Source organism: Micrococcus sp. NPDC078436 (assembly GCF_040702705.1).
GTDB lineage: Bacteria > Actinomycetota > Actinomycetes > Actinomycetales > Micrococcaceae > Micrococcus.
In genome coordinates, this window is the sequence record NZ_JBFBLX010000003.1 from 1 (window position 1) to 112,841 (window position 112,841).

The 112,841-nt window shown below is 73.7% G+C and carries 98 protein-coding genes, 1 tRNA gene, 1 pseudogene and 2 riboswitches (1 of these 102 running past the window's edge); of the genes and pseudogenes, 58 read left to right on the forward strand and 42 right to left on the reverse strand.

Annotation, left to right across the window (positions count from 1 at the left end; all coding sequences use genetic code 11):
• Window positions 1-924: 924 nt before the first annotated feature.
• The 5 genes and pseudogenes from AB0302_RS02610 to AB0302_RS02630 all read left to right on the forward strand — a co-directional run.
• Window positions 925-1,155: pseudogene (locus AB0302_RS02610) on the forward strand (AAA domain-containing protein); the annotation flags it as partial.
• Between the two features lie 1,220 nt (window positions 1,156-2,375).
• Window positions 2,376-3,521: a C-terminal helicase domain-containing protein gene (locus AB0302_RS02615; protein WP_366370444.1), complete on the forward strand. Its 1,146-nt coding sequence runs from the start codon at window positions 2,376-2,378 to the stop codon at window positions 3,519-3,521.
• 34 nt (window positions 3,522-3,555) lie between these two features.
• Window positions 3,556-4,494 carry a restriction endonuclease gene (locus AB0302_RS02620; RefSeq protein ID WP_366370445.1) on the forward strand — a complete coding sequence of 313 codons (939 nt, stop codon included), beginning with the start codon at window positions 3,556-3,558 and terminating at the stop codon, window positions 4,492-4,494.
• A 189-nt stretch (window positions 4,495-4,683) separates the two neighbouring features.
• Window positions 4,684-7,224, forward strand: coding sequence for a DUF262 domain-containing protein (locus AB0302_RS02625; RefSeq protein ID WP_366370446.1), 2,541 nt, complete (start codon window positions 4,684-4,686; stop codon window positions 7,222-7,224).
• A gap of 75 nt (window positions 7,225-7,299) precedes the next feature.
• Complete coding sequence (locus AB0302_RS02630; RefSeq protein WP_366370447.1) at window positions 7,300-7,509, forward strand: hypothetical protein; 210 nt, start codon at window positions 7,300-7,302, stop codon at window positions 7,507-7,509.
• On the opposite strand, the gene AB0302_RS02635 is transcribed toward AB0302_RS02630, so the two are convergent.
• Window positions 7,502-7,795: an enoyl-CoA hydratase-related protein gene (locus AB0302_RS02635; protein ID WP_366370448.1), complete on the reverse strand. Its 294-nt coding sequence runs from the start codon at window positions 7,793-7,795 to the stop codon at window positions 7,502-7,504. The two genes, AB0302_RS02630 and AB0302_RS02635, sit on opposite strands and share 8 nt — an antisense overlap.
• A gap of 163 nt (window positions 7,796-7,958) precedes the next feature.
• Between AB0302_RS02635 and AB0302_RS02640 the strand changes: the two genes are divergently transcribed.
• Entirely contained in the window at window positions 7,959-9,425 is a 1,467-nt protein-coding gene (locus tag AB0302_RS02640) for an FAD-linked oxidase C-terminal domain-containing protein (protein ID WP_366370449.1), read from the forward strand.
• A gap of 66 nt (window positions 9,426-9,491) precedes the next feature.
• Here the strand turns inward: AB0302_RS02640 and AB0302_RS02645 are convergent, their stop codons facing one another.
• From AB0302_RS02645 to AB0302_RS02665, 5 genes are all read right to left on the reverse strand, one after another.
• Entirely contained in the window at window positions 9,492-10,508 is a 1,017-nt protein-coding gene (locus tag AB0302_RS02645; protein WP_366370450.1) for a bile acid:sodium symporter family protein, read from the reverse strand.
• Between the two features lie 107 nt (window positions 10,509-10,615).
• Window positions 10,616-11,419 (reverse strand): enoyl-CoA hydratase/isomerase family protein, encoded by an 804-nt coding sequence (locus tag AB0302_RS02650; RefSeq protein WP_366370451.1) that lies wholly within the window; start codon window positions 11,417-11,419, stop codon window positions 10,616-10,618.
• Window positions 11,420-11,439: 20 nt separating this feature from the next.
• On the reverse strand, window positions 11,440-12,630 hold the full coding sequence (locus AB0302_RS02655) for an acyl-CoA dehydrogenase family protein (protein ID WP_366370452.1): 1,191 nt from the start codon (window positions 12,628-12,630) through the stop codon (window positions 11,440-11,442).
• A complete protein-coding gene (locus tag AB0302_RS02660) occupies window positions 12,630-14,222 on the reverse strand; it encodes a fatty acyl-CoA synthetase (RefSeq protein WP_366370453.1) in 1,593 nt (530 codons plus the stop codon). The genes AB0302_RS02655 and AB0302_RS02660 overlap by 1 nt, the downstream gene beginning before the upstream one ends.
• 42 nt (window positions 14,223-14,264) lie before the next feature.
• On the reverse strand, window positions 14,265-14,459 hold the full coding sequence (locus AB0302_RS02665; protein ID WP_366370454.1) for a hypothetical protein: 195 nt from the start codon (window positions 14,457-14,459) through the stop codon (window positions 14,265-14,267).
• A 227-nt stretch (window positions 14,460-14,686) separates the two neighbouring features.
• On the opposite strand from AB0302_RS02665, the gene AB0302_RS02670 reads away from it, so the two are divergent.
• Window positions 14,687-15,979: an APC family permease gene (locus tag AB0302_RS02670; protein ID WP_366370526.1), complete on the forward strand. Its 1,293-nt coding sequence runs from the start codon at window positions 14,687-14,689 to the stop codon at window positions 15,977-15,979.
• A 129-nt stretch (window positions 15,980-16,108) separates the two neighbouring features.
• Here the strand turns inward: AB0302_RS02670 and AB0302_RS02675 are convergent, their stop codons facing one another.
• From AB0302_RS02675 to AB0302_RS02705, 7 genes are all read right to left on the reverse strand, one after another.
• Window positions 16,109-16,474 carry a hypothetical protein gene (locus tag AB0302_RS02675; RefSeq protein WP_366370455.1) on the reverse strand — a complete coding sequence of 122 codons (366 nt, stop codon included), beginning with the start codon at window positions 16,472-16,474 and terminating at the stop codon, window positions 16,109-16,111.
• Window positions 16,475-16,551: 77 nt separating this feature from the next.
• On the reverse strand, window positions 16,552-18,048 hold the full coding sequence (locus tag AB0302_RS02680; protein ID WP_366370456.1) for an alanine/glycine:cation symporter family protein: 1,497 nt from the start codon (window positions 18,046-18,048) through the stop codon (window positions 16,552-16,554).
• A 45-nt stretch (window positions 18,049-18,093) separates the two neighbouring features.
• Window positions 18,094-19,548: a ribonuclease H family protein gene (locus AB0302_RS02685; protein ID WP_366370457.1), complete on the reverse strand. Its 1,455-nt coding sequence runs from the start codon at window positions 19,546-19,548 to the stop codon at window positions 18,094-18,096.
• Window positions 19,549-19,829: 281 nt separating this feature from the next.
• On the reverse strand, window positions 19,830-20,348 hold the full coding sequence (locus tag AB0302_RS02690; RefSeq protein WP_319074488.1) for a TetR family transcriptional regulator: 519 nt from the start codon (window positions 20,346-20,348) through the stop codon (window positions 19,830-19,832).
• A gap of 10 nt (window positions 20,349-20,358) precedes the next feature.
• Window positions 20,359-21,018, reverse strand: a complete 660-nt coding sequence (locus AB0302_RS02695; RefSeq protein WP_248116213.1) for an ABC transporter ATP-binding protein — start codon at window positions 21,016-21,018, stop codon at window positions 20,359-20,361.
• 104 nt (window positions 21,019-21,122) lie between these two features.
• Complete coding sequence (locus tag AB0302_RS02700) at window positions 21,123-22,766, reverse strand: iron ABC transporter permease (protein WP_298985362.1); 1,644 nt, start codon at window positions 22,764-22,766, stop codon at window positions 21,123-21,125.
• A gap of 107 nt (window positions 22,767-22,873) precedes the next feature.
• Window positions 22,874-24,016 (reverse strand): thiamine ABC transporter substrate-binding protein, encoded by a 1,143-nt coding sequence (locus AB0302_RS02705; RefSeq protein WP_366370458.1) that lies wholly within the window; start codon window positions 24,014-24,016, stop codon window positions 22,874-22,876.
• A 60-nt stretch (window positions 24,017-24,076) separates the two neighbouring features.
• Window positions 24,077-24,182, reverse strand: a riboswitch (TPP riboswitch).
• Between the two features lie 45 nt (window positions 24,183-24,227).
• Here AB0302_RS02705 and AB0302_RS02710 point away from each other — a divergent pair.
• On the forward strand, window positions 24,228-25,625 hold the full coding sequence (locus AB0302_RS02710) for an AI-2E family transporter (RefSeq protein ID WP_366370459.1): 1,398 nt from the start codon (window positions 24,228-24,230) through the stop codon (window positions 25,623-25,625).
• Here the strand turns inward: AB0302_RS02710 and AB0302_RS02715 are convergent.
• The gene (locus AB0302_RS02715) at window positions 25,519-26,592 is read right to left on the reverse strand and encodes an agmatine deiminase family protein (protein WP_366370460.1); all 1,074 of its coding nucleotides are present in this window, start codon (window positions 26,590-26,592) and stop codon (window positions 25,519-25,521) included. The two genes, AB0302_RS02710 and AB0302_RS02715, sit on opposite strands and share 107 nt — an antisense overlap.
• A 55-nt stretch (window positions 26,593-26,647) precedes the next feature.
• Between AB0302_RS02715 and AB0302_RS02720 the strand changes: the two genes are divergently transcribed.
• From AB0302_RS02720 to AB0302_RS02735, 4 genes are all read left to right on the forward strand, one after another.
• Window positions 26,648-27,226: an acyl-CoA thioesterase gene (locus AB0302_RS02720; protein ID WP_248116221.1), complete on the forward strand. Its 579-nt coding sequence runs from the start codon at window positions 26,648-26,650 to the stop codon at window positions 27,224-27,226.
• Window positions 27,227-27,327: 101 nt separating this feature from the next.
• The gene (locus tag AB0302_RS02725; RefSeq protein ID WP_366370461.1) at window positions 27,328-30,987 is read left to right on the forward strand and encodes a bifunctional proline dehydrogenase/L-glutamate gamma-semialdehyde dehydrogenase; all 3,660 of its coding nucleotides are present in this window, start codon (window positions 27,328-27,330) and stop codon (window positions 30,985-30,987) included.
• Between the two features lie 103 nt (window positions 30,988-31,090).
• Entirely contained in the window at window positions 31,091-33,208 is a 2,118-nt protein-coding gene (locus tag AB0302_RS02730; RefSeq protein WP_366370462.1) for an FMN-binding glutamate synthase family protein, read from the forward strand.
• A gap of 106 nt (window positions 33,209-33,314) precedes the next feature.
• Window positions 33,315-34,607, forward strand: a complete 1,293-nt coding sequence (locus AB0302_RS02735; RefSeq protein ID WP_366370463.1) for an MFS transporter — start codon at window positions 33,315-33,317, stop codon at window positions 34,605-34,607.
• A gap of 103 nt (window positions 34,608-34,710) precedes the next feature.
• Here AB0302_RS02735 and AB0302_RS02740 read toward each other — a convergent pair whose 3' ends face one another.
• On the reverse strand, window positions 34,711-34,914 hold the full coding sequence (locus tag AB0302_RS02740) for a cold-shock protein (RefSeq protein ID WP_248116229.1): 204 nt from the start codon (window positions 34,912-34,914) through the stop codon (window positions 34,711-34,713).
• A 290-nt stretch (window positions 34,915-35,204) separates the two neighbouring features.
• A complete protein-coding gene (locus tag AB0302_RS02745) occupies window positions 35,205-35,756 on the reverse strand; it encodes a flavin reductase family protein (protein WP_319074500.1) in 552 nt (183 codons plus the stop codon).
• A gap of 77 nt (window positions 35,757-35,833) precedes the next feature.
• A riboswitch (SAM riboswitch) is annotated at window positions 35,834-35,953 on the reverse strand.
• 276 nt (window positions 35,954-36,229) lie between these two features.
• Here AB0302_RS02745 and AB0302_RS02750 point away from each other — a divergent pair.
• The 4 genes from AB0302_RS02750 (at window position 36,230) to AB0302_RS02765 (ending at window position 41,079) form a co-directional block, all read left to right on the forward strand.
• Window positions 36,230-36,790: a hypothetical protein gene (locus AB0302_RS02750; protein WP_366370464.1), complete on the forward strand. Its 561-nt coding sequence runs from the start codon at window positions 36,230-36,232 to the stop codon at window positions 36,788-36,790.
• A gap of 319 nt (window positions 36,791-37,109) precedes the next feature.
• Window positions 37,110-37,466: a hypothetical protein gene (locus AB0302_RS02755; RefSeq protein WP_229667278.1), complete on the forward strand. Its 357-nt coding sequence runs from the start codon at window positions 37,110-37,112 to the stop codon at window positions 37,464-37,466.
• A 125-nt stretch (window positions 37,467-37,591) separates the two neighbouring features.
• Window positions 37,592-40,387, forward strand: coding sequence for a hypothetical protein (locus tag AB0302_RS02760; RefSeq protein ID WP_366370465.1), 2,796 nt, complete (start codon window positions 37,592-37,594; stop codon window positions 40,385-40,387).
• Complete coding sequence (locus AB0302_RS02765; RefSeq protein WP_366370466.1) at window positions 40,384-41,079, forward strand: ATP-binding cassette domain-containing protein; 696 nt, start codon at window positions 40,384-40,386, stop codon at window positions 41,077-41,079. The genes AB0302_RS02760 and AB0302_RS02765 overlap by 4 nt, the downstream gene beginning before the upstream one ends.
• 222 nt (window positions 41,080-41,301) lie before the next feature.
• Here the strand turns inward: AB0302_RS02765 and AB0302_RS02770 are convergent, their stop codons facing one another.
• Together AB0302_RS02770 and hisD are read right to left on the reverse strand one after the other, a co-directional pair.
• A complete protein-coding gene (locus AB0302_RS02770) occupies window positions 41,302-41,697 on the reverse strand; it encodes an RNA-binding S4 domain-containing protein (protein WP_319074504.1) in 396 nt (131 codons plus the stop codon).
• Between the two features lie 13 nt (window positions 41,698-41,710).
• Complete coding sequence (gene hisD / locus AB0302_RS02775; protein WP_366370467.1) at window positions 41,711-43,030, reverse strand: histidinol dehydrogenase; 1,320 nt, start codon at window positions 43,028-43,030, stop codon at window positions 41,711-41,713.
• Between the two features lie 133 nt (window positions 43,031-43,163).
• Between hisD and AB0302_RS02780 the strand changes: the two genes are divergently transcribed.
• Window positions 43,164-44,690: a mechanosensitive ion channel domain-containing protein gene (locus AB0302_RS02780; RefSeq protein WP_366370468.1), complete on the forward strand. Its 1,527-nt coding sequence runs from the start codon at window positions 43,164-43,166 to the stop codon at window positions 44,688-44,690.
• Here AB0302_RS02780 and AB0302_RS02785 read toward each other — a convergent pair.
• Window positions 44,639-45,211 carry a universal stress protein gene (locus AB0302_RS02785; RefSeq protein ID WP_366370469.1) on the reverse strand — a complete coding sequence of 191 codons (573 nt, stop codon included), beginning with the start codon at window positions 45,209-45,211 and terminating at the stop codon, window positions 44,639-44,641. The genes AB0302_RS02780 and AB0302_RS02785 overlap by 52 nt on opposite strands.
• Window positions 45,212-45,250: 39 nt before the next feature.
• The gene (locus AB0302_RS02790) at window positions 45,251-46,093 is read right to left on the reverse strand and encodes an MBL fold metallo-hydrolase (protein ID WP_366370470.1); all 843 of its coding nucleotides are present in this window, start codon (window positions 46,091-46,093) and stop codon (window positions 45,251-45,253) included.
• 12 nt (window positions 46,094-46,105) lie between these two features.
• Between AB0302_RS02790 and AB0302_RS02795 the strand changes: the two genes are divergently transcribed.
• The 8 genes from AB0302_RS02795 (at window position 46,106) to AB0302_RS02830 (ending at window position 53,527) form a co-directional block, all read left to right on the forward strand.
• Complete coding sequence (locus AB0302_RS02795; protein WP_366370471.1) at window positions 46,106-47,236, forward strand: glutathione S-transferase C-terminal domain-containing protein; 1,131 nt, start codon at window positions 46,106-46,108, stop codon at window positions 47,234-47,236.
• Between the two features lie 64 nt (window positions 47,237-47,300).
• Window positions 47,301-48,038 carry a VIT family protein gene (locus AB0302_RS02800; RefSeq protein ID WP_366370472.1) on the forward strand — a complete coding sequence of 246 codons (738 nt, stop codon included), beginning with the start codon at window positions 47,301-47,303 and terminating at the stop codon, window positions 48,036-48,038.
• 108 nt (window positions 48,039-48,146) lie between these two features.
• Complete coding sequence (locus tag AB0302_RS02805) at window positions 48,147-48,377, forward strand: DUF3253 domain-containing protein (RefSeq protein ID WP_366370527.1); 231 nt, start codon at window positions 48,147-48,149, stop codon at window positions 48,375-48,377.
• Between the two features lie 66 nt (window positions 48,378-48,443).
• Window positions 48,444-48,608 (forward strand): hypothetical protein, encoded by a 165-nt coding sequence (locus AB0302_RS02810; protein ID WP_298985093.1) that lies wholly within the window; start codon window positions 48,444-48,446, stop codon window positions 48,606-48,608.
• A 31-nt stretch (window positions 48,609-48,639) separates the two neighbouring features.
• Window positions 48,640-49,395 carry a 5-oxoprolinase subunit PxpA gene (locus AB0302_RS02815; RefSeq protein ID WP_366370473.1) on the forward strand — a complete coding sequence of 252 codons (756 nt, stop codon included), beginning with the start codon at window positions 48,640-48,642 and terminating at the stop codon, window positions 49,393-49,395.
• Entirely contained in the window at window positions 49,392-51,056 is a 1,665-nt protein-coding gene (locus AB0302_RS02820; RefSeq protein ID WP_366370474.1) for a 5-oxoprolinase/urea amidolyase family protein, read from the forward strand. Before AB0302_RS02815 ends, AB0302_RS02820 begins: the two co-directional genes overlap by 4 nt.
• A gap of 3 nt (window positions 51,057-51,059) precedes the next feature.
• The gene (locus AB0302_RS02825) at window positions 51,060-52,811 is read left to right on the forward strand and encodes a biotin carboxylase N-terminal domain-containing protein (RefSeq protein ID WP_319074518.1); all 1,752 of its coding nucleotides are present in this window, start codon (window positions 51,060-51,062) and stop codon (window positions 52,809-52,811) included.
• An 86-nt stretch (window positions 52,812-52,897) separates the two neighbouring features.
• Window positions 52,898-53,527, forward strand: coding sequence for a GntR family transcriptional regulator (locus AB0302_RS02830; RefSeq protein ID WP_366370475.1), 630 nt, complete (start codon window positions 52,898-52,900; stop codon window positions 53,525-53,527).
• 80 nt (window positions 53,528-53,607) lie between these two features.
• On the opposite strand, the gene AB0302_RS02835 is transcribed toward AB0302_RS02830, so the two are convergent.
• Window positions 53,608-54,876 (reverse strand): NRAMP family divalent metal transporter, encoded by a 1,269-nt coding sequence (locus tag AB0302_RS02835; protein WP_366370476.1) that lies wholly within the window; start codon window positions 54,874-54,876, stop codon window positions 53,608-53,610.
• Window positions 54,877-55,080: 204 nt separating this feature from the next.
• Here AB0302_RS02835 and AB0302_RS02840 point away from each other — a divergent pair, with 204 nt between their 5' ends.
• The 13 genes from AB0302_RS02840 (at window position 55,081) to AB0302_RS02900 (ending at window position 67,114) form a co-directional block, all read left to right on the forward strand.
• Window positions 55,081-55,710: a MarR family winged helix-turn-helix transcriptional regulator gene (locus tag AB0302_RS02840; protein ID WP_298985083.1), complete on the forward strand. Its 630-nt coding sequence runs from the start codon at window positions 55,081-55,083 to the stop codon at window positions 55,708-55,710.
• Between the two features lie 397 nt (window positions 55,711-56,107).
• Complete coding sequence (gene rpmB / locus AB0302_RS02845) at window positions 56,108-56,344, forward strand: 50S ribosomal protein L28 (protein WP_248116269.1); 237 nt, start codon at window positions 56,108-56,110, stop codon at window positions 56,342-56,344.
• A gap of 1 nt (window position 56,345) precedes the next feature.
• Window positions 56,346-56,513 carry a 50S ribosomal protein L33 gene (gene rpmG / locus AB0302_RS02850; RefSeq protein WP_017488899.1) on the forward strand — a complete coding sequence of 56 codons (168 nt, stop codon included), beginning with the start codon at window positions 56,346-56,348 and terminating at the stop codon, window positions 56,511-56,513.
• 1 nt (window position 56,514) lies between these two features.
• Window positions 56,515-56,820 carry a 30S ribosomal protein S14 gene (gene rpsN, locus AB0302_RS02855; RefSeq protein WP_248116271.1) on the forward strand — a complete coding sequence of 102 codons (306 nt, stop codon included), beginning with the start codon at window positions 56,515-56,517 and terminating at the stop codon, window positions 56,818-56,820.
• 262 nt (window positions 56,821-57,082) lie between these two features.
• On the forward strand, window positions 57,083-57,364 hold the full coding sequence (locus AB0302_RS02860) for an HU family DNA-binding protein (protein WP_248116273.1): 282 nt from the start codon (window positions 57,083-57,085) through the stop codon (window positions 57,362-57,364).
• A 178-nt stretch (window positions 57,365-57,542) separates the two neighbouring features.
• Complete coding sequence (locus tag AB0302_RS02865) at window positions 57,543-58,196, forward strand: hypothetical protein (RefSeq protein ID WP_366370477.1); 654 nt, start codon at window positions 57,543-57,545, stop codon at window positions 58,194-58,196.
• A gap of 98 nt (window positions 58,197-58,294) precedes the next feature.
• Window positions 58,295-59,047 (forward strand): copper resistance CopC family protein, encoded by a 753-nt coding sequence (locus AB0302_RS02870; RefSeq protein WP_298712442.1) that lies wholly within the window; start codon window positions 58,295-58,297, stop codon window positions 59,045-59,047.
• Between the two features lie 118 nt (window positions 59,048-59,165).
• The gene (locus AB0302_RS02875) at window positions 59,166-59,885 is read left to right on the forward strand and encodes a copper chaperone PCu(A)C (RefSeq protein WP_366370478.1); all 720 of its coding nucleotides are present in this window, start codon (window positions 59,166-59,168) and stop codon (window positions 59,883-59,885) included.
• Window positions 59,872-61,203, forward strand: a complete 1,332-nt coding sequence (locus tag AB0302_RS02880; protein ID WP_366370479.1) for a Dyp-type peroxidase — start codon at window positions 59,872-59,874, stop codon at window positions 61,201-61,203. The genes AB0302_RS02875 and AB0302_RS02880 overlap by 14 nt, the downstream gene beginning before the upstream one ends.
• A 30-nt stretch (window positions 61,204-61,233) precedes the next feature.
• The gene (locus AB0302_RS02885) at window positions 61,234-63,543 is read left to right on the forward strand and encodes a cytochrome c oxidase assembly protein (RefSeq protein ID WP_366370480.1); all 2,310 of its coding nucleotides are present in this window, start codon (window positions 61,234-61,236) and stop codon (window positions 63,541-63,543) included.
• On the forward strand, window positions 63,533-64,375 hold the full coding sequence (locus tag AB0302_RS02890) for a hypothetical protein (RefSeq protein ID WP_366370481.1): 843 nt from the start codon (window positions 63,533-63,535) through the stop codon (window positions 64,373-64,375). The genes AB0302_RS02885 and AB0302_RS02890 overlap by 11 nt, the downstream gene beginning before the upstream one ends.
• A 131-nt stretch (window positions 64,376-64,506) precedes the next feature.
• Entirely contained in the window at window positions 64,507-66,594 is a 2,088-nt protein-coding gene (locus AB0302_RS02895) for an NHL domain-containing thioredoxin family protein (protein ID WP_319074536.1), read from the forward strand.
• Window positions 66,595-66,634: 40 nt separating this feature from the next.
• The gene (locus tag AB0302_RS02900; protein WP_298712460.1) at window positions 66,635-67,114 is read left to right on the forward strand and encodes a flavodoxin domain-containing protein; all 480 of its coding nucleotides are present in this window, start codon (window positions 66,635-66,637) and stop codon (window positions 67,112-67,114) included.
• A 79-nt stretch (window positions 67,115-67,193) separates the two neighbouring features.
• Here AB0302_RS02900 and AB0302_RS02905 read toward each other — a convergent pair whose 3' ends face one another.
• From AB0302_RS02905 to AB0302_RS02925, 5 genes are all read right to left on the reverse strand, one after another.
• A complete protein-coding gene (locus tag AB0302_RS02905; protein WP_298712465.1) occupies window positions 67,194-68,855 on the reverse strand; it encodes a helicase HerA-like domain-containing protein in 1,662 nt (553 codons plus the stop codon).
• Between the two features lie 65 nt (window positions 68,856-68,920).
• On the reverse strand, window positions 68,921-69,895 hold the full coding sequence (locus tag AB0302_RS02910; protein WP_366370482.1) for an AEC family transporter: 975 nt from the start codon (window positions 69,893-69,895) through the stop codon (window positions 68,921-68,923).
• 202 nt (window positions 69,896-70,097) lie between these two features.
• Window positions 70,098-70,171: transfer RNA gene (locus AB0302_RS02915), tRNA-Gly, on the reverse strand.
• A gap of 56 nt (window positions 70,172-70,227) precedes the next feature.
• Window positions 70,228-71,469 carry a cation:proton antiporter gene (locus tag AB0302_RS02920; RefSeq protein ID WP_366370483.1) on the reverse strand — a complete coding sequence of 414 codons (1,242 nt, stop codon included), beginning with the start codon at window positions 71,467-71,469 and terminating at the stop codon, window positions 70,228-70,230.
• 68 nt (window positions 71,470-71,537) lie between these two features.
• Window positions 71,538-72,017 (reverse strand): TrkA C-terminal domain-containing protein, encoded by a 480-nt coding sequence (locus AB0302_RS02925; RefSeq protein ID WP_248116295.1) that lies wholly within the window; start codon window positions 72,015-72,017, stop codon window positions 71,538-71,540.
• A gap of 33 nt (window positions 72,018-72,050) precedes the next feature.
• Here AB0302_RS02925 and dcd point away from each other — a divergent pair, with 33 nt between their 5' ends.
• The 8 genes from dcd to mnhG all read left to right on the forward strand — a co-directional run bounded on the left by dcd (window position 72,051) and on the right by mnhG (window position 80,886).
• On the forward strand, window positions 72,051-72,632 hold the full coding sequence (dcd, locus tag AB0302_RS02930; protein ID WP_248116297.1) for a dCTP deaminase: 582 nt from the start codon (window positions 72,051-72,053) through the stop codon (window positions 72,630-72,632).
• A 1-nt stretch (window position 72,633) separates the two neighbouring features.
• On the forward strand, window positions 72,634-73,962 hold the full coding sequence (locus AB0302_RS02935; RefSeq protein WP_366370484.1) for an MFS transporter: 1,329 nt from the start codon (window positions 72,634-72,636) through the stop codon (window positions 73,960-73,962).
• A 75-nt stretch (window positions 73,963-74,037) separates the two neighbouring features.
• Window positions 74,038-77,154, forward strand: coding sequence for a Na+/H+ antiporter subunit A (locus AB0302_RS02940; protein ID WP_366370485.1), 3,117 nt, complete (start codon window positions 74,038-74,040; stop codon window positions 77,152-77,154).
• The gene (locus AB0302_RS02945; protein WP_248116302.1) at window positions 77,151-77,726 is read left to right on the forward strand and encodes an NADH-quinone oxidoreductase subunit K; all 576 of its coding nucleotides are present in this window, start codon (window positions 77,151-77,153) and stop codon (window positions 77,724-77,726) included. The genes AB0302_RS02940 and AB0302_RS02945 overlap by 4 nt, the downstream gene beginning before the upstream one ends.
• On the forward strand, window positions 77,723-79,354 hold the full coding sequence (locus tag AB0302_RS02950; RefSeq protein WP_298712481.1) for a Na+/H+ antiporter subunit D: 1,632 nt from the start codon (window positions 77,723-77,725) through the stop codon (window positions 79,352-79,354). Before AB0302_RS02945 ends, AB0302_RS02950 begins: the two co-directional genes overlap by 4 nt.
• Entirely contained in the window at window positions 79,341-80,075 is a 735-nt protein-coding gene (locus AB0302_RS02955) for a Na+/H+ antiporter subunit E (protein WP_366370486.1), read from the forward strand. Before AB0302_RS02950 ends, AB0302_RS02955 begins: the two co-directional genes overlap by 14 nt.
• Window positions 80,072-80,431 carry a monovalent cation/H+ antiporter complex subunit F gene (locus AB0302_RS02960; protein ID WP_298712486.1) on the forward strand — a complete coding sequence of 120 codons (360 nt, stop codon included), beginning with the start codon at window positions 80,072-80,074 and terminating at the stop codon, window positions 80,429-80,431. The genes AB0302_RS02955 and AB0302_RS02960 overlap by 4 nt, the downstream gene beginning before the upstream one ends.
• Complete coding sequence (gene mnhG / locus AB0302_RS02965) at window positions 80,428-80,886, forward strand: monovalent cation/H(+) antiporter subunit G (protein ID WP_319074549.1); 459 nt, start codon at window positions 80,428-80,430, stop codon at window positions 80,884-80,886. The genes AB0302_RS02960 and mnhG overlap by 4 nt, the downstream gene beginning before the upstream one ends.
• A gap of 17 nt (window positions 80,887-80,903) precedes the next feature.
• Here the strand turns inward: mnhG and AB0302_RS02970 are convergent, their stop codons facing one another.
• Genes AB0302_RS02970 through AB0302_RS02980 form a run of 3 tightly spaced genes read right to left on the reverse strand, consistent with a single transcriptional unit; the run spans window position 80,904 to window position 85,622 of the window.
• On the reverse strand, window positions 80,904-81,182 hold the full coding sequence (locus tag AB0302_RS02970; protein WP_248116311.1) for a DUF4235 domain-containing protein: 279 nt from the start codon (window positions 81,180-81,182) through the stop codon (window positions 80,904-80,906).
• A 55-nt stretch (window positions 81,183-81,237) separates the two neighbouring features.
• Window positions 81,238-82,242: an aminotransferase class IV gene (locus AB0302_RS02975; protein WP_319074551.1), complete on the reverse strand. Its 1,005-nt coding sequence runs from the start codon at window positions 82,240-82,242 to the stop codon at window positions 81,238-81,240.
• Window positions 82,243-82,271: 29 nt separating this feature from the next.
• The gene (locus AB0302_RS02980; protein WP_319074553.1) at window positions 82,272-85,622 is read right to left on the reverse strand and encodes an MMPL family transporter; all 3,351 of its coding nucleotides are present in this window, start codon (window positions 85,620-85,622) and stop codon (window positions 82,272-82,274) included.
• Between the two features lie 207 nt (window positions 85,623-85,829).
• On the opposite strand from AB0302_RS02980, the gene AB0302_RS02985 reads away from it, so the two are divergent.
• Window positions 85,830-86,474, forward strand: a complete 645-nt coding sequence (locus AB0302_RS02985) for a TetR/AcrR family transcriptional regulator (protein ID WP_248116318.1) — start codon at window positions 85,830-85,832, stop codon at window positions 86,472-86,474.
• 36 nt (window positions 86,475-86,510) lie between these two features.
• On the opposite strand, the gene AB0302_RS02990 is transcribed toward AB0302_RS02985, so the two are convergent.
• The gene (locus AB0302_RS02990) at window positions 86,511-87,038 is read right to left on the reverse strand and encodes a hypothetical protein (protein ID WP_248116320.1); all 528 of its coding nucleotides are present in this window, start codon (window positions 87,036-87,038) and stop codon (window positions 86,511-86,513) included.
• Window positions 87,035-87,511 carry a MarR family transcriptional regulator gene (locus AB0302_RS02995; RefSeq protein WP_248116322.1) on the reverse strand — a complete coding sequence of 159 codons (477 nt, stop codon included), beginning with the start codon at window positions 87,509-87,511 and terminating at the stop codon, window positions 87,035-87,037. The genes AB0302_RS02990 and AB0302_RS02995 overlap by 4 nt, the downstream gene beginning before the upstream one ends.
• A gap of 64 nt (window positions 87,512-87,575) precedes the next feature.
• Between AB0302_RS02995 and AB0302_RS03000 the strand changes: the two genes are divergently transcribed.
• On the forward strand, window positions 87,576-89,933 hold the full coding sequence (locus tag AB0302_RS03000) for an MMPL family transporter (RefSeq protein WP_319074554.1): 2,358 nt from the start codon (window positions 87,576-87,578) through the stop codon (window positions 89,931-89,933).
• An 87-nt stretch (window positions 89,934-90,020) separates the two neighbouring features.
• On the opposite strand, the gene AB0302_RS03005 is transcribed toward AB0302_RS03000, so the two are convergent.
• Complete coding sequence (locus AB0302_RS03005) at window positions 90,021-90,683, reverse strand: DNA starvation/stationary phase protection protein (RefSeq protein ID WP_319074555.1); 663 nt, start codon at window positions 90,681-90,683, stop codon at window positions 90,021-90,023.
• A 326-nt stretch (window positions 90,684-91,009) separates the two neighbouring features.
• Between AB0302_RS03005 and dnaK the strand changes: the two genes are divergently transcribed.
• The 5 genes from dnaK to AB0302_RS03030 all read left to right on the forward strand — a co-directional run bounded on the left by dnaK (window position 91,010) and on the right by AB0302_RS03030 (window position 96,335).
• Window positions 91,010-92,866: a molecular chaperone DnaK gene (gene dnaK / locus AB0302_RS03010; protein WP_366370487.1), complete on the forward strand. Its 1,857-nt coding sequence runs from the start codon at window positions 91,010-91,012 to the stop codon at window positions 92,864-92,866.
• A gap of 172 nt (window positions 92,867-93,038) precedes the next feature.
• Complete coding sequence (locus AB0302_RS03015) at window positions 93,039-93,713, forward strand: nucleotide exchange factor GrpE (protein ID WP_366370488.1); 675 nt, start codon at window positions 93,039-93,041, stop codon at window positions 93,711-93,713.
• A 53-nt stretch (window positions 93,714-93,766) separates the two neighbouring features.
• The gene (locus AB0302_RS03020; protein ID WP_366370489.1) at window positions 93,767-94,747 is read left to right on the forward strand and encodes a J domain-containing protein; all 981 of its coding nucleotides are present in this window, start codon (window positions 93,767-93,769) and stop codon (window positions 94,745-94,747) included.
• Window positions 94,744-95,334, forward strand: a complete 591-nt coding sequence (locus tag AB0302_RS03025) for a MerR family transcriptional regulator (protein WP_366370490.1) — start codon at window positions 94,744-94,746, stop codon at window positions 95,332-95,334. The genes AB0302_RS03020 and AB0302_RS03025 overlap by 4 nt, the downstream gene beginning before the upstream one ends.
• Window positions 95,313-96,335, forward strand: coding sequence for an alpha/beta hydrolase (locus tag AB0302_RS03030; RefSeq protein WP_366370491.1), 1,023 nt, complete (start codon window positions 95,313-95,315; stop codon window positions 96,333-96,335). The genes AB0302_RS03025 and AB0302_RS03030 overlap by 22 nt, the downstream gene beginning before the upstream one ends.
• On the opposite strand, the gene trmB is transcribed toward AB0302_RS03030, so the two are convergent.
• From trmB to AB0302_RS03050, 4 genes are all read right to left on the reverse strand, one after another.
• Window positions 96,320-97,294 carry a tRNA (guanosine(46)-N7)-methyltransferase TrmB gene (gene trmB, locus AB0302_RS03035; protein WP_248116338.1) on the reverse strand — a complete coding sequence of 325 codons (975 nt, stop codon included), beginning with the start codon at window positions 97,292-97,294 and terminating at the stop codon, window positions 96,320-96,322. The genes AB0302_RS03030 and trmB overlap by 16 nt on opposite strands.
• A 25-nt stretch (window positions 97,295-97,319) precedes the next feature.
• Window positions 97,320-98,735, reverse strand: coding sequence for a polysaccharide deacetylase family protein (locus AB0302_RS03040; RefSeq protein ID WP_248116340.1), 1,416 nt, complete (start codon window positions 98,733-98,735; stop codon window positions 97,320-97,322).
• Between the two features lie 124 nt (window positions 98,736-98,859).
• Window positions 98,860-100,293, reverse strand: a complete 1,434-nt coding sequence (locus AB0302_RS03045; protein WP_366370492.1) for a hypothetical protein — start codon at window positions 100,291-100,293, stop codon at window positions 98,860-98,862.
• Window positions 100,294-100,298: 5 nt separating this feature from the next.
• The gene (locus tag AB0302_RS03050; protein WP_248116344.1) at window positions 100,299-101,063 is read right to left on the reverse strand and encodes a DedA family protein; all 765 of its coding nucleotides are present in this window, start codon (window positions 101,061-101,063) and stop codon (window positions 100,299-100,301) included.
• Between the two features lie 137 nt (window positions 101,064-101,200).
• On the opposite strand from AB0302_RS03050, the gene AB0302_RS03055 reads away from it, so the two are divergent.
• On the forward strand, window positions 101,201-101,794 hold the full coding sequence (locus AB0302_RS03055) for a hypothetical protein (RefSeq protein WP_298712536.1): 594 nt from the start codon (window positions 101,201-101,203) through the stop codon (window positions 101,792-101,794).
• Window positions 101,795-101,894: 100 nt separating this feature from the next.
• Here AB0302_RS03055 and AB0302_RS03060 read toward each other — a convergent pair whose 3' ends face one another.
• From AB0302_RS03060 to AB0302_RS03075, 4 genes are all read right to left on the reverse strand, one after another.
• The gene (locus tag AB0302_RS03060; protein WP_319074568.1) at window positions 101,895-102,761 is read right to left on the reverse strand and encodes an amino acid ABC transporter ATP-binding protein; all 867 of its coding nucleotides are present in this window, start codon (window positions 102,759-102,761) and stop codon (window positions 101,895-101,897) included.
• A 1-nt stretch (window position 102,762) separates the two neighbouring features.
• On the reverse strand, window positions 102,763-103,605 hold the full coding sequence (locus tag AB0302_RS03065; protein WP_366370493.1) for an amino acid ABC transporter permease: 843 nt from the start codon (window positions 103,603-103,605) through the stop codon (window positions 102,763-102,765).
• Window positions 103,602-104,423 carry an ABC transporter substrate-binding protein gene (locus AB0302_RS03070; protein ID WP_366370494.1) on the reverse strand — a complete coding sequence of 274 codons (822 nt, stop codon included), beginning with the start codon at window positions 104,421-104,423 and terminating at the stop codon, window positions 103,602-103,604. The genes AB0302_RS03065 and AB0302_RS03070 overlap by 4 nt, the downstream gene beginning before the upstream one ends.
• Window positions 104,424-104,520: 97 nt before the next feature.
• On the reverse strand, window positions 104,521-105,720 hold the full coding sequence (locus tag AB0302_RS03075; protein ID WP_366370495.1) for a YihY/virulence factor BrkB family protein: 1,200 nt from the start codon (window positions 105,718-105,720) through the stop codon (window positions 104,521-104,523).
• A 150-nt stretch (window positions 105,721-105,870) separates the two neighbouring features.
• On the opposite strand from AB0302_RS03075, the gene clpB reads away from it, so the two are divergent.
• The 4 genes from clpB to AB0302_RS03095 all read left to right on the forward strand — a co-directional run bounded on the left by clpB (window position 105,871) and on the right by AB0302_RS03095 (window position 110,412).
• Complete coding sequence (clpB, locus tag AB0302_RS03080) at window positions 105,871-108,474, forward strand: ATP-dependent chaperone ClpB (protein WP_366370496.1); 2,604 nt, start codon at window positions 105,871-105,873, stop codon at window positions 108,472-108,474.
• A 172-nt stretch (window positions 108,475-108,646) separates the two neighbouring features.
• Window positions 108,647-108,877, forward strand: a complete 231-nt coding sequence (locus tag AB0302_RS03085) for a DUF3073 domain-containing protein (protein WP_248116357.1) — start codon at window positions 108,647-108,649, stop codon at window positions 108,875-108,877.
• Window positions 108,878-108,884: 7 nt separating this feature from the next.
• Entirely contained in the window at window positions 108,885-109,829 is a 945-nt protein-coding gene (locus AB0302_RS03090) for a Sir2 family NAD-dependent protein deacetylase (RefSeq protein ID WP_366370497.1), read from the forward strand.
• 55 nt (window positions 109,830-109,884) lie between these two features.
• A complete protein-coding gene (locus tag AB0302_RS03095) occupies window positions 109,885-110,412 on the forward strand; it encodes a hypothetical protein (RefSeq protein WP_319073798.1) in 528 nt (175 codons plus the stop codon).
• Between the two features lie 90 nt (window positions 110,413-110,502).
• Here AB0302_RS03095 and purM read toward each other — a convergent pair whose 3' ends face one another.
• Together purM and purF are read right to left on the reverse strand one after the other, a co-directional pair.
• Window positions 110,503-111,672 (reverse strand): phosphoribosylformylglycinamidine cyclo-ligase, encoded by a 1,170-nt coding sequence (gene purM / locus AB0302_RS03100; RefSeq protein ID WP_298712564.1) that lies wholly within the window; start codon window positions 111,670-111,672, stop codon window positions 110,503-110,505.
• Window positions 111,669-112,841, reverse strand: the 3' portion of a protein-coding gene (gene purF / locus AB0302_RS03105; protein ID WP_366370528.1) for an amidophosphoribosyltransferase. 429 nt of this gene lie beyond the right edge of the window; only the last 1,173 of its 1,602 coding nucleotides appear in the window; its start codon lies beyond the right edge, outside the window — the gene reads right to left on this strand; the stop codon is at window positions 111,669-111,671. The genes purM and purF overlap by 4 nt, the downstream gene beginning before the upstream one ends.

Below are 112,841 nucleotides of genomic sequence, written 5' to 3' on the forward strand. Positions count from 1 at the left end.
CAGGTGGGTTGTTGAGGAACTTCCATCCTGCGGCAGGGACCCGCTCGTCTCATCTCAGCCCGTACCCCGTGGCAAGAACCTCATGACCCACAACAGCTAGGGTGGTGACAGCAGTCACATAGCACCGTGCTGTGCCCGGTCACCAAGGAAGCGGGAGCCATGGACGCCACCTTGCAGCAGCTCACCAGTTACTATCGCGCCATCCAGACGCAGGCGAACCTGCAGGACTGCCGGTTCACCTCACGCACGCCGTTCGCCACGGTCTCATCTGCGGACATCGCCGCGGGGCGGCTGGACGAGGCGGTCACGAACGAGCTGTTCACGCTGGCCAAGGCCCGCCGGGACAGGCCGCTGGACGTGATCATCTCTCTTGCCACCCTCCAGAACGGCGGCCAGGCCGAGGGCCTCGCCCTCATCGTCGCGCAGCTGGACGCCGACGGTCGGCTTACCGCGGACCTCGGCTCGCAGGCCCCCTGGATCCCGGCGAGCCGCCTGCGCAGCTCCGGCGTCACGGACCGCCAGCTCATGGTGGGAACGCTCGCCGGCTTCTGGCGCTGGCGCCTCACGGCCGGCGAGGAGCGTGTCTCCCAGGCGGAGGACTTCGCGGACGTCATCGCCTACACCGAGGCCATGGTGGACGCCGTCTTCGACGCCGATCTGATCGCCGACGGCCTCGAGGGGGAACTGCAGGCCGAACTCCACCGACCCGGTGCGGTGCCGCACACCTGCTGGCTCACCCCGGGGACCGTGATCGAGGCGAACGGCGCGATCCTGGACCTGTACCGCCACCTCGTCGAGGACGACCCGTCCCCGGCTCTCTACGAGCAGTTCGTCGCCCTCGACGGCCAGGACCGCGGCTCCGAGGACGGCATCGACGAGGACTGTGACCTCCTCCTGGAGACCGCCAGCCGCGCCACCGGCAGCATGTCCGACGGCTTCCCGCTCACCGCCTCCCAGCGCCGCGCCGTGCACGCCTTCCTCCTGGACGGTCACGGGGACGTCACCGCCGTCTCCGGCCCGCCCGGCACCGGCAAGACCACCATGCTCCAGTCCGTGGTGGCCTCGTTGATCGTCACCCACTGCCTCCAAGACCGCCCGGCGCCCCTGATCATGGGCACCTCCACGAACAACCAGGCCGTCACGAACATCATCGACTCCTTCAGCTCCGTGGCGAAGGACGACGCCGGCCCCCTCGCCCGCCGCTGGCTGCCCGCCGCCACCGAGGATGGCGCAGCGGACACGCCCCTGCGCGGACTTGCCGCCTACGTCCCGTCCGGTGCCAAGGCGAAGGAGGCCCAGGCCAAGGGCTACCTGCTGGAGAACAACCGCAAGGCGGGCGTGTATACGCAGTACTCCGCCCCCGAGTACGTGAAGGCGGCCACCGCCCGCTTCCTCGCGGACCTCGGCGGCTACACGACGGCCGCGCGCTTCGGGGCGCCCACCGACCTGGCCAAGGCCGAGGCGTTCCTTGCCAAGGCGCTCAAGCGCGTGGACCAGCGCCGCCGCGAGCTGCTCACCGCCCGCCACGCCGCGGACGCTGCCGTCCCCGCCCCGGCCGGCCCCGGCGCGGACGTGGCCGCCCTGCGCGCCGAGATGGCCGTCCACGAGGACCGCCTGCGGTTCTGGACGTCCGTGGCCGCCGCCGGCCCCACGGACGCCATGGATGCCGAGTTCAACTATGACGACTCGGAACCCGCCCCGGCCTTCGACTCCGTCGACGAGTTCCGTGCCTTCTACCAGAACCGCCTGGTGGAGCTGGCGGGCACGCTGGAACGGGCTGAGCGGGACCAAGCCGCGCGGGCCGGCGTCGCGCACCAGGCCACCCTCACCTACGGTCAGGCGGTCACCGAGCCGCTCACGGACCTCACGCGCCTGTGCCTGCTCACTGAGGAGCAGGTGGATCGGCTGCGCACCGCCGAGGACCTCCTCGCCTTGGACCAGGCCCTCGACGTCACCGTCCGCCACGCCGCGTTCTGGCTCGCCGTGCACCGGTACGAGGCGCAGTGGCTGACGGTGTGCGCGGGGGAGGACCTGATCCCGCAGCCCGAACGCAACCGCACCACTCTGCGCTACATGGACCGGTACTGGCCGCAGGCCGCCGCCCTCACCCCGTGCTTCGTGATGACCGCCTACCAGCTGCCCAAGTACTTCAAACTGTGGGCCAAGGCCGGCGAGAAGTCCGCCTACGACCTCGAACGGGCCGATCTGCTGATCGTGGACGAGGCCGGGCAGGTGGACGCCTCCCTCGGTGCCGCAGCGTTCGCCCTCGCCAAGCGCGCGCTCGTGGTCGGCGACGTGCAGCAGCTCGCCCCCGTGTGGGGCATCGACCCGGAGAGCGACCGCGTGATGGGTGAGTCCTTCGGCTTCGGGCCGGAATGGGACACTCTGGAGCGCCGCGGCCTGACGGCCTCGGACCACTCGTCCGTGATGATGGCCGCCGGGGCGCCTCTCGCTGGTCCTACGGCAAGGACGACGACGAGGGGCTCTTCCTCGCCGAGCACTTCCGCTGCCGCTCCGAGATCATCGAGTACTGCAACGAGCTGCTCTACAAGGGCCAGCTCGTGCCGTCGCGGCCGTCCGCCGGGTACCGGCTCGAGGGACTCGTGGAGCACCCGTTCCTCTTCCGCGAGGTGCCCGGCTCCGAGGACCGTCGGCAGGGCTCCAGTCGCGTCAACCCGACCGAGGCCGAGGCGATCGCCGCGTGGCTCGACGAGCATTGGGACCGCTTCTGCGAGGCCTACGGAGCGGCCGGTGACCCCGAGAAGCAGAAGGGCGTGTTCGGCGTGGTCACGCCGTTCGCCGCGCAGGCCCGCGTGATCCAGCAGACGCTCAAACGGGTACTCGGCGCTCAGCGGGAGAAGCTCGTGACGGTCGGCACCGCGCACACCCTCCAGGGCGCCGAGCGCAGCATCGTGCTGTTCTCCTCCGTGTACGGGGACAACTCCGGGCAGGCGAGCTTCATCGACAACACCCTCGAGCTGATGAACGTGGCCGTCTCCCGTGCAAAGGACCTGTTCATCGTGTTCGGCGCGAAAACCCGCTGGAACGACGGCGGCCCCGTGTTCCGCCTGGTCCGCCGGATGGCCGTGAAGGACGCCCCGGCAGGGCAGCCCGCGGTGACCCACGACGACGGGCAGGTCGCAGCCCCGGTGGAGGTCGCGGCGGCCGAGCCGATCTCCGCGCCGGAACCGGCGGCGGAGCCGAGTGTCCCGGAGGTCTCTGCCCCGAAGTCGGGAGACGCCGTCGTGGCTTGGGCCATGATCGCGGCCTGGGACGAGAGTGGTGGGCTGCCGGACGGCCTGAAGCTGTCCGCGGTCAAGCTCAACAAGGCGCTCGCCGCAGCTGGGCTGATCCGCAAGGGTGATCGGGGCTGGGAGCCAACGGACGAGGGAGCTGCGGTCGGGATCGTCGGGTACGGGGGCGAGCGCGACGGGGAGACCTTCGTGAACGTGAAGTACACGCCCGCTGCGCAGGTGGCGCTGCTGGACCGCATCCGGTCCGGGGCGCTGTCGCTGGGGTGAGCAGCGGGGAGCGGCTCATGACAGGATCACCGGCATGAACACCGTCCCCATCTGGCCGCGCTTCGTTCGCCCTGCCCTTGAGGTACTCGCAGACCACGAGAGCATGAAGCGCCGCGACGTGATCGAGGCGGCAGCCGACCGACTTGAGCTCAGCGAAGAGGCCAGGGCAGAGACGGTCGAGTCCGGAGAAGTGCGGTACCGCGGGCGCGGCGGCTGGGCACTGACGCACTCCTCCAAGGCCGGACTGATCGAGCGGCCCGCGCGGGGCATCTACGTGCTGACAGAGGCTGGGCGGACCTGGCTGAAGGACTATCCGGAAGGCTTCAACGACTTCGCCGGCGCCAGCGCATTCTTCGATCCGTTCTGGTCCAAAGACACCGCCAAGAAGCCTGTCCAGGCCCATGCCCATGCTGAAGCGCGGCCCGCTGTTGAATCCGCTGTTGCGTCCGACCCGATCGTGGACCCTGAAGAACAGGCTCAGGACGCCGTCACCAGCCTCAACGAGGCCGTCCGTGTCGAACTGCTCGAGCGGTTGCAGAACTCCACGCCGACCTTCTTCGAGGAAGCCGTGGTCCAGTTGCTCATGGCCATGGGCTACGGCGGGACCCAGGGTAAGGCGGCCGTGACCGGCAATTCTCACGACGGCGGCATCGACGGGGTCATCGACGGCGATGCCCTCGGCCTCGACCGTGTCTACGTCCAGGCGAAGCGGTATGCCGATGCGAACACGGTCGGCCGGGAGCCGATCCAGGCATTCGTCGGGGCGCTTCACCTGCATGGTGCGACGAAGGGCGTCTTCATCACCACGAGTTCCTTCAGCAGGCACGCCCAGTCATACGCGGACGCCGTGCCCAACCGGATCGTGCTGATCGACGGCGTGAAGCTCACGCAACTCATGCTCAAGTACCGGGTTGGCGCTCAGGTGAAGAAGACCCTTCACGTACTGCAGATCGACGAGGACTTCTTCGAGTGACTTGCGTTCAACGGTGTCGTTGGTAGAGCCAGAGACCGTGGTCGAACTGCGTCAGATCGGGGGCTCCGCGCAGGTCGAACGCAATTTTTCCGTGGGCCGCGACCACAAGGTCATGTGCTTTCCCAGCAGGGCAAGCGGCCCTGACACCTCGGGACGATCTGGCCTCAGAGCCCCCGTTAAGCTCGTCACATGGTCGCCGCGCGTGAAGTCACCCTTCAGGAACTCCTCGGGGGCTCCTACCAGTACACGGTCCCGCTCTATCAGCGGACGTACTCCTGGGGACGCCCGCAGTGGCAGCGACTGTGGGAGGACGTCGTGGACGTCGCCGACCACCGGCGGCACAACCTTTCAGCGACTCACTTCATCGGCTCCCTCGTTCTCGCCGGCTTCCGGGACAACGGGCCCGGCGGCGTCCAGCGGTGGCTGGTGGTGGACGGGCAGCAGCGGCTGACGACTCTGACGCTCCTCCTTGCCGCTGTCCGCGACCACAGGGCTGAGCACGAAGGCCCCATGCACACCGATCGGGTCAACGAGAAGTACTTGGTCAACAAGTGGGAGGACGGCGATCTCCGGTACAAGGTCCTGCCCACCCAGGCCGACCGTGGCGCCTACCGCGGACGGATCGAGCACGCCCCGGACGCTGCCGAAGGCTCCAGGATCAGCGAAGCCCACCAGTTCTTCCTGACGAGGCTGCTCGGGTTGAGTCAACCGTCTGCTGACGGTGAAGAGGAGCCGCTGACCTTGGCGGAGGTCGAGTCCGCCGTCGTCGCCGGCCTGTCGATCGTGTCCGTGACCACCGGGGAGAACGACAACGCCCACCGCATCTTCGAGTCGCTGAACAACACCGGTCTCAAGCTCACCCAGGGCGACCTGCTCAGGAACTACCTGTTCATGCAGCTGCCCACACGGGCGGATGAGGTCTACACCACCCTGTGGCTCCCGTTGCAGAACCTGCTCTCCAATGAGGAACTGGAGACCCTGTTCTGGCTTGACCTGGTGCAACAGGATCCCAAGGTCCGCCAGACGGAGATCTACGCGGGGCAGCAGCGTCGCATGCGTGACCTGCAGGACGAGGCGCAGGTCAGGGCGGAAGTCGAGCGGTTCCTGGCGTTGGGGCGTCTCTACGATGTGATGCTCCGCCCGGAGAAGGAGAAGGACGACGCAGTGCGCTTCCGCTTGGCACGCCTGCGCGCCTGGCGCACGACGACGACGTTCCCGATCACACTGCACCTGATGGAGCGCCGGTCATTGGGGGACATCGACTCGGACGAACTGGCCCGTGCGCTCCTCTACCTCGAGTCGTACCTGGTCCGACGCCTCGTCTTCGGCCGCTATTCCGACGGTCTCAACAGCACTCTGCTCGCGGCGACGGCGGACATCCAGGGTCAGGACGACCCGGCGGACGCCCTGCAGCGCTTCCTCTCCAGCGGACGGAAGCACTTCGCCTCCGACGACCAGGTCCGCCAGGCCGTGATGACGGCACCCTTCTACACGACGGGCCGGGCGGCCCACCGGAAGCTGATCCTGCGGTGGATCGAGGAGTCCTACGGCAGCAAGGAGCCGGTGGACCTCGACAGTGCGACCATCGAGCACGTCATGCCGCAGACCCTCACGGAAGAGTGGGAGCGCGCTCTGGCCGACCAGCTCGAGGCGCACCAGGACCTTCGAGAGGTGCACACCGAACTCCTCCACACCTTGGGCAACCTCACCCTCACCGGGTACAACAGCGAGCTGAGCAACGGGCCCTTCGAGGTCAAGCGTGCGGAGCTGGCCAAGAGCGGCATCCGCATGAACCAGGAGATCTCCGCTGAGCCGGTGTGGGGTCCCGCGCAGATCCGTGCTCGCGCCGAGCGGCTGGCGGACCGGATCGTCGGTATCTGGCCGGGGCCCTCAGCCGAGGCCGCCTCCGGAGTCGCCCACACGGCCTGGCAGACGCTGACGGATGCCGTCGAGGCCATTCCCGCCGGGTTCTGGACCTCCTACGGCGAACTCGCACGGCTGATCGGCAGTCACCCGGTCCCCGTGGGGACCTACCTCGCACGGACGGCCCTGCCGCACGCTCATCGTGTGCTCCAGGCGGGAGGCACCGTCTCTCCGTCCTTCCGGTGGGCTGACGTCCACCGCACGGATGATCCGCACGACGTCCTCGCAGCCGAAGGCGTGCGCTTCTCCGAGGACGGACGTGCCGACGGCGGCCAGCGGCTGCTGGCGGAGCAGCTCGCCGAACTCATCGACGTCGACGTCGACCTGACCGATCCCCGGTCGCTCGCCGCCCCGGGCAACGACCCTGCGCTGCGGGACCGCTGGGTCGACCGACTTCACGACCACAACGATCCCGAATCGGCCCGCGCACTGATCGAGGTCCAACGAGGCTGGGTTGAGCACAGTGGCCGGGCGGAATTCGCGGACAATGCCGCCGGCGGTTGTTTCCTGGTCGTCCCACGCACGTCAGCACGCGCCATCTGGCCGGTGATCCTGTACCCGACGTACGGTGTCGAGGTCGTCTTCTATCATCTGGCGAAGTGGCCTCCCTTCACGGACGAGGCGCTTCTCGACGAATTCCGGGGACGTCTGAATCTCATCCCCGGGGTGGAACTCGGCCCTGAATCTCTCCGCCGGCGCCCGAGCATCAAGCCGCAGACCCTTCGGCCGGCCGCGGCGCAGGAGGCGTTCCTCGACGCGCTGGAGTGGTTCCTGCGCACCGTCCAGGAGGACGACAGAAGTGCCTGACAACCCTGCCAGGGGCAGGTCCTGGCGAGGCGCTGACCCCCTCACCCCGTCCACCCCACCCAGTACGCTCGCCCCATGAAGATCGGTCTCCGCAAGCCCAGCCTGAAGAAGTCCATTAAGGCCCGCACCACGGGCCGCGCCAAGCGTGCGATTAAGCGCCAGGTCATCCCCGGCTACGGCCGCAAGGGGATGGGCTGGCTGCGCGATCCGAAGCGCGCCGCCTACAACGCCGTCTACCGGCGCACCACGGTCGGCCTGGGCGACGTCCTGAAGATGTTCAAGTGACCTCCACGCCCTCGCGCACCTGACCGGGGTCGGCCCGGGGGAGGCCCGCCACCGGCCCGAGCACCCGCGGCAGCCAGGAGGACACGCCCGTGTCCGGTGTCATCCCGAGCGCCGAGAACGCCGTCACCAGCTGCGCGTCCTCGCGCACCAGCACGACGTCGCCGCCCAGCATGAGCCCGAGCCCCGCCCCGGCGGCCGTCCCGTTGACGCCGGCCAGCACCAGCAGGCGAGAGCCCGTCAGCGCCACCGCGACCTCGCCCGCCGCCTCGCCGAGTGCCTGGATCATCGCGCGCCGCTCCGGCCCGGCGGGGGAGTCCGCTGTTGTTCATCAAGAATCCCTCGTGTGTCGCCGGCACGGGGCGGCTGACGTCCTCGCCGTGCCGGCCCTCGCTGAGCCACACCCCTTCACACCCGCGCCGCGGGCGCCGCGGCGTCCTACGCTGGCCGCTATGACCCAGGCCACATCGTCCGCTGACCATCCCGCCCCCGCCACGCCTGCCTCCGCCTTACCGCAGGACGTCCTCGCCCGCCTCGAGGCTGCCCTGCCCGGCCGTGTGGACGCCTCCGAGGCCGCGATCGCCGTCGCGAGGAGGGACCGCTCGGGCTTCTCCGCGGAGGTCGCCCCGCTGTGCGTGGTCCGCGCGCAGTCGGTCGAGGACGTCCAGGAGGTGTGCCGGATCGCCACCGCCACCCGCACGCCGCTCGTGGCCCGCGGGGCCGGCACCGGCATCTCGGGCGGCGCCGTCGCGGGGGACGGGGCCATCAGCCTGGACCTCATGGCGATGGACCGCATCCTCGAGGTCTCGCCGGCGGACCGTGTGGCCGTGGTCGAGCCCGGGATCCTCAACGGGGACCTGAACCGGGCCCTGGCGGAGCACGGCCTGTGGTGGGCGCCGGACCCGGCGTCGAAGGAGATCTCCAGCGTGGGCGGCAACATCGCCCTCAACGCGGGCGGCCTCCTGTGCGCGAAGTATGGCGTCACGCGGGAGGCGGTCCTCGGCCTGGACGTCGTCCTCGCGGACGGCGCGCTGCTCCACCTCGGCCACCGCACGGTCAAGGGCGTGACCGGGTACGACCTCACCGCCCTCATGATCGGCTCGGAGGGCACCCTCGGGATCATCGTGGGCGCCACCCTCGCTCTGCGACCCCTCGACTCCGCGCCCGTCGCCACGCTCGGCGGCTTCTTCCCGGACGTGGTGGCCGCCGCGCGCGCCTCCGCCGCCATCACCGAGGCTGGCCTTGTGCCCGCCATCATGGAGCTGCTGGACGAGGCCAGCTTGGACGCGATCCGCCGCTACACGCTCTTCCTGGGCGAGGACGTCTCCGCACTGCCCGAGCGCGGCGCGTACCTGTTGGTCCAGGCGGACGGTGCGGGGGCCGAGGCCGAGGGGGAGCGCATGGCCGCGCTCATGCGCGCCGCCGGGGGCGACGTCGCGGTCACCATGGACCCCGAGCACGCCGACCGTCTCGTGACCCTGCGGCGCCGCGTGTTCCCCGCCCTGGAGCACCTCGGCACCCCGCTCGTGGAGGACGTCGCCGTCCCCCGCTCGAAGATGCCGGAGATGTTCGCCCGCATCCGGGAGATCGAGGCGGCCACCGGCGTCTTCATCCCGACGTCGGCCCACGCCGGCGACGGCAACCTGCATCCCATCCCGGTGTTCGGCCGAGCGGGGGAGGTCGGCGACGTGGACGCGTCCACCGGCGTGCCCGCCGAGGTGTGGGACGCCGTCGGGCAGGTGTTCCGCGCGGCCCTCGAGATGGGCGGCACGCTCACCGGCGAGCACGGCGTGGGCCTGCTGAAGCGGATGTTCCTCGAGGAGGAGCTGGGGCACGAGCAGTACGAGCTGCAGCGCCGGATCAAGGCGGCCTTCGACCCGGCGGGCATCCTCAACCCCGGCAAGGTGTTCGCGGACTGAGCCCGGGAACAGCGGCGGGCCCGCACCACCGTGGTGGTGCGGGCCCGTCGTCGTGGTGCCGGGGTGTCAGAGCGTGGGCTGGTGGCGGACGTCCTCGGCCTCGGCGGCGTCGCGCGCCGACGTGGCCGCGCGCTCGGCGCGCGTGTCCGCCCGGTTGTAGGCCAGGGCGAGCAGCGGGCCTGCGATGTTGTGCCAGGCCGCGGCGACCGCGCCGGGCAGTGCGGCCAGGGGACCGAAGTGGGCCGAGGCCAGCGTCGCGGCGAGCGCGGAGTTCTGCATGCCCACCTCGATGGACACGGCGCGCCGCTCGCGCGGGCCGAGGCCGGCCAGCGTGGCGGCCAGGTGCCCCAGCCCGAAGCCGACGGCATTGTGCAGCATCACGGCGACGAAGACGGCGACGCCCGCGCTGAACACCACCGCGGCGGACTTGGCCATGATACCCGCGAGGACGAGGGCCACGCCGACGATCGAGAGCCAGGGCACGATGCCGGCCACCCGCTGCGCGAAGCCCCGCGCGAACAGCTGCACGAGGACGCCCAGGACCACCGGGATGAGCACGATCTGGAGGATCTGCATCACCATGGCCCCGGCGTCCACGGGGAGATAGCTGCCGGCCAGCCACATGACAAGGAGCGGCGTGAGGAACGGGGAGAGGACGGTGGACAGCGACGTCATGGCCACGGAGAGGGCGACATTGCCGTTGGCCAGATAGGTGACGATGTTCGAGGCGGTGCCGCCCGGCACACAGCCCAGGAGAACCATGCCGGCCACGAGCATCGGGTCGAGGTTCAGCAGCACCGCGATGCCCAGGCCGGCGAACGGCATGATCGTGTACTGCAGCAGGAGCCCGAAGAGGGCCGCGAACGGCGCCGCCTTCAGCACCCTGAGATCCGGCAGGGTGAGCGTCAGGCCCATCGTGAACATGATGAACCCCAGCAGCCAGGGGACGTACGGCCCGATGGGCAGCGCCACCTGGGGCACGAAGGCACCGAGCGCGGCGAAGGCCACCACGACGATCGGGAAGACGATGGTGGCCAGGCTCGCCTGCTTGCGCTCGCTCGAGGCGGCTGCGGTGGGCTCCATGAGGGCTCCTCATTCCGGGATGTCACGGGAAGTGTGGTGTCAGTCACCCTAGGGGGGTGTGGGCGACCGCCGGGCACTGTGACGCACCTGGCGGCAGCCCCCGCCCCTCACCGCCGCGCGAACGCGTCCACGCGGGCCACGGCCTCCGGGTGCCCGGACGCCGCCGCGATCGCGGCGCTCTCCCGCCGCAGGTGCTCCTCGAAGCCCTCGAGGTCGGGGCCGCGCAGCAGCGCCTTCGTCGGCCCGTAGGTGTGCACGGCGCCGGCGGCCAGCTCGTCCTCCAGCTCGGTCAGGCGCGCCTCGAAGCGGTCACCCGCCGCCACCTCCGCCGCCAGGCCCCACTCCACGGCCTCCGTGCCCGTGAGCTGCCGCCCGCCCAGTGCCAGCTGCGCGGCGCGCGCCGGCCCGACGGTGCGGGGCAGCCACCAGGAGACGCCCGTGTCCGGCACCAGCCCCGCCGCCCCGTAGGCCGTCAGCAGCCGTGCGTCCTCCCGGACCAGCGCGAGGTCGGCGTTGAGCAGGAGTCCCAGCCCGGCGCCCGCGGCCGTCCCGTTCACGCCGGCGAGCACCACGAGCCGAGAGCGCACGAGCGCCAGCGCGAGGTCGCTCGCGGCGGCGGCCAGGTCGGCGATCACGCCGGGGCGGTCCTCCGGCGCTGCGGCGGCCATGGCACGCACGTCCCCGCCGCCGCAGAACAGCCGGCCGGCTCCGGTGAGGGTGAGCACGTGCACGGACGCGTCCGCCTCGGCCTCCCGCACGATGGCCAGGACCTCTCGGCCCAGGTCCAGGCTCAGCGCGTTGCCCTGGTCGGGCCGGTCCAGCACCACCCGGCGCACGCCGGGCCGCACCTCCACGCGCACGCCCGTCCGGCCCTGGGGGGCCTCGCGGCCCACGTTCGTCCCGATCTCCATGTCGTCTCCTTCCATCCTGCTCATGCGAATGCGCTCATCCCGGTCAGGTCCCGGCCCAGGATCAACGCCTGCACGGACTCCGTTCCCTCATAGGTGTGCAGCGCCTCGACGTCCGTCATGTGGCGGATCACCTGGTTCTCCAGCAGGATGCCGTTGCCGCCGAGCATGTCCCGGGCGATCTGCGCCACGCGGCGCGCGCCCCGCGTGCAGCTGTACTTGAGCAGGGACGCCTGCTGGTCCCGCAGGGTCCCGGCCGCCTGCAGCCGCGCGACCGCCGCACAGCGGGCCTGCATCCCCGTGACCTCGTCCAGCATCTGCGCGAGCCGTTCCTGCACCATCTGGTGTGCGCCGAGGGGCTTCCCGAACTGCTCCCGCTGCGTCGCGTAGGCCAGCGCGGACTCGAACATGCTGGAGGCGTGGCCCAGCGCGGACCACCCCACGTTCACGCGGGTGGCCACCAGCACGCGCGCGGCGTCCTTGAACGTGGCGACGTGGGGCAGGCGTGCGTCGTCGTCCACCCGCACGTCCGTCAGGGAGATCTCCGCCTGGTGGATCGCCCGCAGGGCGCCCTTGCCGGTGATGGCCTCGGCCTCGTACCCGGGCGTGGACTGCTCCACGATGAAGCCCTTGACCTGGCCGTCCTCCGTGTCGCGCGCCCACACCAGCGTGATGCCGCCGGAGGCGCCGTTGCCGATCCACTTCTTGGCGCCGTTCAGCACCCAGCCGCCGGCGCCGTCGGGCCGCGCGGACGTCTCGAGGGACACCGAGTCCGAGCCGTGCAGCGGCTCCGTGAGCGCGAACCCGCCCGGCAGCGTGCCACGCGCCACCGGCTCGAGGTACCGCTCCTTCTGCTCCGGGCTCGCGCAGTGCACCAGCGCGCGCAGCACGAGCCCACCCTGCACCGCCGCCGCAGCCGCCATGGAGCCGTCCGCCCGGGAGATCTCCATCGCCACCAGGCCCGCGGCCAGCGGGGACATCACCGCGTGCCCCGGCACCTCCAGCCCGTCGGTGAGCAGGTCCAGCTCGCCCGCCCGCGCCACCAGGTCCAGCGGGTACTCCGCCCGGTCCCAGTGCCCGTCGATCCGCTCGAGCACCTCCCGCCCGTAACCGCGAGCGCGGTCCCAGTGCGCGCGGTCCTCGTCCGTGGCCTCTGTGAAGGCCCCCAGGTAGTCCACGTCCAGGGGGGTGGTCACGTCATAGGTCGGCCGCATCACCCCTGGCCCGCCGTCCGTTCGGCGCGCAGGGCGCGCTTGAGCAGCTTGCCGGACTGGTTGCGCGGCAGCTCGGCCACGAAGTCGACGCGCTTGGGGACCTTGAACGCGGCCAGGCGTTCCTTCACGTGGGCGCGCACGGTCTCCGCGGTCAGCTCCGCGCCCTCCTTGAGCACCACGACGGCGGTCACCGCCTCGATCCACCGTTCGTCCGGCAGCCCGACGACGGCGACCTCCGCCACCTTGTCCAGCTCGTAGATGGCGTCCTCCACCTCGCGGGGCGCCACGAGGACGCCGCCGGTGTTGATGACGTCCTTGATGCGGTCCACCACCTGGATGTAGCCGGCCGCGTCCTGGGTGACCTGGTCGCCGGAGCGGAACCAGCCGTCGTCGGTGAACGCGTCCGCGGTGGCCTCGGGGCGGTTCCAGTACCCGTTGAGCAGCTGCGGGGAGCGGTACTGGATCTCGCCCGGCTCACCCGGCTTGGCCGGGGCGCCGTCCGCCGTCATGACGCGGGCCTCGACGTGGAACACGGGGCGTCCGCACGAGGCGGGGCGGGCATCGTGCTCCTCGGGACGCAGCACGGTGCAGAGGGGGCCGAGCTCGGACTGGCCGAAGCAGTTGTAGAAGCCGATGCCGGGCTGGGCCTGCCGCAGGCGCTGCAGCACGGTGACGGGCATGATCGAGGCCCCGTACTGGGCCTTGCGCAGCGAGGAGAGGTCGCGCGTGGCCAGGTCCGGATGGTTCGCCAGCGGCACCCAGACGGTGGGCGCCAGGAACAGGGAGCCGATGTGCTCGGTCTCCACCAGCTCGAGCATCCGGGGGATGTCCGGGGCGGACAGCAGGCGCACCGTGGCGCCGAGGCTCAGGTAGGGGAGCAGGAACACGTGCATCGCGGCCGAGTGGTACAGCGGCATGGCCACCAGGGGACGGTCCTCAGCCGTGAAGTCCAGCGCGATGATCGCGGAGAGGTACTCCGCCACGAGCGCCCGGTGGGACATCATGGCGCCCTTGGGGGTGGAGGTGGTGCCGGAGGTGTAGAGCAGCTGGGCGAGGTCGGTGGCCTGCACGTCGACGTCCGGCGCGGACGCGTCCGCCGACTCGTCCCGGGCGGTCTCCAGGACGGCGGGCTCCCCGCCGTCCGCGGCGGCGAGCAGGGGCCAGACCCGGCCCAGCGCGGGGACGCGGCCCTCCGCGCGGACCTGGTCCACGCGCTCGAGCATCGCGGCGTCCGTGACGAGCAGCTCCGCGCCGGAGTCCTCGAGGGCATGGGCGAGCTCTCCGCCCTTGAGGGCGAAGTTCACGGGCACGTGCACGTAGCCGGCCGTGGCGCACGCCAGGAAGAGCACCGCGTAGGCGTCCGAGTTCATCGCGTAGGCGGCGACGCGGGAGCCCTGCGGCATCCCGGTGGCGAGCAGCCGGCGGGCCACGCGGTGCACGCCGTCGCGCAGCTGCGCGTAGGTCCAGTCCCGGTCCTCGAACCGCAGGGCCACGGCGCGGGGGGAGCGGGCGACGGCACGGGCGAAGAGGCGGCCGATGGTGTCCTCAGGTGCCGGGCCGCGGGCGTGGGTGTCAGGGGTCGTCTGCGACATGGTGTCCTCCAGGGGGTGGAGCGGAAGGGGCAGGGAGGGGGCTCAGAGCCGTTCGACCGTCGTCCCCGGGACGTCCTCGGACAGCCCTGCGGCACGCCAGGCGTGGCGCGCGGTGTGCATGGCCTGCGGCCCCGGCTGGTCGACGCCGTCGAGGAGCACCTCGGCGTCCGCGGCCGAGTCGAGGTCCTGGCGGCCCACCGGGGTGCGGACGGCGTCGACGATGTGGGCCTCAGTCATGGGGAGTCCGATCTCTGGGCGGCCTGTGGTGGGCGTCACGCTAATGCTAGGAAATCCAACAATCAAGGGTGATCCGCGTGATCCCGCGTCCCGCCCCTTTGACCTGGGCAGACACCCTCCCCACCGCTTACCGTGAGCGGGCACCCCCGCGTCCCCCTCCGTACGAGAGCAGAGCCGTGACCTCTTCGCACTCCGCCGGCGCTCACTCCGCCGACGTCGACCCCGCCATCAGCAGCCCACTGGCCCGCAAGGTCGGCACGTGGAGCCTCTTCCTGTTCATCCTGGGCGACGTCCTCGGCGCGGGCGTCTACGTCCTCGCCGGCTCCGTGGCCAAGCTCTCCGGCGGCGCCGTTTGGGTGCCGCTCGTGGCCGCCCTCCTCCTCGCGCTGCTCACGGCCGGCTCCTACGCCGAGCTGGCCACGAAGTACCCACGCGCCGGCGGCTCCTCGCACTACGCCACCCGCGCGTTCGGCCCGTTCGTCGGGTTCCTCGTGGGCTTCTGCATGCTCGCGGCCGGCATCGTCTCGGTGGGCGCGCTCGCCCTCGGCTTCGCCGGCGACTATCTCGGCGCGTTCGTGAACTGGCCGACGGCGATCGTCGTCGTCGTGTTCCTCGCGCTGCTGGCCGCCCTGAACATCCGCGGCATCGCCGAGTCGCTCGGCGTGAACCGCGTGGCCACCGTCATCGAGGTCGGCGGCCTGGTGCTCGTGGTGGTCCTGGGCGCCATCCTGCTCGCCCGCGGCGGCGGGGACCTCTCCCGACTCACGCAGCTCGGCACCCCGGAGAACGGCCCGTTCGCGGCCGTCCTGGCCGGCACCGTGCTCGCCTTCTACTCCTACGCCGGCTTCGAGACCAGCGTGAACGTGGCCGAGGAGACCCGTGACCCCGCGCGCTCCTACCCCCGCGCCCTCTTCGGCGCGCTCACGGTGGCGGGCCTGCTCTACGCGGCCGTCGGCGTCGTGGCCTCCGCCGCCGTCCCGACGGCGGAGCTCGCCTCCTCCTCGGCCCCGCTCCTGCAGGTGGTGCAGGCGGCGGGGATCATCCCGCCCGTGGTGTTCAGCGTGATCGCGCTCGTGGCCGTGGCCAACGGTGCGCTGCTCACGGGCATCATGAGCTCCCGCCTCACCTACGGCATGGCCCGCGACGGCCTGCTGCCCTCCTTCCTCGGCAAGGTCCTCCCGGGCCGGCAGACCCCGTGGGTGGCGGTCATCGTGACCACCGCGATCTCGCTGGTGCTCGCTCTCACGGGCACCCTCGAGCTGCTCGCGGGCATCATGGTGCTCCTGCTGCTCGTGGTGTTCGTGGCCGTGAACGTGGCCGTGCTGGTGCTGCGCAAGGACCCCGTGGCGCACCGCCACTACCGCGTGCCGGCGTTCCTGCCGGTCCTCGGCGTCGCCTCCTGCCTGCTGCTCGCCACGCAGGTGGAGCCCGAGGTCTGGATCGGCGGCATCCCGTTCCTCGTCGTGGCGGCTCTCCTCGCGGTGTTCGCCATGGCGAACCACCGGCGCCGGAACGCCTGAGACAGGCCCGGGAACGCCCCACCCGCCGAGGGCCTGGGTGGCCCGACCCGTCCGGACCCCGCACGCAGGAAGGGGCGGCCACCTCGGACGAGGTGACCGCCCCTTCCTGCGTGCGGTGGGAGGAACCGCTCAGAAGCCCAGCGGGCCACGGCGCGTGGTGCGTCGACCGGTGGTGCCGCCGAGCAGCGAGCCCAGCAGGCCGCCGCCGCGCGGGGTGCCCCGACGCGTCGTGGGGGCGTAGCCGCGGCGACCGGCCGCGCCGCCGGCCCGGCGCGCCAGCTGGCTCAGGGCCAGGCCGCCCAGCGCCGTGAGCATGCCGTGGGACGCACCCGACCGGCCGTTGGTGCGGCCGACACCGGACTGGCCCGGGCCGGGGCGGCCGAAGGACGCACGGGTGGAGCGGCCGCGGCCACGCTGCTGCGTGCCGCCGAGCGAACCGGTGAGGCTGGAGAGGATGCCCATGGTGATGTCCTCCTGGGACGTCGTGCCGGCCACGGGAGCGCGGCCGATCTGTTGAGCCCAACCTAGGCCGACGCCCCCCGGACGCGTCCAGTGCTCGCGGGCGCGCCGGTTCAGGCGCGGTGGCTGCCTGCGGAGAGCGAGTCCCCGCCGGCGCCGCGCAGCTGATCGCGGCCGGCGACGTCCGTGCCGTCCTCGGCGCCCCACAGGGCCACGCCGCGGGCCTCGGGGAGGTCCGAGATGTGGAAGTGCGGGTCCTGCCCGGCCTTGAGCTTGCGCTCGTAGTCCTTGAGGAGCTTCACGGCCAGGTGTCCCAGGGGCAGGATCGCGATGAGGTTGATGGTGGCCATGATCGCCGCGAAGGTGTCCGCGAGGTCCCACACGAGGGCCACCTTGGCGAGCGCGCCGCCGATCACGCACAGCAGCACGAGGAAGCGGAACACGGTGATGGCGCCGCCCGCATGGCGGCCGGCCAGGAAGCGGATGTTCGCCTCGCCGTAGTAGGTGTTGCCCAGCACGGAGGACCAGGCCAGGAAGAAGATGATGACGGTCAGCGCGGGGCCCGCCCACTGGCCCACGGCCTGCTGGAGCGCCCCCTGGGTGACCACCATGCCGAGCGCGTCCTTGTCCCCGTACGTCGGGTTGGAGAGCAGGATGATGAACGCGGTGGCCGTGCAGACGATCAGGGTGTCGAAGTAGACGCCGAGGGACTGCACGAAGCCCTGCTTCGCCGGGTGGGAGACCGCCGCGGTGGCGGCGGCGTTCGGGGCCGAGCCCATGCCCGCCTCGTTCGAGAACATGCCGCGGCGCACGCCGTGCAGGATCATCGCCATGCCGACGGCGGCGCCCGCCACCTGCTCCATGCCGAACGCGTGGCGCACGATGTGCAGGAACATCGCCGGGACCTCCGTGATGTTCACGATGATCACGATGATCGCCAGGATGATGTAGAAGACGGCCATGATGGGGACCACCACGTTGGTGACCGTGGAGAGGCGGCGCACGCCGCCGAAGATCACGAGGCCGGTGAGGACGGCCAGCCCCACGCCCACGATCCACGCCGTGGTGATGGACTGGCCCCAGTTGGCCTGCACGGACTCGGAGATCGAGTTGGACTGCACGGCGTTGAACACGAACCCGTAGGTGAACGTGATCGCCACGGCGAATACCATGGCGAGCCACTTCGAGCGCAGGCCGTCACGGATGTAGTAGGCGGGCCCGCCGAAGAACCCCTCCGAGCCCTTCTGCTTGTAGAGCTGGGCCAGCGTGGACTCGACGAACGCGGTGGCGCCGCCGAGGAGCGCCAGCAGCCACATCCAGAACACGGCGCCGGGTCCGCCGAGCACGATCGCGATGGCCACGCCCGCCACGTTGCCGGTGCCCACGCGGGAGGCCGCGGAGATGGTGAAGGCCCGGAACGGGGAGACGCCGTCGTCGCCGGGCCCCGTGGAGGATCCCGCCGTGACCGAGCGCAGCATCTCCGGGAGCATGCGCACCTGCACGCCGACCGTCCGGATGGTGAACCACACGCCTGCCACGGCCAGCAGCGCCATCACGACATACCAGTAGACGTTGTTGAAGGCGGCGATGGCCTCGGTGATCTGATCCATGCGCCCAGGCTACGTGCTGCGCCGGGCGGGCACGGCCCGCCGCGCTCAGGCGCAGTCGCTGTTCCAGGTCTCCGCGTACATCGCGTAGCGCAGCCGCACGATGTGCTCCAGGCGGCGGTGCAGGTCCCCCTCGGAGACGCCGGCGGCCGTGTTGCGCGCGGCCGAGCGGGCCAGGGCGTCGGCGAACTCGTTGCCCTCGAGGCCGGCGTGGCCCTTCACCCACGTGGTGTTCACGTGGACGCCGGCGGCCTGGCTGAGGTCCACGGCCGCCAGGAGCCGGCGCAGGGAGCGGCGGATGCGCTCGCCGCGCGCGCCGCCCAGGGTCAGGCGCTCGCGGTGGGCCTCGCGCAGCAGCGCCAGGGCCGCCCGGGAGTCCGAGTGGATGGTCACCTCGCCCCCCGGAGGGGCGCCCCAGGCCGCCATCAGGTGTCCCAGCACGAGGCCCTCGAGCTCCACCTCGAGCGGCAGGGTGGCCCCCTGCAGCGGATGGGCGGCCCACATCCGGTCGCGGGCGACGGCGGCCGCCCCTCCCGTGCGGGTGCCGCGCAGCAGGGACCCGTCCACGTACACGTCCGTGAGGTCGGCGGGATCCGTGAACGCGAGGCTGTGGTGCAGGCGCGGCAGGGTGCGCCGGATGAAGCGGTCCGCGCGGCGCCGGGAGAGGAACACCTGCCCCGAGCGGCGCCCCGCGGAATCCTCGGCCTCCTGGGCGCGCAGGTCCTCGAGGGCGATCCGCTCCGCCCCGAGCTGCATCACGCGGTCCGCGTCCACGTCCGGCAGCAGGTAGCTGGAGCGCTGCGAGCCCACGGGGGACTCGTCCAGGCGGTAGGAGACGACCGGCACGTCCGTGGGGGCGAGCATGCGCAGCAGCGTCAGGAGGTCGGCCTCCCGATCCGAGCGGAGGCGCACGATCACCGGGCGGCCCGCGGGGAGGTCGTGCAGCACGGTGTCCCAGAAGCGGTTGAGCCGTGGCGCGGTGATCAGTCCGGTCTGCACGGGCCCCTTGTCGTCGTCGCCGAGCTCGCGCAGCTCCAGGGTGCGGATGACGTACACGATCCCGTCCGGCACGGGATGCAGGTCCAGGCGCAGGGAGGGCCCGTGGGTGACGCCGGGGAGCATGGCCAGCGGATGGGCCACGACGCGCACCCCGTCCTGACGGACGCGGACGCGGGGCGGCGCCGGCCGCGGGGGGCGGGGGCGGCTGGCCGGGACGAGGTGGAGGGGACGCAGTCGGCCCCGCGGCGCGGAGGAGCGGGCATGCGCGGAGGTGTTCGGCTTGACCGGTCCGGCGTGGTCCGACCTCTTCGCGGTCGAACTGCCCGAGCCGACCGGGCCCACCCGCAGGAAGGCCCCGTCCCGGACCGGCGCGCCGGCGCGGTGGGCCGCGGGGCCGTGGAACGCCCAGGACACGTCGAGCAGCGCCGCGGGGATCGCGGCGTCTGCGTCGATGTGCACGGGGCGGTGCATGGCCTCGCGCGGGTGGTTCTTCCTGGCTCCCATGAGTGGCAATCCGGCGGGTCGAAGGGGTCTCACCGAGAATTCGTGCCGGACTCGGCGAGCGCGTCGGGTGGAACTGTGAGCCGACGCCGAGGGCGTAGCTCGTCATCTGTCACCCTCCACTGTAGGGAGCAGATCCGGTGCTGGGGAGGTCTGCGGAACGTTGCGTTCCGTCAGGGCGGAGGGATTCCGCGCCCCGTGGAGATCCGGAGCCCCCTGATCGACGTCGCAGAGCCCGCCGAATGCCGGGGGTCGACCTTCCCTGCACGGCACCCCTCCGGGCCTCAGAGGACGTTGCGGCGAAGCCCCTGGAAGTCCGGTCCCGTGACCACGCCGAGGGCCTGCGCCTGGGAGCGCTGCTGGCGCAGCGAGACCGTGCCGAGCAGCAGCGCGAGGGCCCGCTCGCCCTCCTCCGGGGAGTCGGCCGCCTCGGTCAGGAGCGTGTGCAGCGCCCCGCCGCCGAGGCCGAGCGCGAGCGCCGAGAGCACCACGTCCGTGCCGTCCCGGTGGCGCAGCAGCACCTGCTCCGCCACGGCGGCCCGCCCGGCGACGTCGCCGATCCGCCGGGCGCGCACCGTGTCACCGATCTCGGCGACGATCCGGTCCGCGACCCGGGCGAGCAGGGTCTGCTTGTCCGGCACGTGCCAGTACAGGGCGGAGGCCTGCACGCCGAGCACGGCGGCCACACGGCGCATGGAGAGGTCGCCCATGCCGAAGTCCTGCAGGATGCCGACGGCGGCGTCCACCACGTCCTCGGCGGTCAGCCGGCCCCGGGCGGAGGCGGCGGCAGGGGGCGGGGTCATGCGCCCGAGGCTACCCCGGACCCGTGCCGGGGCGCCCGTCGTCGTGGGTCCCGGACACCCCCAGGCGCACGGTGCGGTCGGCCATGACGGCGGCCTCCGAGAGGTCGTGGGTCACCACGACGGCGGTCACCCCGGCCGCCCGCAGCACCTCGCGGATCTGCACGGCGAGGCGTTCGCGCAGGTCCGCGTCCAGGGCGGAGAGCGGCTCGTCCAGCAGGAGGACGCGGGGGGAGGGGGCCAGCGAGCGGGCCAGGGCCACGCGCTGCGCCTGGCCGCCGGAGAGGCTCTGCACCGGCCGGTCCGCCAGTTCCGCGAGCCCGACGAGTGCCAGCAGCTCCGCCACCCGGGCGCGCCGGTGCGCCCGGTCCCACCCGGCTGCCTCGAGCCCGTAGCCCACGTTGCGGGCCACGGTGCGGTGGGGGAAGAGCTGTCCGTCCTGGAACACCATGCCCACGCCGCGCCGGTGGGTGGGCACGGAGGTCACGTCCTGCCCCCCGATCTCCACGGACCCGGCCACCACGTCCTCCAGGCCCGCGATGCCGCGCAGCACCGTGGACTTGCCCGAGCCGGAGGCGCCCACGAGGGCCACGATCTCGCCGGGCGCGAGCGTGAGGTCCACGCCGCGCACCGGCACCGCACCGTCGGGGTAGGCCACGCTCAGGCCGCTCACGCGCACCCCCGCCCCGGCGGGCGCGCCTGGCGTGCCGCCGCCGTCGTGGCAGACCGCCGCACCGCTGGCTTTCCCTGGGTGGGGCGTGCGCCCCTCCGCCGTGCTCACCACGCGCCTCCCGCTCCCGCCGCGCCCCGGGGACGCAGCCTCTCGCACACCAGCATGATCGCGGCGCTCAGCACGGCCAGTACCGTGGCCGCGGCGAGCGCCATCCCGTAGTTGTCCGCGCCCGGCCGGCCGAGCAGCCGCACGATCAGCACGGGCAGCGTGGGTCGGTCCGGGCTGGCGAGGAAGCTCGTGGCCCCGAACTCACCGAGGGACACCGCGAACGCGAACCCCGCCGCCAGCCCCAGCCCACGCGCCAGGAACGGCCCGTCCACCGTGGCCAGCACGCGCAGCGGCCCCGCCCCGAGTGTGCGGGCGGCCTCCCGCAGCCGCGGGTCGACGGAGGCCAGCACGGGCACGAGCGAGCGCACCACGAGGGGCAGCGCCACCACCGCCTGCGCGAGCGGCACGAGCAGTCCCGAGGCGGCCAGGTCCGGGGCCTGCGCCCGCAGGGAGACGACGAACCCGAAGCCCACCGTCACGGCGGAGACGCCGAGGGGCAGCAGGACGGCGCCGTCGAGCCAGCGCTGGGCCCGCCGGGCGAGCGCCGAGCGCACGGGCCGCGTGAGCAGGAGCGCGAGCGGCACGCCGGCGAGCAGGGTGAGGAGCGTGGCGTCCACGGCGGTGCGCCACGAGTGGTCCAGCGCCTCCAGGGGCGTGGTGCCGCCGGCGAAGCCGGCCCCCGAGCTCGTGGCCAGCAGGGTGTAGTTGCGCAGCCCCCACCCCTGGCTCGAGTGGAAGGAGCGGAGCACGAGGGTGCCCAGCGGCAGCAGCACGAGCGCCGCGGTGGCCAGCGTGGCGGCCACGGGCAGCGCGTCCGCGCGGGTGAGGCGGCGCAGCGGGGCGTCCCGCAGGCGCAGGGCGCGCACGCTCCGCGCCGCGGTGGCCCCGGAGATCCCGACGGCGGCCATGACCACCAGGAACTGCAGCGTGGAGAACACCGCGGCCACCCGCAGGTCCAGGTACACCGAGGTCTGCACCCAGATCTCGGACTCGAGGGTGCCGTAGCCCGGCCGGCCCAGGGTCTGGACGATCCCGAACGCCGAGGAGCAGAAGAGGAACACGAGTGCGGCCGAGCTGGCCACGGCGGGCGCCAGCTGCGGGAGGGTCACGGTGCGGAACGCGCGCCAGGGCGAGGCCCCGAGGGTGCGCGCGGCCTCCTCCTGCCGCGGGTCCAGCGACGCCCACAGCGCGCCCACCTGGCGCACCACCACGGAGACGTTGAAGAACACGAGGGCCAGCACGACGGCGGCGGTGGACTGGTCCAGGCCCGTCCACCCCAGCGGCCCGCCGGGGGCCAGCACGGCGCGGAACGCCACGCCCACGACGACGGTGGGCAGCACGAACGGGACCGTCACCACCGCGCGCAGCAGCGCGCGGCCCGGGAACGCCCGGCGGTGCAGCACGAGTGCGGCCGGCAGCCCGAGCAGGAGGGCGGCCACCGTGCCGGCCGCCGCCATCCCCAGGGTCTGCCCGAGGATCCGCCATGTGCGCTCGCGGGCGAGGACCTCGCCGAACGCGGTGAGGTCCAGTGCGCCGTCCGCGGACACGCCGCGCCACAGCATGGCCGCCACGGGCCACGCGAAGAACACCGCCAGGAACGCGAGCGGCACGACGGCGGCGAGCAGCCACCACGCGCCGATCCCGTCCCCGCCGGCCCGCGTGCGGCGCCGTCGCCGTCCGCCCGCGGGGCGACCCGGGGGCGCGAGGACGGGCTCGGCGAGCGCGGGCGGGCCGGGGACCTGAGAGGTCACTTCCCGGCGTGCTCCTCGTGCAGCGCGGTCCACTCCTTGAGCAGCTCCTCGCGCTCGGCGTCCACGGCCTTCGGATCCGGGGAGATGGGGTCCTCGGCGAGGGGGGCGTTCTCGGCCCACTCGGCGGGCAGCTCCACGGACTCGTCGATCGGGTACATGTACATGGACTCCGGCAGCGCCTTCTGCACGTCCTCGGAGAGGAGGAAGTCGATGAACGCCTGCGCGCCCTCGGGGTTCTTCGCGCCCTCGACGACGCCGGCGTACTCCGTCTGCGGGGTGCAGGAGGCCTCCAGGACGTCCGTGGCCGGGGCGAACGCGGGGGAGGAGGAGTAGGAGAGCACGATCGGGTACTCGCCCTTGCCCTCGCCGCCGGAGAAGTCGGTGTAGTACGCGTCCGACCACGAGGCGTCCACCTTGGCGCCGCCGTCGAGGGCCTTCTCCCACCAGCCCCTCCAGTCGTCGCCGAACTCCTCCTTGGTGGCGGCCAGGAGGGCGAGGCCGGGGGAGGAGGTCACGGGGCTGGTGAGCACCGTCAGCGTCGCGTACTGGGGGTCGGTGACGTCCTCGAGGGAGTCGGGGACCTCCATCCCCTCCGCCTCGAACCACGGGGTGTCCACGTTGAGGCACACCTGGCCCTGGTCCACGGGGATCATCCGGCCCTCGACCACGCGGTCCTTCGCGGACTCGGGCAGGTTCGCGGGGGTGTACTCGGCCACCACGCCCTCGTCGATGAGCCGGTGCGTGGAGTGGTCCTCGATGCCGTACACGCCGTCCACCGTGGGGTGGTCCTTGGCGAGCAGCAGCTGGTTGACCACGGAGCCGGCGTCGCCCGGGGCGGTGGTGGAGAGCTGGTGGCCCGACTCCTGCTCGAACCGGGCGATGAGCTCCTCGGGCAGCGCGAAGGAGTCATGGGTCATGATCGTGACGGTCTTGCCACCGCCCGCGGAGTCGGAGCCGGAGGCGGCGGAGCCGGACGTGGTGGCCGCGGCTGCGGCGTCCGCGGAGCCCGCCGCGGAGGAGGAGCCGGAGCCCCCCTGGCCGGAGAGCGAGCAGCCCGTGAGGGCGAGGGCGGCGACGGAGAGGGCCGCCAGCGCGGCGGTGCGCGGGCGGCGGGCGTGCTCGGTGGCGGTGCGGGTCATGCGGGTCTCCTCCTGCGCGGCGGGAGGGGCCGGGGGCGGGCCCGCGGCATGCGGACGCCCCGGGAAAGGGTCTCGACTTCCTTCGCCGGTGCGAGCCGGAGCAGGTTCGAGGGTCTGCGGCGGACCGCACTCTCAGCGCCGCTGCGGCGCTCCCCTGTCGATGTGGACTGGAGCCAGCCTATCGCGTCCGCGCCGACCTTAGACTGCACGCGTGAGCACCCCCGACGAGGCCGCGCCGGCCGGACCCGCCCCCGCCCCCCAGGTCGCCCCGGCGACGCCGGCCTCCGACTGGGACATCCGCAGGCCGCACCGGATGTGGCCGCGCATGCTCGTGATCGTGCTGACGCTCGCGGGCCTCGTGGTGCTCGTGCAGTTCCTGCAGGGCATCTCCTCCATCATCGCGCCCGTCTTCCTCGGGCTGAACCTCGTGATCGTGGCCTACCCCCTGCAGCGCTGGCTGATCGAGCGCGGCGTGCACCCCGTCCTCGGGGCCACGGCCACGGTGCTCCTCGTGGTCACCGTGCTGGCCGTGTTCGTGGGGCTGATCTTCTGGTCCGGGCTCGAGCTGGTGAGCTCCCTGCCCGAGTACGCGGGGCGGTTCCAGGCGATCATGCAGGACGTCTCGGCGTGGCTGTCCTCCCAGGGGCTCACCCCGGACATGGTGAACGCGCAGCTGCAGGCCGTGGACATCAAGCAGGTCACGGGCGCCGCCGTCACCGCCCTGACCGCCATCGCGTCCAACGTCTACGCGGTGGTGGGCCTGCTGATCACCGTGGTCATGGGGATGTTCTTCCTGGCCATGGACTCCATGGCCGTGGAGCGCCGCGTCCAGCTGCTGAGCTCGGCCCGCCGGGAGTTCGGCCAGGCGCTCATGGACTTCGCGGGCGGCGTGCGCCGGTACTGGGTGGTGACCACCGTGTTCGGGCTGATCGTGGCCGTCCTGGACGTCGTGGCGCTCCTGGTGATCGGCGTGCCGATGGCCCTCGTGTGGGGCGTGCTGAGCTTCCTCACCAACTACGTGCCCAACATCGGCTTCATCATCGGCCTGATCCCGCCGGCCATCCTGGGCCTCGCGGAGGGCGGCTGGCCCGCCTTCCTCGGCGTCGTCATCAGCTACTCGGTGCTCAACTTCGTGCTGCAGTCCATCATCCAGCCCAAGGTGGCCGGGGACGCGATCGGCGTGATCCCCACCGTCAGCTTCCTCTCCCTGCTGTTCTGGGCGTGGGTCCTCGGCCCGCTCGGTGCGATCCTCGCGCTCCCCTGCACCCTGCTGGCCAAGGCCATCCTGATCGACGCCGATCCGAACGCACGGTGGATCAACTCGCTGATCGCCTCGGACCTGAAGGGCATGGAGCGGAGGCAGTCCACCCTTCTGGCCCGGCTGCGCGGCGGCTCCTCCGCGGAGGAGGGCAGCCACACGCGCGAGGAGGCGCGCGGGGTGAGCGTGGGCCTGAGCCCCGCGGAGGCCCGGCGCGCCAAGCGGGGGCAGCGCCCCGCCGGGGTCAGCGGCGTGGGGGAGCGGCCGGAGGATGCGGGGCCGCCGCTGAGTCCGGCCCCGGATCCCGTGGCCGGTCCTGCGGACGGGGCTGCACCAGCACCAGGTCGGTGAGGGAGCCGGCCAGGCGCAGCAGGGGAGGCGCCGGGAAGCGCAGCTGACGCCGTCCCGGGTGCAGCTCGGCCGTGAGCGCCGTGGCCGCCTCCTCCGTCGGCGCGTCCTCGAACGCCGGCCGCAGCACGTGCCCGCCCATCGGGACGGCGTCCACGAGCGAGCGCACCCCCTGCTCGGCGGGGTCGTAGGCCTCGGGCAGCGCGCCCCCGGGCACGGTGCGCACGCGCAGCGCACGGCCTGCCGCGTCCGGCGTGCCCTCGAGTCCGCGCAGCGCGGCCGCGCCGACCGCGTGCTCGGGGTGGAACCGGTCGGCACGCCAGTGCACCGCCAGCCGCCCCGGCTCGACGAAGCGCATCCAGCCGCCGAGGTGGCCCGGTCCGCCGAAAGGCCCGCTCCCCGGACGCCGGGGCAGGGCGGTCCAGACCACGCGCGTGACGCCCAGCAGGCCCGTGAGCTCGGCCTCCGCCTGGGCGGCGCTCCAGCCCGGGTTGACCTCCGGGGCCAGCACGGCGCCGGCGTCGACCACGGCGGTGCCCGCCCCGTCCGTCACCCACGAGTCGCGGGAGGCGGCCAGCAGCGGGGTGCGCACGGGGAGCCCGGCGGCGCGGGCGATCGCGCCGCCCACCGCGGCGTCGCGGTGCACGCCGACGTCGGGGTGCCGGGAGCGCGGGTCCAGGCGCCAGTGCACGGCCTCGCCGGCGGGCAGGAACGTGGGGCCGGTGCGGCCGACCAGGGGGGTGTCGAGGGGGACCGGGAGCTGCTCGACCGCGCCGGGGAGCAGGCGCGCGGCCGCCGCACGGTCCTCGGGGTCCACGAGGACGGCGACGTCGGCCGCCTCGGTGAGGGTCTCCGCGAGCCCGGCGATCGCGTCGCGGGTCTCCTCCAGCAGCGCGGCCGAGGGGTGGCGGGGCGGCAGGGCGAGCCAGACGCGCTCCGGCCGATCGAGGGCGTCGGGGTGCTGGGCCATGCCGGGGCGTCTCCTGGGGGTGGGATGCGGTCCCCACCGAGCATAGGGTGTGCCCATGCACCTGCTCCTGCGCACCCTCTGGGTCCTCGCCCGGGCCCGCCGCCGCCCCCGCCTCGGAGTGTGGGACGCGGCCTCGCTGCCCCTGCGCGCCCTGCCCACGGACGTGGACATCGCGTGGCACATCAACAACGGCCAGTACTTCGGCCTCTTCGACCTCGGCCGCTTCGACCTCATGGCCCGCGCCGGCGTCATGAGCGCATTCCAGCGCCGGGGATGGACGCCCGTGGTCCAGGCCGAGCAGGTCGCCTTCCGCCGCTCCGTGACGCTGGGCCAGGCCTTCAGCATCGAGACGAAGTGCATCGGCCTGGACGAGCGGGCCGTGTGGTTCGAGCAGCGCGTCGTCGTGGACGGGGACGTGGCGGTGCGCGCCTTCATCTGCACGCGCCTGCGCGCGAAGGACGGCACGCCGGTGACCAACGACGTCGTCCGCGCCGCCCTCGCCGAGGCGGGCCACGACCTGAGCGCCGAGCCCACGGTTCCCGAGTGGCTCCACGGCTGGCGTGCCGACGTCGCGCTGCCCTCCGCGCGCACCCCCCTGCCCCACGCCTGGCGGGCCGGCGCGGACCACCGCTGAGCCCGCGGCCGCGCCTGCCGCCTCGGGCCCGCCTCCGGGGCCCGGGTCACCCGGCGTCCCCGCGTTTGCGCCGGAGCCCCCCGGACAGACAGGGTGGAGGCATGGAAGAGAGCCGCGCCGCCGCCCCGCACGAGACCGATGCACTCCTCGAGGCGACGGGCGGCATCCCCGACCCCGCCGACCTGCAGGACCTCGCCGACGAGGCGGTCGAGCAGGTGCGCGCCTGGCTCGAGGACGCGCGCGGCCACGAGGCCGACTTCGCCGCCCAGCAGCTGGCCGCGGCGCTCAAGGAGCCGGGCGGCCTGGACTTCATCGTGCGCTTCGTGGACCACGTGATCCGCCCCGAGGACCCCGCCATCGCGGCCCGCGCGCTGCGCGAGCTCGCCCAGCAGCGCCCGGGCTTCCTGCCGCCGGCCCTGCGCGCCGTCTTCGACGTCGGCGGCCGCGCCGCCCCGCTGGTGCCGCGCATCGCCGTGCCGGTGGCACGCCGCGTGCTGCGCCAGATGGTCTCCCACCTGATCGTGGACGCCCGTGACAAGCAGCTGGGCAAGGCCCTCGAGACGCTGCGCGACGAGGACACGCGCCTGAACATCAACCTCCTCGGCGAGGCCATCCTCGGCGAGGGCGAGGCCGACCGCCGGCTCGAGGGCATCGCCGAGCTCATCCGCCGCGACGACGTGGACTACGTGTCCGTGAAGGTCTCCGCGGCCACCGCCCCGCACGCGCCCTACGCGTACGACGAGGCCGTGGAGGACATCACCGCCCGCCTCACGCCGCTCTACGAGCTGGCGCGCGAGAAGCGCACCTTCGTCAACCTGGACATGGAGGAGTACCACGACCTCGACCTGACGCTCGACGTGTTCATGGGCCTCCTGGAGAAGCCGCAGCTGCGCGACTACGAGGCGGGGATCGTGCTGCAGGCCTACCTGCCGGACGCCCTGGGCGCCATGATCCGCCTGCAGGAGTGGTCCGCGCGTCGCGTCGCCAGCGGCGGGGCGCCGATCAAGGTGCGCGTGGTCAAGGGCGCGAACCTGCCCATGGAGCAGATGCAGGCCTCCCTCATGGGCTGGCCGCTGGCCACCGTCGCCTCCAAGCAGGAGGCGGACACCAACTACAAGCGCGTGCTCAACTTCGCGTTCACCCCCGAGCACCTCGCAAACGTGCGCATCGGCGTGGCAGGCCACAACCTCTTCGACGTCGCGCTGGCCCACCGCCTCATGGAGCGCCGCGGGCTGCCGAAGGACGCGGTGGAGTTCGAGATGCTGCTCGGCATGGCCACCGGCCAGGCCGCCGCCGTGAAGAGGAGCGTCGGCTCGCTGCTGCTCTACACCCCCGTGGTGAAGCCCTCCGAGTTCGACGTGGCGATCTCCTACCTGGTGCGCCGTCTCGAAGAGGGGGCCTCCCACGAGAACTTCATGTCCGCCGTCTTCGACCTGGACGCGGACCCGGCGCTCTTTGACCGGGAGCGCGAGCGCTTCCTCGCCTCCCTGCGCCGGCTGGACACCGCCGTGCCCCGCCCGGCCCGCGGCCAGGACCGCTCGCGCGGCGTGGACGGGGAGACCCCTGCCCCCGTGGACGGCTTCGCCAACACCCCGGACACCGACCCCTCCCTGCCCGGCAACCGCGCGTGGGCCCGGCAGATCCTCGAGGCGATCCCGCGCTCCACCCTGGGCACGGACACGGCCCGGGAGCACGCCGCCACGAGCGCCGAGCAGGCCCGCGCCGCGATCGCCGCGACCGAGGAGCCCGGCGCCCGCTGGGGCGCACTGACCGGCCACCAGCGCGCGGACGCCCTCGACGCCGTCGGGCGGGCCCTGCACGCCGGCCGCGCCCGCCTGCTCGAGGTGGCCGCGTCCGAGACCGGCAAGACCCTGGACCAGGGCGACCCCGAGGTCTCCGAGGCTGTGGACTTCGCCCACTACTACGCACGCCTGGCCCGCGGCCTGGACGAGGTGGAGGGCGCGCGCGCCGTGCCCGTGCGCCTGACGCTCGTGATCCCGCCGTGGAACTTCCCCGTGGCCATCCCCGTGGGCGGCGTCCTCGCGGCGCTCGGCGCCGGCTCGCCCGTGGTGTTCAAGCCCGCCCCGCAGTCCGAGCGCACGGGCGCCGTGGCGTGGGAGCTCATCGTGCAGGGCCTGCGGGACTCCGGCCTGTTCGAGGGCGACGGCGCGCTCGCCGGCGTCGACCCGGCCGACCTGGTGCGGCTCGTGACGATGGCCGACGAGGACGAGGAGGAGGTGGGCACCGCGCTGGTGACGGACCCCGCCGTCGAGCGCCTCATCCTCACCGGCGGCTACGAGACCGCCACGCTGTTCAAGGGCATGCGCCCGGACCTGCACCTGCTGGCCGAGACCTCCGGCAAGAACGCGCTGATCGTCACGCCCTCCGCGGACCTGGACCTCGCCACCCGCGACGTGGTCACCTCCGCGTTCGGCCACGCCGGGCAGAAGTGCTCCGCCGCCTCGCTCGTGATCCTGGTGGGCTCCGTGGGCTCATCCGAGCGCTTCCGCCGCCAGCTGCTGGACGCCGCCTCGTCCATCCACGTGGCGCACCCGGACGACCCCCGCGCGCAGATGGGCCCCGTGATCGAGGAACCCGGCGAGAAGCTGCGCCGCGGCCTCACCGAGCTCGGCGAGGGGGAGTCCTGGGCGCTCGAGCCGCGCTCCCTCGACGACACGGGCCGGCTCTTCAGCCCCGGCGTGCGCGCGAACGTGCGCCCCGGCGCGGACGCGCACCTCACCGAGTACTTCGGCCCCGTGCTCTCCGTGATGACGGCCGCCACCCTCGAGGAGGCCGTCGAGCTCGCCAACGCGGTGGACTTCGGCCTCACCTCCGGCCTGCACTCGCTGGACCCGGAGGAGATCGACTACTGGCTCAAGCACATCCAGGCGGGCAACCTCTACGTCAACCGCGGCATCACGGGCGCCATCGTGCGCCGCCAGCCGTTCGGCGGCTGGAAGCGCTCCGTCGTCGGGCCCACCACCAAGGCGGGCGGCCCGCACTACCTGCACGGCCTGGTGGACTGGGAGGACGTGCCCACGTGGCTCACGAGCCCCGAGTCCTCCTCGACGGAGACCGCCGAGGGCACCGCGGGCGGCGTGGACCCCTCGTGGCTGCAGACCGCGCGGAAGCTGGACGAGAAGGCCTGGACCACCGTGTTCGGCGCCGACCGGGACATCTCCGCCCTCGCCGCCGAGCGCAACGTGCTGCGCCATGTGCCCACCCCCGTGCTGGTGCGCTGGGCGTCCGGCCCGGCGGAGCACCTCCTCCGCGTGGTGTCGGCGGGCCTGCGTGCCGGAGCGCCGCTGACCGTGAGCCTGAACCACGTGCCCTCCACCGAGCCCGGCAGCGCCGCCGACCTCTCGGCCGCCGCCGTCCGCGGCCAGGTGGAGGAGCTCGCCCGCTCCGTCCGCAAGGACCACGCCGACGGCGGCGTCACGCCCGTGGCCGTCGTCGTGGAGGACGCCGCCGCGTTCCACGAGCGCGCTCGGCGGATGGCCGAGGTGCCGGCCACCGCGGAGGGCGGCGGGGACGCCCGCATCCGCCTCATCGCGGACTGGACGGGCGACCGCGACGGCGCCGTCGCCGCCCGCGCCGCGCTGAACGAGGCGCTCGGTGACTCCCCGGACGTGGCGGTCTACGCCGGTCCCGTGGTCTCGGCGGGCGAGGTGGAGCTGCTGCCCTTCCTCCACGAGCAGGCCGTCTCCGTCACCGCGCACCGCTTCGGCACCCCCGATCACCTCACGGACGAGGTGCTCTGACGGCTCGGCGTCGGCCCCGTCCCGGTGAGGGGCGGGGCCGAGGTCCGGCAGAGGCCCGGGACACCGCGTCGGATCCCGGCGGGGCGGGTGTCGGAACCGTGGGATGTGGGGCACCATTGGTCGGGTGAACAACAGACTTCTGATCGTCGCCGCACTCTCGCTCGGCGCCGCGGTCCTGGTCCTGGTCGCAGTCATCGGCAATGGCGCCTGGTGGGTGTTGGCCGCGATCATGATCGCGCTCCTGATCCTGGCCATCTACGACGTGACGCAGAAGCGCCACGCCATCCTCCGCAACTACCCGGTCATCGGGCGCATGCGGTACCTGCTCGAGTCCATCCGACCCGAGATCCAGCAGTACTTCATCGAGCGCAACTTCGACGGCAAGCCCTTCGACCGCGACACCCGCTCCCTCGTGTACGCCCGCGCCAAGGGCCTGGACGCGCACAAGGCGTTCGGCACCGAGCGGGACACCTCGGAGATCGGCTACGAGTTCCTCCTCCACTCCTCCGCGCCCGTGAACGCGCCGGAGGAGCCCCCCACGGTGCGCATCGGCGGCCCGGACTGCACGCAGCCCGCGGACATCTCGCTGATGAACATCTCCTCGATGTCCTTCGGCTCGCTCTCCGCCAACGCGGTGGTGGCCATGAACAAGGGCGCCGGCATGGGCGGCTTCATCCACGAGACCGGCGAGGGCGGCCTCACCAAGTACCACCGCGGCAACGGCGCGGACCTGTTCTGGGAGATCGGCTCCGGCTACTTCGGCTGCCGCAACGAGGACGGCACGTTCAGCGCTGAGCGCTTCGCCGCCAAGGCCGTGCTCCCCGAGGTCAAGGGCATCACCGTCAAGCTCTCGCAGGGCGCCAAGCCCGGTCTGGGCGGCATGCTGCCCAAGGAGAAGATCTCCAAGGAGATCGCCGAGGCCCGCGAGATCCCCATGGACCGCGACTGCCTGTCCCCGGCCTCGCACTCCGCGTTCCGCACCCCCCGCGAGATGGTCCGCTTCATCGGGCGGCTGCGCGAGCTCTCGGGCGGCAAGCCGATCGGCATCAAGTTCTGCGTGGGCTCCCGCGTGGACGTGCTCGCCATGTGCAAGGCCATGTGGGAGGAGCGCATCGCTCCGGACTTCATCATCGTGGACGGCTCCGAGGGAGGAACCGGCGCCGCCCCGCTGGAGTACTCGGACCGCGTGGGCACCCCGCTCACCGAGGGGCTCATGCTCGTGCACAACGCCCTGGTGGGCACCGGCCTGCGCCACATGATCAAGCTCGGCGCCGCCGGCAAGGTGGCCACCGGCTCGGACATCGTCAAGCGCCTGATCCAGGGCGCCGACTTCACCATGTCCGCGCGCGCCATGATGATGGCCACCGGCTGCATCCAGGCGCAGAAGTGCCACACGAACGAGTGCCCGGTGGGCGTCGCCACGCAGGACCCGCGCCTGGCCCGCGCCGTCGACGTGGAGGACAAGTCGAACCGCGTGTTCAACTACCACCGCCTCACCGTCCGCGAGGCGGTGCAGATCATGGCGTCCATGGGCGTCTCCCACCCGTCTCAGCTGAACACCCGCATGATGCGCCGCCGCGTGGACCACCTGAGCACCCGTTCCTACGCGTCCATCTACCACTGGCTGCGCACGGACGAGCTGCTCAACGACCCGCCAGCCGGCTGGGACCTCGACTGGGAGGAGGCGGACGCCGACCACTTCGGTGAGCACGCCCGCATCGACTACCTCACGGACCGCAACCCCGAGTGGCGCTCCGAGCTGGCCGCCCCGGGCCGCGACGGCGAGCAGGGCCAGGCGCCCTCGGCCCTGTCCCGCGCCGGCTCATCCCTCGCCACGAAGGACCGGATCGCCGTCGAGCCGCGGGATGCGAACGGGGTCTCGCTGAGCACCTCCCCCATGCCCAGCGTCGCCTCCCTCAAGGAGGGCGAGACCCTCTACGGGCGCACGGTGGGCCGCCTGGCCCAGGCCGTGGGCCTCGGCAAGGACGACGACGCCTCCGCCAGCCCCGTCCCGGGCCCGTCCGGGGACTCGGCGGCGGCCGCCAAGACCGACGCCGACTGGTCCGACCAGTCCCCGCGCCGCGGCCATGCGGACGACGCGAGCGAGCTGCCGCCCGAGGCCGGGGCACGCCCCGAGCGCCAGGACGGCGAAGAGGTCTCCGACGGCGACACCACCGGTCGCGTCGAGGATGAGCCGCGCGGCGAGGGCCGCGTCGTCTGACCCGACCCGCCGTCCCCCTCGACGAGCCCTGCGCTGCTGCCCCTGTCCGCCCCGGACAGGAGCAGCAGCGCAGGGCTCGTCGCAGGAGGGGGCATACCCTGGGGCCGTGACCCCGCCCTCCGTACCCGCCCGCCAGCCCGGCCGCCCCGGGGACGTCCTGCTGCTGACGGTGCTGCTCGCCGCCATGGCCGCCGGCCCGCTGTTCAACTACGGGGTGGCCAGCTCCTCCGCGCTGGTGATCGAGCGCCTGGGCGTCACCTCCGGCCAGCTCGGCACCGTGCTCACCGTGGTGTTCGGCGCCGCCGCGGTCACGTCCGTGTGGCTGGGACGCCTCGCGGACAGCCTCTCCTCGCGCGCACAGATGGGCATCATCTTCGGCGGTGCGGCCCTGGCGCTCGTGGTGGGCGCGTTCTCCACCACGCTCTTCGCGCTCTACGCGGCGGCGGCGCTCGCCGGGGTCACCCAGGCGATCTCGAACCCGACGACGAACCGCATCATCCGCGAGGTCGCCCCGCCTGAGCGGCGCATCGGGTGGATCGGGGTGAAGCAGTCCGGCGTGCAGCTCGCGCAGCTCTTCGGCGGCCTGTTCTTCCCCGCCGCGGCACTGGCCCTCGGCTGGACGGGCGCCGCGCTGGGGGCGGCGCTCGTGGCGGGCGTGCTGGGCGTCGTCGCGTGGGCCACGGTGCCGCCGCTCCCGGCGGGCTCTTCCGCGGCCGCGGCGCACATCCGGCACGACGACGGCGCGCCGCGGGCCGCTGAGGGTCCCGCGGGTGCCGGAGCGCCGACGACCGGCCGACGCGGTGGGCGTGAGCGGCTGCCGGCGAGCGTGTGGTTCTTCGCGGCGATCGCGTTCCTCACGGGCCTCGGCATGCAGGCCGTGAACGCGTACCTGCCGCTGTTCGCGGTGGAGACGCTCGGCCAGTCCCTCGTCGTCGGCGGGGCGGCCGCCGCCGTCTCCGGGGTGATCGGGGTCTTCTCCCGCATCTGGTGGGGCCGCCGCATGGCCGCCGGGCATCGGCCCACCACCCTGCTCGCGGCGATCTGCGCCGGCTCGCTGCTGGTGGTGGCCGCCCTCCTGGCCGCCGACGTGAGCCACGCGCCGGCCCTCCTGTGGGCGGCCGCCGTGCTGCACGGGCTCACCGTGCTGGGTGCGAACGTGGTGATCAACGCCGGGATCATGGACGGCGTCCCGGCCGGGCAGCTCGGCGATGCCTCGGGGACGAACGCCATGGGCATGTATGCCGGCTTCGCGTGCGGACCGCTCGTGATGGGCCTGCTCCGCGACCACACCGGGGACTTCCGCCTCGGCCTGCTCGCGGTGGGCGGGGCGTACCTGCTGGGACTCGGGGTCACGTGGCTGCTGCGGCGCCGTGTGGATCGGGGCCGGTCCGGCGCGTGAGCCGTGGCGCACGACGAAGGCCCCGATCCGTGGGGATCGGGGCCTTCGGTGATCGTCCGTCAGCGCCTCAGGCGCCGGGGACGGAATCCTCAGAGGAGGAAGATCAGATCTTGGTCACGTTCGCGGCCTGCAGGCCCTTGGGGCCCTGCTGGGTCTCGAACTCGACGCGGTCGTTCTCCTGGAGCTCCTTGAAGCCCGAGCCGGTGATGGCGGAGAAGTGCACGAAGACGTCCGCGGACTGATCCTCGGGAGCGATGAAGCCGAAGCCCTTTTCAGCGTTGAACCACTTGACGGTACCGACAGCCATGATGGTGTCCTTTCGATGTGCCCCCGGAGGGGCGATGTGGGAACCGGTGGCCACTGTGGCCTCCGGGTGAAGCGGCAGAACTGAACCGCGTGCCCACACTCATCGTTCCGACCGGGGCCGGGACTGACAAGCAGTGATGTTACGGGATACAGCTTGGATCAACTTCAAGGTTCATACTGCCACGGATTCGACCGCCTGGCGACCACGGGGTCGATGTTCATCGGATGTTCGCCTGTGAGCGCAATCTGGGGCCGTTCCAGTCCGTGCGGATCCCGGCTCCGGGGCGCTCCTCAGAGCGCGGTGAGCCCGTGGAAGAGGTTGCGATGCAGCGCCGCGGGCGGGCGGGCGTCCGTGTGGTCCGCGAAGCCGGAGACCTCCAGCAGGGCGACGACATGATCCCCGGCGGGCACCTCGGTGTGCAGGCGTGTCTCGAGCCACAGGGAGGACCCCTCGAGCAGGAGCGCGCCGTTCGGGCTGACGTGCACGTCGATCCCCGCGAGGCGGTCCCCGGTGCGGGAGGCCAGCTGCCCGCACAGGTGCGCCTGGTCCTCCGCGAGCAGCGACACGCCGATCGACTCGGCCCGGCGCAGTCGGGGCCACGTGCGCGAGGTCAGCTGCGCGGAGAAGGAGACGAGCGCCGGCTCCCACGAGACGCCCACGCTGAAGGAGGAGGAGACCATCACCTCGGGGTGCCCGTCCACGAGGCCGGCGACGGCGACGACGCCGGTCGGGAACGCCGCCAGGCCGGGGCGCAGGCGGTCGCGGGAGACGTCGGCCTGCCAGGCGGGGTGGGCGCCGGCAGGCCGGCAAGGGGCGTGGTGGTCGGTCAGGGTCAAGGTCATGGCGCGGGTCCTCTTCGTGACGGACGCGGCTCCGCGAAGGGCGGTTCACCTGAGCGGATCGGCGTGATCCGCGGAGACGCGAGTACTTGCCCGTCGGGGTCCTCCGCCGGGCCGAATCCTCACCTGGAGCACCCCACTACTGCGTGAGAGGGTTGCCGCCCCGCCGGCCAGGGCCGTGATGACGGGGACTCGTGATTCTGGGGATCAGCCTACGGAGGGGTCCGAGGGATGGTCAAAGCGGCCCGGGGGGCGGGCGACGCGCGGGGTCACGGAGGGTGCGTCGATCGCCGGGAGGCTGAGGGGGCGGCGCAGAGAAGCTTGTTCGCGACCTGAGCTGGGGTGGAGCGAAGCATAGAAATGTGATGCTTGACACATGCTCCTGGCCGCAGTCAGGATTCAGTCATTCGAGAGGGGGGGAGCTCGAGACCGCGACCCGCGGCCCCCGCAGGCGGTTCTTTGGAAGGAATCGGATCATGCGGATGGACATGAAGATGAGGATCATGGCGGCGTCCACCGGTGCGGTGATGGCGCCGTCGCTAGCGGTGGCTCCCGTAGCGGGGGCTGCGACCGCGCCCGTGGGAGGGGAGACTGCTACCCCGGACGCGTACTGTGCCGAGGAGTACTGGACAAGCACCACCGTGACATCGAACAAGTTCAAGCAGTCGTACTCCGCCTACTCGTCAGTGTCCGGGGCTCCCGGAGTCAGGCTCACTATCGCCACCGGGCGCACGTTCGGTGTCAGTGGCGACATCACAGGCGAACTCTCTGGCGATGTGAGCGCCATTGTCGCTGGCGTCTCCGCCAAGGTCGGGACCCGTGTGGGAGTCAGCTACTCGTCTACGAATACCGTCAGCGGTGCTTGGACCGTGCCCAGCACCTACACGAACGGTGGAAAGCTCGCCATCGGCGCCAAACAGGCACAGGGAACATGGAAGCGTCAGATGCTGAACCGCAGCTGCGACGTGGTCACGCTGCGCAGCGGCTCGTTCTACACCCCGTGGCAGCAGTTCTACTTCCAGCACTTCAAGCTCTGATGCGGTGAGCGGTGCAGCGTCGGGCGCAGGGCGCCTGACGCTGCACCCCCCCTATTCCCCCCCTACGGATAGGCATGTCATGTTCCCTTTGTCTCCTTCACGTCGCTTGGCCGCCCTCGCCGCCGCTGTGCTCGTCGGCACGACGATCTCCGGGTGCTCCGCCTCTCAGTCCGACACTCCGACCCCCTCGGGCACTTCCACGGCTGTCGCCAGTGCGACCCCTTCGGAGTCAGCCGCCACGAGCGGCTCGTCCGATGCCGGGGCCCAGGCCCCGAACGCGGCAGAGGCTCTCCCCGCGGCTCTGTTCGAGGAGGGGGGCATGACCCTTGAGGAGTACGCACGTCAGAATCCGGACTCCGACTACATCGATGTGGAGCAGGAGTCCGTCCTGGAGGAGAGGGTCGGTCGGGGCACCCAGGAGATCACGGTGGATGCCCAGAAGGGCGCGGTCCTTCGGGTCGTCCTGCTCTGCCCCTCCGATGCGACTGGCAAGACGGACATCCACGTCTCGAGTGGCGATGGCGATGAGAAAACGTGGATGGCCGGATCGGAGGCCCTGTGCGGCGGGTGGTCCGCAGCGACGCCTCCCATAGAACAGGCCGGGCCAGTGACCTTCACGGTCACCGTGGACAATGACGAGCCCTACCGGGTGGCGTTGACGGTTCCCTCCGAATGACGTCCCGACCGCCCCAGAGCTCGCGAGTCCAGACGAGCACTGGTGAGGGTTCTCGCCGTGTAGGACCAGCCTGGCCCTCCTTCCCCGCCGTGCGGTTGCTGCGCTTGGTGGCCGGGGCGCTCGCTGTGGCCCTGGTCCTGGGCCTTGGTGTCCAGGCCCAGGCCACACAGCGGCTCAAGGCCCTCGTCGACAGCAGCTGGCGCGGGTCCTATGACCTGATCGTGTCCGCACCCGCGGCCGCACAGAGCGCGGCAGCCCTCATGGCCCCGCTGGACACGGCCGCCTGGACGAGCTCAGCCGAGCGCCTCAGCCCGGCCGATCTCGACCGCATCCGGGCGGTGCCCGGTGTCGAGGTGGCCGCCCCGCTCGGCGACGTCGGCGTGCGCAGCGTGGCCAACCAGGACGCCGTCATGATCGGCTACCCCGCGGACGGCAGCGTGGAGGGTCCCCACGCGTTCGACCTGGACGCGCGGGTGAGCACGGACGACGGACTCGGCCCGCGCCCCGTGCTCGGCATGGACGCCACACTGATCGGCTCCTTCTCCGACGGGCCGATCGCGGACGCCCGTCCGCTGCTGGACGATCCCGCCCTCTGCGATCCGGCCCCTCCCGAGCCAGGCCCCTGCACGGACGTCGAGCTCCCCACCCTTGCCGTCGGTCCCCGCGGTCAGACGCCTCCGCCCGCCCAGCGTGAGGTCCCGGCCGGCACGTACTGGGCCGCCCCGTGGGCGGACCCCGACCCGCAGGGCAATCGGATGATCGTGGTGGACGCCGCGGCTGAGGCGCAGCTGTTGTCCCTCGGCGGGCACCCCGCCGCCGCCGACGCGTTCCGCGTACTAGCGCAGTCCTCGCCCGCCGGCTTCCTCCCGGCTGTCGTCGACAGGCTCTCCGGCGCCGCAACCGAGGAGACTGAGGCGCTCGTCAGGGCGAAGGATCGGCTCCCTGCCTACCTCCAGAGCCTGGCGGATGCGGCCGGACGGCCGGTGGACTCACTCACCGCCGTCCCGCTGCTCGCCACGAGCGTCGGGTCTGCGCCCCTGACCCTCGAGGTGCGCGCGGCCCCGTACCGGGAGCCGGTCACCCGGCTCGACATCGAGCAGGCGCCGGTGGATCCGCGGGACCCCACCGCGCCCCGCGGCATCGTGGGGATGCCCGTGTGGGCGCTGCCCGCCGGCGGGACAGCGACGCAGGACGAGGTCTCCACCTCCGACGTCTCAGGCCGGTTCGGCGGCCTGGGGCTCGGGGTCACCGTGGTCCCCGTGCCGGGGTTGACCACGGGCCGGGACCCGGTCCTGAGCTACGACTCGCCCCGCCTGTCCCTGGTGCAGGAGACGCGGACCCTGACCCGGCCGGCGTCTGCGGACGAGCCCCTGGCCGAGGCCGCCTCCGTGGAGACCGCCTCCGGCACGCTCCCCGGCCGGCCCGACGTCGCGGTCACCCGGGCGCTGCCGGCCTCCACGTCCCGGGAGTCCGCGTACTACACGGCCACTGACGATGGCCGACGGTTCGGAACCGGGGACGCGCCCCTGCTGGTCAGCGTGGGCACCCTTACGCCGGAGCCGGACGCCGCACTCGCGGGGATCGCCCCGCTGCTCACGGATGTCGAGCTGCCCACCACCCTGGTAGCGGACCCCGACGGAACTCCGCGGGACGTCCGGCTGCGGCCCGCCTCCACCGGGTTCGGTCTCGCCAACCAGATGCCCGCCGCCTACGTCGACGCCGCCTCCGCGGGGGCACTCGGACTGGAGCGGCCCTTCAGCACCGTCCGCGTCCGGGTGGCCGGTGTGGGGGAGGACCTGACGCCGGAGAACCTCGCGACGATCGACGCCGTCGCCCAGCGCCTCGAGGCCGCCGGGTTCGCAGCGGTCACCGTGGCCGCCTCCAGCCTGGCGCCCCGCGAGATGCAGGTGGTGTCCTACCGGTTCGACTCCACGGAGGGTGATCCCCGGACGGGGCCGCTCGGCACCGTGCGCCAGCTCGGCCCGGAGCTCGCCGCGTCTCAGCGGGTCTCCGCGGCCGTCGGGACCGCGGGGACCTCGCAGACGGTGACGGTGGTCGTCCTGCTGACCGCCCTGGCGGGGCTGTGCGTGGCCGCCGCGCTGCAGCCACGGCGCCACCGGGCGGGTGTGCTGGCGGTCCATGGGTGGACACGCAGCGCCACCGTGACCCGCCACCTCCGCGAGGACGCCGCCACACTGACGGTGCTCGTCGGTGCGGCAGCCGCCCTCGCCGTCGTCGGCACGATGTCCAGGCGCCTCGGCGTGGCGCCCCCGTTGGTGGCCGTGGGCCTCGGGGCGACGGCGGGGCTGGCCGGGGCCGTGGTGCTTGCGGCGGTGCTCGCGGCCCGCCCCGCCGCGTCGGCAGGTCGGGAGGGGAGCGTCGGCACGGCCCGACCGGCCCGCACCCCGGCGGCGCTGCTGACCCGGTGGACCGCGCGCACGTGGCCGCGGCTGCTCACCGGCGCGGCATACCGAGCGGCCGTGGCAGTCGGTGCCGGCCTGCTCGTGGCCGTCGTCCTGCAGGCCCGCCGCGAGGCCGGCGTCTCCGTGCTGGCCAGCGCCGCCGTGGCCCAGGACCTGCCGTTCCGCCTGGTGCTGGGTGCGCTGGCCGCCGTCGTGGGGATGGTCCTCCTGGTGCAGCTGCACCGGGTGGAGGGCCCGGACGTCCGGGGGGAGGCCACCGTGCTCCTGCTCGCCGGCTGGACCCGTTCCCGGCTGCTGGGACGCCACGTGCCCGCCCTGGCCGTGGAAGCAATCGCGGTCGCGGTGGTGGCCGGCGTCGTCCTGGCGCTGCTCACCCCCCGCCCGGACCTTCCCCTCGTGGCGGGAGCGGCCGGCGTCGCACTGCTCCTCACCCTCGTCATCACCCTGCTCACCCGGCGAGCCCAGCTCGCCCGCGCCTGGAAGGGGCAGCCCGCATGAGTGTGATCGCGCCCGTGCTCACCCTCGACCGCGTCCAGGTCGGCTACCGCCATCCCGACGGCGGCACCCGCGTGCTCGTCGAGTCCCTGGACTTGACCCTTGCGCCCGGCGACGTCGTCGGACTCTGGGGCCGCTCCGGCACGGGGAAGTCCTCCCTGATCCGCCACCTGGCCGGGCTGTCCCGCCCGCTGTCCGGACGGATCATCTACCGCAGCCCCGACGGATCGCTGGCCGGGGAGGTCGCGGACCTCTCGGCCGGGGATCTCGCGCGGTACCGGCGGGTGCACCTGGGCTACGTGGACCAGTCCTGCGAGCTCATCGGCGAGCTCTCCGCGCTCGACAACGCGGGTGTGTGGATCCACGGCGGGCGCCTCGCGGGGTCTGTGCCCGAGGCACAGCAGACGGTCCGGGGCCAGCTCGAGCGACTCGGACTGGGGCACCGGCTCGGCGCGCCCGCCTCCCGGCTGTCCGGGGGCGAAGCCCAGCGGGTGACGCTGGTCAGGGCCCTCTCCAAGCGGCCGCACCTGATCGTGGCCGACGAGCCCACCGGCCACCTCGACGGCTCTGCGGCCCGTGAGGCCATCGCGCTGCTGCGCGAGCACGCCGCGGCCGGGGCCGCTGTACTCGTGGCCAGCCACGACCCTCTAGTCCACGCAGCCGTCGACCGGGCCGTCCGCGTCGGCGAGGACTGACCCCGATCGCATCGACAGAGGAGCGTTCCATACCCCGCACCATCACCACACCTCCGCTCTCACTCCCCTGCACCCGCTCGAGCACGCTCGCCGCGGTCCTCGCCGTCGCTGCCCTGACGGTGTCGGCCTGCGCGAGCGAGAGGGAGGGACCCCGTCCGGTCACCTCCGCCCACGTCCAGGCCGTGGGGAAGGACGACTGAGGGAGCGCCCGGGCCCCCGCGGTCAGCCCCGCCCGGCCCCGTCCCGCCCGCGCAGCGCGTCCAGCTGCCGGCGGTCCCGCTTGGTGGGCCGACCCGCGCCGCGCTCGCGGTAGGGGATGGACAGCAGCTCGCGCGGCACGGGCGGCGGCGAGTGGTCCACGTACTGCTTGACCGCCACCGGCGCGCCCACGCGCTTGGAGATCAGGCCGGTCACCTCGAGGATCCGCTCGCGGCCGTCCTGCCGCACCCGGATCCGGTTCCCGACGACGACGGACGCCGCCGCCTTCACCGGCTCGCCGTCCACGCGGACGTGGCCGGCCCGCACGGCCGCCGTCGCGGCGGAGCGGGTCTTGTAGAGGCGCACGGCCCAGAGCCACGCGTCGATCCGGACGGTCCCCCCGCCTGCAGGCCCGCTCATTCCGCTGCCCCGCTCACTCGGAGCGCAGGGCGATGGCGGCGCCGTGCGCGGGCAGGCCCTCGTCGGCCGCGAGCGCCTCGATCCCCTCGGCCACGCCCCGCAGCCCGGCCTCCTCGTAGCGGATCAGCTGCTGCGAGCGCAGGAACGTCACGGTGCTCAGCCCGGAGGAGAACCGGGCCGTCCCGGAGGTCGGCAGCACGTGGTTGGACCCGGCCGAGTAGTCGCCCAGCGGCACGGGGGAGTACGGCCCCACGAACACGGCGCCCGCGTTGCGCACGCGCTCCGCCAGGGCGTCGGGGTCCCGCGTCTGGATCTCCAGGTGCTCGGTGGCGTAGAGGTCCGAGACCTCGAGGGCCTGCTCCATGTCCCGCACCAGCAGGATCCCGGACTGCGGGCCGGTCAGCGCCGTGCGGATCTGCTCCTCGTGGAACGACCCGGGCACCTGGGCCTCGACGGCGGCCAGCACGTCCCGGACGATCTCCTCGGAGTCGGTGATGAGCACGGACGCGGCCAGCGGATCGTGCTCGGACTGGCTGATCAGGTCCGCGGCCACCCAGTCCGCCCGCGCCGTGCCGTCCGCGATCACCGCGATCTCGCTCGGCCCGGCCTCGGCGTCCACGCCGATCGTCCCCTGCAGGGCGCGCTTCGCCGCGGCCACGTACACGTTGCCCGGCCCGGTCACCAGGTCCACGGGCGCGCACAGCCAGCCGTCGCCGTCGTCGTCCCGGACGCCGAGCGCGAGCATGGCCACGGCCTGGGCGCCGCCGGCCGCGTAGACCTCGTCCACGCCCAGCAGCGCGCACGCGGCCAGCACGGTGGGGTGCGGCAGGCCGCCGTGCTCCCGCTGCGGGGGCGAGGTCACGGCGAGCGCGCCCACACCGGCCGCCTGCGCGGGCACCACGTTCATCACCACGGAGGAGGGGTACACCGCGCGCCCGCCGGGCACGTAGAGGCCCACGCGGCCCACGGGCACCCAGCGGTTCTCGACGACGGCGCCCTCGCCCAGCTCCACCCTGGATCCGGCGGGCACCTGCGCGGCGTGGACGAGACGGGCGCGGCGGATCGACTCCTCGAGCGCGGCGCGGACCCGGGGGTCCAGCGTCGCGAGCGCCTCCGCGAGCGCCTCGACGGGCACGCGCAGGGACGCCGGGCGGACGCCGTCGAAGCGCTCGGCCAGGTCCAGCAGGGCGGCGGCACCGCGCTCGCGGACCTCGTCGATGATCGGCGTGATCGCGGGGACCATCGAGGCCACGTCCACGTCCGCGCGGGGGATGATGCTGGACAGGTCCGCCGTGGCGGTGTCCACGGCGCGGAGATCGGTCACGGAGAGCACGGGGATCCTCCAAGGGGGTGCAGGTGGGCGGCGCCGCTCCGGAGGGAGCGCTCGGCCACGGGGCGGGCGGGCGGTCAGGCTCCATTGTGCTCCGATCCGGGCGGCGTTCGGCCGCGGATGCCAGACTGGCGCCATGCTCAGCCTCGCCTCCTCCGCCCTGTTCCCCGGCCTCGTGCGCCTGGCTGCCGCCGCCGAGGTCCCCGACGAGGTGCAGGACGGCGTCCAGGGCACCTCGGACGCCGCGGCCGAGGCCCTCGGGGTGACCGGCGGCGCCCTGTTCACGGCGGCCATCGCGTTCGTGCTCGGCTGGGTGGGGGTGTGGCTCGCGTTCCAGGCGGTGCGGCTGCTCATGCTCCGCCGCGCCGAGCTGCGCCGCCAGATGGCCCCGCTGAGCCTGCCGCTCTCCCTCGCCGGCGCCTCCCTCGCCGCCCGCCTGGCGCTCGGCGTCACGGCGCGCGCGGAGACCTGGTACCGCGGCGCCGCGTTCGTGCTCATGGTGGTGCTCGTGGCCGCGCTGGCGTGGGCGGCGTGGCGGATCGTGGACCTCGTGGAGAAGCGCATCCTCTGGCGCTACCGCGAGGTCGGGGTCAACGACCGCCGCGAGCGGCGCATCCGCACGCAGACCATGCTGATCCGGCGCATCCTCAGTGTCGTGATCGTGGTGATCGCGATCGCCGCGGTGCTCATCTCCATCCCGGAGGTCCGCTCGCTCGGCGCCGGCCTCCTGGCGTCCGCCGGCCTGATCTCCGTGATCGCCGGCCTTGCCGTGCAGTCCACGCTGACCAACGTGTTCGCGGGCGTGCAGCTGGCCTTCACCGACTCCATCCGTGTGGGGGACGTGGTGACCATGGACGGCGTGTTCGGCACGGTCGAGGAGATCACGCTCTCCAACGTGGTCGTGAAGATCTGGGACGGTCGGCGGATGGTCTACCCGTCCTCCCACTTCACCACCGAGCCCTTCGAGAACTGGACGCGCGTGGGCTCGGCGGTGGCCGGCGTCGTCGAGCTGGACGTGGACTGGCGCGTGCCGATGGAGGACCTGCGGGCGCGGCTCGCCGCCCTGCTCGAGTCCACCGAGCTCTGGGACGGCAAGGAGAACGCCATGCAGGTCACGGACGCCGTGGGCGGCATGGTGCGGATCCGCGCGGTGGTCTCCGCCAAGAACTCCGGCGAGCTGTGGGACCTGCGCTGCCTCGTCCGCGAGGACCTCGTGGCCTTCCTGCGTCAGGAGCACCCGGAGGGCATCCTCACGCAGCGGCACGCGGAGGGGCAGTCGGCCCCGCAGCTCGCCGCGCACGAGCCCGCCGCCCCCGAGGACGCCGCCCCCGGCGCGGCCCACGGGAGCGCTCCGGCGCCCGCGTCGCCGGGACGCGGCCGGGAGCCGGCCGCCCAGACGATGCGGATCCCCGCCGTGCGGCCCACCACCGCGCCGCTCACCCGCGTGGACGAGCGCTCGGCGCTGTACACGGGATCGATCACCGCGGTGCAGCGCAATGCGGAGATGGCCGGGCCCGGCGAGGACGCGTTCGCCGAACGCCGGGCCCAGCGCGACGCGCAGCGCGAGGCGGACGGCGGGGGCCAGGCCGGAGCCCACGCCGCCCGCCCGGATCAGCGGACGCTGGACCCCGACGAGGCCGGCGGCTCCTTCGAGAAGGCCTGACCCGCGCCCTCCCCGTGCGCGTCCGGCGCGAACGGGTGCTGCTCGTGCAAGGGCTCGGAGCGGGGCAGGCTGCGCTGGAAGTCCGGGTCCGTCTCGGCCACATGGCTCGGGGCGTCCGGCGTGGTGCCCGCCGAGGCCTTCACGCACAGCACGGGCTGGTCGAGCTGCTGGAGGAGCTCGTCTGAGACCGAGCCCATCACGAAGCGGCCGAACCCGCCGCGGCGGCGCAGGCCGATCACCACGAGGGAGGCGTCCAGCTCGGCCGCCACGTCCTTCATCTCCTGCACCGTGGAGCGGCCGCGCGCGTACTGGCGGAACTCGGCGTCCACGCCCGAGGCGTCGAGGCGGGCCTGCACGCCCCGCTGCTGCGCCTCCGTGACGAGGGAGTCGGTGCGGTGCTCTCCGCCCGGGCCCGCGTTGACCACGACGACGCGCTCGCGGGTGGAGCGGGCGATGTCGAGGGCCTTGTCGAGGGCGGCGTCGCCCGAGTCGCTGGGCTTGTAGCCGATGAGGATGGTCATGGGGCTCTCCTTGGTTCGCGGGGTGGGGGACAGGGCGGTTCAGCGCCCCACGGCGTGGTGGCGCAGGTACTCCAGGTGCGCGGCCACGGTCTGCTCGGCGACGCGGCCGACCGTGCCTCCGACGCCCGGGTAGATCATCGGGGTCAGCTCCTCGGGGGTGATCCGGGCGAGCACGTCCTCCTCCAGCTCCTCGAGCGCGGCCTCGATCTGCGCGAGGCGGCCCTCCCGATGGTGGCGGTAGTCCCTCGCCACGACGTCCAGCGGGGCGGGGACGGGGCCGTGCGCCGGCAGGACCGTCAGGGGGCCCGCGGCCTCGAGGCGGCGCAGGCTGTCCAGGTAGTCGGCCAGGGTGCCGTCCGGGTGGTCGAGCATCGTGGTGCCCGCGCCCAGGATCGTGTCGCCCGTGAGCACGGCACCCGCCTCGCCCGCACCCGGGAGCACGAAGCAGCACGAGTCCGAGGTGTGCCCCGGCGTGTGCCACGCGAGGATCTCCACCCCGGCGAGGGCGCCGCCGTCGTCGGCGAGATGCTCGCCGTCGAGGAGCGGCTCGCCCCCGCCCCGGCAGTGCTCCGGGAGCGCGGCGCGCACGGGCGCGCCGGTGGCCTCGTGGAACACGTCCGTGCCGCCCGTGTGGTCCGCGTGGCGGTGCGTCACCAGGATCAGGCCGATCGGCCGTCCCCCGGCCGCCCCCAGGACCGCGTCGAGATGCTCGTGCGCGCCCTCCTCCGGCCCCGGGTCCACCACGACGACGGCGCTCGCCGCCGGCGCGCCCACGACGTACGTGTTGGTGCCCGCGAGGGTCATGGGAGAGGGGTTGTGCGCGGTCACACAGCGCACGGAGGGGGCGGGCGTCAGCCCGGGAGTTTCGACGGCCTCGGTCATAGGGTCGAGTGTATGGACAAGGACTCGACCGGACAGGGATCGGACGCCGCCGCCTCGCCGAAGGGCTACATCGAGGAGGGCGGCTACGACCGCGACACGAACTACATCGGCGACCGCATCGTCGCCGACCCGGGCGCCGTCCGGGCGCGGCCCACGGAGGGGCCCGCGCGGGTGGGGCGCGTGGGCGGCGGCCTCGGCGAGGGCGCGGAGGCCTGGCCCGTGGAGGCCGGCCGCTACCGCCTCGTGGCGGCGCGGGCCTGCCCGTGGGCCAACCGCGCCATCATCGTCCGGCGCCTGCTGGGGCTCGAGGACGCGATCTCGCTCGGGATGCCGGGACCCGTCCACGACGAGCGCTCGTGGACGTTCGACCTCGACGAGGGCGGCACGGACCCCGTGCTCGGCACGCACTGGCTCCAGGAGAACTACGTCGAGCGCTTCCCGGACTACCCGCGCGGCATCACGGTGCCCGCCCTCGTGGACGTGCCCACCGGCGGCGTGGTGACCAACGACTACCCGCAGATCACCCTGGACTTCAGCACCGAGTGGACCGCGTTCCACCGCGACGGCGCCCCGCAGCTGATCCCCGACGCCGGGCCCGAGCGCGACGAGATGTTCGAGGTCATCGAGCGCGTGTTCACCGAGGTCAACAACGGGGTGTACCGCTGCGGCTTCGCGGGGGAGCAGGAGTCCTACGGCGAGGCCTACGACCGGCTCTGGACCGCGATGGACTGGCTCGAGGAGCGCCTCACCACGCGCCGGTTCCTCATGGGCGCGACCATCACCGAGGCGGACGTGCGCCTGTTCACCACGCTCGCCCGCTTCGACCCCGTCTACCACGGCCACTTCAAGGCGAACCGGCAGAGGCTCGCCGAGATGCCCGCGCTGTGGGCCTACGCGCGGGACCTCTTCCAGACGCCCGGCTTCGGCGACACGATCGACTTCGACCAGATCAAGCACCACTACTACGAGGTGCACCGGGACGTGAACCCCACCGGGATCGTGCCGAAGGGCCCGGACCTGACCGGCTGGATGAGCGCGCACCGCCGTGAGGAGCTGGGCGGCCGCCCCTTCGGCGACGGCACCGCGCCCGGGCCCGTCCGCGAGGGCGAGGCCGTGGACCCGGAGCACACGCCGCTGCGCTGAGGGGCGGGGTCAGGATCGCCTTCCCTGCGTGGCGGGCGCCCCGATCCGGGACGAGGATGCTCGCATGAGCACCGACCTCCCCTCCGTCTCCGCCGCCCACGACGCCGCCGAGCCCCACGCGCAGAACGGCCTGCAGCAGCGACTGAACTGGCTGCGCGCGGGCGTCCTCGGCGCGAACGACGGCATCGTCTCCGTCGCCGCGACCGTCGTCGGCGTGGCCGGGGCGACCACCGCGGTGGCTCCCGTCATGCTCGCGGGCGCGGCCGCCGTCGTCGGCGGGGCGGTGTCCATGGCGCTCGGGGAGTACGTGTCCGTCTCCTCCTCCTCGGACTCGCAGAAGGCGCTGATCCAGAAGGAGCGCCGCGAGCTCGCGGCGGACCCGGAGGGGGAGTTCGAGGAGCTCGTGGAGCTCTACGAGGCCGAGGGGCTGAGCCGGCCGACCGCGGAGTCCGTGGCCCGCGAGCTCACGGAGAAGGACGCCCTCACCGCGCACCTGCGCATGGAGCTCGGGATGCGCGAGGACGACGTCGTCAGCCCGTGGGCCGCGGCGGGCGCCTCCTTCATCGCGTTCCTGCTGGGTGCGCTGCTCCCGTTCCTCACCATCATCCTGGCGCCCGTGGACATCCGCGTGCCGCTCACCTTCGCGACGACGCTGCTCGCGCTCGCCGTGACCGGCGCCGTGGGCGCGTGGCTCGGTGGCGCCCGGCCGATCCCCGCGATGCTGCGCGTGGTCCTCGGCGGCGCGCTCGCCCTCGCGCTCACGTTCGCCGTGGGCGCGTGGCTCGGCACGAACGTGGTGTGACCGGGGTGGTGGCGGCATGACCGGGCCGACGCGCACGGTGCCCGGACGAACAGGGCCGGAACGGACCCCCGACGGGCACCACATCGTCGTGGACGGGCGGACGTGGCGATGCGCACCCTGCTGCGCGCCCGTCGCCAGGGCACGACCATCTGTCCCTCCGACGCCGCGCGCGTGGCCGGAGGCGAGGACTGGCGTGACCTGATGGACGCCGCGCGCGAGGTGGCCGCCGAGCTGCACGCGGACGGCGTCGCGGAGGTGCGGCAGAAGGGCAAGAGGGTGGAGGACCCGCGCGCCGCGCGCGGGCCGATCCGGCTCGCGGCAGGACCGGAGCTGGGGTGAGAGCCGGACTCTGCTGAGGCCGGCCGGGGCTTCCCCGGCCCCCGCGGCCGCTCGTACACCGGGTCCATGGGTGAGGGGGAGGACGAGCCCGGCGCCCCGCAGGCCAAGGACCCGGAGACGGACGAGGCCCTGCGTCGGGAGCACCGACCTCCGCGCGCGTCTCCACTCCACGGCGTCGCCCGCCCCGAGGGATTGTTGAACAACCCGCCCCGCTGGTCCATCATGGAGTGATCTGGGCGACACCGCGCGAGAGGACCCTTCCATGCACATCGACCTGAACAGCGACGTCGGCGAGTCGTTCGGCAACTGGACCATGGGCGACGACGCCGCCATCTTCCAGAGCGTCTCCTCCGCGAACGTGGCCTGCGGCTTCCACGCCGGCGACCCCTCGGGCATCGCGCAGACGTGCCGCGACGCCGTCGCGGGCGGCATCACGATCGGCGCCCACGTGGGCTACCGCGACCTCGCCGGCTTCGGCCGCCGCTTCCTGGACTGCTCGCCCACCGAGCTCGCCGACGACGTGCTCTACCAGCTGGGCGCCCTCGAGGCCCTGGCCCGCTCCGCCGGCGGCACCATCCGCTACGTGAAGCCGCACGGCGCCCTCTACAACACGATCGTCCACCACCAGGCGCACGCCCAGGCCGTCGTCGACGCCGTCAAGGCCTTCGGCGGCGACCTCCCGCTGCTGCTCCTGCCGGGCTCGATCGCCCTGGACAAGGCCGAGAAGGCCGGACTGCGCGGCGTCGCCGAGGCGTTCGCGGACCGCGGCTACACCCCCGACGGCACGCTCGTCTCGCGCCGCGAGCCCGGTGCAGTCCTCCACGACGAGGCCGAGGTGGCCGAGCGCATGGTGCGCCTGGCCACCCACGGCGTCCTCCGCGCCGTGGACGGCACGGACGTCCGCGTCGAGGCGGAGAGCATCTGCCTCCACGGGGACACCCCCGGCGCCGTCGCGATGGCCGCCGCCGTCCGGGCGGGCCTGGAGTCCGCGGGCGTCGAGATCCGGCCCTTCGCGTGAGCCGCCCCGCGTTCCGCGCGCCGACCCTGCGCTGGGCAGGACCCACCGCGCTGCTGCTCGAGTGCGCGAACCTGGGCGACGTGATGCGCCTGCATGCGCACGTCACCGCTCACCCCTTCCAGGGCCAGCGCGAGGCGATCGCCGCGGCCGAGACCGTCCTCCTCGTCTTCCGCACGCGCGGCGAGGCCCTGGACGCCTCCCGGGAGGTCATCGGCATCGTCCCGGACGACCATGTGGCCGACGAGGCACGCACCGTCACCGTCGACGTCCTCTACGACGGCGAGGACCTCGCCGACGTCGCCGAGCTCACCGGGATGAGCGTGGACGCCGTGATCGCGGCGCACACGAGCGCCGACTGGTTCGGCGCCTTCGGCGGCTTCGCCCCCGGCTTCACCTACTGCGCCGCGGACCCCGCCCCGTTCGAGGCCCCCCGCCGCACGAGCCCGCGCACCGCGGTGCCGGCCGGCTCCGTGGCCGTGGCCGGGGAGTTCTCCGCCGTGTACCCGCGCGTCTCGCCCGGAGGCTGGCAGCTCCTCGGCCGCACCGACGCCGTCCTCTGGGACCTCGAGCGCGCCGAGCCGGCCCTGATCCGCCCCGGCGACCGTGTGCGCTACCGCGCCGTCCGCGAGCTCGCCACGCTCACCGCGGCCCCCGCCCCCGCTCCGGCCCAGGCCGACGACGCGGCGCCCGCCGCCGACCGCCCCGGCCTGACGGTGGTGGAGCCCGGCATGCAGTCGCTCATCCAGGACCTCGCCCGCCACGGCTGGGGCGATCTCGGCGTCACGCCGTCCGGCGCCGCCGACCGCACGGCGGCGCGCCAGGCCAACCGGATCGTCGGCAACACCTCCGGCGAGGCCGTCATCGAGACGCTCCTGGGCGGGCTCACCCTCACGGCCCGCGGGACGCAGGTGCTCGCACTGACCGGCGCGGAGGCGCGCGGCGCCATCACCGCCGTGCCCGCCGACCTCGGCCCCGCGACGCGCCCCGCCCCCGTGGGCGTCCCGTTCGCCCTCCTGGACGGCGAGACCCTCACCCTCGAGGAGCCGGCCGCGGGCCTGCGCACCTATGTGGGCCTGCGCGGCGGGATCGACGTGCCGCTCGTGCTCGGCAGTCGCGCCACGGACGTGATGTCCGGGATCGGCCCGAAGCCGCTGGCCGCGGGCACCCGCGTCGACCGCCGTCTGGACCCGGGCCACGCCCTCGTGGGCGATCCCGAGCCGCCCGTGCGCGTCACCCCGACCGCCGGCTCCGTCACGGAGCTGCGCATCGTGCTGGGCCCCCGCGACGACTGGTTCGACGCCGCCTCGATCGATCGCCTCACCACGCAGGAGTGGCTCGTCACCGCCGAGTCCAACCGGATCGGCGTGCGCCTGGCCGCCCCCGAGGACGGCGCCCCGCTCGTGCGCTCCCGCGAGGGCGAGCTCGCGAGCGAGGGCGTGTTCACGGGCTCGCTGCAGGTGCCGCCCTCGGGGCAGCCCGTCCTGTTCCTGGCCGACCACCCGGTGACGGGCGGCTATCCGGTGATCGCCGTCGTCGCCCCCGAGGACCTCGGCGCCGCAGCCCAGCTCCCCCCGGGCGCCCGCGTGCGCCTCACCCCCATCTCCGTGACGGACCCCGCGCCCGTCGACCCCGCTGTCACCGACCCCGCCGAGGAGGCCTGAGCCATGCCGCAGCTCACCAAGATCCTGATCGCCAACCGAGGCGAGATCGCCGTGCGCGTCGCGCGCGCCTGCCGTGACCACGGCCTGGCCTCCGTCGCCGTGTACTCGGACCCGGACGCGGACGCCCTGCACGTGGCCGTCGCCGACGAGGCCTTCCACCTGCCCGGCACCTCCTCCGCCGAGACGTACCTGGACATGGATGCGCTCATCGACGTCGCCCGCCGCGCGGGCGCCGACGGCGTGCACCCGGGCTACGGCTTCCTCTCCGAGAACGCGGACTTCGCCCAGAAGGTCATGGACGCCGGCCTGACCTGGATCGGCCCCACCCCGCAGGCGATCCGCGACCTGGGCGACAAGATCACCGCCCGCGCGATCGCCCAGCGTGCCGGCGCCCCGCTCGTGCCCGGCTCCGACGGCCCTGTGGAGTCCCCCGCCGAGGCGCGCGCCTTCGCGGAGGAGCACGGCCTGCCGATCGCCATCAAGGCGGCCTTCGGCGGCGGCGGCCGCGGCATCAAGGTGGTCCGCGAGCTCGACGACGTGGAGGACGCCTTCGCCTCCGCCACCCGTGAGGCCGTGACGGCCTTCGGCCGCGGCGAGTGCTTCGTGGAGCGCTTCCTGGACCGGCCGCGCCACGTGGAGGCCCAGGTCCTGGCGGACACGCACGGCACCGTCGTGGTGGTGGGCACGCGAGACTGCTCCCTGCAGCGCCGCAACCAGAAGCTCGTGGAGGAGGCCCCCGCCCCGTTCCTCACGGACGAGCAGCGCACCCGCATCCACGAGTCCGCCCGCCGCATCTGCGCCGAGGCCGGCTACACCGGCGCCGGCACCGTGGAGTACCTCGTCGCCCCGGACGGGCTCATCAGCTTCCTCGAGGTGAACACCCGCCTGCAGGTGGAGCACCCCGTCACCGAGGAGACCACCGGCGTGGACCTCGTGGGCGAGCAGTTCCGCATCGCGGCGGGGGAGCGGCTCTCCCTCACCGAGGACCCGAGGCCGCGCGGCCACGCCCTCGAGTTCCGGCTCAACGCCGAGGACCCGGCCATGGGCTTCCTGCCCTCGCCCGGCCCGGTGGAGGTGTTCGAGTCCCCGACCGGACCCGGCATCCGCGTGGACTCGGGCGTGCGCTCCGGCTCCGTGGTGCCCGGGCACTACGACTCGCTCATGGCCAAGCTCATCGTGTGGGGTGCGGACCGCCCCCAGGCCATCGCCCGCGCGAAGGACGCCCTCGCCGAGCTGCGCATCGAGGGCCTGCCCTCCGTGCTGCCGTTCCACCGCGCCGTCCTGGACGACGAGGACTTCACCCGCGCGGACCGGATGGGCGTGTACACCACGTGGATCGAGTCGGCCTTCGCCGCCGAGCTCGAGTCCTCGCCGTACCTCGGTGCCGCCGCGCCGGAGAACACGCGCACCCAGATGACCGTGGACATCGACGGCCGGGCCGTCCGCCTGGGGCTGCCGTCCGCCGTCCACGCCGCGCTCCTGGGCGGGGGCGGCTCCCGGGGCCGCGCGGCGCTCGCCGCCGCCCCCGCGGCGGAGGACGCCGGTGCCGTCACGGCCCCCATCACCGGCTCGCTCGTGGCGTGGAAGGCCGACGACGGCGCGCAGATCGCCGCGGGCGACGTCGTGGCCGTGATGGAGGCCATGAAGATGGAGACCACCGTGAAGGCTCCGTCCGCCGGCGTCTTCCGCCGCGAGTCGCTCGAGCCCGGCACCGCCCTCACCCGAGGCCAGCGGCTGGGCGTCGTGGGCGGATGAGGCTCGGCAGCCGCGGTCCCCGGCGTCCCGATGGCGCCGGGAGCCCGCCCTCCCTGGAGCCCGCCGCCGTCGGGGCCGCCCGGCGCGTGCGCGAGCGCATCGCCGCCGCGCAGCTGGCCCCGGGCACGCGGCTGGGGGAGGTGGCCCTCGCCGCGGAGCTGGGCGTGAGCCGCAACAGCCTCCGAGAGGCCTTCGCGGCGCTCGCCGCAGAGCGCCTGCTGGTGCGTATCCCGCACCGCGGCGTGTTCGTGGCTCACCCCACGGAGGCCGACGTCTCCGAGATCTTCCGCACCCGTCGCGTGATCGAGCTGGGCGCGCTCCGCTGGGGCAGCCCGGATCGCATCGCCGTGGAGGAGCTGGCCGAGATCGCCCGCCTGGCCGCCGACGCGGACCGGGAGCCCCGCCTGCTCGGCGACGTGAACCACCGGCTCCACGCGGCGATCGTCCGGCTGCTGGACTCCCGCGACCTCGAGGCCGTCATGGACGGCGTCCTCGCCCGCCTGCGCCTCGCGTTCCAGCCGATGGACGTCCTGACCGACCTCCACCCGCGCTTCGCCGCGCGCAACCGCCGGCTGGCCGAGCTCATCGCGGACGGGGAGCTCGAGTCCGCGGCCGAGATCCTGGGCCCCTACCTCGACGAGGCCGAGCACACGGTGCTCGAGCACCTCGGCTCCCGCGGCGGACGGCCGGGCCCGCAGCTCTCCGCCAGCGGCTGACGGCCCACGGACGACGAGACGCCCTCCCGGTCCGCTGTGGACCGGGAGGGCGTCTCGTCGTCCGCGCGGGGTGCGAGCGGTCAGCCCGCGAAGAGCTGGAGCATGGGCTGGAAGGCGCGCACGGCGATGAACACCGAGAGCAGCCACGCGAGCACGCCCACCGCGATGAGCCACACCGGGTAGCGGTATCCGCCCATGAGGTCGCGGCGGAAGGCGGCGACGATGAGCAGCACGGCGAAGCCCACCGGCAGGATCAGGGCGTTGAACGCGCCGGCGAACACCAGCAGCGTGGTGGGCGCCTGGCGCAGCACCAGGTACAGCACCGCGCACACCACGATGAACCCCACCGTCAGCAGGTTGCGGGTCCCGTCCGAGGTGGTGGACTTCGTGATGAAGGAGACCGAGGTGTAGGAGGCACCGATCACCGAGGTGAGGGCGGCGGCCCAGAAGATCACGCCGAACATGCGCAGGCCGACCTCGCCGGCGGCGGCCTGGAAGGCGTGGGCGGCCTGGTTCGTGGTGCCCAGGTCCGCGCCGGAGGCCACCACGCCGAGGACGGCGAGGAAGAGCAGCACGCGCATCAGGCCGGTGATGATGATCGAGAGCACGGAGCTGTTGGTGATGGACTTGACGCTGTCCACGCCGGAGACGCCCGAGTCGATCATGCGGTGCGCGCCGGCGTACGTGATGTAGCCGCCCACGGTGCCGCCGACGAGGGTGGCCAGCGCGAGGAACATGCTCTGGTCCAGGTTGCCGACGTTCACGGACTGGGTCAGCGCCTCGCCCACCGGCGGGTTCGAGACGATCGCCACGTAGAGCATCAGGGCGATCATGAGGGCGCCCAGGATGACGACGATGCGGTCCAGTGCGGCGCCGGCGCGCTTCGAGAGGAAGATCGCGATGGCGATCAGGGCGGAGACGGCGCCGCCGATCAGGGCGTCCGCGCCGAGCATGGCGTTGAGGCCGAGGCCGGTGCCGGCGATGTTGCCGATGTTGAAGACCATGCCGCCGATGAACACGAGGGCGGAGAGCAGCCAGCCGAGGCCGGGGAGCACGCGGTTGGCCAGCTCCTGCGCACGCAGGCCGGCGACGCCGATGACGCGCCACACGTTCATCTGAACGGCGATGTCGATGAGGATCGAGACCAGGATCGCCAGGGCGAACGCGGCGCCGAGCTGCACCGTGAACGTGGAGGTCTGGGTGATGAACCCGGGGCCGATCGCACTCGTGGCCATGAGGAACATGGCGCCGAGCAGGGCCGTGCGGCGCTGGGGGGAGGAGAGGGCGGTGGAGCCCTGGGCGGGCGTGCTCTGCGTCGTCCCCTGCGGGGCGGGAGCGGGATGTGCCATGGGGGGCCTTCCGGAGGAGTGGGGAGCGCGCGGGGGTCCCGGCAGGGGTGATTCCTGTCACGTGGCGCGAAGGTGACGGTACATGTTGTTCAACAATCTGGCCAGTCATCCGGCGGTGCCGGAGGAGTGTCCCGGCGTGGACGTGACGTTCCGCCGCCGCGCGTCGGGGCTGCCACGGAGGTCTGACATGGGAGGGTCTTCTGCATGGCATCGTCGTCCCCGGCCCCCCATCCCGCCTCGGAGGAGGAGCGGGCCGGCCTGGCCCGCCTTCTGGAGGATCCGCTCCAGACGAGTGAGACCAGCCGGGACGAACGACTCGCGTGGGGCGTGACGGTGGCCGCGATGCTGGCCGCCCAGTCCAGGCTCGAGGCCTCCCTGCACCGGGAGTGCGGCGTCACGCCCTTCGAGTACCACCTCCTGATGGTGCTCCTCGGCGAGGACGGCGATCCCGAGTCCGGCGAGGTGGCCATGAGTGTGGCGGCCACCCGCGTGAGCTCCTCCCTCTCCCGTCTGTCACACGTGGTGCGCCGGCTCGAGGCGCGCGGCTGGCTGGCCAGACGCCCCTCCGCCACCGACGCCCGCGTCACCCTGGTGCGCCTCACGTCCGAGGGCCTCGAGCGTGCCGTGCGGTGCTCGGCGGTCTACACCCGCCTGGTGGGTGAGATATGGGTGCAGCACCTGGACGAGACGGACGTCCGTGACGCCGCGCGGGTGTCCGCGAAGGTCCTCGCGGGCCTGCGTGAGGACCACTGGATCCTCCCGCTCGCGTCCGAGGCGTCCGCCGACGCCGACGCGCGCAGGTCCGCCGGGCCGGGTCCGCGCGCCGGCTCCTGATCCGTGCTCCGGCACGTCGCCGCGCTCCTTCGGACCGAGTTTGGTCCGCATGGGGTGCTCCCCGTAAGATGGGACGGCGCACGCCGCGTTGTTCTCATTCTCCCTGCCCTCGGGCGTGGGGGCTGGGTCGGAAAAGCAACGCGCTCCCGCAGACCGGATCCCGGTGACGTCCCCTCCCGTGGGGCGAGCCGGGGCTCACCGTTCACACCAGCGATCCCATAAGGCACTTCGGTTGGCTCTCACCCAGCCTGGTCCACCTTTTCGAGAAGTCGCAGTAAGAGTGCGGTGTCCACACCCGGGGCGGGGCTCACAGGTTGTCCCTGGACGACGAGTCCGGGGCGCAGCGCACTGCGGGTTCCGCCCGTCCTTTTACTACTACTTGCCACGAGGAGTGATCATGGCAGCACACTGCCAGGTAACCGGGGCTGGGCCGGGATTCGGCCACAGCATCTCCCACTCGCATCGCCGCAACAAGCGTCGGTTCGACCCGAACATCCAGAAGAAGACCTACTGGGTCCCGTCCCTGCGCCGCAACGTCACGCTGACGCTGTCGGCCAAGGGCATCAAGACCATCGACGTGCGCGGCATCGACGCCGTCATCGCGGATCTCATCGCGAAGGGAGTGAAGTTCTGACATGGCCAAGGACAAGGACGTTCGTCCGATCATCAAGCTGAAGTCCACCGCCGGCACGGGCTACACCTACGTGACGCGCAAGAACCGCCGCAACAACCCGGATCGCATCACCCTGAAGAAGTACGACCCGGTGGTCCGCAAGCACGTCGACTTCCGAGAGGAGCGCTGAGATGGCCAAGAAGTCCATGATCGCCAAGAACGAGCAGCGCAAGGCCATCGTCGCCCGCTGGGCCGAGAAGCGCGCCGAGATGCGCAAGACCCTGGTCGACCCCGACGCCTCGGACGAGGCCCGCGAGGCCGCCCGCATCGGCCTGCAGAAGATGCCCCGCGACGCCTCGCCGGTGCGCGTGCGCAACCGCGACGTCATCGACGGCCGCCCCCGTGGCACCTTCCAGCGCTTCGGCATCTCCCGCGTGCGCTTCCGCGACATGGCGCACCGTGGCGAGCTGCCCGGCGTGACCAAGTCCTCCTGGTGACCTGAGGCGCCGGGCCCCTCGGCCCGGTGCGTCGGAGACCGGCCCTCGACGGCCGTCGCCACCCCGCCGACGGCGGTGGGCGCCATCCCTGCGATGGCCCCACCGCCGTCGGCGTTCGTGCACCTGGGGGCGTTCCGGCCCGGAATTCGCGGAATCACGCCGCTCAGATGGGGCGGAGGCCGGACGCAGGTGGTACGTTCGCAACTGGCAGCCCGGGTCGATCGGCCCGGGTCCGACATCAACGTCCCACAGGGAGGACCCCATGGCCATGAACCGCAAGGATCTCGTCGCCGCCGTCGCTGAGCGCGCCGGCACCACCCAGTCCGCCGTCAGCGACACCGTGGATGCGCTCTTCGAGGTGCTCTCCGCTCAGGTGAAGAAGGGCGAGAAGGTCTCGATCCCCGGCTGGCTCGCCGTCGAGCGCACCGAGCGCAAGGAGCGCACCGGCCGCAACCCCCGCACCGGCGAGGAGATCACCATCCCGGCCGGTCACTCCGTGAAGGTCACCGCCGGCTCCAAGCTCAAGGCCGCCGCCTCCGAGTGATCGGTCTCGGTGCCTGAGCGCCTCGTGACGAGGCGGCCGGCACGGCCCAGACGGGCGCCCCGCACGCGCGGGGCGCCCGTCGTCGTCTCGGCGGGCGATCTCCGGACTGCGTCCGCGTCCACGAGGCGTAGAATCGAGGGCACCGCCGGTCCCGCGACGTAGGGGGGAGGAGCCCGCCATGGAACACGCGTCCCCGCGTGTCGTCCGCGGCCCCGCCCGCCTGCTGCGAGGCTGGGCCGGCGCCTCCGCGATGACCCTGCTCGCCGCCCTGTTCCACACGGCCGCCTCCCCGGGCCACGGCGCTCCGGGGCCGGGCCTGCTGCTCGCGAGCACCGTCCTCGCCGCCCCGCTGTGCACCGCCCTCGCCGGCCGCGCCCTGAGCCTGTGGCGCACCGTGGCGGCCGTGAGCGGGGCGCAGGGCCTCTTCCACGCGCTGTACGGCCTCTCCCACGGCGGGCACTCTGTGGCCGCCGCCTCCGCCGAGCACGCCGGCCACCTCGGCCGCGCCACGGCCGGGGGAGCGCCGCTGCTCGCGGTGGTGCCCGGACCGGCGTCGGCCGGGGCGCCGACGGACGCCGGGGCGGCCATGCTCGCGGCGCACCTCGTCGCCGCCATCCTCACCGTGGCGGTGCTGCGCTGGGGCGAGCGCGCCGTCGTGGCGCTCGCGGAGCGCGTCCTGGAGACCACCCTGATCCTGTGGGCCAGCGCCCCCGTCCCCGCCCCGGCCCGCCCCGCGGGTCGCCCGGCCCCGCGCGCCGCGGGCCCCGTGGAGTCCCTCCTCGTCCTCAGCACGCCGGGTCTGCGCGGGCCGCCCTTCGCCCTCGCGGCCTGATGGCGCCCCGTGGGCGCGGGCCGCACGCGCCCCCACCCGCTCTGCATCTCGGCCCCGGCCGCGGCACGTCCGCGCCACCGAGGGCCGGGGAGGACACCATGCACCCCCACACCCCCGTCTCAAGCCCCGACTCGACCCCCGTCTCCATCCCCCGCCACTCCCGCATCGCCCTGCGCGCCGCCGCCGGGCTCGCGCTGCTCCCCGCCCTGGCCCTGGCCGGGGCGACGCCGGCCGCCGCGCACGACGAGCTGGTCAAGGCCGTCCCCGCGCAGGGGGCGTCCGCAACCGACGCGCCGTCCGAGGTCTCGCTGACCTTCAGCGGCGACCTGATCGACGGCCAGGGCATCAAGAACCTGGCGCAGGTGCGCGACGCGCACGGCAGTCAGTGGCAGGCCGGCCCCGGCACCGTCGACGGGCCCACCCTGAGCGTGCCCCTGTGCGAGGGCCTGCCGAACGGCGCGTACGACGTCGCCTACCGCGTGGTCTACTCGGACGGCCACTCCGAGGAGCAGACCTACGCGTTCACCGTGGAGGACCCCGCCGCCCCGGCCGAGGGCACCGCGCCCGAGGGCTGCGGCGTGGCCGCCGCCGGCACCTCCACCCCCGCATCGACGTCTCCGGCCGCCGGGGAGTCCTCGGCGCCGTCCGAGTCCACCACAGCCGGCTCCACCGCGTCCGACCCGGCGGCGTCGTCCGCCGCGGCCGCGAACGCACCGGCCTCGGCCGAGGACGAGGGGCTGCCCGGCTGGGTGTGGCCTCTCGGCATCGGCGGCCTGCTGGTGCTGGGCCTCGGCGCGCTCGCGCTGCACCGCAAGGCCACGGCGCTCGGCCACCTCGACGCCGACCGCTGAGCGCTCTCCCACCGCCTCACCGACGCCAGCCGCCCCCGGACACCCGGGGCGCGCGGCCGCGACGTCGTCCCCGCATCTCCGGCGCGTCCTCGCGCCCTTCCCTCTGAAAGACACCGACATGCCCTCGAACACCACCCATCCCTCCTCCCGCCTCGGCCTCGCCGCCGTCCTCGCCGCCTCGGCCCTCACCCTGAGCGCGTGCACCGGCGGCGCCGAGCCCGCTCCGACGTCCAGCGCTGCGCCCGGCTCGGCGGCCACGGTCTCCGCCTCCTCCGCCCCCGGTGCCGCGTCGTCGTCGCCGGCCGCGTCCGGCTCCGGCACCGCCGCCTCCGAGGGCGCCCAAGCCGCGTCCCTGCGCGTCGTGGACCCGTGGACCAAGGCCGTCGACGGCGCCATGACCGGCTCGTTCGGCACGCTCGAGAACGCGTCCGACGCCCCGCTCCACATCGTCTCCGTGACCTCGCCGTCCGCTCCCCGCGCGGAGCTGCACGAGATGGCCGACGGCCCGAACGGCCAGAAGGTCATGCGCGAGACCGAGGACGGCCTCACCGTGCCGGCCGGGGGCTCGCTGGAGCTCGTGCCCGGTGGTCGTCACGTCATGCTCATGGGCCTCACGGACCCCGTGGAGCCGGGCGAGGAGGTCGCCTACACGCTGGCCCTCGAGGACGGCTCCACGCTCGACGTGCGGTCTCTCGCCCGCCCGTTCACGGGGGCGAACGAGTCCTACCACGGCGGTGAGGCGGGGTCGGCGGCCCCCTCCTCCCTGGACCACTCGGGGATGGAGCACGGCACCTCCTCCGCCGCGGCACCGGGATCGGCCGGCCATGGAGACCACTGACCCCACCCGACGCGGGCTCCTCTTCGGCGCCGGAGCGCTCGGCGGGGGCATGCTCGGATCCGCCCTGGGGTTCGGCGCCGGCCACGCGGCCGGCGCCCCCGGGTCGGCGGCCCCCGCTCCGGGGACCCCGTCCGCCTCGCCCTCCGACGTCATGGGCGACACCGGCCTCGAGGGCGCCGAGCCCGGCTCCGGCTGGGCCGAGCCGGGCGGCGAGGCCGCGCGCGTCGCGGTCAGCTCGCCTGTGGGCACGGACACCGTGCCGTTCCACGGACCGCGCCAGGCCGGCGTCGACACCCCCGCCCAGACGCATGCCCTGTTCCTCGCGCTCGACCTCGAGCCGGGGACGGACCGTGAGCGGATCGGCCGACTGCTGCGCCTGCTGAGCGATGACGCCGCCCGCCTCACACAGGGGCGGGCGACCCTGGCCGACACCGAGCCCGAGCTCGCCGCCGCGCCCGCACGGCTGACGGTGACGTTCGGCTTCGGGCCGGAGCTGGTGCGGCGGGTGAAGCCGGCGGCCGTCCCGGAGTGGCTGGGGCCGCTGCCGGCCTTCCCCGAGATCGATCGGCTCGAGGCACGCTTCAGCGGCGGTGACCTGCTGCTGCAGATCTGCGGCGACGACCGCGTCTCGGTGGCGCACGCCCGCCGGATGCTCCTCAAGGTCGCGCGACCGTTCGCGGGGCTGCGCTGGTCGCAGGAGGGGTTCCGCTCCGCCCGCGGCGCGCACCCCACCGGCACCACGATGCGCAACCTCTTCGGCCAGGTGGACGGGACGGCGAACCCCGCCGCCGAGACGCCGCACCTCGACCGCGTGGTCTGGGGCGTCGGGGCCGAGCAGGTGGGCATCCGCCCGTGGATCACGGACGGCACGTCCCTGGTGCTGCGGCGGATCGACATGCTCATGGACACGTGGGACGAGCTGGACCGCCCGGCGAAGGAGAAGACGATCGGCCGCACCCTCGGCACGGGCGCCCCGCTCACCGGGGAGGCGGAGGGGGATGCGCCGGACTTCGCGGCGCTCGGCCCTGCCGGGTTCCCCGTCATCCCGGAGGACTCCCACCTGGCCCGCGCCCGGATGGACGTCCCCGAGTACGGGATGCTCCGGCGCGGCTACAACTACGACGACGGCCCGACCGGTGCCGGACTCCTCTTCGCCGCCTACCAGGCGGACGTGGAGCGGCAGTTCGTCCCGGTGCAGCGGCGGCTCGCCGAGTCCGACCGGCTCAACATCTGGACGCGCCCGGTCGGCTCCGCCGTGTTCGCGATCCCGCCCGGCTGCGCCGAGGGCGGCTTCGTGGGCGACGTCCTGTTCGCCTGATCCTCCGCCCCTGCTGATTGAATGGATCCCATGCCCTCCGCTCCCGCTTCCCCCGCCGACGCGCCCGCGTCGGCCGCACCGCGCTCCACGGATCCCAGGACCGTCGGCCGCGTCGGCGTGCCCGCGTGGGTGTGGCCCGTGGCCGCGGCCGTCGGCGTGCTCGCGCTCGTGCTGACCGCGTGGTTGACCGGCGTCTCCGCGGCCCGCGCGCTCTCGGACCCCGGCCCGATCACGCGGTGGGGCGTGCCGCTCGCGACGGCGGTCTCCCACACCGCCATGGCCCTCACCATCGGTGCGACCATCCTGGCGGCCGGGATCCTCCCCCCGCACGCGGCCGGCGCGGAACGGCGGCACCGCTCGGGCGCCCAGTGCCGTGTCGACGCCGCCGCGGGGCCGCTGCCGGAGCACCCGGCCTTCGCGCGGGTGATGCAGGTGGCCGCGTGGGCGGCGGGGACGTGGACGGTGGCGGCGCTCGCCGTCGGGATCCTCTCCTACTCGGACCTGGCCGGCATCCCGGTGACCGCGGGGCAGGGGTTCACGGACGGGCTCCTGGCCTACGCGGCCTCCATCTCCGTGGGCCGCGCGTGGTTCTGGGTCACGGTGATCGCCGCCGTGGTGACCACCCTCGTGATCGCGGTGCGTTCCCACTCCGGGCTGTTCTGGACCGGCATCCTCGCGATGCTGGCGATCGTCCCGCTCGCGCTGATCGGCCACGCGGCCGGCGGCGACGACCACTACGGCGCCGTGAACTCGATCGGCCTGCACCTGATCGGCGTCGTCACGTGGGTGGGCGGCCTGCTCGCCCTCGCCGCGATCTCGAGCACGCTGACCGGGCCGAACGGGGCGCAGGGCCACGGCGCGAGCACCCGCCGCCAAGGCCCCGCGCCCCTGCTGCACACCGTGGTCTCCCGCTACTCCCTCCTCGCCGGGCTGGGCCTGGCGACCGTGGTGCTGTCCGGCATCGTGAACGCCGCGCTGCGCATGGAGCACCTCTCCCAGCTGGCCAGCCCGTACGGCCTCGTCGTCGTCGCCAAGGCCGTGGCCGCCGTGGTGCTCGGCGCCATCGGGCTCGTGCACCGGCGCAGCATCATCCCCCGCCTGGGCGCGGACGGGGAGGCGGAGAGCCCGGCCGCGGCCCGCCGACTGCTGTGGCAGCTGATCGCGGTGGAGGCGGTGATCATGGCGGCCGTCATGGGCGTCTCCGCCGTCCTCGCCCGCACCGCGCCGCCCAAGCCGGAGGAGCTGGCCCCGGACGCCACCCCGGCCCGCATCCTCACCGGGTACGAGATGCCCCCCGAGCTCACGCCCGAGCGCTGGTTCACCCTGTGGCGCGTCGACTGGCTGTGGGTGGCCATCATCGCGTTCCTGGCCGTGTGGTACGTCCGCTCCACCCTCCAGCTGCACCGGCGCGGCGACCGCTGGCCCGTGCTGCGCACCCTCTCCTGGCTCACGGGCCTCGCCGTGCTCCTGTGGGCGACGTCCGGCGCTCCCGCGGTGTACGGCATGGTGCTGTTCAGCGCGCACATGGTGGGCCACATGACGCTGACCATGATCGTGCCCCTGTTCCTCGTGATGGGCGCCCCCATCACGCTCGCGCTGCGCGCCCTGCCCTCGCGCACGGACGGCACGCGCGGGCCGCGCGAGTGGATCCTGTGGATCGTGCACTCGCCGTGGGGCCGGTTCATCACGAACCCGATCGTGGCGGGGGTGAACTTCGCCGGGTCGATCCTCGTCTTCTACTACACGGACTTCTTCCGGTTCGCCCTCGAGGAGCACGTGGGGCACGAGTTCATGAACGTGCACTTCCTTCTCACCGGGTTCATCTTCGCCCTGGTCATGGTGGGCTCGGACCCGCTGCCCGACCGCCCGGCGTACCCGCTGCGCCTCGTGCTGCTGCTGGCCACCATGGTGTTCCACGCGTTCATCGGCGTGGCCATGACCTCCTCCACGGGCCTGCTCCAGGCCTCGTGGTTCGGCAACCTCGGCCGGGACTGGGGTCCGCCCGCCCTCGAGGACCAGCGCATCGGCGGCGGCATCATGTGGGGCATCGGCGAGTTCCCCACCGTGGCCATGGCCGTGACCGTGGCGGTGCTCTGGTACCGCAGCGACACGAAGAACGCCGTGCGCCTGGACCGCAAGGCCGACCGGGACGGCGACGCCGAGCTGAACGCGTGGAACGCCATGTACGCGAACCTGAACCACGCGCCGGCCCCGGCGCACGGGTCACCCTCCGTGGGAGCCCCGCCCGTCCGCGCGTCCGCCGCCGAGACCCCCGCCGCCGAGAGCGCCGGCGCGGCGAGCCCCGCCGACCACCTCCAGGAGCCCCAGCATGGCCGCTGACCCGCGTCCCCACCGTCCCTCGTCCCGGGCCCCGCGGCGCCGCGGCCTCGCCGGGATCGCGGCGGCGTCCGCGCTCGTCCTCGCGGGCTGCGGCGCCGGCGACGCCGGCGACGGGGGCGACGCGGGCGCCGGTCCGTCCCCCGGCGCGTCCGTGCCCGCTGCCGAGGCCAGCTCCGCCGCCGCCGGGCTGGACGTGGGGGACCGGCCGGACCAGCGCATGGCCGAGGCCGCCGCGCTGCGGGCCGCGACCTTCGGCTTCATCCGGCAGCAGGCCGCCTCGGAGCAGGAGATCGCCGCGGCGCGCGAGGACAGCCGCCAGCGGCAGGCCGACGGCGGCCGCACCACGGTGGAGCCCGCCTCCTGCAAGCCGCCCCTCGCGGCTCTCGACTTCTCGCCGATCCTGCTCGACCAGGAGGAGGTGACGCGCGTCGACGTGGGCGCGGACTCCTTCTCCGGCACCGGAACGGTGGAGGTGGCCACGCTCGACGGCCCGGGGCGCCAGCAGGTGGAGCAGCATCTGCAGACCGCGAACAGCCTGCTGGCCGACTGCCGGCAGATGGACGTGACGGTGCGCGAGGGCGGCGGCACCGAGGACTACCGACTCCTCACCCGGCCCGCCGAGCTCTCGGACGGCTCGCCTGCCCAGTCCGGCCTCGTGTGGCAGCGCTCGCTGGCCTCGGAGGAGTCCCCGCAGCTGACCGCGCAGGTGCTCACCGCCGTCGCCGGCGACCACGTGGTGATGGTGTCCTTCTCGGGGCAGGACCAGGCCGGGGAGCGGCAGTTCACCCTGATGGCCGAGGAGATCCTGGCCGCGGCGCTGCGCGCGGGCTGACCGCCGCGCTCTCGGGCAGCGAGGTGCGGCCGGCCGGGCGGCCGCGGTGGCCGGAGCCGCCGCGGCCCGCGGCCCCGGCTTTGCGACGCGGCATGTCGTGACCCGCGGGGCGGGGGACCACAATGGACGCCATGACGTCGCAGAATGCCGCCTCGCCCACCCTCCCCGTGCCGCGCACGAGCGCCCGCGTGCGGGCCTCCGAGCTCGTGGGCCGCGGCTGGCTCAACACCGGCGGGGAGACCGTCACCCTCGCGGACCTGCGCGGCAAGATCGTGATCCTCGACTTCTGGACGTTCTGCTGCATCAACTGCCTCCACGTGCTGGACGAGCTGCGCCCCCTGGAGGAGGAGTTCTCGGACGTGGTGGTGACCGTGGGCGTGCACTCGCCCAAGTTCGAGCACGAGGCGGACCCGGCGGCGCTCGCGGCCGCCGTCGAGCGCTACGCGATCGCCCACCCCGTGCTGGACGACCCCGAGCTGACCACGTGGCAGGCCTACTCGGCGCGCGCGTGGCCCACCCTCGTGGTGGTGGACCCCGAGGGGTGCATCGCCGCCACCCTCTCCGGTGAGGGCCACGTGGCGGGCCTGCACTCCCTCGTGCAGGAGCTCGTGGCGGAGCACGAGGCCAAGGGCACCCTGCACCGGGGCAGCGGGCCGTACGTGCCGCCGGCCCCGGTGGCGCGGGACCTGAAGTTCCCCGGCAAGGCCGTCTCGCTCGGCGGGCGCGGCTCGCAGCCGGGCGCGTTCCTCGTGGCGGACACGGGACACCACCGGATCGTCGAGGTCGCCGAGGACCTCACCACCGTGCTGCGCGCGTGGGGCGGCGGGGACCCGGCGCAGGCCTCGGCGGAGGCGGCCGGGCTCGCCCTCCCGACGCCGGGCACGCGCGGGCACCGCGACGGCGGCCCGGAGACCGCCCTCTTCAACGAGCCCAACGGCCTGCTCGTGCTGCCCGAGGACGTGGCGGCCCGGCTCGGGTGCGACGTGCTGGTGGCCGACACCGTGAACCACCGCCTGCGCGGTCTCTCGCTCACCACGGGCGAGGTCACCACCCTGGCCGGCAACGGCGTGCAGCGCCTGATCGACTCCGAGCGGGCCAAGGCCGCGGCCGGCGCCGACGGGGCGGACCCCGCGGACGGCCCCGCCGTCGACCTGGGCGTGATCGAGGCGGACCCGCTGACCGTCTCCCTCTCCTCGCCGTGGGACCTCGCGTGGGACGGCGCGGCCGGGCGCGTGGTCGTGGCGATGGCCGGCACGCACCAGCTCTTCTCCTTCGACCCCGAGGCGCGTCGCCTCGCGGTCTTCGCGGGCACCGGCCTCGAGGGTCTCACCGACGGCGCCGCCGCCACCGCGTGGTTCGCGCAGACCTCCGGCCTCTCCTACGGCCCGGACGCCACCCTGTGGGCCGCCGACTCCGAGACCTCCGCGATCCGCTGGGTGCGCGAGGCGGACGGGGAGCGCACGGTGGGCACCGCCGTCGGGACGGGCCTGTTCGACTTCGGCTTCGTGGACGGCGAGGCCGCCCAGGCCCGGCTCCAGCACCCGCTCGGGGTGACCGCGCTGCCGGACGGCTCCGTGCTCGTGGCGGACACGTACAACGGGGCGATCCGCCGGTACGCGCCCGCCGGCGAGGACGCCGCCGGCCGCCCGACGCCGGCCGTGGTCTCCACCCTGGCGCGGGGTCTCCAGGAGCCCTCCGACGTGCTCGTGGAGGAGGACGCGGAGGGGAACGCGAGCGCGATCGTCGTCGTGGAGACCAACGCGCACCGGCTCGTGCGGATCGGCGTGCCCGAGGAGTACCTGAGCGTGGACGAGGGCGCGCGTCAGACGCAGCGGCCCCGCACGCCGATGGTGGCGGGCGAGGTGACCCTGGGGATCGGCTTCGCGGCGCCCTCCGGGCAGAAGCTCGACGACCGCTGGGGCGACCCCACGCAGCTCAAGGTCTCCTCCTCGCCGGAGGAGCTGCTCCTCGAGGGCGCGGGCACGTCCACGGGGCTGAGCCGCACGCTGCGCCTGAACCCGGACGTCCCCGAGGGCGTCCTGCACATCACCGCGCGCGCCGCGGCGTGCGACGGCGAGAAGGGCCAGCCGATCCCGGACCACGCGGCCTGCCACCTGTACCAGCAGGACTGGGGGATCCCCGTGAGCGTGCACGCCCCCGGGCAGGCCCCGGAGGGTGCGGAGTCCCGCCTGGACCTGGACCTGCGCGGGATACACTGAGCCCGACGTCCCACCGCCGACCCGAAGGGTGCGCAGTCCCATGACCACGCTCATCGTCGCCTCGTCCCACCACGGCTCCACCCGCGAGATCGCCGAGCGCGTCGCCGAGGTGCTGCGGACCAGCCAGTCCGTGGAGACCGTCGTGGAGGATCCCGCCGGCGCCGGCGCCTGGCTGGACACCGCGGACGCCGTCATCGTCGCCGCGCCCGTGTACACCGGCTCCCTCGACGCGGAGGCCAAGCACTTCCTGGACTCTCGCCGCGCCGAGCTGTCCCTGCGCCCGCTGGTCATCCTGGCCTCCGGCGGCGCCCCGGAGCCGCTGCCCAAGGTCGCCGCGCAGCTCGAGACCTACGGTGCCCGGGACGTGGCCTACTTCCGCGGGGCCCTCGTGGAGGAGCGGCTCAGCTGGATCGAGCGCATGAAGCTGAAGGTCTCCAAGAACGAGCACTACGGCGACTTCCGCGACTGGGACGCCATCGAGCGCTGGGCCAAGTCCCTCACGCACCACGGCGTGCGCTGACCCCGCGGCGCCTCCACCGACGACGTCGGCCCGCCCCCTCCTGAAGGAGGGGGCGGGCCGACGTCGTCCCCGGCGCGGGTCAGCGGCCGAACAGCCCGCCCAGCAGCCCGCCGCCGCGGCGGCTGCGCGTGCCGAACACGCCGCGCACCACCTCGCGGCCCAGCTGTGTGCCGGCCGACTTCACGAAGTTGCCCATGGCCCTCTCGAACTCGCTGGGCTTCTCGGCCTCCCGCCGCGCGCGCTCGGCGGCCTTCTCCTCCTCGCGGCGCATCTTCTCGAGGTCGCCGAGGTCGACGCCGGAGACCACCGTGCCGCCGTCGGCGCGCCCGTCCGCCAGGCGGGCGTCCTCCCCGCGGGCGCTGCCGCCGGTGGCGGGAGCCTCCGCGGCCTCGGCCGCCAGCTTCTCCGCCGCGGACTCCCGGTCCACGGCCGTGCCGTACTCCGCCATGAGCGGGGAGGCCGCCACGATCGCCTGCATGGCCTCGGCCGCGGCGGGCTCCATGGCCGACTCGGGGGACCACATGCGGGTCAGCGCCACGGGCGTCGGGGCCCCGTCCGGATCCATCACCGTGACCACGGCCTCGCCGACCTTCGCGGAGGTGAGGACCTCGGCGAGGTCGTAGTCCGTCGTCGGGAAGGTCTGGACGGTCTGCTTGAGCGCCTTGGCGTCCTGCGGGGTGAAGGCGCGCAGCGCGTGCTGGACGCGGTTGGCCAGCTGGCCGAGCACCTCGGCGGGCACGTCCTGCGGCGTCTGGGTGACGAAGAACAGGCCCACGCCCTTCGAGCGGATGAGCCGCACGGTGGTCGTGATGGAGTCCAGGAACGCGTCCGAGGCGCCCTTGAAGATCAGGTGCGCCTCATCGAGGAAGAACACGAGCTTGGGCTTGTCCAGGTCGCCCGCCTCGGGGAGCTCGGCGAAGAGGTCGGCCAGCAGCCAGATCATGAAGGTGGAGAACAGCTGCGGCTTGGTGGCCAGGGTGGGCAGCTCGAGGGCCGAGATCACGCCGCGGCCGTCCGGGGCCACGCGCAGCAGCTCGGCGGTCTCGAACTCGGGCACGCCGAAGAAGCGGTCCATGCCCGCGGCCTCCAGGCCCGTGACCTCGCGCAGGATCACGTTGGCGGTGGCCTTCGCGACGCCGCCCAGGCCCTTGAGGTCGTCCTTGCCCTCGTCGCTGGTCAGGTGGGTGACCACGGCCTTGAGGTCCGTGAGGTCGTCCAGCGGCAGGTCACGCTCGTTCGCCCAGTGGACCATGAGCTGCAGGCAGGACTCCTGGGTCTCGTTGAGGTCCATCACGCGGGAGAGCAGCAGAGGGCCGAAGGCGTCCACGGTGGCGCGCACCGGCACCCCGACGCCGTCGCCGCCCAGGGCGAGGAACTCGACCGGGTAGGCGCGCGGCTCCCACGGCATGCCGGTGGCGGCGGTGCGCTCGGAGAGCTTGTCCGAGGCCGTCCCGGCGGTGGCCAGGCCGGAGAGGTCGCCCTTCACGTCCGCGAGGAACACGGGGACGCCGGCCTTCGAGAGCTGCTCGGCCATCATCTGCAGCGTCTTCGTCTTGCCCGTGCCGGTGGCGCCGGCCACGAGGCCGTGGCGGTTCATCATGCGCAGCGGCAGGCGCACGGGCACCTCGGGGTGCACCTCGCCGTCCACGACGGCGGCCCCCAGCGTGAGTGTGGGGTCCTCGAAGGTGTAGCCCTGGCGGATGGACTCGAGCAGGCCGTCGCCCGCGGTGTTCTCGCTCATGCGGCTCATCCTAGGGCGCACCCCGGCCGTGGCACGTGCGCCGCCGGCGGGCGGGCTCGGCACGGTCAGGCCAGCACGAGCGCCACACCGATCATCGCCGGGATCGCGACGACCGTGGTCACCAGGATGGTGTCCTTCGAGACGCGCAGGCCGGCGTCGTAGCGCACGGCGGAGACGTACACGTTCTGCGCCGTGGGCAGGGAGGCCAGCACGACGGCGACGAACACGTGCCGGGCGTCGAGCCCGAACACGAACTGGGCCAGCACCCAGGCCAGCAGCGGGTGGACGAGCAGCTTCACGGCCGAGGCGATCAGCACGTCCGCCCGACGGCCGCCGGCCCGGGCGAGCGGACGCGAGCCCACGAGCGACATGCCGAACGCGAGGAGCATGGCCGGGATGGACAGCCCGCCGATCAGCTCGACGGACTGCATGAGCGGCCCCGGAAGCGCCCAGCCGGTGACGGAGAAGAGCAGGCCGAGCATCGCGCCCCCGACCATGGGGTTGCGGGCGGTCTGGCCGAGCTGGGCGAGCGCCGCCCGTCCGGGGGAGCGGCGCACGGCCCGCCGGCCGGAGGCCCGCTCCTCGGCCTCCCGTGCCGTCGTGGCGTCCATGGCGGCCACGTACAGCGGCGTGTAGACCGCCAGCTGGAAGATGAGCGCCGGCGCGGCGAGGGCCGCGTCGCCGAGCACGTACGTGGCGATCGGGATGCCCAGATTGGCCGAGTTGACGAGGGACGAGCTCAGGGCGGCCATGACGCGCTCCGAGGGCGGCCGGCCCTGGAGCAGGGGCACCGTGACGGCCAGGTACACGCCCGCGGCGGCGAGCGCGGAGATCGCGGCCACCCACAGCTGGGGGCCCAGCACGGCGGCGACGTCCGCGCGGGAGAGGGTGACGAAGAGCAGGGCGGGGTTGCCCACGAAGAACGCGGTGCGCGAGAGCACCGTGCGGGCGTCCTCGCCGAGCACGCCCGTGCGCCCCACGAGGAAGCCGACGGCGATGATCACCCACACCACGGCGAAGCCGGAGAGGACCTGCTGCACGTCGGGCCTCCTTCCGGGGAGTCGCGGGGGACGGTGTCGTGAGACCAGGGCTCGCGCCGGGGCTGCCGGGGCCTCGCGGCGGGCCGCGCGCACACGGCCCGCACAGGGTACCCCGGGCGGGGCGCTCGAGACGGGTGCCGGCGTCGTGAGGGGCCGTGCGCACGAGGAAGGGGCCGGATCCTGGTGGATCCGGCCCCTTCGGTGGAGCGGGCGACGGGAATCGAACCCGCGTATCTTGCTTGGGAAGCAAGCGCTCTACCATTGAGCTACGCCCGCGCAACCGCTCGGCTCTCGCCTGCGGCGCGGACACCACCCTACACCAGCGCCCGCACTCAGGCCGTCGCGTGCCCCTGGCCTGCAGCGGCGGCCCGCTCCCTCGCCCGCTTCGCGCGGGATCGGCCGAAGCCGTCCGCGTAGCGGGCCAGCACGGGGCCTGCCACAGCGAGGAGGAGCACGTACGCCGTGGCGAACGCCGACACCTCGGGCGGCATGGACCCGGAGGCCACGGCCAGGCCCGCGATGACGATGGAGAACTCGCCGCGGATGGTCAGCGTGGCGCCCGCCCGCCAGCGGCCGGCGACGCCGATGCCCGCCGCGCGCGCCGCGAGGTAGCCCGTGGCCACCTTCGTGGCGGCCGTGACGACGGCGAGGGCGAGCGCGCCCAGCAGCACGGGCGGCAGGGCGCGCGGGTCCGTGTTCATCCCGAAGAGCACGAAGAAGAGGGCGGCGAAGAGGTCCCGCAGCGGCTCGAGCACGGAGCGGGCCTGCTTGGCCGCGGCCCCGGAGATCGCGATGCCCAACAGGAACGCGCCCACGCCGGCGGACACCTGGAGCGCCCCCGCGAGGCCGGCCACGAGCAGGGCGAGACCGAGGAGCTTGAGCAGGAACGCCTCCTGGTCCGGGGACTGGACGAGCCGGGAGATCTGCGGGCCGAACCGCAGGGCGGCGAGCAGGACCACGGTGACCACCACCAGGGCGACGCCCACCGCCGTGAGCCCGTCCATGAGGGCGCTGCCGGCCACGAGGGCCGTCATGAGCGGCAGGTAGACGGCCATGGCGAGGTCCTCGAACACGAGGATGGAGAGCATCACGGGGGTCTCGCGGTTGCCCACACGCCCCAGGTCGCCGAGCACCTTCGCGATGATGCCGGAGGAGGAGATGAACGTGATGCCGCCCAGCACCACCGCGCCCACGGCACCCCAGCCGAGCAGGAGGCCGGCGAGCGCGCCGGGGGTGACGTTGAGGACCACGTCGAGCACGCCGGCCTTCCAGGAGCCGCGCAGCCCCCCCACGAGCTCGCGGGCGGAGTACTCCAGGCCCAGCATGAGCAGGAGGAGCACCACGCCGATCTCGCTGGCCAGGTGGCTGAACTCGGCGATCGGCTCCATGGGGCCGTGCACCACCCCGGCCTCGTCCGCGGTGGGGAACAGCAGCCCGGCGACGCCGATGAGCAGCCCGCCGAGCAGGTAGAGCGGCACGGGGGACATGCCGATCCGCCCGGCCAGGCGCCCGAGCATGCCCAGCAGCAGCAGGACCGCGCCGAGCTCGATGAGCGCGAGGACGGTGGTGTCCATGGGCGCTCCTCTCCGGGGTCGGCGTGCGCGGGGCGGGCCCCGTTCGGGGGCTCGTCCGGCGGGGCGGGTCAGGCGTCGAGCAGGCGTTCGGCCGTCCGGGTGCCCTCGCTCGTCCCCACGACGATCAGCAGGTCCCCGCCCTCGAGCAGGAAGTCGGGGCCGGGGGAGGGGTGGGTCTGCCCGGCCCGCACGACGGCGACGATGGACACGCCCGTGCGGGTGCGCATCTTCGTGGCGCCGAGCTCGGCGTCCGCGTAGGGGGAGTCAGCCGGGAGGATGAGCTGGCGCGTGGTGATGCCGGGCAGGTCCGCGTGCTCGCCCTCCAACTGGGAGACGAGCTGCGGCCCGGCCAGGAGCCCGCCGAGGCTCGCTGCCTCGCTCGAGGAGAGGGCGACGGCCGCGGCGCACGCGTCCGGGTCGTCCGCGTCGGCGAGGAAGAGGTCGGTGGTGCCGTCGCGGTGGATCACGACGCCGATCCGCCGGCCGTCCGCGAGGTCGAGCTCGCGGCGGACGCCGATGCCCGGCAGGGCGGTCTCGTGCATGCTCATGGCGCACACTGTAGCGCCGGATACACTGGCGTCGTGCTGCTCTCCGACCGCGACATCCGCGCCGAGCTCGAGGCCGGCCGGGTCGGCCTGGACCCGCTGGACCCCTCGATGGTCCAGCCTGCGTCCGTGGACGTCCGCCTGGACCGCTTCTTCCGCCTCTTCGACAACCACCGCTACGCGCACATCGACCCCGCGCAGGAGCAGGACGAGCTGACCCGCCTCGTGGAGACGGCCCCGGACGAGCCCTTCATCCTGCACCCGGGCGAGTTCGTGCTCGGTGCCACCTATGAGCAGGTCACGCTCCCCGACGACGTCGCCGCGCGCCTCGAGGGCAAGTCCTCGCTCGGGCGGCTGGGCCTGCTGACCCATTCGACCGCCGGGTTCATCGACCCCGGCTTCACGGGCCACGTCACGCTCGAGCTCTCCAACGTGGCCACCCTGCCCATCACGCTGTGGCCGGGCATGAAGATCGGCCAGCTGTGCTTCTTCCGCATGAGCTCCCCGGCGCAGACGCCGTACGGCGCGGGCGCCTACCAGAACCGGTACCAGGGACAGCGCGGCCCCACGGCCTCCCGCTCCTTCCAGAACTTCCACATCACCCGCATCGAGCGCTGAGATGGCCACGACGCCGGCCCCCGCCCCCGTCGCCCGGCGCGGCCAGGTCCTCGCGTGGGCGGCGTGGGACTGGGGCTCGGCCTCCTTCAACGCCGTCATGGTCACCTTCGTGTTCGGCACGTACCTGGCCTCGGACGCGTTCGGGGCGGACGAGCGGGGCACGGCGTGGCTCTCCGCCGCGATGGCGCTGGCGGGCGTGCTGATCGCCCTCACCGCGCCCGTGCTGGGCCGGCAGGCGGACGGCGCCGGCCGCCGTCGCCTGTGGCTGGGGCTCACCACCGCCGCGGTGATCGCGTGCACCGCGGCCTGCTTCTTCGTCACCCCGCACGAGTCCTCCCTGCTGCTGGGCGTCACCCTGATCGCGCTGGGCACCGTGTTCTTCGAGTTCGCCGAGGTGCAGATCAACGCGATCCTCGTGCAGATCTCCACGCCCGCCACGATCGGACGGGTCTCCGGCATCGGCTGGGGCGCGGGCTACCTCGGCGGGATCGTGCTGCTGCTGATCGTCTACCTCGGCTTCGTCTCCGGGGACGCCCACTGGTTCGGCGTGGGCGAGGACGAGGCGCTCAACATCCGCGTGGTCGCGCTCGTCGCCGCGGCATGGTTCCTCGTCTTCGCGGTCCCGGTGCTCGTCGTCGTCCCGGACCCGCCGCCGGCCCGTGCCGCGGACGGACGTCCGCGCCGGGAGACGATCCTCGGCTCGTACGCCGGGCTGGGCCGCACCCTGGCCCGCATGTGGCGCGAGGACCGCAACACGCTGCGGTTCCTCGTGGCCTCCGCGGTGTTCCGCGACGGCGTGGGCGCCGTGTTCGTGTACGGCGCGATCCTGGGCACCACGGTGTACGGGCTCGACCCCGCGGACGTCATCCTGTTCGCGATCGTGGCGAACGTGGTGGCCGCGCTCGGCGCCTTCGCGGGCGGGCGGCTCGACGACCGCATCGGCCCGCGCCGCGTGATCCTGGGCTCCCTCCTCGCCATGGTCCTCACGGCGGCGGCGCTGTTCCTCGCCTCGGGGACCACGGCGTTCTGGATCGGCGGCCTCGTGCTGTGCCTCTTCGTCGGCCCGGTCCAGTCCGCCTCGCGCGCGTTCCTCGGCCGCGTGACCACCCCGCGCACGGCGGGGGAGGTGTTCGGCCTCTACGCGACGACGGGCCGCGCCGTCGGGTTCATCACCCCGGCGCTCGTCTCCGTGGCCCTCGCCGTCCAGCCGGACAACCGCGCCGTGATCCCCGTGATCGGGATCGTGCTCGTGGCGGGCGCCGCCCTGTTCGCCGGGGTCGCGGAGCCGGGCGCGGCCGAGTCGGGCGCCGCGGCCCCCGCCGCCGACTGAGCCCGTCCCGCCCGACGCGGCCCGATCCCGTAAAGTGGCCACAGCCCTCCACCGCCCGTCTGCCCCGGGGATCCCATGCTGCTGAGCCTCATCGCACTGTTCGCCGTTGCGCTCTGTGCTCCCGCGATCTTCCGGTGGACGGGCCGGCAGGGCTTCTACCTCCTCGCCGCGGTCCCGGCCGCGGGATTCCTCTGGGTCCTCGCGCAGTTGCCGCACGTGCTCGCCCTGCAGGAGGCCCTCGACGCCGGCGCCCCCGCGCCCGCCGAGGCGGCGCACCTGGAGCGCACGGTGCCGTGGGTGCCCTACCTGGACATCGACCTGGCCTTCCGCCTGGACGCGCTCGCCGCCTTCATGTCGCTCATCGTGCTGGGCGTGGGCGCCCTCGTGCTCGCGTACTGCGCCCGCTACTTCGCCCCCGACGAGCGGCGCAGCGGCGTCTTCGGCGGGCAGCTGCTCGCGTTCGCGGGCGCGATGTTCGGCCTCGTCACCACGGACGACCTCATGGTGCTCTACACCTTCTGGGAGATCACCTCCGTCCTGTCCTTCCTGCTGATCGGCTACTCGGGCCACCGGATCTTCGCCCGCCGCTCCGCCATCCAGGCCCTGATCGTCACCACCTTCGGCGGCCTGGCCATGCTGGTGGGCCTCGTCATGCTCGCCCACCTCTCCGGCTCGTGGCGGGTCTCCGGCGTGCTGGCCGTGGCGCCGGCCCTCGTGGCGGACGCCGCGGTGCGCGGGATGCTGGAGGCCGCCGTCGCGCTCGTGCTGCTCGGTGCCCTCACCAAGTCGGCCCAGGCGCCGTTCCACTTCTGGCTGCCGGCCGCCATGGCCGCCCCGACCCCCGTGTCCGCGTACCTGCACGCGGCCGCCATGGTGAAGGCCGGCGTCTTCCTCGTGGCCCGCCTGGCACCCGCCTTCGCCACCCTCGTCTCCTGGCAGACGCTCGTGCTCGGCGTGGGCCTGGCCACCCTCCTCCTGGGCGGCTGGCGGGCGATGCGCCAGGACGACATCAAGCTCATCCTGGCCTACGGCACCGTCTCGCAGCTCGGCTTCCTCATGGTGGCCAACGGCCTGGGCACCCGCGACGCCGCGATGGCGGGCCTGGCGATGCTCCTGGCCCACGCGATCTTCAAGGCCCCGCTGTTCATGGTGGTGGGCGTGATCGACCACGAAGCCGGCACCCGCGACCTGCGCGAGCTCTCCGGCATCGGCCGCCGCCACCCCGTGCTGGCCGGCGTCGCCGTGCTGGCGGCGGCCTCCATGGCCGGCCTGCCGCCGCTGTTCGGCTTCGTGGCCAAGGAGTCCGTGCTGGAGACCCTGGCCGCCCACGGGGAGCACGGGGCCGGGGCCTGGGCCTGGGCCCCGTTCGTGCTCATGGCGGTCGGCTCCGTGCTCACGTTCGCGTACACGTGGCGGTTCGTGTGGGGCGCGTTCGGGCGGCGCGACCCACGGGACGCGAAGGAGCCCGGCGTCGGCGGGCCCCGCCCCGTCACCGAGTTCCACTCGCCCGTCACGGCGCTGCAGCTCGGACCCGCCGCCGTGCTCGCGGTGGCGTGCCTGGTCCTCGGGCTCGTGCCGGGCAGCGTGGCGCCGCTCGTGGAGGCGGCCACGCACGGACTGGCGCCGGCGTCGCCCGGTGAGAAGCCCGCGCACCTCGCACTGTGGCACGGCTTCACCCCGATCCTGGCGGTCTCGGCGGGCATCTGGGCTCTGGGCGCCCTGCTGGCGTGGACCCGCCGCCCCGTCCAGGCCCTCCAGGCCCGCCTGCAGTCCCCCGTGGACGCCGCCCGGACCTACGGCCGGCTCATCGGCGTCCTCGACGAGGTCGCCGTGTGGGTCACCGGCCGCACCCAGACCGGCTCGCTGCGCCGCTACCTGGCCATCATGTTCGCGTGCGCGTCCGTCCTGCCCCTGGGGTTCCTGCTCCTGCCGGTGGGGGACTCCGATCGCGTCCTGGCCACCTCGTTCCTCGACGCCCGGATCGTCCTCGCGGAGTCGCCGGCCCAGCTGGGCGTGGCGGTCCTGCTGTGCGTGGCGGCCGTGGCGACCGTCCGCGCCCACCGCCGCTTCATGGCGGTCATGCTCGTGTCCGTCACGGGCTACGGGGCGGCCGCCCTCTTCGCCATGCGCGGCGCCCCGGACCTGGCCATCACGCAGGTGCTCGTGGAGTCGGTCGTCCTCGTCACCCTCATCTTCGGCCTGCGCGTCCTCCCGCCGGAGTGGCTCGCCCGACGCGAGGGCAACCGCAGGCTGACCCGCCTGCTGCTGGCCCTGTCCTTCTCCGCGGTCATGGTGTGGGTCGCGGCCACGTCCCTGGCCGCCCGCACCGCGGAGCGGATCTCCGTGCCCATGCCGGACCTCGCCTACGAGTTCGGCTACGGCACCAACGCCGTCAACGTGACGCTGGTGGACATCCGCGCGTGGGACACGTGGGGGGAGATCACCGTGCTCGCCGCGGCCGCCACGGGCGTGGCCTCCCTCGTCTTCCTGCAGCACCGCGACGGCCCCGGCAAGGACATCGCCGACGTCCGCTCCGGGAGCGTGGGCGACTTCGGCGCCGACTCCGCTCTCGGCGCCCGGGAGCTCACCGTGGTCCGCGCCTTCGCGGTGGACGACACGAACAACCAGTGGCTCGTGGCGGGGCGCACCATGGCGCCCGAGCGGCGCTCGATCATCCTCGAGGTGGTCACGCGCTTCATGTTCCCGATCATGATGCTCATGTCCCTCTACCTCCTCCTGGCGGGGCACAACACCCCGGGCGGCGGCTTCGCCGGCGCCCTCCTGGCCGGGCTGGCGCTGACCCTGCGGTACCTCGCGGGGGGGCGGTTCGAGCTCCAGGAGGCCTCGCTGATCCCCGCCGGCGCGATGCTCGGCCTCGGCCTGGGCCTGGCCACGCTCGTCGGCATCGCCCCCGTCTTCTTCGGCGGCCAGATCCTGCAGTCCTACGCCCTCGAGCTCCACGGCCTGCCCCTGTTCGGGGACCACCTCAAGTTCGTCTCGGCCACCGCGTTCGACGTGGGCGTCTACCTCGTGGTGGTGGGCCTGGTCATGGACGTGCTGCGCTCCCTCGGCGGCGAGGTGGACCGGCGCGGAGAGGCGGCCCGCCGGGCCCGCCGCCGCGCCGCGGAGCGCCGCCGGCACCCCCGCCTGCCCACTCCGTCCACTCCGACCGGCCAGGAGGCCGCCCGATGACGACCGTGGACCTGGCCCTGCTGGCCGCGATGGGCGTGATGTTCACGTGCGGGATCTACCTCGTGCTGGAGCGCAACCTCACCCGCATCCTGCTGGGCATCATGCTCATCAACAACGCCGCGATCCTCCTGCTCTTCGCGAGCGCGGGCGGAGTGGGGCAGGCGCCCCTGCGGATCGAGGGCACGGACCCCCGGGCCTACGCGGACACCCTCCCGCAGGCCCTCATCCTCACCGCGATCGTCATCGGCTTCGCCACGAGCGCCTTCCTCACCGCCATGATCTACCGCTCCTGGCTCATCAGCCGCGAGGACCTGATCCAGGTGGACGCGGAGGACGTCAAGATCGCCAGCCAGCCCGCGTGGGACGTCGAGGACGACTCGGTGCTCGTGGAGGAGTCCTCCGAGTTCATCGACGACGCCGCGGACCCGAACGCGCACTACGAGCACGCGACCCCGGACGCGCCCCGCGCACCGGAGCGGCGGTCCGTCCGCCCGGCCGCGGCGGCACGCACCGCCCCGTCGGCACGGAAGCGTCGCGGCCGGCCCCAGGACCAGGAGGGCGAGCGCCCATGACGATCGGCTCCGTGCCCCTCACCGACCTCGCCCCGCTGGCCGTCATGCTGCCGGTGCTCGGGGCCGCCGTCACGTTCACCCTCGTGGGCCGGCCCCGGGCCCAGGTGAGCGTCACCGTCCTCGCGCTCTTCCTCACGCTCGTGCTGAACGCGGCCCTGCTCGCCGCGGTGTGGGAGGCGGGCGTGGCGGTGGTGGAGCTGGCCGGGTGGCCCGCACCGCTCGGCGTCGTGCTCGTGGTGGACCGGCTCTCCGCGCTGATGCTCCTCGTCTCCACGATCATCACCCTCGCGGTGCTCCTGTACGCCTCGGCGCAGGGCCTCATCAGCCGCGACGAGGGCGGGCCCGTCTCGATCTTCCACCCCACGTACCTGATCCTCGTGGCCGGCGTGTCCAACGCGTTCCTCGCCGGCGACCTCTTCAACCTCTACGTGGGCTTCGAGATCCTCCTGACCGCGTCCTACGTGCTGCTCACGCTCGGCGGCACGGCGCAGCGGATGCGCGCGGGCGTCACCTACGTGGTGGTCTCCGTCGTCTCCTCCGTGCTGTTCCTCATCGCGATCGCCATGATCTACGCGGCCACGGGGACGGTGAACATGGCGGACCTGGCGGTGAAGCTCGGCGAGCTGCCGAGCGACATGCAGATGGTGCTCCACGTGATGCTCCTCGTGGGCTTCGCGATCAAGGCCGCCGTGTTCCCCCTCTCCTTCTGGCTGCCGGACTCCTACCCCACGGCTCCGGCACCGGTCACCGCCGTGTTCGCGGGACTGCTCACCAAGGTCGGCGTGTACGCCATGATCCGCACGGAGACCCTCCTGTTCCCCGGGGAGCACGTGAACGATCTCCTGCTGGTGGTCGCGGGGCTCACCATGATCGTGGGCATCCTCGGGGCCCTCGCGCAGACGGACATCAAGCGCATCCTCTCCTTCATCCTGGTCTCCCACATCGGCTACATGGTCTTCGGCCTCGGGCTGGCCACCCAGCTGGGCCTGGCGGCGACCGTGTTCTACGTGGCGCACCACATCACGGTGCAGAGCGCGCTGTTCCTCGTCACCGGGCTCATCGAGAACCGGGCCGGCACGGCCAACATCGACCGCCTCGGCTCCCTGGCCCGCGTCTCCCCGCTCGTGGGCCTGCTCTTCCTTATCCCCGCCCTCAACCTGGGCGGCATCCCGCCGTTCTCCGGGTTCCTCGGCAAGGTGGGCCTGCTGCGCGGCGGCGTGGAGCAGGGCGCACCGCTCGCGTACACGCTCGTGATCGTCTCCGTCCTCGCCTCGCTCCTCACGCTGCTGGTCATGGTGCGCGTGTGGACCCGCGCGTTCTGGCGCAGGGTCGAGGACGTGGAGCATCCGCCGGCCCAGCTCGTGGCCGCGTACCAGCGCGTCCTCGAGCGGGGGGAGCGGCCCAAGCGCCTCAGCGCCGGCCTCGTCGTCCCCACCGCGGCGATCGTGGCCCTCAGCGTCGCGTTCACCGTGCTCGCGGGGCCCCTCTACGGCCTCGCGGACCGCGCCGCCACGGACATGCTGGAGCGCACGCCCTACATCGGCGCCGTGCTGGGCGAGGACGCCGCGGAGCGCGCCGCGGAGAGCCTGCGCAACGACCCGACGGAGGTGCACGATGCCCACCGCTGACCCTCGCCCGCCGGCACCGCGCACGGCGCCGTCGCGGGACCGGGAGCAGACCGCGGACCCGGCCGTTCCCGCGGGCCTGGGCTCCGCCCGCGCGGCGCCCCGGCCCGGCAGTCTCCGTGCCGTGCTGGGCCAGTGGCCCCTCGCCCTCGTCCTCACCCTGGTGTGGGGAGCACTGTGGCAGGACTTCGGCCTGCACGTGCTGCTGCCGGGACTCCTCTTCGCCGCGCTGGTGATCGTGGTGTTCCCCATGCCCGCGATCCCGTTCAGCCGCCGGTTCAGCCCCTGGCACGCGCTCGTGTTCACCGGCCGCTTCCTCGCGGACGTGGTGCGCTCCTCGCTCTCGGTGTCCGCCGTCGTGCTCACGCGGGGCAGGCGGGTGCACAGCTCGATCGTGGGCGTTCGGCTGCGCAGCCACGACGACCTCCTGATCACCCTCGTCAGCCACGCCCTGGCCCTGGTGCCCGGCTCGATCGTGCTGGACGTGGACCGCGCCGACGCCACCCTGTACCTGCACTGCCTGAACGTGACGACGGACGAGGAGATCGCCGCGGTCCGCGCCAAGGCCCTGCGCGTGGAGGCCGGGATCATCCAGGCGGTCGGCTCGCGCACGGACCTGGAGCTGCTGCGCCGCTTCCCCGACTCGGCGCCCCCGCGGGCCGAGATCGCGGGCAACCGGCGGCATCCCGCCTACGGGCCCGCGGCGGAGGAGGAGCGCGCATGATCGACCCGATGACCGTGGCCGCCTACGGGGGCGGCGCGATGCTCTTCGTGGGCGCCGTGGCCGCGCTGCACCGGATCGTGCGGGGCCCGTCCCTGCTGGACCGGGCGATCGCCATCGACGTGCTGCTCGTGGTGCTCTCCTCGGCCCTGGTCCTGGAGATGGCCGTGCACCGCCACACCCATGACATCGTCCTCGTGGTGCTGGCCGCCACGGTGGGCTTCGTGGGCTCGGTGACCGTGGCCCGCTTCGTGGAGGACCGCCGCCCGGAGCACATGCGGGAGGAGATCTCCCTCGTGCCCGGCACCACCGACATCCCGGGCTCGGAAGACGCGCCCGCCGAGGGGGGAGACCGATGACGGACCCGCTGCTGCTGCTGGACTGGCTGGCCGCCCTGCTGATCGTGGCCGGCGCCTTCTTCTCCCTGGTGGCCGGCGTGGGCCTGTTCGTGCTGCCCGACCTGCTCTCCCGCATGCACGCGGCCGCCAAGCCCCAGGTGCTGGGCCTGCTGCTCATGCTCCTGGGGCTCGCGGTGCTCTGGCGCTCGTGGGCGTGGGCGCCCATCCTGCTGCTGGCGTGGGTCGCCCAGATGGTGACGGCCCCCGTGGCCTCCCACCTGGTGGGGCGCACGGGCTACCGCACCAAGCACGCCCAGCACGGGCTGCTGCACCGCGACGACCTGGCCGCGGCGGCCCGCCGCGTGGAGGCCGCCGACGGCGGCGCCCCGCGGCGTCGCCCCCGCCGCCCGCCCGCGGCGCAGCGCGGCGAGGACGCGCCGCACGGCCCGGACCGCGGCGGGAGCCCGACGGGCTGAGCCCGTCGCGCGGGGTCTCAGACCTCGTTGGCGCCGCGGCGGGCGGTCTTCTCGGAGGCCTTGCGGATCGCGGTGCCCGCGCCGCGCTGTCCGGCCACCTTGATGAGCGCGGCCACGCCGGCGGAGATGAAGGCGAAGGAGAGCGCCTCCACGAGGGGCAGCGTCTCGTCCGCGGCGTCGTCCGGTGCGTCGTGCCCGGTGGCGAGCTTCCAGCCCCCGGCCACGAGGCGGGAGCCGATGACTCCGCCGGCCAGGGTGATGCCGGTGGAGAGGATCTTCTGGGCGATGGTGTTCATGGTGCGCCTTCCGTGGGGTGGGACCGGTCCGGGAGTCAGCCTAGCGCGGGGGGGATCAGGCGTCCGAGGTGACCGGGTCCCCGCTGACGTGGTGTCCCGGATCGCCGTCGGCGTCCAGCCAGGCCTGGAGCCGGGCCGTCAGGGTGGGGTCAACGGGCGTCTCGCGCCCGTCCACCGCGCGCACGGGGAGCACGCCCCGCACGGAGGAGGCGAGCCAGATCCCGTCCACGTCCTCGAGGTCCGCCGGGACGAGGGGGCCGTAGCCGAGGCGCCAGCCCGCGGCGTGCGCGGCCGCGAAGACCACCGCCTGGGAGGTGCCCGCCAGGATGCCCTTCTGCCGCAGGGGGGTGAGGAGGCGGCGCCGGCCGTCCGGATCGTGCCGCGCGATCAGCACGGTGGAGGTGGGACCTTCGAGGAGGAAGCCGTCCGAGCTCGTGAAGATCACGTCGTCCGCCCCGTGGGCGCGCGCGTGGCGCAGGGCGGCCATGTTCACGGCGTAGCTGAGGGTCTTCGCGCCCGTGAGCAGCCAGGGGGCGTGCTCGGGGGCGGTGGAGTCGATGCCGCGGTCCAGCAGGAGGACGCGGACGCCCGCGCGGCGCTCGGCCTCGTCGGGGGCGGGCACCGGGGTCAGGAGCACCCACGCGGTCGGGTGCGGCGCCGTGCCCGGCGCCGCCTCGGGGCCGCGCGTCGCGGTGAGCCGGACGGAGAGCCGCGCGCCGGGCGCGGGGCGGCTCGCCGCCTCGACGGCGCGCAGGCCGGCGTCGACGGCGGCCTCCCACGCGGCGGCGTCCGGCGCGGGCAGGCGCAGCGCCGTGGCAGAGGAGGCGAGCCGGCCGAGGTGGGCGCGCAGCTTGCGCATCCGCAGCGTCCCGGCCTCGTCCGCGACGGCGAGCGCGGTCTCGAACAGGCCGTCGCCCCGCGTGACGCCCTGGTCTGTGACGCGCAGGTGCGGCACGTCCGGGTCCGCGACCCGGGGACGGACGAGCCCGTGCGCATCCTGCTCGAGCAGGACGAGCACGGGCTCGTGGGCGGCAGGGACGAAGGGCGAGTCGGCGGGCATGGCCCCAGGATAGTGCCGGTCCCGCAGGCTCAGGCGCGGTGCAGGCCGCCCGACTCGGATCCGGCCCCGGTCGCAGCAGGGAGGCCCTCCGCGGCGTCGGCGGGACTGTGGGAGCTGCCGTGGCGCTCGAGCTGGGCGCCCTCCACGTCCACGTCCGGCATGATGCGCTCGAGCCACCTCGGCAGCCACCAGGCGGACTCGCCCAGCAGGTGCATCAGCGCGGGCATCAGCAGCAGGCGCACCACGAAGGCGTCCAGCAGCACGCCGAAGGCGAGGCCGAAGCCGATGGGCCGGATCATCGCGTCGTGGGAGAACACGAAGCCGCCGAAGACGGAGATCATGATGATCGCGGCGGCGATCACCACGGACCGGCCGGCGCGCAGGCCGCTCATCACGGCGCTGCGGGCCGGCTGGCCGTGGGCGTAGGCCTCACGCATGCCGGACGCGATGAACAGCTGGTAGTCCATGGCCAGGCCGAACAGCACGCCGATCATGATCGTCGGCAGGAAGCTCAGGACCGGGCCCGCATGGTGCACGTTGAACACCGAGCCCAACCAGCCCCACTGGTAGATGGCCACCACGCCGCCCATGGCCGCGAACACCGAGAGGACGAAGCCGCCGGTGGCGATCAGCGGGACCAGGATGGAGCGGAACACCAGGATCATGATGAGCAGGGACAGCCCCACCACCACGCCGAGGTAGAGCGGCAGGGCCGAGGCGAGCTTCTCCGAGACGTCGATCGCCCCGGAGGTCATGCCCGCCACCGCCAGGTTCGAGGCCTCGCCCGCGGGCTCCACCGTGCGCAGCTCGTGCACCAGGTCCTCGGTGGAGACCGCGTTGGGCCCCTCCTCGGGCAGCAGCTGCAGCATGCCCAGGGTGCGGTCCTCGTTGAAGCCCGCCGGCACCACCGCGCCGACGTGGTCCAGTGCCGAGAGCTGCTCGCCGACGGCGAGCTGGGCGTCCGTCGCCTGCTCCTCCGAGAGCCCCTCGGGCAGGTCCGTGGTCACCACGAGGGGGCCGTTGTAGCCCTCGCCGAACTTGTCGGCCATGAGCTCGTAGGAGACCTGGGCGTCGGAGCCGACCGGCTCGGACGCGCCGTCCGGCAGGCCCAGGCGCATCGAGAAGAAGGGGATGGAGACCGCCACGAGCAGGGCGATCGCGCCCAGGGTCGTGGCCACCGCGGCGGGGGTGGACATCTGCGGCGAGCGGTGCGCGCCTCGCACGGCATGGGCGGCCTCGGCGGGGTCGGCACCGGTGAGGGGGGCCGTGTGGGAGCCATCGCCCGACGGGGTGAGGGCCTCCAGGCGGGTGCGCTCCTTGCGGGAGAGCACGCGCGTGCCGGCCAGCGAGAGCAGCGCGGGCGTCAGGGTGATGGCCACGAGCACGGCCACGAGCACGCACGCGGCGCCGACGGTGCCCATCAGGCCGAGGAACGGGATGCCGGTGACGTTGAGCGCCACGAGCGCGATGATCACGGTGAGGCCGGCGAACACCACGGCGTTGCCGGACGTGCCGTTGGCCAGGGCGATGGACTCGCGCAGCGGGGTGCCGCGGCGCAGCTCCTGCCGGTGGCGGTTGACGATGAACAGCGCGTAGTCGATCCCGACCGCCAGGCCGAGCATGAGCCCCAGCACGGGGGTCACGGACATCATCTCCACGACGCCGGAGAAGGCGAGCGCGCCGGCGGCGCCCACCCCCACGCCCACGAGGGCGTTCACGAGCGGCAGACCCGCGCCCACGAAGGTGCCGAGCATGAGCACGAGCACGATCGCGGCGATCACGAGGCCCACGACCTCGCCCGGCCCCACGATCTGCGGGACGGTCTGGCTGAGCTGCTGGGAGGGCAGGACCCGCACCCCGTCGATGTCCGCCGCGGTCAGGACGCCCGTGATGGCCTTCTTGTCCTCCGCGGGCACGTCCATGGACGGCTGGTCGAAGGAGACGATCCCGACGGCGGTCGAGCCGTCCTCGGAGACGGCGCGGTAGCCCTCCACGAGGTCCACGGTGCGCTGGCCGCGCTCGGCCTGGGTGCGGGCGTCGGCGAGGTCCTGACGGCCCGTGGCGAGATCCTCCTCGGCCTGCTCCAGCTTCCGCTCGTTGGCCGCGATCTCCTCGCGGCCGGACTCGAGGTCAGCCCTGCCCTGCGCGAGCGTCTCGCGGCCCTCGTCGATCGTGGCCTGCTGCTTCTCGAACTCGGCGCGGGCGGCCTCGCGGGCCTGCTCGCGGCCGGCCTCGAGCTGGGCCTGACCCTCGGCGAGCTCCTTCTCGGACGCCTGCAGCCGGGCGCGGCCCTCGGCGAGCTGCTCACGGCCGGCGTCGACCTGCGCCTGTGCCGCGCTCAGCTGCTCGAGGCCGGACTGGACCTCCGCCTCGCGGGCCTTCAGCTCGGCGTTGGCGGCGTCGAGCTCGGCCTGGGCCCGCTCGATCCGGGCCGCGCCGGCGTCCAGCTCGGCCTGCTGCGCGGCGAACTGCCCAGTGACCTGCTCGGCAGGGACGCCGGCGGCCTCGCCCTGCGCGAGGGCCTGCTCGCGGGCGGCGTCCAGCCGGGCCTGGCCGGCCTCGAGCTGCGCCCGCTGCTCCTCGAGCTCGGCCTTGCCCTCCTCGTACTGGGCCCAGCCCTCGCCCAGCTGCTGACGGCCGGCGTCGAGCTTCTCGCGGTTCGCGTCGACCTCGGCCTGGCCGGCCTCCACCTTCGGCGCCTGCTCCTCGATCTGGGCCCGGCCCTGCTCGAGCCGGGCGCGGCCGTCCTCGAGCTTCTGCTCGGCCTCGCGCAGGGGCGCGGTGGCGTCCTCCGGCAGGGCGGCCAGGCCGCGCTCCTGGAAGTCGGTGCGCGCGGCGTCCAGCGTCGCCTGCCCCTCCTCGAGCTGCCGGGCCGACTCCTCGAGCTTCGCCTGCCCGTCCTCGGCCTGCTCCTTCGCCTCGGCGATCCGTGCCCGGCCGCCGTCGACCTGGCTGCGGCCGTCCGCGAGCCCCTGCTCGCCGTCGGCGATCTGCTGCCGACCGTCCTCGAGAGCGGTGCGGGCGTCCTCCTGCTGCCTCTGCACGTCGAAGGGGTCCACGACGTCGGCCACGGCCTGCTGGTCGCGGACCGTGCTCAGGAGCTGCTCGATCCGATCGCGCTGGTCCGGGGTGAACGCGGAGCCGTCCTCGGTGGCGAAGACCACCTGGCCGGTGCCGCGCGAGGCGTCGGGGAACTCCTCCTTGAGGCGGTCCGTGACCTGGGCCGTGGGGGTGCCCGGGATGGTGACGGCGGAGGAGAGGGTGCCGCCGAAGGCGAGGAAGCCGCCCACGGCGAGGGCCAGGGCGAGGGCCCAGGCGAGGATCACGATCATGGGTCGGCGAGCGGCGCCGAGGCCGAGCCGGTAGAGCAGCTTTGCCATGGGGCGGGGATCTCCAGGGAGCGAGAGGGGGCGTGAGGAGGCGGGGCAGAGGGCCGCCGCGTTGCGCTCAGCGTACAGGTAAGCGGAGCGCCGTGCTCCGTTCATCGTGATCGAGGGACTGTGCGATTGCTCTCCTCCGGCGGCCTGACCTCGCACGTCCGCAACAGGACGCCGCGTTCCCGTGAACCCGTCACTACACTCGTTCGGATGGAGGAGAGCAGCGACGTGGCGGGCACCGCCGCGGCAGCACAGGAGACGTCTGACGACCCCACGGTCCCGGCCGCGCGCCGACGTGGCCGCCCCCGCAGCCAGGCGTCCCGGGAGGCGGTGCTGCGCGCCGCCGCCGAGCTCATGGAGCCCGCGGGCCAGGCGAAGCTCACCATGGAGGGCATCGCGGCCCGTGCGGGGGTGAGCAAGCAGACGGTCTACCGCTGGTGGAGGACGAAGGTGGACGTGCTCGTGGAGGCCGTCGGCGCCGGGTACCTGGACATCCCCCTGCCCCTGCCGCCGGACACCGGGGACCTGCGCGCGGACCTCGCCACGTGGCTGCGCGCGATGGCGGTGGAGATCGACGGCGGCGGCGCCACTCACCTCTCCCAGGCCCTGGTGGGCGCGATCGCCACGGCCGACAGCCAGAGCCAGCAGATCCACGGCGTGCTCGTGGCCCCGCTGCGGCACAGCCTCCACGAGCGGTTCCGCACCGCGGTGCTCGCGGAGGGCGTGGACCGGGAGATGCTGGCCGAGACCGTGGGGGCGCAGCTGATCATGCGCGTGCTGTTCGCCGAGCCGATCACCGAGGAGTGGATCGCCGCGCTCGTGGAGCTCGTGGCGCAGGAGCGGCTCCACGCGTGACGCCGAGGGGCCGGTCCGGTGGGCCCGGTCCACGGTTCAGGGGCCGATCGAGGTCCGCACGTCGGCCGCCCCGGCCGGGTCCTGCGCCGCGAGGTAGCGCTCCTCCTGCGCGGCCCAGCGCTCCCAGTGCGGCGCGTACGCGCCGCCGTCGCGGGCCAGGGCGCGCTCGCGGCGCCTCCGCTCGTCCAGCTCGAGCCAGACGCTCAGCGTGAGGTGGGGCCGGGCTGCGGCGCTCGTGGCGCCCACGCCCTCGCACACCACGACGTCGGCCGGCTCGAGCCGCTGGCCGGCCCCCGGGCGGGCGTGGTGCCAGTCCCAGGCCCGCCACCGCGCAGCACGGCCCGCGCCGAGGTCCCGCAGCGCCGTCACGTACGGCCCTGCGGGGTCGAGCACCGCCTCCAGGCCGTCCCATCCCGCGTAGAAGGACTCCACGTGCAGCACCGCCACGCGGGCGTACGGGGACAGATGCGCCGCGAGGGCGGCCGCGAGGGTGGTCTTGCCGGCGCCGGAGCGGCCGTCCACGCCGACGAGCACGGGGCCTGCCGGTGGTGCGGGGGAGGTCACGGTCCGTCCTCGGCGAGCGGGGCGATGCTCCGGGTGGCCGCGTCCACCACGCGCAGGGCGGTGGCGAGCTCGGCGTCGTCGAAGCCCTCGAGCGCGGCGGCGATGCGGCGGGCCATCGGGCCGAACGCCGCCGAGCCGTCCGCCGAGGCCGCGGGCGTGGGCTCCACGATGACGCGGCGTCCGTCCGTGGCCGAGCGGGCCCGGCGGGCGTGCCCCGAGGCGACGAGACGGTCGATCACGGAGGTCGTGGCAGCACGGGTGAGGTGCAGTCCGTGCCCGAGGTCCGTGGGGGTGGTCGCGAGGCCGCGGCTCGTGCGGCGCATGAGGATCGAGAGGGCGCGCAGGTCCGTGCGGTGCAGGCCGAGGGCGCGGCTCGCCTGGTCGGCGGCCCGGTCGGCCACCTCGGAGAAGGCGCGCAGGCTCGCCAGGAGGGCGAGGGGCTGCTCAGGGCGGTCGGCCGCGGGGGTGGTCACCCCCGGATCCTACCGGCGGGGTCGAATCGTTCGATGATCAAACCATCTTGCTAGGCTGTCCCGCGTGAGCAGCCTCCCCGACCTCTCTCCCTACCGGACCCCCGCCGCAGCGGCCCCCGACGCTCCCGGCCCCGAGCCGTCGCGCGCCGCGGGCGCCCCTGCCGCCGCCCCCGGCGCCCGTGACGAGCGGGCCGCCCGTCCGTCCCGGCTCCTGCGGATCGGCCTCGCGGTGGCGCTGGCGCTCGTGTGGTTCGCCGCGATGGGCCTCGGCGGCCCGACCTTCGGGAAGATCTCCGAGGTCTCCTCGAACGACCAGTCCACGTTCCTGCCCGCCACCGCCGAGTCGACGCTGGCCTCCGAGGCGGCCGCCGGCTTCCGGGACGGCTCGGCGGTCCCCGCGATCATCGTGGGGGAGGCCTCCACGTCAGATCCGGCCGTGGCCTTCCCCGCCCTCGCGGCGCTCGGGGAACGGCTCGGCGAGGTCGAGGGCGTCGAGCGCGTCGTCGGGCCGATCCCCAGCGAGGACGGCCAGGCCGTGCAGTTCCTCGCGCTGATCGGCACGGGCCAGGAGGCGCCGCGGGAGGCCGCCGACGTCGTCGAGGACCTCGAGGCCGTGCTCGCGGACCCGGGCGGCGTGCCCGCCGTGGCCGGCACGCCGGCCGCGGACGCGACCTGGCACGTGGGCGGCCCCGCGGGGCTCGCCTCCGAGCTCGGCGGCGCGTTCGCCGGGATCGACGGGCTGCTGCTGCTCGTGGCCCTCGTCGTGGTGTTCGTGATCCTGGTGGCCGTCTACCGCTCCGTGGTCCTGCCGATCCTGGTGCTGCTCACCTCGATGGGCGCGCTGTGCGCCGCGATCCTCGCGGTGTACTGGATGGCGCGCGCGGACTGGATCCAGCTCAACGGGCAGTCGCAGGGCATCCTGTCCATCCTCGTCATCGGCGCGACGACGGACTACTGCCTGCTCCTCGTGGCCCGCCATCGGGAGGAGCTGCTGCAGAGGGACGGCATCGGCCCAGCCCTGATGGCCGCCGTGCGCGGCTCGTTCGGGGCGATCACCGCCTCGGCGGCCACCGTCGCCGCGGCGCTGCTCATCCTGCTGGTCTCCGACCTCAACTCGAACCGATCGCTCGGCCCGATCGCCGCGTCCGGCATCGTCTTCGCGTGGCTCGCGGCGCTGACCCTGCTCCCGGCCCTGCTGCAGCTCATGGGCCGCGCGGCGTTCTGGCCCACCGTCCCCTCTCCCGAGAGCGCCCGCCGCCGTCGGGAGAAGCGGGCCGCCCGCGGCCGCGGGTTCGTCCAGCCCGAGGACCGCGACGGCGCGCCGATCGCCGGCCTCGAGGAGGACCACGGCGTGTGGACCCGGGTGGCCGCGCTCGTCGCCCGGAACGCGCGCCCCGTCTGGATCGCGACGGCGGCCGTCCTCCTCGCGCTCGCCGCCGGCGTCACGCAGCTGCAGGCCTCGGGCGTGGCCCAGACCGACGTGCTGCTCGGGCAGTCCGACGCGCGGGACGCGCAGGGCCTGCTCTCCCGCCACTTCGAGGCAGGCTCCGGCTCGCCCGCGGAGATCGTCGCGCCTGAGGCGCAGCGGGACCGCGTGCTGGAGATCGTGCGCGGGACCACGGGCGTCGCCTCGGCGGAGCTGGAGGCCGAGCAGTCCGCCGGACCCCCGGCGGGCACCCCTGCCGGTCCGCCCGCCGGTGCGGGACAGCCCGACGCCCCCGCGGAGCCGAAGGTCGTCGACGGCCGCGTCCTCGTCTCGGCGACGCTCGCGGACCCGGCCGACTCCCTCGAGGCCGAGCGCACCGTGGGCGCCCTGCGGGAGAGCCTGGCCGACGTCGAGGGCGAGGTGCTCGTGGGCGGGACGGCCGCGCAGGCCCTCGACGCCAACGAGACCGCCCAGCGGGACCTTCGCCTCGTCATCCCGCTCGTGCTGCTCGTGGTGCTGCTGATCCTGATGGCGCTGCTGCGATCCGTGGTGGCGCCCGTGCTGCTGGTGCTCGCCACGACGCTCAGCTTCGGCTCGGCGCTGGGCGTCTCCACCCTCGTGTTCCAGCACCTGATGGGCTTCGACGACGCCGACCCCACGGTGCCGCTCTACGGGTTCGTGTTCCTCGTGGCGCTGGGGATCGACTACACGATCTTCCTCATGACCCGCGCCCGCGAGGAGACCCCGCGCGTCGGCACCCGGGCGGGCGTGCTGCGCGCGCTCACCGTGACGGGCGGCGTGATCACCTCGGCCGGCGTCGTCCTGGCGGCCACGTTCGCCGCGCTCGCCGTCATCCCGCTCATGTTCATGGTGCAGCTGGCGTTCATCGTGGCGTTCGGCGTCCTGCTCGACACCCTCGTGGTGCGCTCGCTGCTGATCCCCGCCCTCGTGAGGGACATCGGCCCCCGCGTGTGGTGGCCGGCACGAGCCGCCTGAGGGGTGTGCCCCCGCACGCGGAGGGGCCCCGCCGGAACGGATCCGGCGGGGCCCTCGCGCTGCCGGCGCAGGCCGGGCAGGGATGCGTCACTTCTTGTCGGACTTCTTCTTCGCGGCCGAATTGTCCGAGGCCTTGGCGTCGGACTTCTTGGCGCTGGACTTCTTCGCTGCGGGGGCCTTCTCGGCGCCGGCCACGCGCGCGGCCGCCTGGGTCTCGCTCGCGGCACCGGAGTGGCGGAGCACGCCGTCGCCGGTGGTGAGGAACGAGCGCATGAACCACTGGAACAGCTCGAGCTCGCCCACCTGGGCGATCAGCATGTCCTCGGACACCGGGTCGAGGTCGCCCACGGTCTCGACGGCGGTGCGGTGGTCGGTGACGACGCCGTCGTACACCAGGTCGAGCGCGGCCAGGTGCTCGAGGGTGCTCGCGCGGCCCAGCGAGTAGTCGTCCCACGTGCGGTCCGCCACGAGGACGCCGGGGGTGCCGGCGGGGGAGACGCCCAGGGTCGCGATGCGCTCGGCGACGACGTCCACCATGGCGCGGACCTTCTCGATCTGCGGGTCGAGCATCTCGTGGACGCCGATGAAGCCCGGGCCCACCACGTTCCAGTGCGCGTGCTTCAGGGTGAGCTGGAGGTCGTTGAGGGCGTGCAGCCGGCCCTGCAGGACCTCGGCCACGCGGTGGCCGTCCTCCACGCGCAGGCCGGGAACGGTGTAGGCGGCGTCGTCGTTCTTCTTGGCGTTGGCCACGATGGTGCTCCTTCGTCTCGATCGGGCGGCGCCGGAGGGCGCCGCGTCGTCGCCTGAATCAACCACTCCGCGCGGGGGCGGCGCCAGCCCTGATCGCCCGCGGCAGGGCGAGGAGCCCCGTCCGACCTCCCCGGGAATGAATCCTCCGTGGAGCGCGTTGAACCGGACATCCGCAAAACATGAGTGAGGATGACTCACGTCCCTTGACACGCCGTCGCCGACGGTGGCAACCTGAGTCAGGAAGGCTCACGTCGGCCGGTTCGGACCCCCGGGTCCGGCCCAGGGCGACGCGGCCGCCTCATTCGCAGACAGGAAAGGACCCCCCCATGTCCCGTGCAGTCGGAATCGATCTGGGCACCACCAACTCCGTCGTCGCCGTCCTCGAGGGCGGCGACCCCGTCGTCATCGCGAACGCCGAGGGCGCCCGCACCACCCCCTCCGTCGTCGCGTTCTCCAAGGGCGGCGACGTCCTGGTCGGCGAGGTCGCCAAGCGCCAGGCCGTGAACAACCCGGACCGCACCTACGCGTCCGTCAAGCGCCACATGGGCACGGACTGGACCACCGAGGTGGACGGCAAGAAGTACACCCCGCAGGAGATCTCGGCCCGCACGCTGATGAAGCTCAAGCACGACGCCGAGGAGTACCTGGGTGAGAAGGTCACCGACGCGGTGATCACCGTCCCGGCGTACTTCAACGACGCCGAGCGCCAGGCCACCAAGGAGGCCGGCGAGATCGCGGGCCTGAACGTCAAGCGCATCATCAACGAGCCCACCGCGGCGGCCCTGGCCTACGGCCTCGAGAAGGGCAAGGAGGACGAGCTCATCCTCGTCTTCGACCTGGGCGGCGGCACCTTCGACGTGTCCCTGCTCGAGGTCGCCAAGGACGAGGATGACTTCGCCACCATCCAGGTGCGCGCCACCTCGGGCGACAACCGCCTCGGCGGCGACGACTGGGACCAGCGGATCGTGGACTGGCTGCTCCAGCAGGCCAAGTCCAAGGGCGCGGACCTGTCCAAGGACAAGATCGCCCTGCAGCGCCTGAAGGAGGCGGCGGAGCAGGCCAAGAAGGAGCTCTCCTCGGCCACCTCCACCAACATCTCGCTCCAGTACCTCTCCGTGACCCCCGAGGGCCCGGTGCACCTGGACGAGCACCTCTCCCGCGCCAAGTTCCAGGACCTCACCAAGGACCTGCTCGAGCGCACCCGCAAGCCCTTCAACGACGTGATCAAGGAGGCCGGCGTCAAGGTCTCCGACATCGACCACGTGGTCCTCGTGGGCGGCTCCACCCGCATGCCGGCCGTCTCCGAGCTCGTGAAGGAGCTCACGGGCGGCAAGGAGCCGAACAAGAGCGTGAACCCGGACGAGGTCGTCGCGATCGGCGCCTCCGTGCAGGCCGGCGTGCTCGCCGGCGAGCGCAAGGACGTCCTCCTGATCGACGTGACCCCCCTCTCGCTGGGCATCGAGACCAAGGGCGGCGTGATGGCCAAGCTCATCGAGCGCAACACGGCCATCCCCACGAAGCGCTCGGAGACCTTCACCACGGCCGAGGACAACCAGCCCTCCGTGTCCATCCAGGTCTTCCAGGGCGAGCGCGAGTTCACCCGGGACAACAAGGCCCTGGGCACCTTCGAGCTGACCGGCATCGCCCCGGCCCCCCGCGGCATGCCCCAGATCGAGGTCACCTTCGACATCGACGCGAACGGCATCGTGCACGTCTCCGCGAAGGACAAGGGCACCGGCACCGAGCAGTCGATGACCATCACGGGCGGCTCCTCGCTGTCCAAGGAGGACATCGACCGCATGGTCAAGGACGCCGAGGCCCACGCGGACGACGACAAGAAGCGTCGCGAGGCCGCCGAGCGCCGCAACCAGGCCGAGCAGTCCGCGTACTCCGTGGACAAGCTCCTGGCCGACAACGCGGACAAGCTGCCCGAGGACGTCAAGACCGAGGTCCAGGCCGACGTCGACGCCCTCAAGGCCGCCCTGGAGCAGCAGGACAACGACGACGAGGTCAAGGCCGCGTTCGAGAAGCTCCAGGCCTCCCAGGTGAAGATCGGCGAGGCGCTCTACGCCCAGCAGGGCTCCGAGCAGCAGGCCGACGCCGGCGCCGAGGCCCCCCAGGCCGAGGACGAGGACATCGTCGACGCCGAGGTCGTCGACGAGGACGACGAGAAGAAGAACTGACGCACCCGCGCCGTCGTCGGCGCCGGCGAGCCCTGCGGCCCGCCGGCCCGACGGGGCCCGCGACAGCACCGGTGGGCCGGTCACGGCGATCGCACGTCCGTGACCGGCCCACCGGCCTCTCACCCCAGACTTCCGGCGCGCACGGCGCGCCGCCGCAGCGAAAGGACCCACCATGAGCGAGAACACCGCCGACCGCCCGGACGACGACCGGACCCCGGGCGAGAAGGGCTCCGAGGAGCAGGCCTTCACGTTCCAGGATCGCCGCCGGATCGACCCGGAGACCGGCCGCCCGCGCGGCGAGGCCGCCCCCGACGCCGAGCCGCAGGACGCGCCGGTCCAGGACGAGGGCGACGCCTTGGCCCAGGCCGCGCGCATCCTCGACGACGCCGGGGCCGAGGCCGGCGCGGCGCCGTCCGGGTCCTCCCGCGAGGCCGAGCTGGAGACGGACCTGCGCCGCCTGCAGGCCGAGTACGTGAACTACAAGCGCCGCGTGGACCGCGACCGCGACCTCGCGAAGGACCAGGGCGTCCTGAAGGCCGTTCTGGCGCTGATCCCCGTGCTGGACGACCTCGACGCGGCGCGGTCCGCCGGCGACCTGGCCGAGGGCCCCTTCGCCAAGATCGCCGAGAAGCTCGACTCCGCCCTCGCGGGCCTCGGCGTGCAGCGCCACGACCAGGAGGAGCTGGCGGGCGTCGAGTTCGACCCCGCTCTCCACGAGGCCGTCATGCGCCAGCCGCACCCCGAGATCCCCGCCGACCACGTGGTGCAGGTGTTCCGCAACGGCTACGCACGGGACGGCCGCGTGCTGCGCGCCGCCCAGGTGATGGTGTCCGCCGGGGACGAGTGAGCCACGGCTGAACCGCACCGATCACCGCACCACGACGAACGAAGGGAGGCGCCATGGCCTCGCAGGATTGGATGGACAAGGACTTCTACGCGTCCCTCGGGGTGTCCAAGGACGCCTCCGAGGCCGACGTCAAGAAGGCCTACCGCAAGCTGGCCCGCACGCATCACCCGGACCAGAACCCCGGCGATGAGGCCGCGGAGAAGAAGTTCAAGGAGATCTCCGAGGCCTACGCGGTGCTCAGCGACCCCCAGGAGCGCCAGGAGTACGACGCCGTCCGTGCGATGGGCGGCGGCGCTCGCTTCACCGCCCCCGGCGGCGGGGCCGGCGGGGGCTTCGAGGACGTCTTCGGCGGGATGTTCGGCGGCGGCGCCGGACCCCGCGGCGCTCAGGCGGGCCCGGACCTGAACGACCTCTTCGGAGACATGTTCGGCGGGTTCGGCGGCCAGCCGGGCTTCGGGCCGGCCGGCGGCGGCTTCGGCCAGCAGCGGCCCGCCAAGGGTGCGGACCGCACCGCGACTACCACCATCTCCTTCCGGGGCTCGATCGAGGGCACGACGGTCTCCCTGCGGGCGGCCGACGGGGAGGTCGTGGACGTCAAGGTGCCCAAGGGCATCCGGGACGGCCAGAAGGTCCGTGTCCGCGGCAAGGGCTCGCCGGGCGCGGCGGGCCGCGGCGACCTGATCGTCACCGTGAAGGTGCGCGAGCACGAGTTCTTCCACCGCGACGGCGACACCCTCCGCATCACCGTGCCCGTCTCCTTCCCCGAGGCCGCGCTCGGCGCGACCATCGAGGTGCCCACCCTCGAGAGGACCGTGAAGGTCAAGGTCCCGGCGGGCTCCGCCTCGGGCAGGACCCTGCGCCTCAAGGGCCGCGGCGTCAAGACCTCGAAGGGCGCCGGGGACCTCCTGGTCGAGCTGCAGGTGGCCGTGCCCACCGAGCTCACCGACGAGGCGCGCGCCGCCGTCGAGGCCCTCGCCGCCGCCACCGCCGGCGACGATCCGAGGCGGGAGCTGGCCCGGAGGGCCGACTGGTGAGCGCCGGGCCCCGGCGCTCCGAGGCCGCCGACCGGGCCGCCCGCGACGCGCGGGAGCGCGGCGGCGAGTGGACCGCGCCCGTGTTCGTCATCTCCACCGCCGCGGAGATGACGAACATGCACCCGCAGACCCTGCGCCAGTACGACCGCCTCGGCCTCGTGGTGCCCCAGCGCCAGGGCGGGCGGCAGCGCCGCTACTCCCGCGCCGACGTCGAGCGCCTCCAGACCATCCAGGCGCTGAGCCGCGAGGGCGTCTCCCTCCAGGGGATCCGCCGGATCGTCGCCCTGCAGCGCGAGGTGGAGCAGCTGCAGGACACCGTGGTGGAGCTCGCCTCCCAGGTGGACCGACTGCACCAGGTCTCGCGGCTGGCCCGCGTGTTCACGGTGGGTGCCGCCGGTGACGTCTCGGCGCGCTACGCCGACCGCCGCTCGGGCGCCGGCCGCCCGGACGGCGTCGCCCCCGCGTCCGGAGCCGCGGAGCCGGGCACCCCGTCCGGCGCCGCGCGGCGCGGTGCGGCCGTGCGCGCCCTGCCCGCGGGCACCGCCCGTTCCCGCCGGATCCTCGCGTGGAACCCGCCGCAGGCCTGACGCCGCTGGCGTTCACGGCCCCGCAGCGCGCCGCCCGCCGGGAACGGCTGCGGGAGGACCTGGGCCAGAAGGACCGGCTCGACCCGCGGCGCCGCGCCGCGCTGGAGGGCCTCGCCCACGCGCTCGCCCCGGACTCCATGGACCGTGCCCTGCCGGCGCGAGAGCTGCTGGCCCACGACCTCGAGGGCCGCGGTGGGCCGACCGCCGCCGTGTGCGCCGGAGACCCCGCCACCGCCACCCATCTGACCTGGATGGTCTCCGGCATGGGCATCCGCCCGGACACCGCCCTGTGGGGCGCGGCGCACGAGGCCGCTCAGCTGGCCGCGGCCCAGCACGCGGCGGGGGCGCCCCGCCCCGTCGTCGTCGCGTGGCTGCGCTACCCCGCACCCGCGCCGTGGCGCGTGGTCCTCGACCGCCCCGCGCGGAAGGCCGGCCGGCAGCTCGCCGACGACGTCGCCGCGTGGTGGGCGCACCTGCACGCGTCGGGGCTGCGCGCCCGGGGCACCGCGGTGCACGGGGCCGTGGACGCCCACTCGTACGGCTCCCTCGTGGCGGGGCATGCCCTGCGAGAGCTCGACGAGCGGGGGCTCCTTCCGGCCGACCCTGCGGCCACCGATCCCACGCCCCACAGCGCGGAGCGCCCCGTCGAGACCCTCGTGGTGTCCGGGGCGGTGGGCCTGCCGCTCGCCCTCCTCTCGGGAGCCCGTGCGCTCGGCGCGGCCACCGGCCGGGTGTTCGAGGCCCGCGCGCCCGGAGACGTGCTCTCCCTCCTCGGCCGGGTCGGCGGGCTGCGGCAGGCCTGGCCCGGCGCCGTCGCCCTGCCCGTGGACCCCGTCCCGGGGATGGAGGGGGCCGCCGTGCGCGGCCACGACACCTCGCGCTGGACGCCTGCGGCCGGCGACGACGCGCCGCGGGGCTACCGCGATCCGGGCTCCGTGACGCTCGCGGCCGCCGCCCGCGTCACCGCGGGCCAGCCGCTCGGCCTTCAGCGCCTCCGGTAGGCGAGGTCGAAGACGAGCCGGCCGGCGCGCTGGGACTTGGCCTCGAAGCTCGTGACGGGGCGGCCCTCGAACCGCGGAGCCCACCCGCCCTCGTGGTCCACCGGGTCCTCCGCCTCGCTCGCGGCCACGGCCTCCCCGAGTCCCGCGCGCAGGGGGCGCTCCTCGGCGGCCGCGTCCTCCCATCCGGCCGGCAGCGGCTGCGCGCCCACCTCGAGCTCGCGGCCTTCGCGGCGCACGCGGGTCAGCGGGGAGTCCTCCCCGGACGCGCGGCCCGGGAAGAGGTTCTCGAACTCGGGGTGGGCCTCCAGGACCTCGCGCATCTGCACGGCGTACCCGGACCAGTCGGTGGCCAGGCGCAGCACGCCGCCGGGGGCGAGCACGCGGGCCACGCGGTCCGCGAAGGCGGGGGAGACGAGGCGGCGCTTGTGGTGGCGCTTCTTGTGCCACGGGTCCGGGAAGAACACCCACACCTCCCCCACGGAGCCGGGCTCGAGCAGCTGGTCCAGCAGCTCGGGGGCGTTGGCCTCCACGGCCCGCACGTTGGTGAGCCCGCGGTGCTCCACCTGCGCCATGAGCGCCGCGAGCCCCGGCACGTACACCTCCACCGAGAGCACGTTCCAGTCCGGCCGGTCCGCCGCGCCCTGGGCGGTGGACTCGCCCAGGCCCGAGCCGACGTCCACGAGCAGCGGGGCCTCCCGCCCGAACACGGCCCCCCAGTCCAGGTGGGCGTCCGGGGACACGGAGGTGGCCGCCCGGTGGCGGGGGACGTCCACGAGCACGGTGTCCGCGAGGCGGTCCCACACGGCCTGCTTGCCGGAGGTGAGGCGGGCGCCGCGGCGGACGAAGGAGACCGGCTCCGTGCGGTGCAGCGCGGGGTCCTTCGCGGTGTTGTGGTCGTGCGGGTGGGCCGCGTCGGCGGACGGGGCGGGGGCGGCGTCGGGGGCGGTGTGCTCAGTCATCCGCACGATCCTCCCACGGCGGCGCTCAGGGGTGCAGGCCGGAGCCCGTCGTGTGACCGGCGGCCACGCCCCCCGTGATGCGGTCCACGGTCACGAACGTGTAGCCCTCCGAGCGCAGGTGCGCGATGACGGCGGGGACGGCGTCCACGGTGGTGGAGTGGATGTCATGCATCAGCACGATCCCGCCCGGGCGGGCCCCCGCCTTCACGGCGGCGAGGGTCTGTGCGGGGCTGCGGTGCTCCCAGTCCCGGGTGTCCACGCTCCAGGTGACCGATCCCGCGCGGGGCAGCCCGCCGAGGGTGGCCAGCACCGACTCGTTCAGCGCCCCGTAGGGGGCGCGCACGGTGCTCGGGCTGACGCCGGCCGCGCGGACGGCGGCGTCCGTGGCCGCGATCTCCTGGCGCACCTGCCCGGCCGTCAGCGTCGTGAGGTTGGGGTGGGTGTAGCTGTGGTTGCCCACCTGGTGGCCCTCCGCCGCCATGCGGGCGATCATCGCGGGGTTGAGCTTCGCGCTCTGCCCCACCACGTAGAAGGTGGCCGGGACCTGCTCGGCGGAGAGGACGTCCAGGAGGCGGCCGGTGTGCCGGCCCGGGCCGTCGTCGAAGGTGAGGGCGATGCACCGGGTGACCGCGCAGTCCACCGGGGCCTGGCGCACGGGGCCGGCGGGCGCCGGGGCTGTGGAGGGCTGCGGCGCCGCCGAGGTGGAGCTCGCAGGGGCCGAGGCGCTCGGCGCCGAGGAGCCGGGGGCGGTCGCACTCGTGCCGGCGGACGCGCTCGGCGCGGCCGGGCGAGGGGAGGCGGGCTGCTGCACGGGCGCGGGGCGCACGTCCTGCGGTGCGATCCGCTCGACGGGGATCACGGGCTTCGGGGTGGCCACGGCGACCGGCGTGTCCTCGGGAGCGACGCCGGGCTTCGGACCGCCGAGGTCCTGTGCGGCGGGGACCACGCGGTCCTGCGCGACGACGGGTGCCGGGCGGTCCTGGGTGCGGGCGTCCGCACCGGGGCGCGTCGGCGACGCCGACGAGGCGGGTGCGGAGGCGTCCTGCCGTCCCTCGGCGGAGGAGCCGCGCTCGTCCTGGCCCTCGGCCGACCCGGCGGAGGAGGACTCGGCGGCACCGCGTGCGTCCTCGGCCTCCTCGGCATGCGTCGCGGCCGACGTCGACTCCTGGCCCGCGCCGGTGTCGTCCGACTGAGGGGCGGCGGCGGACGTGGACGGTGCGCTGCTGGTCATCGCGGAGGACGTGCTGCCGCCTGACGCGGACGGGGACGACGACGCGGACTCCGGGCTCGGGGTGTCGGTCGCAGGGCTCGTGGCGGCCGCGGAGTCCGCGGCGGCCTGGGGAGCGGGTGCGTCGCCTCCGTCGGGGCCGCCGCACGCCCCGAGGGCCAGGGTCAGTGCGAGGAGGGCGGCGCAGAGGCGCGGGCGGGACGTCGAGGTCATGGGCGGGCTCACACTCTTCGAGGATCAGCGCGCGAGGACGGGGCTCAGCGCGAGGGGAGGTCGGCCTCCCGGCCGACCTCCCCATCCTGCCAGGCCGGGGGCGATGCCTCCGGCCTCCCTCACGTCACGATGTGGACACGATCGTGGGCGACGTCTCGGCGGTCGCCGGGGCGGCGGAGTCCGCGGGCGCGTCGGACGCGCTCGGCTCGGGCAGCGGCGTCACGTCGGAGGTGGGCTCCGGCGGCAGCGTGGAGTCGGACGGCTCGGGGGTGCCGGGATCCGACGTCGGCGCGTCCGTGGGCGTGTCCGACGGCGTCGGGGAGCTCGACGTCGAGGGCTCGGGGGTGCCGGGTGCGCTCGTGGTGCCCGGTGTGGGCGCCGACGTCGGGCGCGTGGGGCCGGAGGGCGACGAGGGCACGTCGCTGCTCGGCGCGGGGGAGCTGCCCGGCTGCGTCGTCGGCGCAGAGGAGCCGCTCGGCGTGGTGCTCGTGGCGCCGGTGCCGGGTGTTCCTGTGGACGACGGGTCGGGGGCAGGGGCCGCCGAGGTCGGCTCGTCGGTGTCCGCGGGGGTGGGGTCCGGCCGGGTCGGCGCGGTCTCCGTGGGGTCGCTCGAGGTCTCCGCCGGCGGCCGGGGGGCCTCGCTCGTGGCGGGAAGCGGCGGGGGCACGGGCACGGCCGTGGTGGAGGGCGCCTCCGAGGAGCCCGCCGGGGAGGACGAGGCCTGCGGGAGGCGGACGGCGGCGGGCGTCCGAGCCGCGTCCTGGGCCGTGCGGCCCAGCTCGGAGAGCCAGGGCCGCACCGTCTCGGAGGGGATGCGGGCGGTGAGCACGCCTGCCGCGGCGGGTGCGAGCGCCGCCTGGTCGACCTCGAGGAGGGCGCTGCCGTCCGGCAGGAGCACCACCGCGTCCCAGATGCGGCGGTTCTCGGCCTGGTCCGGGGCCTCGACGGCGGAGGTCAGCCGCTCCTGCACGATGTCCGGGTCGTTCGCCATGCGGTCGCGCACCTCGGCGCGGAACGCGGTCCAGCCCTCGGCCGTGAAGAGGTCCGACGTGGCCAGCACGCGGTCCTCGCGGGCGGAGTACCAGCTGGCCTGGGAGGAGGACACGGACTCCGTCCCGCGCTTCTCGGTGGAGAGCAGGCGGACGGCGGCGATGTCCTGCCCCGCCACCGCGAGGCGCGGCTGCACCTCGAGGGAGGGGTCGGCGGAGAGGTCCGTGTCCCGCTGATAGGCCTCGACCTGGGCGCGCACGTCTGCGGCCATGGCGTCGGTCCAGGAGCGGGCGCCGGGCACCTCGAGCCAGGCGCCGTGGAACTCGGGGCTCTGCCCCTCGATCGCGGACATGGAGGCGCCGGGCACGAGCGCCAGGTCCAGGTCCGGGATGTCCAGCGTGAAGGGCGCCATGTCCATGGGCGGCAGCTCGGAGGCGCTCGCGGCGGTGGGGGCGGGAGCCCCGTAGGGGTCGTTCCCGCCGCATGCGGTGAGGGCGAACAGGGCCGCGGCGGCGAGGCCGAGGCCGGCCCGGCGTCGGGCGGCGAGGCGGGGAGTGGAGTGGGTCATGCAGATCACTTCCGGTGGTCGGTGGAGCTGAGGGCGGCGTCCATGCGGGCGGCGGCCTCGTCCGGGCTCGGGGCCCGGAAGTTCGGATCGCGGCGGCGGCGCAGGTCGCGCCGCACGCGCAGCAGGACCCAGACCACCAGGGCGAGGACGATGAGCGCCATCACCACGGTGGAGAACAGGTCCGCGTAGTCGGAGATCACGTGGTACTGGGCGCCCAGGACGTAGCCCCCGTAGATGAACAGGGCGTTCCAGAGCAGCGAGCCCAGGGCCGTGTAGAGGGTGAAGAGGCCGAGGTGCATGCGCTCGATGCCCGCCGGGATGGAGATGAGCGAGCGGAACACGGGGATCATGCGGCCGAGGAACACGGACCAGTACCCGAACCGGCCGAACCAGCGCTCGGTGCGCTCGACGTCCTCGATGTCCACCAGGGGCATCCAGTTCGCGATCCGGTACAGGCGGCGTCGTCCGAGCCACGCGCCGATCCCGTAGAGGGCGAGCGCGCCGACGACGGAGCCGAGGGTGGCCCACAGGAGGGCGGCGTGCGGGCTGAAGGCGCCTCCGGCGGCGGTGAAGCCGGCCAGGGGCAGGATCACCTCGGAGGGGATGGGCGGGAAGATGTTCTCCGCCAGCACGGCCACGCCCACGCCGACCGGGCCGATGGCCTCCATGATGCCGACCACGACGTTGCCGAGCCATCCGTAGTCCACGGCCCCCTCGGCGGGGGCGACGGCCAGGAGCGCGGGGGTGAGGGAGGAGAGCATGGGAGACATTCTCCCCCATCGGCGGGGAGAGGGGACCCGGACGGCGGGGGGAGGGGTTGGTAGGGTGAGCGTGCTGACCGCTCTATTCGACCGTTCGCGCCACATTCCCATCCCTGTGCCGCGGGCCCCACTGGAAGGAAGACTCCATGAGCATCGTCCAGATTCCGCTGCGCCTGGCCTCCGGCGCGTTCATCCTCAACTCCGGCCTCGGCAAGCGCCAGCTCTCCGACGAGCAGGCCGCCTACATCCGTGACATGGGCGCCAAGGGCGTGCCCGCGCTGGCCCAGCTCTCCCCGGCCCAGTTCAAGAACTTCATCGTGGCCTCCGAGGTCGGCGTGGGCGGCGCGCTGCTGCTGCCCCTCGTCCCGGGCTGGCTCGCCGGCGCCGCGCTGACCGCCTTCTCCGGCGGCCTGATGTCCATGTACCTGAACACCCCGGAGATGACCGAGGACGACGGCGTCCGCCCCTCGCAGGAGGGCACCTCCGTGGCCAAGGACGTGTTCCTGGTGGGCTCCGGCCTCGCCATCATGTCCGACTCCGTGGCCAACCGCCCCGGCAAGCGCCGCAAGGCAGCCAAGAAGCGCGCGAAGCGCATCGAGTCCGCCCGTGACGCCAAGGTCCAGGCCATCCGCGAGGCCAAGGACGAGAAGGTGGCCGCCATCTTCGCCGCGCGCGACGAGCAGACCGCCGCGCTGCGCGACGCCCGCGAGGAGCTGAAGAAGCTGCGCAAGAAGGCCTGATCCTTCCCGCACGCCGAGAACGAGGGCCCCGGGCCCGGACCGTCTGGTCCGGGCCCGGGGCCCTCGTCGCCGTGCCCGGTGCCTCAGCGGCCCCTCATCGTCAGAGGTCGATCTCGGTGGGGTGCAGCACGCGACGCAGGAAGTCCTGGGTGCGCGGCTGCTGCGGGTCGGCGATCACGGCGGAGGCGGGCCCGGACTCCACCACGACGCCGCCGTCCATGAACACCACCCGGTCCGCGACCTCGCGGGCGAAGCCCATCTCATGGGTCACCACGAGCATGGTCATGCCCTCGCGGGCGAGCTGGCGCATGATCGCCAGGACCTCGCCCACGGTCTCCGGGTCCAGCGCGGAGGTGGGCTCGTCGAAGAGCATGAGCTGCGGGTCCATGGCCAGGGCCCGGGCGATCGCCACGCGCTGCTGCTGGCCGCCGGAGAGCTGGTCCGGGTAGCGGGCCTCGAGCTCCGCCAGGCCCACGCGCGCGAGCTGGCGGCGCGCCACGGCCTCGGCCTCGGCCCTGTTCCGCTTGAGGACCTTGACCTGGGCCACGGTGCAGTTCTCCAGCACGGAGAGGTGGGGGAAGAGGTTGAACTGCTGGAACACCATGCCCACATGGCGGCGCAGGACGTCCAGGTCCACGTCCGGGTCCGTGACGTCGAACTCGCCGACCGTCACCGTGCCCGAGTCCGGTGTCTCGAGCAGGTTGACGCAGCGCAGCAGGGTGGACTTGCCCGAGCCCGAGGGGCCGATGAGGCACACCACCTCGCCCGGGCCCACCTCGAGGTCGATCCCGCGCAACACGTGGTTGCTCCCGTAGGACTTGTTCAGCCCCGCGATCCACACGCCCGCGGCGTCGACGGCGGGGCCGTCATCGGTGGGGGAGGCCGCCGTCACGGGCGTCGAGGGAGAGGACTCGGCGGCGGTCGGCGCGGCGGTGCGGGCGTCGTCGTGGGGGTACGGGTGGCTCATCTCAGCGCCCCTTCCGGGCAGAGCGGGACTCGAAGCGGCGCGCCAGCATCGAGAGCGGGACGGTGATCACGAGGTAGCACAGGCCCGCCACGAGGATCGGGGTCATGCCGGCGTCGAGGGCCGAGATGCCGTCGCGGCCGAACTTCGTGAGCTCGTACTCGTGGGCGGCCAGGCCGAGCACGTACACGAGGGAGGAGTCCTTCGTGAGGAGGATGACCTCGTTGGTGAGCGGCGGCAGCACGATCCGGAACGCCTGAGGGATGACGATGGTCACCATGGCGCGCCAGTGCGGCATGCCGAGCGAGCGGGCGGCCTCCATCTGGCCCTTCGGCACGGCCTGCAGGCCCGCGCGCAGGGTCTCCGCGATGTACGCGGCGGCCACCATGCCCAGGGCCAGCATGACGACGACGGGGATCGGCCAGGTGATCCCGAACGCGAAGGGGACGCCGTAGCCGAACGCCAGGAAGACGAGCAGGGCCGGCACGCCGCGGAAGAACTCGATGTACGCGGTGGCGAGCCAGCGGTAGGGGGCGAACGAGCTCATCCGCAACAGGGCCAGCAGGATGCCGCCCAGGAGGCCGACCACGAAGGCCGTCGCCGTGTAGAAGAGCGTGTTGCCCAGCCCGACGAGGATCACGTTGGGGAACAGGGGGGCCGCGGCGGCGAAGTTCAGGACGTTCTCGCCGATCGCCTGCCAGTCCATGGCCAGGGCGAGGGCCACCAGCGCGAGGACGAAGACGGAGGCCTGGATCGCCACGGAGCGGGTGCGACGCCGACGCGCGCGCCCCGGCGTCGGGGACGCCTCGCGGGCGGCGGTGGCCGGGACGGGGGTCTGCGTGCTCATCGGTAGTCCTCCTGGGCGAGGCCGAACCAGCGTTCCTGGAGCTCGGCGAGCGTGCCGTCGTTGCGCAGCGTGAGGAGCGCGCGGTTCACGGCGGAGCTGAGCTGCGCCTTCTGCGGGGAGACGGCCATGCCGAGCTGTTCGCCGGTGGGCAGGGACTCGACCACCTCGAAGCGGTCGTCGTCCTTGAGCGTGTACAGGAGAACGGACTGGTTGCCCAGCAGGGCGTCCACCGTGCCGGCCTGCAGCGCCTGGATCTGCACGCCGCCGTCCTCGAACTGGACGGGGCTCAGGCCGTTCTCCTGGGCGTACTCCTCGCCGGTGGTGGCGGCCTGCACGCCCACGCGCTTGCCCTGGGCCGACTCCACGGACGTGATGCCCGAGCCCTTCCGCGCCACGAGGACGAGGTCGTCGTCGAGGTAGGGGAGGGTGAAGGCCATGACGCGCTGGCGGGGCTCGGTGATGGAGATCGAGGACGTGTTCAGGTCGCAGCCGGTGAGCGAGGCGCCGGACTCGATGGCCTCGAAGGAGGAGTCGATCACGTTCAGCCCGAGCCCGAGCTCCTCCGCGACCGCCTCCACGAGGTCGATGTCATAGCCGGTGAGCTCGCCGTCCTGCTCGAACTCGAACGGCGGGTAGGGGATGTCCGAGCAGACCGTGAGCGTCCCCGGCGAGACGAGTCCGTACGTGGAGGACAGGTCGGCGTCGGAGACGACGCCGGCCGTTCCGGCGTCGCCGCCGATCACGGCGCAGCCGCTGAGGGCCAGGGCGCCGACGCCGAGCGTCAGCCCGCCGACCGCGCGGGATGGGGTGCGGAGCATGGGGGAGCCTTCCGGGGCGGGCCGTGGGGTGCAGGCCGTGTGAACTGGAGCACATCCTAGGCGTCCGGCGGGCCGAGGCCGCCTCCGTGTCGGTGTGTCACGCGGAGCCGCGGCCGCGCGGCTCAGGGACGACGACGTCCTCGCCCAGGTGCGCCTCGTCCCGGAGCGGCGAGGCGTGGAAGGGGCGGCCGGAGCTGAGGTCCTCGGGGCGGCGGCCCGGTGCCTCCACCGCGAACGGGTGGCCGGCCTCCGTGAGCATCCGCGTACGCTCGGCCGTCAGCGGCTCCCCGGAGAGGACCGCGGCGCACACGAGCGCGGCGAGCTGCTGGTCCCGCTCCTCCTGACGCTCCGCCAACTCGAGCACGCGGGTGTGGCGGGTGGCCAGCTGGATCTCCGCGGAGGCGTCCACCCCGACGGCGACCTGGCGGGCGCGCAGTCGCTCCGCGTCGTACGCGGCCCCCGCCACGAGGACCGTGCAGGCGGCCCAGGCGAGGCCGAGCACGCCGATCACGGAGTTGATCCGGCCCACGAGCTCGAACTGGCCGAAGGTGGCCGTGATCCAGCCGAGGGCGAGGGTGGCGCCGAAGAGCAGGCAGACCGTGATCACCGCGCCGGAGGAGAAGGGACGGTAGCGCGGGGAGCGGACGTTGGGGCCGAGCCGGTAGGCGAGGGTGACGGCCAGGGCCAGGATCGCGAGGATGACCGGCCACTTCCCGATGTTCCAGACCTGCACGGCCACCCGCGGCAGGCCGATGAGCTCCCCGAGGAGCTCGGCGAGGTCTCCGCCCAGGATCACGAGGCCGACGACCACGACGGTGCCGGCCAGGACCGCGAGGGTCTCGAGGAAGATGACGAGCCGGAAATGGGGGAGGAGGCGACCCTCCCGGGTGTCGTGGATGCGGTGCATCGCGCGGTGGAAGGCGGCCACGGCGCCGGACGCGGAGAAGACCGCGCCGAGCAGGCCCAGCGTGAAGGCGACGACGCTCGTGTTCGAGGCGTGGAGGGAGAGGAGCCACGCCTGCACGTCCTCCTGCGTGAGGGTGGGCCACAGGTCGGCCGCGAGCGTCGCGACGGTGCGCACGGTCTCCTCCTCCACGCCCAGCACCGACACGAGGGCGAGGAGGGCGACGCCCATGGGGAGCAGGGACAGCGCGCCGAAGAAGCTCATGGCGGCGGCCACGTCCCACACCTGGAGATCCATGAGGCGGTGGAAGGTGCGGCGGATGACGTAGAGGAGGGAGAGCCGCGGGTGCTCGTACGTGCGGGGATCGCGGAGCGCTGCGGTGGAGCCGGCCATGGGGTCAACGGTAGTGGGCGCCGGCGGGAATACAGCCTGGCTGCCCATGGTTGAGTTGATTAGACTCAACTTTGCCGGGGCGGTGGATCAGGCCTCCGCGCGGCGGTTGCCCAGACACCCCCGTCGTCGGGGAGGAAAGGAGCGAGGCACATGGATGCCAAGTTCACCACCAAGAGCCAGGAGGCGCTCTCGGCCGCGGCCGTGAACGCCTCCACCGCCGGAAATCCGCAGGTGGAGCCGGCCCATCTCCTCAAGGCCCTCATGGACCAGCGGGAGTCCGTCGCCGTCGCGGTGCTGAAGGCCGCGGGCGCGGACCCGGACGTCGTCTCCACGGCCGCGTCCTCCGCCATCCGCCGCCTGCCCTCCTCCAAGGGCTCCACCGTGGCGCAGGCACAGCTCTCCCGCGCCGGCCTGCAGGTGGTGCAGAACGCGCGCGCCGAGGCCGAGCAGCGTCAGGACGACTTCGTCTCCACCGAGCACCTGCTCCTCGGCCTGGCCGGGGACGCGGGCGAGGCCGGGGAGGCACTGCGCTCCGCCGGCGCCACCGCCGAGGCGCTCGCGGCTGCCCTCACCGCCGTCCGCGGGGACACCCGTGTGACCTCCCCGGATCCGGAGAACACCTTCCAGTCGCTGGAGAAGTTCGGCACGGACCTCACCGAGGTCGCCCGCTCGGGCAAGCTCGACCCCGTGATCGGCCGCGACTCGGAGATCCGCCGCCTCGTGCAGGTGCTCTCGCGCCGCACCAAGAACAACCCCGTGCTCATCGGCGAGCCGGGCGTCGGCAAGACCGCCGTCGTCGAGGGCCTGGCCCAGCGCATGGTGGCGGGCGACGTGCCCGAGTCGCTGCGCGGCAAGCAGCTCATCAGCCTGGACCTCGGCGCGATGATCGCGGGCGCGAAGTACCGCGGCGAGTTCGAGGAGCGGCTCAAGGCGGTGCTCGAGGAGATCAAGGCGTCGGACGGCCAGGTGGTCACGTTCATCGACGAGATCCACACCGTGGTGGGAGCGGGTGCCTCCGAGGGCGCCATGGACGCGGGCAACATGCTCAAGCCCATGCTGGCCCGCGGCGAGCTGCGCCTCATCGGCGCCACCACGCTGGACGAGTACCGCGAGAACATCGAGAAGGACCCCGCGCTGGAGCGCCGCTTCCAGCAGGTGTACGTGGGCGAGCCGTCCGTGGACGACTCGATCGCGATCCTGCGCGGCCTGAAGGAGCGCTACGAGGCGCACCACAAGGTGGCCATCGCGGACTCGGCGCTCGTGGCCGCCGCGACCCTCTCGGACCGCTACATCACGGGCCGCCAGCTGCCGGACAAGGCCATCGACCTCGTGGACGAGGCCGCCTCGCGCCTGCGCATGGAGATCGACTCGGCCCCCGTGGAGATCGACGTCCTGCGCCGCCAGGTGGACCGCATCACCATGGAGGAGCTCGCCCTCGACGGCGAGACCGATCCGGGCTCGGTGGAGCGCCTCGAGGGGCTGCGCGCCGAGAAGGCGGACCGCGAGGAAGAGCTGCGCGCCCTCACCGCCCGGTGGGAGGCCGAGAAGGCCTCGCTCAACGAGGCCGGCGACCTGCGCGCCAAGGTGGACGAGCTGCGCTCGCTCGCCGAGAAGGCCCAGCGCGACGGCGACCTCGCCGAGGCCTCGCGCCTGCTGTACGGCGAGATCCCGGCGCTGGAGAAGCAGCTCGAGGAGGCCGACCGCCGCGCCGAGGAGGCACCCGAGGACGAGGTCTCGCCGATGGTGTCCGAGCAGGTCACCGCGGACGACATCGCCGAGGTCATCTCCGCGTGGACCGGCATCCCCGCCGGGCGCATGCTGGCCTCCGAGTCGGAGAAGCTGCTCACCATGGAGGAGCACCTCGGGGAGCGGCTGATCGGGCAGAGGGCCGCCGTCGTCGCCGTCTCGGATGCGGTGCGCCGTGCCCGCGCCGGCATCTCGGACCCCAACCGCCCCACCGGCTCGTTCCTCTTCCTGGGCCCCACGGGCGTGGGCAAGACCGAGCTCGCCAAGGCGCTCGCGGAGTTCCTCTTCGACGACGAGCGCGCCATGGTGCGCATCGACATGTCCGAGTACTCGGAGAAGCACGCCGTGTCCCGCCTGGTCGGCGCCCCTCCCGGGTACGTCGGCTACGACGAGGGCGGCCAGCTCACCGAGGCCGTGCGGCGGCGCCCGTACTCCGTGGTGCTGCTGGACGAGGTGGAGAAGGCCCATCCCGAGGTCTTCGACATCCTGCTCCAGGTGCTCGACGACGGCCGCCTCACCGACGGCCAGGGCCGCACCGTGGACTTCCGCAACGTGATCCTGATCCTCACGTCCAACCTGGGCAGCCAGTTCCTGGTGGACCCGTCGATGCAGGAGCAGGCCCGCAAGGACGCCGTGATGAACGTGGTCCGCGGGGCGTTCAAGCCGGAGTTCCTCAACCGGCTGGACGAGGTCGTCCTGTTCGACGCGCTCGGCGTGGCCGAGCTCGCGAAGATCGTGGACCTGCAGGTGGACGCGATGCAGGAGCGGCTCACCGGCCGCCGCCTGAGCCTCGAGGTCACGGACGCGGCCCGCGAGTGGCTTGCCCTGACCGGGTTCGACCCGGCGTACGGCGCCCGCCCGCTGCGCCGTCTCGTGCAGCGGGAGATCGGCGACCGGCTGGCCCGCGGCCTGCTGGGCGGCACGATCGCGGACGGCGACACGGTGCTGGTGGACCGTGCCGAGGGCGCGGACGCCGACGGGCTGAGCGTGGAGGCGCACCGGGGCTGAACGGGGCGCGGGCGGGGGCGTGGCCTCCCGCCCGGGCCCCGCGGGCGAGTGCCCGACGTCGAGGTGGTGTTGTACCCTTGACTGCACGAACCATTTATTGACCAGTGAGAACCCGGCCGGCCTCTGAGCGCCGTCAGACCCGGGCACGAGAGATGCGAAGGGGGTCACGCTCATGGGGCGCGGCCGTCAGAAGGCGAAAGCCACCAAGCAGGCACGTGAGATGAAGTACTACACGCCTGGCACAGACCTCTCGGCACTGGAGCGGGAGCTCGCGGGCGGACGTACGCACGTCACTCCCGTCGCGCAGCCCGAGCCGGAGACGGAGGGCGACGACCTCTACGAGGATCCCTACGCCGACCTCTACGCCGACGAGGACGAGGACGACGCATCGCGCGTGCGATGACGTCACGATGACACCGGTGAGGCATCCCGCGCTCGACGGGCATCAGGCCGCGCTGCGGTCGATCGCCCGCGTCGTGGAGGACACCGCACCACCGCAGGACCCCGAGACCGCGTCTCGGGGTCTTCTGCGCCTGCTGCAGACCACGACGCCGCTCGTCATCACGGGCGCGGGCGTCTCCACGGACTCGGGGATCCCCGACTACCGCGGGCCGAACGGCTCGCTCCACCGGCACCGCCCGATGACCTTCCAGGAGTTCCGGGACGACCCCGCCGCGCGCCACCGCTACTGGGCGCGCTCCTTCGTGGGCTGGCGCCGGATGGATCAGGCGCAGCCCAACGAGGCGCACCGGATCCTGGCGCGCTGGGCGCAGCAGGGGCGGATCGCGGGCATCCTCACGCAGAACGTGGACGGGCTGCATGCCGCCGCCGGCCGCGAGGCGGGCGTGCCGGGGGAGCGGCTGATCGAGCTGCACGGCGACCTCGCGCGGGTGGCGTGCCTGACCTGCGGCGCCACCGAGTCCCGCCGCGCGCTGGATGTGCGGCTCGAGGCCGCGAATCCCGGCTACCTGGAGCGGGTGGCGATCGACCCGGCCGCGGTGAACCCGGACGGCGACGTGACGCTGGACGCCCGGTGGGTGGACGAGTTCGTGATGGTCGGCTGCCGGGCGTGCGGCTCCGTGGAGCTCAAGCCGGACGTCGTCTACTTCGGGGAGAACGTGCCCGTGGCCCGCAGGCGAGCGGCCGAGGAGATGGCCGACGCCGGCGGCGCGGTGCTCGCCGTCGGGACGTCCCTGGCGGTGATGAGCGGGTTCCGGTTCGTGCTGCGCGCCGAGCGTGCGGGGCACGAGGTGGGGCTGATCAACCGCGGGCCGACCCGCGCGGACGCCAAGGCGCAGTGGCGCTGGCGCGAGGGCGTGGCCGAGGCGCTGGCCTGGCTCGACGCCCGCCTCTGACCCGTCCGCCGGAGACGACACCCCTGAGACGAGCCCTGCGAGTAGCCTGACGGGCATGGACACCCGCGCCGCCGCCCCCCGCACCTCCCGGACCCTCTCGCCCTCCGTGGGCGGGCCCGTCTGGGCACGGGCGCTGATCTTCGCGATCCCGGCGATCTGGCTCGGATTGCTCACCGGCATCTCGCTGATCGAGGCGCCGTTGAAGTTCACCGCCCCGGGCATCACCATCCCGCTGGGCCTCGGCATCGGGCGCCGCGTGTTCTTCGCGATGAACATGGTGGAGATCGCGCTCGCGGCCGTGCTCGTGCTCTCCCTCGTCAAGGCCCTCGGGCGGCCGCGCGGCATCACGGCCGGGCCCGGCCGGCTGTGGCTCGCTGGCCTCGCGGCCACGGCGCTGCTCGCGATCAAGGTGATCGCCATCCGCCCGTTCCTCAACCGCCGCACGGACATGGTCCTCGCCGGCATCGACGACGGCGGATCGCTCTGGCACTACGCCTACGTCGCCGTGGACGGGATGCTCATCCTCACCGTCATCGCGATGATCGTGCTCGCGGCGCGCCACCTCCTGGCCCGGACGGACTGAGCCCCACACCCGGACGAGCCCCGCGTGGTCGCTGCTGTCTCACCGGGACAGCGGCACCGACGCAGGGCTCCTTGCGTGGGGCTGTGGGAATCAGCCCGCGTAGGCGCCGCGCATCAGGACCGCGCCGCCGTCGACGCCCTTGGCGCCCTGCACGTAGTCCTCGCCGGCGGCCTGCGCCTCGTCCGTGATCCGGCCGATCCGGCCCATCTCCCACGCGTCGATCCCGGCGTCCAGCAGGGCGGAGATCGCCTTGCCGGCCACCTCCTCGTCCACCACGGCCACCATGCCCACACCGAGGTTGAGCGTGCGCTCGAGGTCCGCCTGGGGCACCCGGCCCAGCTCGCCCACGAGGCGGAACACGGGGGGCAGCGCCCACGTGTCGCGCTCCACGGTGGCCATGAGGCCCTGGGGGAGCACCCGCGCGAGGTTGGCCGCGAGGCCGCCGCCGGTCACGTGGCTGAAGGCGCGCACGGGGAGGTCGGCGCCGCCGTCGTGCCCGTTGAGGCGGGTCACGAGGTCCAGGCACGCCCGCGTGTAGATGCGGGTGGGCTCGAGGAGCTCCTCGCCGAGGGTGCGGCCGAGCTCGGAGACCTCGCGGTCCAGCTGCCAGCCGGCCGCGTTCACCACGCGCCGCACCAGGGAGTAGCCGTTGGAGTGGATGCCGGAGGAGGCCATGGCGATCACCACGTCCCCGGACTGCACGCGCTCGGGGCCGAGCACCATGTCCGCCTCGACCACGCCCGTCGCCGCGCCGGCCACGTCGTACTCGTCCACGCCCAGCAGACCCGGGTGCTCGGCGGTCTCGCCGCCCACGAGCGCCGTGTCGGCCAGTCGGCAGCCCTCGGCCACGCCGCGCACGATGTCCGCGATGCGCTCGGGCACGACCTTGCCGCACGCGATGTAGTCGGTCATGAACAGCGGCGTGGCGCCGACCACCACGATGTCGTCCACCACCATGCCCACGAGGTCCTGGCCGATGGTGTCGTGCTTGTCGAGGGCCTGGGCGATGGCCACCTTCGTGCCGACGCCGTCCGTGGACGTGGCCAGCAGCGGCTTGCGGTAGGCGGTGAGCGCGGAGGCGTCCCACATGCCGGCGAAGCCGCCGACGCCCCCCAGCACCTCGGGCGTGTGGGTCGCCTTCACGGCGCCCTTCATGAGCTCGACGGCGCGGTCGCCCGCCTCCACGTCCACGCCGGCGGCGGCGTAGGTGATGGGGGCGGCGTCCTGCGCGGCGGGGGCGGTGTTCTGGGCGTCGGTCACAGCGGGGTCCTGTCCGTCTCGGTGAGGAGGGCTTCGTCGTCGGAGTCGGGGCCGGGCTCGCACCCGGTGGAGGCCACGGTGGTGGTGCCGGAGCCGTCTGCGTCCACCACCTCGGTGGCCTCGGCGGTGATCGGGCTGTCCTCGAGCACGGCCTTGCCGCGCTGCTTCTCGTCGGCCAGCTCGATGGGGTACGTGCCCGTGAAGCACGCGGTGCAGAGGCGCTCGCGCGGCTGCTCGGTGGCCTCGATCATGCCGTCCTCGCTGATGTAGGCCAGCGAGTCGGCGCCGATCGAGGAGGCGATCTCCGCCACGCCCGCGCCGTTGGCGATCAGCTCGGCGCGCGTGGCGAAGTCGATGCCGTAGAAGCACGGCCACTTCACGGGCGGGGAGGAGATCTTCACGTGCACCTCGGCGGCGCCGGCCTCCTTGAGCATCCGGACCACGGCGCGCTGCGTGTTGCCGCGCACGATCGAGTCGTCCACCACCACCACGCGCTTGCCCGAGACCACGGAGGACTGCACGTTGAGCTTGAGGCGGATGCCGAGCTGCCGCAGCGTCTGCGACGGCTGGATGAACGTGCGGCCCACGTAGGCGTTCTTCACGAAGCCCTGCCGGAACGGGATCCCGGACGCCTCCGCGTAGCCCACGGCGGCCGGCGTGCCGGACTCCGGCACGGGGATCACGACGTCGGCCTCCACCGGGTGCTCGAGGGCCAGCCGGCGGCCCATCTCCACGCGGGACTCGTACACGGAGCGGCCGTTGATCGCGGCGTCCGGGCGGGCGAGGTAGACGTACTCGAAGACGCAGCCGGCCGGGGTGGGGTCGGCGAAGCGGGTGGAGCGGATGCCGTCCGCGTCGATGGCGATCATCTCGCCCGGCTCCACCTCGCGGATGACGGAGGCGCCCACGGTGGCCAGGGCGGACTGCTCGGAGGCCACGACCCAGCCGCGCTCGAGGCGGCCGAGCACGAGCGGGCGGACGCCGTGCGGGTCGCGCGCGGCGTAGAGGGTGTGCTCGTCCATGAACACGAAGCAGTAGGCGCCGCGGATCTTCGGGAGCAGCTCGAGGGCGGTCTCCTCGAGGCTCTTGCCCTCCTCGCCGTGCAGCAGCGCGGTCACCAGGGCGGTGTCCGTGGTGTTGCCCTGCTTCATCTCGCCGTGGGTGTGCCG

Excerpts from the sequence above, each read along its gene's own strand:
- AB0302_RS02615 (WP_366370444.1), top strand. The coding sequence starts at position 2,376 with ATGGGACACTCTGGAGCGCCGCGGCCTGACGGCCTCGGACCACTCGTC.
- AB0302_RS02620 (WP_366370445.1), top strand. The coding sequence starts at position 3,556 with ATGAACACCGTCCCCATCTGGCCGCGCTTCGTTCGCCCTGCCCTTGAG.
- AB0302_RS02625 (WP_366370446.1), top strand. The coding sequence starts at position 4,684 with ATGGTCGCCGCGCGTGAAGTCACCCTTCAGGAACTCCTCGGGGGCTCC.
- AB0302_RS02630 (WP_366370447.1), top strand. The coding sequence starts at position 7,300 with ATGAAGATCGGTCTCCGCAAGCCCAGCCTGAAGAAGTCCATTAAGGCC.
- AB0302_RS02635 (WP_366370448.1), bottom strand. The coding sequence starts at position 7,795 with ATGATCCAGGCACTCGGCGAGGCGGCGGGCGAGGTCGCGGTGGCGCTG.
- AB0302_RS02640 (WP_366370449.1), top strand. The coding sequence starts at position 7,959 with ATGACCCAGGCCACATCGTCCGCTGACCATCCCGCCCCCGCCACGCCT.
- AB0302_RS02645 (WP_366370450.1), bottom strand. The coding sequence starts at position 10,508 with ATGGAGCCCACCGCAGCCGCCTCGAGCGAGCGCAAGCAGGCGAGCCTG.
- AB0302_RS02650 (WP_366370451.1), bottom strand. The coding sequence starts at position 11,419 with ATGGAGATCGGGACGAACGTGGGCCGCGAGGCCCCCCAGGGCCGGACG.
- AB0302_RS02655 (WP_366370452.1), bottom strand. The coding sequence starts at position 12,630 with ATGCGGCCGACCTATGACGTGACCACCCCCCTGGACGTGGACTACCTG.
- AB0302_RS02660 (WP_366370453.1), bottom strand. The coding sequence starts at position 14,222 with ATGTCGCAGACGACCCCTGACACCCACGCCCGCGGCCCGGCACCTGAG.
- AB0302_RS02665 (WP_366370454.1), bottom strand. The coding sequence starts at position 14,459 with ATGACTGAGGCCCACATCGTCGACGCCGTCCGCACCCCGGTGGGCCGC.
- AB0302_RS02680 (WP_366370456.1), bottom strand. The coding sequence starts at position 18,048 with ATGGATCAGATCACCGAGGCCATCGCCGCCTTCAACAACGTCTACTGG.
- AB0302_RS02685 (WP_366370457.1), bottom strand. The coding sequence starts at position 19,548 with ATGGGAGCCAGGAAGAACCACCCGCGCGAGGCCATGCACCGCCCCGTG.
- AB0302_RS02690 (WP_319074488.1), bottom strand. The coding sequence starts at position 20,348 with ATGACCCCGCCCCCTGCCGCCGCCTCCGCCCGGGGCCGGCTGACCGCC.
- AB0302_RS02705 (WP_366370458.1), bottom strand. The coding sequence starts at position 24,016 with ATGACCCGCACCGCCACCGAGCACGCCCGCCGCCCGCGCACCGCCGCG.
- AB0302_RS02715 (WP_366370460.1), bottom strand. The coding sequence starts at position 26,592 with ATGGCCCAGCACCCCGACGCCCTCGATCGGCCGGAGCGCGTCTGGCTC.
- AB0302_RS02720 (WP_248116221.1), top strand. The coding sequence starts at position 26,648 with ATGCACCTGCTCCTGCGCACCCTCTGGGTCCTCGCCCGGGCCCGCCGC.
- AB0302_RS02725 (WP_366370461.1), top strand. The coding sequence starts at position 27,328 with ATGGAAGAGAGCCGCGCCGCCGCCCCGCACGAGACCGATGCACTCCTC.
- AB0302_RS02730 (WP_366370462.1), top strand. The coding sequence starts at position 31,091 with ATGTGGGGCACCATTGGTCGGGTGAACAACAGACTTCTGATCGTCGCC.
- AB0302_RS02740 (WP_248116229.1), bottom strand. The coding sequence starts at position 34,914 with ATGGCTGTCGGTACCGTCAAGTGGTTCAACGCTGAAAAGGGCTTCGGC.
- AB0302_RS02745 (WP_319074500.1), bottom strand. The coding sequence starts at position 35,756 with ATGACCTTGACCCTGACCGACCACCACGCCCCTTGCCGGCCTGCCGGC.
- AB0302_RS02750 (WP_366370464.1), top strand. The coding sequence starts at position 36,230 with ATGCGGATGGACATGAAGATGAGGATCATGGCGGCGTCCACCGGTGCG.
- AB0302_RS02755 (WP_229667278.1), top strand. The coding sequence starts at position 37,110 with ATGACCCTTGAGGAGTACGCACGTCAGAATCCGGACTCCGACTACATC.
- AB0302_RS02765 (WP_366370466.1), top strand. The coding sequence starts at position 40,384 with ATGAGTGTGATCGCGCCCGTGCTCACCCTCGACCGCGTCCAGGTCGGC.
- AB0302_RS02770 (WP_319074504.1), bottom strand. The coding sequence starts at position 41,697 with ATGAGCGGGCCTGCAGGCGGGGGGACCGTCCGGATCGACGCGTGGCTC.
- AB0302_RS02780 (WP_366370468.1), top strand. The coding sequence starts at position 43,164 with ATGCTCAGCCTCGCCTCCTCCGCCCTGTTCCCCGGCCTCGTGCGCCTG.
- AB0302_RS02785 (WP_366370469.1), bottom strand. The coding sequence starts at position 45,211 with ATGACCATCCTCATCGGCTACAAGCCCAGCGACTCGGGCGACGCCGCC.
- AB0302_RS02790 (WP_366370470.1), bottom strand. The coding sequence starts at position 46,093 with ATGACCGAGGCCGTCGAAACTCCCGGGCTGACGCCCGCCCCCTCCGTG.
- AB0302_RS02795 (WP_366370471.1), top strand. The coding sequence starts at position 46,106 with ATGGACAAGGACTCGACCGGACAGGGATCGGACGCCGCCGCCTCGCCG.
- AB0302_RS02800 (WP_366370472.1), top strand. The coding sequence starts at position 47,301 with ATGAGCACCGACCTCCCCTCCGTCTCCGCCGCCCACGACGCCGCCGAG.
- AB0302_RS02805 (WP_366370527.1), top strand. The coding sequence starts at position 48,147 with ATGCGCACCCTGCTGCGCGCCCGTCGCCAGGGCACGACCATCTGTCCC.
- AB0302_RS02810 (WP_298985093.1), top strand. The coding sequence starts at position 48,444 with ATGGGTGAGGGGGAGGACGAGCCCGGCGCCCCGCAGGCCAAGGACCCG.
- AB0302_RS02815 (WP_366370473.1), top strand. The coding sequence starts at position 48,640 with ATGCACATCGACCTGAACAGCGACGTCGGCGAGTCGTTCGGCAACTGG.
- AB0302_RS02825 (WP_319074518.1), top strand. The coding sequence starts at position 51,060 with ATGCCGCAGCTCACCAAGATCCTGATCGCCAACCGAGGCGAGATCGCC.
- AB0302_RS02835 (WP_366370476.1), bottom strand. The coding sequence starts at position 54,876 with ATGGCACATCCCGCTCCCGCCCCGCAGGGGACGACGCAGAGCACGCCC.
- AB0302_RS02840 (WP_298985083.1), top strand. The coding sequence starts at position 55,081 with ATGGCATCGTCGTCCCCGGCCCCCCATCCCGCCTCGGAGGAGGAGCGG.
- rpmB (WP_248116269.1), top strand. The coding sequence starts at position 56,108 with ATGGCAGCACACTGCCAGGTAACCGGGGCTGGGCCGGGATTCGGCCAC.
- rpmG (WP_017488899.1), top strand. The coding sequence starts at position 56,346 with ATGGCCAAGGACAAGGACGTTCGTCCGATCATCAAGCTGAAGTCCACC.
- rpsN (WP_248116271.1), top strand. The coding sequence starts at position 56,515 with ATGGCCAAGAAGTCCATGATCGCCAAGAACGAGCAGCGCAAGGCCATC.
- AB0302_RS02860 (WP_248116273.1), top strand. The coding sequence starts at position 57,083 with ATGGCCATGAACCGCAAGGATCTCGTCGCCGCCGTCGCTGAGCGCGCC.
- AB0302_RS02865 (WP_366370477.1), top strand. The coding sequence starts at position 57,543 with ATGGAACACGCGTCCCCGCGTGTCGTCCGCGGCCCCGCCCGCCTGCTG.
- AB0302_RS02870 (WP_298712442.1), top strand. The coding sequence starts at position 58,295 with ATGCACCCCCACACCCCCGTCTCAAGCCCCGACTCGACCCCCGTCTCC.
- AB0302_RS02875 (WP_366370478.1), top strand. The coding sequence starts at position 59,166 with ATGCCCTCGAACACCACCCATCCCTCCTCCCGCCTCGGCCTCGCCGCC.
- AB0302_RS02880 (WP_366370479.1), top strand. The coding sequence starts at position 59,872 with ATGGAGACCACTGACCCCACCCGACGCGGGCTCCTCTTCGGCGCCGGA.
- AB0302_RS02885 (WP_366370480.1), top strand. The coding sequence starts at position 61,234 with ATGCCCTCCGCTCCCGCTTCCCCCGCCGACGCGCCCGCGTCGGCCGCA.
- AB0302_RS02890 (WP_366370481.1), top strand. The coding sequence starts at position 63,533 with ATGGCCGCTGACCCGCGTCCCCACCGTCCCTCGTCCCGGGCCCCGCGG.
- AB0302_RS02895 (WP_319074536.1), top strand. The coding sequence starts at position 64,507 with ATGACGTCGCAGAATGCCGCCTCGCCCACCCTCCCCGTGCCGCGCACG.
- AB0302_RS02900 (WP_298712460.1), top strand. The coding sequence starts at position 66,635 with ATGACCACGCTCATCGTCGCCTCGTCCCACCACGGCTCCACCCGCGAG.
- AB0302_RS02905 (WP_298712465.1), bottom strand. The coding sequence starts at position 68,855 with ATGAGCGAGAACACCGCGGGCGACGGCCTGCTCGAGTCCATCCGCCAG.
- AB0302_RS02920 (WP_366370483.1), bottom strand. The coding sequence starts at position 71,469 with ATGGACACCACCGTCCTCGCGCTCATCGAGCTCGGCGCGGTCCTGCTG.
- AB0302_RS02925 (WP_248116295.1), bottom strand. The coding sequence starts at position 72,017 with ATGAGCATGCACGAGACCGCCCTGCCGGGCATCGGCGTCCGCCGCGAG.
- AB0302_RS02935 (WP_366370484.1), top strand. The coding sequence starts at position 72,634 with ATGGCCACGACGCCGGCCCCCGCCCCCGTCGCCCGGCGCGGCCAGGTC.
- AB0302_RS02940 (WP_366370485.1), top strand. The coding sequence starts at position 74,038 with ATGCTGCTGAGCCTCATCGCACTGTTCGCCGTTGCGCTCTGTGCTCCC.
- AB0302_RS02945 (WP_248116302.1), top strand. The coding sequence starts at position 77,151 with ATGACGACCGTGGACCTGGCCCTGCTGGCCGCGATGGGCGTGATGTTC.
- AB0302_RS02950 (WP_298712481.1), top strand. The coding sequence starts at position 77,723 with ATGACGATCGGCTCCGTGCCCCTCACCGACCTCGCCCCGCTGGCCGTC.
- AB0302_RS02955 (WP_366370486.1), top strand. The coding sequence starts at position 79,341 with ATGCCCACCGCTGACCCTCGCCCGCCGGCACCGCGCACGGCGCCGTCG.
- AB0302_RS02960 (WP_298712486.1), top strand. The coding sequence starts at position 80,072 with ATGATCGACCCGATGACCGTGGCCGCCTACGGGGGCGGCGCGATGCTC.
- mnhG (WP_319074549.1), top strand. The coding sequence starts at position 80,428 with ATGACGGACCCGCTGCTGCTGCTGGACTGGCTGGCCGCCCTGCTGATC.
- AB0302_RS02970 (WP_248116311.1), bottom strand. The coding sequence starts at position 81,182 with ATGAACACCATCGCCCAGAAGATCCTCTCCACCGGCATCACCCTGGCC.
- AB0302_RS02975 (WP_319074551.1), bottom strand. The coding sequence starts at position 82,242 with ATGCCCGCCGACTCGCCCTTCGTCCCTGCCGCCCACGAGCCCGTGCTC.
- AB0302_RS02980 (WP_319074553.1), bottom strand. The coding sequence starts at position 85,622 with ATGGCAAAGCTGCTCTACCGGCTCGGCCTCGGCGCCGCTCGCCGACCC.
- AB0302_RS02985 (WP_248116318.1), top strand. The coding sequence starts at position 85,830 with ATGGAGGAGAGCAGCGACGTGGCGGGCACCGCCGCGGCAGCACAGGAG.
- dnaK (WP_366370487.1), top strand. The coding sequence starts at position 91,010 with ATGTCCCGTGCAGTCGGAATCGATCTGGGCACCACCAACTCCGTCGTC.
- AB0302_RS03015 (WP_366370488.1), top strand. The coding sequence starts at position 93,039 with ATGAGCGAGAACACCGCCGACCGCCCGGACGACGACCGGACCCCGGGC.
- AB0302_RS03020 (WP_366370489.1), top strand. The coding sequence starts at position 93,767 with ATGGCCTCGCAGGATTGGATGGACAAGGACTTCTACGCGTCCCTCGGG.
- trmB (WP_248116338.1), bottom strand. The coding sequence starts at position 97,294 with ATGACTGAGCACACCGCCCCCGACGCCGCCCCCGCCCCGTCCGCCGAC.
- AB0302_RS03040 (WP_248116340.1), bottom strand. The coding sequence starts at position 98,735 with ATGACCTCGACGTCCCGCCCGCGCCTCTGCGCCGCCCTCCTCGCACTG.
- AB0302_RS03045 (WP_366370492.1), bottom strand. The coding sequence starts at position 100,293 with ATGACCCACTCCACTCCCCGCCTCGCCGCCCGACGCCGGGCCGGCCTC.
- AB0302_RS03050 (WP_248116344.1), bottom strand. The coding sequence starts at position 101,063 with ATGTCTCCCATGCTCTCCTCCCTCACCCCCGCGCTCCTGGCCGTCGCC.
- AB0302_RS03055 (WP_298712536.1), top strand. The coding sequence starts at position 101,201 with ATGAGCATCGTCCAGATTCCGCTGCGCCTGGCCTCCGGCGCGTTCATC.
- AB0302_RS03060 (WP_319074568.1), bottom strand. The coding sequence starts at position 102,761 with ATGAGCCACCCGTACCCCCACGACGACGCCCGCACCGCCGCGCCGACC.
- AB0302_RS03065 (WP_366370493.1), bottom strand. The coding sequence starts at position 103,605 with ATGAGCACGCAGACCCCCGTCCCGGCCACCGCCGCCCGCGAGGCGTCC.
- AB0302_RS03070 (WP_366370494.1), bottom strand. The coding sequence starts at position 104,423 with ATGCTCCGCACCCCATCCCGCGCGGTCGGCGGGCTGACGCTCGGCGTC.
- AB0302_RS03075 (WP_366370495.1), bottom strand. The coding sequence starts at position 105,720 with ATGGCCGGCTCCACCGCAGCGCTCCGCGATCCCCGCACGTACGAGCAC.
- clpB (WP_366370496.1), top strand. The coding sequence starts at position 105,871 with ATGGATGCCAAGTTCACCACCAAGAGCCAGGAGGCGCTCTCGGCCGCG.
- AB0302_RS03085 (WP_248116357.1), top strand. The coding sequence starts at position 108,647 with ATGGGGCGCGGCCGTCAGAAGGCGAAAGCCACCAAGCAGGCACGTGAG.
- AB0302_RS03090 (WP_366370497.1), top strand. The coding sequence starts at position 108,885 with ATGACACCGGTGAGGCATCCCGCGCTCGACGGGCATCAGGCCGCGCTG.
- AB0302_RS03095 (WP_319073798.1), top strand. The coding sequence starts at position 109,885 with ATGGACACCCGCGCCGCCGCCCCCCGCACCTCCCGGACCCTCTCGCCC.